The sequence below is a fragment of the Mediterraneibacter sp. HA8405 genome, assembly GCF_056148955.1.
The window spans coordinates 1,670,546-1,785,888 of sequence record NZ_CM148758.1 but is presented as its reverse complement, the minus strand read 5'-3'; the positions used below and the strand labels follow the sequence as shown (position 1 = coordinate 1,785,888).

The 115,343-nt window shown below is 46.6% G+C and carries 100 protein-coding genes and 1 tRNA gene (1 of these 101 cut by a window edge); 18 read left to right on the top strand and 83 right to left on the bottom strand.

The genetic code is table 11. The features are described from left to right. The 22 genes from AC0QUU_RS08295 to rpmE all read right to left on the bottom strand — a co-directional run. A protein-coding gene (locus AC0QUU_RS08295) for an IS110 family RNA-guided transposase (protein ID WP_474542024.1) crosses the window boundary here: on the bottom strand, positions 1 to 1,054 show its 5' portion. The gene continues 377 nt to the left of window position 1, outside the view; the window shows 1,054 of its 1,431 coding nt (coding positions 1-1,054); it begins with the start codon at positions 1,052 to 1,054; the stop codon falls past the left edge of the window. Between the two features lie 155 nt (positions 1,055 to 1,209). Next, positions 1,210 to 1,842, bottom strand: coding sequence for an ABC transporter ATP-binding protein (locus AC0QUU_RS08290; protein ID WP_474542022.1), 633 nt, complete (start codon positions 1,840 to 1,842; stop codon positions 1,210 to 1,212). Between the two features lie 21 nt (positions 1,843 to 1,863). Further along, positions 1,864 to 2,556 (bottom strand): hypothetical protein, encoded by a 693-nt coding sequence (locus tag AC0QUU_RS08285; protein ID WP_474542020.1) that lies wholly within the window; start codon positions 2,554 to 2,556, stop codon positions 1,864 to 1,866. Continuing rightward, a complete protein-coding gene (locus AC0QUU_RS08280; protein ID WP_474542018.1) occupies positions 2,543 to 3,262 on the bottom strand; it encodes a hypothetical protein in 720 nt (239 codons plus the stop codon). The genes AC0QUU_RS08285 and AC0QUU_RS08280 overlap by 14 nt, the downstream gene beginning before the upstream one ends. Next, positions 3,249 to 4,061: a hypothetical protein gene (locus tag AC0QUU_RS08275; RefSeq protein ID WP_474542016.1), complete on the bottom strand. Its 813-nt coding sequence runs from the start codon at positions 4,059 to 4,061 to the stop codon at positions 3,249 to 3,251. The genes AC0QUU_RS08280 and AC0QUU_RS08275 overlap by 14 nt, the downstream gene beginning before the upstream one ends. Before the next feature lie 252 nt (positions 4,062 to 4,313). After that, on the bottom strand, positions 4,314 to 4,757 hold the full coding sequence (locus AC0QUU_RS08270; RefSeq protein ID WP_474542015.1) for an ACT domain-containing protein: 444 nt from the start codon (positions 4,755 to 4,757) through the stop codon (positions 4,314 to 4,316). 16 nt (positions 4,758 to 4,773) lie between these two features. Continuing rightward, the gene (locus tag AC0QUU_RS08265; protein ID WP_474542013.1) at positions 4,774 to 6,105 is read right to left on the bottom strand and encodes a phenylacetate--CoA ligase family protein; all 1,332 of its coding nucleotides are present in this window, start codon (positions 6,103 to 6,105) and stop codon (positions 4,774 to 4,776) included. An 82-nt stretch (positions 6,106 to 6,187) separates the two neighbouring features. Then, on the bottom strand, positions 6,188 to 6,607 hold the full coding sequence (locus AC0QUU_RS08260) for an ACT domain-containing protein (RefSeq protein ID WP_474542012.1): 420 nt from the start codon (positions 6,605 to 6,607) through the stop codon (positions 6,188 to 6,190). A 38-nt stretch (positions 6,608 to 6,645) separates the two neighbouring features. After that, entirely contained in the window at positions 6,646 to 7,215 is a 570-nt protein-coding gene (locus AC0QUU_RS08255; RefSeq protein ID WP_474542011.1) for an indolepyruvate oxidoreductase subunit beta, read from the bottom strand. 1 nt (position 7,216) lies between these two features. Beyond that, positions 7,217 to 8,962 (bottom strand): indolepyruvate ferredoxin oxidoreductase subunit alpha, encoded by a 1,746-nt coding sequence (gene iorA / locus AC0QUU_RS08250; RefSeq protein WP_474542009.1) that lies wholly within the window; start codon positions 8,960 to 8,962, stop codon positions 7,217 to 7,219. 1 nt (position 8,963) lies between these two features. Then, positions 8,964 to 10,274, bottom strand: coding sequence for a phenylacetate--CoA ligase family protein (locus AC0QUU_RS08245; protein ID WP_474542008.1), 1,311 nt, complete (start codon positions 10,272 to 10,274; stop codon positions 8,964 to 8,966). Positions 10,275 to 11,057: 783 nt separating this feature from the next. Then, positions 11,058 to 12,293 carry a serine hydroxymethyltransferase gene (gene glyA, locus AC0QUU_RS08240; protein WP_474542006.1) on the bottom strand — a complete coding sequence of 412 codons (1,236 nt, stop codon included), beginning with the start codon at positions 12,291 to 12,293 and terminating at the stop codon, positions 11,058 to 11,060. Between the two features lie 174 nt (positions 12,294 to 12,467). Further along, a complete protein-coding gene (locus AC0QUU_RS08235) occupies positions 12,468 to 17,042 on the bottom strand; it encodes a PolC-type DNA polymerase III (protein WP_474542005.1) in 4,575 nt (1,524 codons plus the stop codon). After that, positions 17,030 to 18,085, bottom strand: a complete 1,056-nt coding sequence (gene ispG, locus AC0QUU_RS08230) for a flavodoxin-dependent (E)-4-hydroxy-3-methylbut-2-enyl-diphosphate synthase (RefSeq protein ID WP_474542004.1) — start codon at positions 18,083 to 18,085, stop codon at positions 17,030 to 17,032. The genes AC0QUU_RS08235 and ispG overlap by 13 nt, the downstream gene beginning before the upstream one ends. A gap of 66 nt (positions 18,086 to 18,151) precedes the next feature. Continuing rightward, on the bottom strand, positions 18,152 to 18,592 hold the full coding sequence (locus AC0QUU_RS08225) for a hypothetical protein (RefSeq protein WP_474542003.1): 441 nt from the start codon (positions 18,590 to 18,592) through the stop codon (positions 18,152 to 18,154). Between the two features lie 108 nt (positions 18,593 to 18,700). Continuing rightward, positions 18,701 to 19,759 (bottom strand): histidinol-phosphate transaminase, encoded by a 1,059-nt coding sequence (gene hisC, locus AC0QUU_RS08220; protein ID WP_474542002.1) that lies wholly within the window; start codon positions 19,757 to 19,759, stop codon positions 18,701 to 18,703. A gap of 18 nt (positions 19,760 to 19,777) precedes the next feature. Beyond that, positions 19,778 to 20,965 (bottom strand): pyridoxal phosphate-dependent aminotransferase, encoded by a 1,188-nt coding sequence (locus AC0QUU_RS08215; RefSeq protein ID WP_474542001.1) that lies wholly within the window; start codon positions 20,963 to 20,965, stop codon positions 19,778 to 19,780. Continuing rightward, positions 20,962 to 21,870, bottom strand: coding sequence for a DUF2156 domain-containing protein (locus AC0QUU_RS08210; RefSeq protein ID WP_474542000.1), 909 nt, complete (start codon positions 21,868 to 21,870; stop codon positions 20,962 to 20,964). Before AC0QUU_RS08210 ends, AC0QUU_RS08215 begins: the two co-directional genes overlap by 4 nt. A 6-nt stretch (positions 21,871 to 21,876) precedes the next feature. Then, the gene (prfA, locus tag AC0QUU_RS08205) at positions 21,877 to 22,947 is read right to left on the bottom strand and encodes a peptide chain release factor 1 (RefSeq protein WP_474541998.1); all 1,071 of its coding nucleotides are present in this window, start codon (positions 22,945 to 22,947) and stop codon (positions 21,877 to 21,879) included. A 6-nt stretch (positions 22,948 to 22,953) separates the two neighbouring features. Then, a complete protein-coding gene (gene prmC / locus AC0QUU_RS08200) occupies positions 22,954 to 23,862 on the bottom strand; it encodes a peptide chain release factor N(5)-glutamine methyltransferase (protein ID WP_474541996.1) in 909 nt (302 codons plus the stop codon). Next, positions 23,859 to 24,773 carry a DUF1385 domain-containing protein gene (locus AC0QUU_RS08195; protein ID WP_474541994.1) on the bottom strand — a complete coding sequence of 305 codons (915 nt, stop codon included), beginning with the start codon at positions 24,771 to 24,773 and terminating at the stop codon, positions 23,859 to 23,861. The genes prmC and AC0QUU_RS08195 overlap by 4 nt, the downstream gene beginning before the upstream one ends. A 68-nt stretch (positions 24,774 to 24,841) precedes the next feature. Further along, a complete protein-coding gene (gene rpmE, locus AC0QUU_RS08190; protein ID WP_474541993.1) occupies positions 24,842 to 25,042 on the bottom strand; it encodes a 50S ribosomal protein L31 in 201 nt (66 codons plus the stop codon). A gap of 240 nt (positions 25,043 to 25,282) precedes the next feature. Here rpmE and AC0QUU_RS08185 point away from each other — a divergent pair, with 240 nt between their 5' ends. Beyond that, positions 25,283 to 26,596, top strand: coding sequence for an IS30 family transposase (locus AC0QUU_RS08185; protein WP_087210550.1), 1,314 nt, complete (start codon positions 25,283 to 25,285; stop codon positions 26,594 to 26,596). A 267-nt stretch (positions 26,597 to 26,863) separates the two neighbouring features. Here AC0QUU_RS08185 and rho read toward each other — a convergent pair whose 3' ends face one another. Beyond that, a complete protein-coding gene (gene rho, locus AC0QUU_RS08180; RefSeq protein WP_474545547.1) occupies positions 26,864 to 28,213 on the bottom strand; it encodes a transcription termination factor Rho in 1,350 nt (449 codons plus the stop codon). A gap of 347 nt (positions 28,214 to 28,560) precedes the next feature. Here rho and mnmL point away from each other — a divergent pair, with 347 nt between their 5' ends. Together mnmL and AC0QUU_RS08170 are read left to right on the top strand one after the other, a co-directional pair. Then, positions 28,561 to 29,496 (top strand): tRNA modification radical SAM protein MnmL/YtqA, encoded by a 936-nt coding sequence (mnmL, locus tag AC0QUU_RS08175; protein WP_474541991.1) that lies wholly within the window; start codon positions 28,561 to 28,563, stop codon positions 29,494 to 29,496. Then, positions 29,489 to 30,001 (top strand): DUF4364 family protein, encoded by a 513-nt coding sequence (locus AC0QUU_RS08170; protein WP_474541990.1) that lies wholly within the window; start codon positions 29,489 to 29,491, stop codon positions 29,999 to 30,001. Before mnmL ends, AC0QUU_RS08170 begins: the two co-directional genes overlap by 8 nt. Here AC0QUU_RS08170 and AC0QUU_RS08165 read toward each other — a convergent pair. The 18 genes from AC0QUU_RS08165 to AC0QUU_RS08080 all read right to left on the bottom strand — a co-directional run bounded on the left by AC0QUU_RS08165 (position 29,978) and on the right by AC0QUU_RS08080 (position 47,686). Further along, entirely contained in the window at positions 29,978 to 31,294 is a 1,317-nt protein-coding gene (locus AC0QUU_RS08165; protein ID WP_474541989.1) for a replication-associated recombination protein A, read from the bottom strand. The two genes, AC0QUU_RS08170 and AC0QUU_RS08165, sit on opposite strands and share 24 nt — an antisense overlap. A gap of 112 nt (positions 31,295 to 31,406) precedes the next feature. After that, positions 31,407 to 32,126: a tRNA threonylcarbamoyladenosine dehydratase gene (locus AC0QUU_RS08160; RefSeq protein WP_474541988.1), complete on the bottom strand. Its 720-nt coding sequence runs from the start codon at positions 32,124 to 32,126 to the stop codon at positions 31,407 to 31,409. A 39-nt stretch (positions 32,127 to 32,165) separates the two neighbouring features. Next, positions 32,166 to 32,921, bottom strand: a complete 756-nt coding sequence (locus tag AC0QUU_RS08155) for a polysaccharide deacetylase family protein (RefSeq protein WP_474545546.1) — start codon at positions 32,919 to 32,921, stop codon at positions 32,166 to 32,168. 426 nt (positions 32,922 to 33,347) lie between these two features. Beyond that, entirely contained in the window at positions 33,348 to 34,016 is a 669-nt protein-coding gene (locus AC0QUU_RS08150) for an SdpI family protein (protein ID WP_474541986.1), read from the bottom strand. 115 nt (positions 34,017 to 34,131) lie between these two features. Then, the gene (locus AC0QUU_RS08145) at positions 34,132 to 34,689 is read right to left on the bottom strand and encodes a Fe-S-containing hydro-lyase (protein ID WP_474541985.1); all 558 of its coding nucleotides are present in this window, start codon (positions 34,687 to 34,689) and stop codon (positions 34,132 to 34,134) included. Further along, a complete protein-coding gene (locus tag AC0QUU_RS08140; RefSeq protein WP_474541983.1) occupies positions 34,690 to 35,532 on the bottom strand; it encodes a fumarate hydratase in 843 nt (280 codons plus the stop codon). Positions 35,533 to 35,644: 112 nt separating this feature from the next. Then, complete coding sequence (locus tag AC0QUU_RS08135; protein ID WP_474541981.1) at positions 35,645 to 36,802, bottom strand: aspartate-alanine antiporter-like transporter; 1,158 nt, start codon at positions 36,800 to 36,802, stop codon at positions 35,645 to 35,647. 19 nt (positions 36,803 to 36,821) lie between these two features. Further along, positions 36,822 to 38,423 carry an FAD-dependent oxidoreductase gene (locus AC0QUU_RS08130; protein ID WP_474541980.1) on the bottom strand — a complete coding sequence of 534 codons (1,602 nt, stop codon included), beginning with the start codon at positions 38,421 to 38,423 and terminating at the stop codon, positions 36,822 to 36,824. 12 nt (positions 38,424 to 38,435) lie between these two features. Continuing rightward, positions 38,436 to 39,110, bottom strand: a complete 675-nt coding sequence (locus AC0QUU_RS08125) for a 2Fe-2S iron-sulfur cluster-binding protein (protein WP_474541978.1) — start codon at positions 39,108 to 39,110, stop codon at positions 38,436 to 38,438. A gap of 17 nt (positions 39,111 to 39,127) precedes the next feature. Continuing rightward, positions 39,128 to 39,982: an FAD/NAD(P)-binding protein gene (locus AC0QUU_RS08120; RefSeq protein WP_474541976.1), complete on the bottom strand. Its 855-nt coding sequence runs from the start codon at positions 39,980 to 39,982 to the stop codon at positions 39,128 to 39,130. Further along, positions 39,982 to 41,022, bottom strand: a complete 1,041-nt coding sequence (locus AC0QUU_RS08115) for a 4Fe-4S dicluster domain-containing protein (protein ID WP_474541974.1) — start codon at positions 41,020 to 41,022, stop codon at positions 39,982 to 39,984. The genes AC0QUU_RS08120 and AC0QUU_RS08115 overlap by 1 nt, the downstream gene beginning before the upstream one ends. A 3-nt stretch (positions 41,023 to 41,025) precedes the next feature. Further along, a complete protein-coding gene (locus AC0QUU_RS08110) occupies positions 41,026 to 42,000 on the bottom strand; it encodes a 4Fe-4S dicluster domain-containing protein (protein ID WP_474541972.1) in 975 nt (324 codons plus the stop codon). Beyond that, a complete protein-coding gene (locus tag AC0QUU_RS08105; protein WP_205149891.1) occupies positions 41,988 to 42,431 on the bottom strand; it encodes a hydrogenase iron-sulfur subunit in 444 nt (147 codons plus the stop codon). Before AC0QUU_RS08105 ends, AC0QUU_RS08110 begins: the two co-directional genes overlap by 13 nt. Beyond that, on the bottom strand, positions 42,422 to 44,410 hold the full coding sequence (locus AC0QUU_RS08100) for a 4Fe-4S binding protein (protein ID WP_474541970.1): 1,989 nt from the start codon (positions 44,408 to 44,410) through the stop codon (positions 42,422 to 42,424). Before AC0QUU_RS08100 ends, AC0QUU_RS08105 begins: the two co-directional genes overlap by 10 nt. A 6-nt stretch (positions 44,411 to 44,416) precedes the next feature. After that, complete coding sequence (locus tag AC0QUU_RS08095; RefSeq protein ID WP_474545545.1) at positions 44,417 to 44,779, bottom strand: 4Fe-4S dicluster domain-containing protein; 363 nt, start codon at positions 44,777 to 44,779, stop codon at positions 44,417 to 44,419. A 23-nt stretch (positions 44,780 to 44,802) separates the two neighbouring features. Then, positions 44,803 to 45,600 carry a CoB--CoM heterodisulfide reductase iron-sulfur subunit B family protein gene (locus AC0QUU_RS08090; protein ID WP_474541968.1) on the bottom strand — a complete coding sequence of 266 codons (798 nt, stop codon included), beginning with the start codon at positions 45,598 to 45,600 and terminating at the stop codon, positions 44,803 to 44,805. A gap of 89 nt (positions 45,601 to 45,689) precedes the next feature. Next, positions 45,690 to 46,637 carry an L-lactate dehydrogenase gene (locus AC0QUU_RS08085; protein WP_474541966.1) on the bottom strand — a complete coding sequence of 316 codons (948 nt, stop codon included), beginning with the start codon at positions 46,635 to 46,637 and terminating at the stop codon, positions 45,690 to 45,692. A gap of 176 nt (positions 46,638 to 46,813) precedes the next feature. Next, on the bottom strand, positions 46,814 to 47,686 hold the full coding sequence (locus AC0QUU_RS08080; protein ID WP_474541964.1) for an AraC family transcriptional regulator: 873 nt from the start codon (positions 47,684 to 47,686) through the stop codon (positions 46,814 to 46,816). Between the two features lie 223 nt (positions 47,687 to 47,909). On the opposite strand from AC0QUU_RS08080, the gene AC0QUU_RS08075 reads away from it, so the two are divergent. From AC0QUU_RS08075 to AC0QUU_RS08060, 4 genes are all read left to right on the top strand, one after another. Beyond that, positions 47,910 to 49,082: a galactokinase gene (locus AC0QUU_RS08075; RefSeq protein ID WP_474541962.1), complete on the top strand. Its 1,173-nt coding sequence runs from the start codon at positions 47,910 to 47,912 to the stop codon at positions 49,080 to 49,082. 45 nt (positions 49,083 to 49,127) lie between these two features. After that, positions 49,128 to 50,618: a UDP-glucose--hexose-1-phosphate uridylyltransferase gene (gene galT, locus AC0QUU_RS08070; protein WP_474541960.1), complete on the top strand. Its 1,491-nt coding sequence runs from the start codon at positions 49,128 to 49,130 to the stop codon at positions 50,616 to 50,618. A 912-nt stretch (positions 50,619 to 51,530) separates the two neighbouring features. Then, the gene (locus AC0QUU_RS08065; protein ID WP_474541958.1) at positions 51,531 to 51,806 is read left to right on the top strand and encodes a metal-sensing transcriptional repressor; all 276 of its coding nucleotides are present in this window, start codon (positions 51,531 to 51,533) and stop codon (positions 51,804 to 51,806) included. A 134-nt stretch (positions 51,807 to 51,940) separates the two neighbouring features. Continuing rightward, positions 51,941 to 53,833 carry a heavy metal translocating P-type ATPase gene (locus tag AC0QUU_RS08060; RefSeq protein WP_474541956.1) on the top strand — a complete coding sequence of 631 codons (1,893 nt, stop codon included), beginning with the start codon at positions 51,941 to 51,943 and terminating at the stop codon, positions 53,831 to 53,833. Between the two features lie 24 nt (positions 53,834 to 53,857). Here AC0QUU_RS08060 and AC0QUU_RS08055 read toward each other — a convergent pair whose 3' ends face one another. The 7 genes from AC0QUU_RS08055 to AC0QUU_RS08025 form a co-directional block, all read right to left on the bottom strand. Further along, positions 53,858 to 55,357, bottom strand: coding sequence for a polysaccharide deacetylase family protein (locus tag AC0QUU_RS08055; RefSeq protein WP_474541954.1), 1,500 nt, complete (start codon positions 55,355 to 55,357; stop codon positions 53,858 to 53,860). Positions 55,358 to 55,510: 153 nt separating this feature from the next. Beyond that, positions 55,511 to 56,179 (bottom strand): YkgJ family cysteine cluster protein, encoded by a 669-nt coding sequence (locus AC0QUU_RS08050; protein WP_474541952.1) that lies wholly within the window; start codon positions 56,177 to 56,179, stop codon positions 55,511 to 55,513. A 146-nt stretch (positions 56,180 to 56,325) separates the two neighbouring features. Next, the gene (galE, locus tag AC0QUU_RS08045; protein ID WP_474541950.1) at positions 56,326 to 57,342 is read right to left on the bottom strand and encodes a UDP-glucose 4-epimerase GalE; all 1,017 of its coding nucleotides are present in this window, start codon (positions 57,340 to 57,342) and stop codon (positions 56,326 to 56,328) included. Between the two features lie 160 nt (positions 57,343 to 57,502). Next, positions 57,503 to 58,423, bottom strand: a complete 921-nt coding sequence (locus tag AC0QUU_RS08040) for a nucleotidyltransferase family protein (protein WP_474545544.1) — start codon at positions 58,421 to 58,423, stop codon at positions 57,503 to 57,505. Between the two features lie 224 nt (positions 58,424 to 58,647). Beyond that, positions 58,648 to 59,943, bottom strand: a complete 1,296-nt coding sequence (gene eno, locus AC0QUU_RS08035) for a phosphopyruvate hydratase (RefSeq protein WP_474541948.1) — start codon at positions 59,941 to 59,943, stop codon at positions 58,648 to 58,650. Positions 59,944 to 60,131: 188 nt separating this feature from the next. Then, positions 60,132 to 60,803, bottom strand: coding sequence for a flavin reductase family protein (locus AC0QUU_RS08030; RefSeq protein ID WP_474541946.1), 672 nt, complete (start codon positions 60,801 to 60,803; stop codon positions 60,132 to 60,134). Positions 60,804 to 60,821: 18 nt separating this feature from the next. Then, entirely contained in the window at positions 60,822 to 62,471 is a 1,650-nt protein-coding gene (locus AC0QUU_RS08025; RefSeq protein ID WP_474541944.1) for a putative manganese-dependent inorganic diphosphatase, read from the bottom strand. A 201-nt stretch (positions 62,472 to 62,672) separates the two neighbouring features. Between AC0QUU_RS08025 and AC0QUU_RS08020 the strand changes: the two genes are divergently transcribed. Further along, positions 62,673 to 63,386 carry a S1 RNA-binding domain-containing protein gene (locus tag AC0QUU_RS08020; RefSeq protein WP_474541941.1) on the top strand — a complete coding sequence of 238 codons (714 nt, stop codon included), beginning with the start codon at positions 62,673 to 62,675 and terminating at the stop codon, positions 63,384 to 63,386. 717 nt (positions 63,387 to 64,103) lie between these two features. Here the strand turns inward: AC0QUU_RS08020 and AC0QUU_RS08015 are convergent. Together AC0QUU_RS08015 and AC0QUU_RS08010 are read right to left on the bottom strand one after the other, a co-directional pair. Continuing rightward, entirely contained in the window at positions 64,104 to 64,385 is a 282-nt protein-coding gene (locus tag AC0QUU_RS08015; protein WP_474541939.1) for a DUF2325 domain-containing protein, read from the bottom strand. A 128-nt stretch (positions 64,386 to 64,513) separates the two neighbouring features. After that, positions 64,514 to 65,173 carry a Crp/Fnr family transcriptional regulator gene (locus AC0QUU_RS08010; RefSeq protein ID WP_474541937.1) on the bottom strand — a complete coding sequence of 220 codons (660 nt, stop codon included), beginning with the start codon at positions 65,171 to 65,173 and terminating at the stop codon, positions 64,514 to 64,516. A gap of 185 nt (positions 65,174 to 65,358) precedes the next feature. On the opposite strand from AC0QUU_RS08010, the gene AC0QUU_RS08005 reads away from it, so the two are divergent. Continuing rightward, entirely contained in the window at positions 65,359 to 66,531 is a 1,173-nt protein-coding gene (locus tag AC0QUU_RS08005) for an NAD(P)-dependent malic enzyme (RefSeq protein WP_474541935.1), read from the top strand. Between the two features lie 265 nt (positions 66,532 to 66,796). Then, positions 66,797 to 70,024: a carbamoyl-phosphate synthase large subunit gene (gene carB, locus AC0QUU_RS08000; protein WP_474541933.1), complete on the top strand. Its 3,228-nt coding sequence runs from the start codon at positions 66,797 to 66,799 to the stop codon at positions 70,022 to 70,024. Positions 70,025 to 70,156: 132 nt separating this feature from the next. On the opposite strand, the gene cysK is transcribed toward carB, so the two are convergent. Beyond that, the gene (gene cysK / locus AC0QUU_RS07995; RefSeq protein WP_474541931.1) at positions 70,157 to 71,089 is read right to left on the bottom strand and encodes a cysteine synthase A; all 933 of its coding nucleotides are present in this window, start codon (positions 71,087 to 71,089) and stop codon (positions 70,157 to 70,159) included. 273 nt (positions 71,090 to 71,362) lie between these two features. Between cysK and AC0QUU_RS07990 the strand changes: the two genes are divergently transcribed. After that, positions 71,363 to 72,715: a putative ABC transporter permease gene (locus AC0QUU_RS07990; protein WP_474541929.1), complete on the top strand. Its 1,353-nt coding sequence runs from the start codon at positions 71,363 to 71,365 to the stop codon at positions 72,713 to 72,715. A 68-nt stretch (positions 72,716 to 72,783) separates the two neighbouring features. On the opposite strand, the gene AC0QUU_RS07985 is transcribed toward AC0QUU_RS07990, so the two are convergent. The 7 genes from AC0QUU_RS07985 to AC0QUU_RS07955 all read right to left on the bottom strand — a co-directional run bounded on the left by AC0QUU_RS07985 (position 72,784) and on the right by AC0QUU_RS07955 (position 79,258). Continuing rightward, on the bottom strand, positions 72,784 to 74,880 hold the full coding sequence (locus tag AC0QUU_RS07985) for a heavy metal translocating P-type ATPase (RefSeq protein ID WP_474541927.1): 2,097 nt from the start codon (positions 74,878 to 74,880) through the stop codon (positions 72,784 to 72,786). A 6-nt stretch (positions 74,881 to 74,886) separates the two neighbouring features. Then, positions 74,887 to 75,195 (bottom strand): DUF6110 family protein, encoded by a 309-nt coding sequence (locus AC0QUU_RS07980; RefSeq protein WP_474541925.1) that lies wholly within the window; start codon positions 75,193 to 75,195, stop codon positions 74,887 to 74,889. A gap of 337 nt (positions 75,196 to 75,532) precedes the next feature. Beyond that, positions 75,533 to 75,970 (bottom strand): Fur family transcriptional regulator, encoded by a 438-nt coding sequence (locus AC0QUU_RS07975; protein WP_474541923.1) that lies wholly within the window; start codon positions 75,968 to 75,970, stop codon positions 75,533 to 75,535. 63 nt (positions 75,971 to 76,033) lie between these two features. Next, positions 76,034 to 76,402 (bottom strand): heavy-metal-associated domain-containing protein, encoded by a 369-nt coding sequence (locus tag AC0QUU_RS07970; protein WP_474541921.1) that lies wholly within the window; start codon positions 76,400 to 76,402, stop codon positions 76,034 to 76,036. 35 nt (positions 76,403 to 76,437) lie between these two features. After that, positions 76,438 to 76,812, bottom strand: coding sequence for a heavy-metal-associated domain-containing protein (locus AC0QUU_RS07965; RefSeq protein ID WP_474541919.1), 375 nt, complete (start codon positions 76,810 to 76,812; stop codon positions 76,438 to 76,440). A 142-nt stretch (positions 76,813 to 76,954) separates the two neighbouring features. Further along, positions 76,955 to 78,958: a ferrous iron transport protein B gene (gene feoB / locus AC0QUU_RS07960; RefSeq protein ID WP_474541917.1), complete on the bottom strand. Its 2,004-nt coding sequence runs from the start codon at positions 78,956 to 78,958 to the stop codon at positions 76,955 to 76,957. A gap of 87 nt (positions 78,959 to 79,045) precedes the next feature. Then, the gene (locus AC0QUU_RS07955; RefSeq protein ID WP_474545543.1) at positions 79,046 to 79,258 is read right to left on the bottom strand and encodes a FeoA family protein; all 213 of its coding nucleotides are present in this window, start codon (positions 79,256 to 79,258) and stop codon (positions 79,046 to 79,048) included. Between the two features lie 199 nt (positions 79,259 to 79,457). Between AC0QUU_RS07955 and AC0QUU_RS07950 the strand changes: the two genes are divergently transcribed. Continuing rightward, a complete protein-coding gene (locus AC0QUU_RS07950) occupies positions 79,458 to 79,817 on the top strand; it encodes a metal-dependent transcriptional regulator (protein WP_474541914.1) in 360 nt (119 codons plus the stop codon). Positions 79,818 to 79,868: 51 nt separating this feature from the next. Here AC0QUU_RS07950 and AC0QUU_RS07945 read toward each other — a convergent pair whose 3' ends face one another. Then, on the bottom strand, positions 79,869 to 80,810 hold the full coding sequence (locus AC0QUU_RS07945) for an L-lactate dehydrogenase (RefSeq protein ID WP_474541912.1): 942 nt from the start codon (positions 80,808 to 80,810) through the stop codon (positions 79,869 to 79,871). A gap of 266 nt (positions 80,811 to 81,076) precedes the next feature. Between AC0QUU_RS07945 and AC0QUU_RS07940 the strand changes: the two genes are divergently transcribed. The 3 genes from AC0QUU_RS07940 to AC0QUU_RS07930 all read left to right on the top strand — a co-directional run bounded on the left by AC0QUU_RS07940 (position 81,077) and on the right by AC0QUU_RS07930 (position 83,628). After that, positions 81,077 to 81,907 carry a P-loop NTPase gene (locus tag AC0QUU_RS07940; protein WP_474541910.1) on the top strand — a complete coding sequence of 277 codons (831 nt, stop codon included), beginning with the start codon at positions 81,077 to 81,079 and terminating at the stop codon, positions 81,905 to 81,907. A gap of 131 nt (positions 81,908 to 82,038) precedes the next feature. Next, positions 82,039 to 83,031: an alpha/beta hydrolase gene (locus AC0QUU_RS07935; protein WP_474541908.1), complete on the top strand. Its 993-nt coding sequence runs from the start codon at positions 82,039 to 82,041 to the stop codon at positions 83,029 to 83,031. Positions 83,032 to 83,115: 84 nt separating this feature from the next. Further along, entirely contained in the window at positions 83,116 to 83,628 is a 513-nt protein-coding gene (locus AC0QUU_RS07930; protein ID WP_474541906.1) for a hypothetical protein, read from the top strand. A 66-nt stretch (positions 83,629 to 83,694) separates the two neighbouring features. Here AC0QUU_RS07930 and AC0QUU_RS07925 read toward each other — a convergent pair whose 3' ends face one another. The 6 genes from AC0QUU_RS07925 to AC0QUU_RS07900 all read right to left on the bottom strand — a co-directional run bounded on the left by AC0QUU_RS07925 (position 83,695) and on the right by AC0QUU_RS07900 (position 89,333). Beyond that, complete coding sequence (locus AC0QUU_RS07925) at positions 83,695 to 84,141, bottom strand: sporulation initiation factor Spo0A C-terminal domain-containing protein (RefSeq protein ID WP_474541904.1); 447 nt, start codon at positions 84,139 to 84,141, stop codon at positions 83,695 to 83,697. Between the two features lie 228 nt (positions 84,142 to 84,369). Continuing rightward, positions 84,370 to 84,455: transfer RNA gene (locus tag AC0QUU_RS07920), tRNA-Ser, on the bottom strand. Positions 84,456 to 84,550: 95 nt separating this feature from the next. Continuing rightward, on the bottom strand, positions 84,551 to 85,963 hold the full coding sequence (locus AC0QUU_RS07915) for an amidophosphoribosyltransferase (RefSeq protein ID WP_474541902.1): 1,413 nt from the start codon (positions 85,961 to 85,963) through the stop codon (positions 84,551 to 84,553). Positions 85,964 to 86,079: 116 nt separating this feature from the next. Then, positions 86,080 to 87,222: an ABC transporter permease gene (locus AC0QUU_RS07910; protein WP_474541900.1), complete on the bottom strand. Its 1,143-nt coding sequence runs from the start codon at positions 87,220 to 87,222 to the stop codon at positions 86,080 to 86,082. Further along, positions 87,209 to 88,336: an ABC transporter permease gene (locus AC0QUU_RS07905; protein WP_474541898.1), complete on the bottom strand. Its 1,128-nt coding sequence runs from the start codon at positions 88,334 to 88,336 to the stop codon at positions 87,209 to 87,211. Before AC0QUU_RS07905 ends, AC0QUU_RS07910 begins: the two co-directional genes overlap by 14 nt. Before the next feature lie 67 nt (positions 88,337 to 88,403). Next, on the bottom strand, positions 88,404 to 89,333 hold the full coding sequence (locus AC0QUU_RS07900; protein ID WP_474541897.1) for an ABC transporter ATP-binding protein: 930 nt from the start codon (positions 89,331 to 89,333) through the stop codon (positions 88,404 to 88,406). Positions 89,334 to 89,556: 223 nt separating this feature from the next. Between AC0QUU_RS07900 and AC0QUU_RS07895 the strand changes: the two genes are divergently transcribed. Genes AC0QUU_RS07895 through glgX form a run of 3 tightly spaced genes read left to right on the top strand, consistent with a single transcriptional unit; the run spans position 89,557 to position 93,400 of the window. Beyond that, entirely contained in the window at positions 89,557 to 90,657 is a 1,101-nt protein-coding gene (locus AC0QUU_RS07895; protein ID WP_474541895.1) for a sensor histidine kinase, read from the top strand. Continuing rightward, positions 90,635 to 91,261 (top strand): response regulator, encoded by a 627-nt coding sequence (locus AC0QUU_RS07890; RefSeq protein ID WP_474541894.1) that lies wholly within the window; start codon positions 90,635 to 90,637, stop codon positions 91,259 to 91,261. Before AC0QUU_RS07895 ends, AC0QUU_RS07890 begins: the two co-directional genes overlap by 23 nt. Positions 91,262 to 91,282: 21 nt before the next feature. Then, entirely contained in the window at positions 91,283 to 93,400 is a 2,118-nt protein-coding gene (gene glgX / locus AC0QUU_RS07885) for a glycogen debranching protein GlgX (RefSeq protein ID WP_474541892.1), read from the top strand. A 373-nt stretch (positions 93,401 to 93,773) separates the two neighbouring features. On the opposite strand, the gene dnaJ is transcribed toward glgX, so the two are convergent. From dnaJ to argC, 18 genes are all read right to left on the bottom strand, one after another. Further along, positions 93,774 to 94,964: a molecular chaperone DnaJ gene (gene dnaJ, locus AC0QUU_RS07880; RefSeq protein ID WP_474541891.1), complete on the bottom strand. Its 1,191-nt coding sequence runs from the start codon at positions 94,962 to 94,964 to the stop codon at positions 93,774 to 93,776. A 124-nt stretch (positions 94,965 to 95,088) separates the two neighbouring features. Next, the gene (gene dnaK, locus AC0QUU_RS07875; RefSeq protein WP_474541889.1) at positions 95,089 to 96,978 is read right to left on the bottom strand and encodes a molecular chaperone DnaK; all 1,890 of its coding nucleotides are present in this window, start codon (positions 96,976 to 96,978) and stop codon (positions 95,089 to 95,091) included. A gap of 51 nt (positions 96,979 to 97,029) precedes the next feature. Beyond that, positions 97,030 to 97,725, bottom strand: a complete 696-nt coding sequence (gene grpE / locus AC0QUU_RS07870) for a nucleotide exchange factor GrpE (protein ID WP_474545542.1) — start codon at positions 97,723 to 97,725, stop codon at positions 97,030 to 97,032. 31 nt (positions 97,726 to 97,756) lie between these two features. Next, positions 97,757 to 98,806 carry a heat-inducible transcriptional repressor HrcA gene (gene hrcA / locus AC0QUU_RS07865; RefSeq protein WP_474541888.1) on the bottom strand — a complete coding sequence of 350 codons (1,050 nt, stop codon included), beginning with the start codon at positions 98,804 to 98,806 and terminating at the stop codon, positions 97,757 to 97,759. Positions 98,807 to 99,038: 232 nt separating this feature from the next. Continuing rightward, on the bottom strand, positions 99,039 to 100,265 hold the full coding sequence (gene hemW / locus AC0QUU_RS07860) for a radical SAM family heme chaperone HemW (protein ID WP_474541886.1): 1,227 nt from the start codon (positions 100,263 to 100,265) through the stop codon (positions 99,039 to 99,041). Between the two features lie 38 nt (positions 100,266 to 100,303). Then, positions 100,304 to 102,118: a translation elongation factor 4 gene (gene lepA / locus AC0QUU_RS07855; RefSeq protein WP_474541884.1), complete on the bottom strand. Its 1,815-nt coding sequence runs from the start codon at positions 102,116 to 102,118 to the stop codon at positions 100,304 to 100,306. A 73-nt stretch (positions 102,119 to 102,191) separates the two neighbouring features. After that, positions 102,192 to 103,196, bottom strand: a complete 1,005-nt coding sequence (gene holA, locus AC0QUU_RS07850) for a DNA polymerase III subunit delta (protein WP_474541882.1) — start codon at positions 103,194 to 103,196, stop codon at positions 102,192 to 102,194. A 72-nt stretch (positions 103,197 to 103,268) separates the two neighbouring features. Next, the gene (locus tag AC0QUU_RS07845; RefSeq protein ID WP_474541881.1) at positions 103,269 to 105,683 is read right to left on the bottom strand and encodes a ComEC/Rec2 family competence protein; all 2,415 of its coding nucleotides are present in this window, start codon (positions 105,681 to 105,683) and stop codon (positions 103,269 to 103,271) included. 14 nt (positions 105,684 to 105,697) lie between these two features. Continuing rightward, entirely contained in the window at positions 105,698 to 106,636 is a 939-nt protein-coding gene (locus AC0QUU_RS07840; RefSeq protein ID WP_474541879.1) for a GerMN domain-containing protein, read from the bottom strand. Positions 106,637 to 106,647: 11 nt separating this feature from the next. Further along, complete coding sequence (locus AC0QUU_RS07835; RefSeq protein ID WP_474541878.1) at positions 106,648 to 108,123, bottom strand: sensor histidine kinase; 1,476 nt, start codon at positions 108,121 to 108,123, stop codon at positions 106,648 to 106,650. Continuing rightward, entirely contained in the window at positions 108,080 to 108,766 is a 687-nt protein-coding gene (locus AC0QUU_RS07830) for a response regulator transcription factor (protein ID WP_474541877.1), read from the bottom strand. The genes AC0QUU_RS07835 and AC0QUU_RS07830 overlap by 44 nt, the downstream gene beginning before the upstream one ends. Positions 108,767 to 108,788: 22 nt before the next feature. After that, positions 108,789 to 109,382 (bottom strand): helix-hairpin-helix domain-containing protein, encoded by a 594-nt coding sequence (locus AC0QUU_RS07825; protein WP_474541875.1) that lies wholly within the window; start codon positions 109,380 to 109,382, stop codon positions 108,789 to 108,791. A 264-nt stretch (positions 109,383 to 109,646) separates the two neighbouring features. Next, on the bottom strand, positions 109,647 to 110,078 hold the full coding sequence (locus AC0QUU_RS07820) for a DMT family transporter (protein ID WP_474541873.1): 432 nt from the start codon (positions 110,076 to 110,078) through the stop codon (positions 109,647 to 109,649). A gap of 101 nt (positions 110,079 to 110,179) precedes the next feature. After that, positions 110,180 to 111,361 (bottom strand): aspartate aminotransferase family protein, encoded by a 1,182-nt coding sequence (locus tag AC0QUU_RS07815; RefSeq protein ID WP_474541872.1) that lies wholly within the window; start codon positions 111,359 to 111,361, stop codon positions 110,180 to 110,182. Beyond that, complete coding sequence (gene argB, locus AC0QUU_RS07810) at positions 111,348 to 112,250, bottom strand: acetylglutamate kinase (protein WP_474541870.1); 903 nt, start codon at positions 112,248 to 112,250, stop codon at positions 111,348 to 111,350. Before argB ends, AC0QUU_RS07815 begins: the two co-directional genes overlap by 14 nt. 14 nt (positions 112,251 to 112,264) lie before the next feature. Continuing rightward, complete coding sequence (argJ, locus tag AC0QUU_RS07805; protein WP_474541868.1) at positions 112,265 to 113,488, bottom strand: bifunctional glutamate N-acetyltransferase/amino-acid acetyltransferase ArgJ; 1,224 nt, start codon at positions 113,486 to 113,488, stop codon at positions 112,265 to 112,267. A gap of 23 nt (positions 113,489 to 113,511) precedes the next feature. Further along, complete coding sequence (locus tag AC0QUU_RS07800; RefSeq protein ID WP_474545541.1) at positions 113,512 to 113,958, bottom strand: GNAT family N-acetyltransferase; 447 nt, start codon at positions 113,956 to 113,958, stop codon at positions 113,512 to 113,514. Between the two features lie 91 nt (positions 113,959 to 114,049). Then, on the bottom strand, positions 114,050 to 115,090 hold the full coding sequence (argC, locus tag AC0QUU_RS07795; protein ID WP_474541867.1) for an N-acetyl-gamma-glutamyl-phosphate reductase: 1,041 nt from the start codon (positions 115,088 to 115,090) through the stop codon (positions 114,050 to 114,052). Positions 115,091 to 115,343: the final 253 nt, after the last annotated feature.

Genomic DNA, 115,343 nt, shown 5'->3' with positions numbered 1-115,343 from the left:
CAAGAATCCCGGAAAGGATCTTTCCTCCAATCCCGGGTATCTCCAGTACGTTCTCTGCATGGGGGAGCTCCCTGCATTTCTCCTCCAGCTTATTTTCTATTTCTGCAAGCTCTTCGTCCAGTTCCGTGATCCTCTCCGCAAACCACTTTACTGCTTCCTTTCCGGCCGCTGTGCCGTCTTTCAGGCCTATGCTTGTTTCTGCATACTTTATGATCTCCACAGCTCTGCTGTAGCCGCGTCCTCTCAGCTTTGCTTTATGCCAGATATCCCGCAGCCCTTCTACTCCCAGCCGGAGGATATCCTCCGGGAACGGCGCTTCTTTCAGCACCGTGATACAGAATGCCCCGTCTATCTTCCCGAATGCGTCCTTATATTCCGGGAAGTAGATCTTCATCTCCCTGTGCAGCCGGTTCATGTGCCGGTTCCGGTCTTCCATCAGCTGTTCCCGGAACATTGAGAGCCTGCGCAGTTCTGCGTATACTTTTTCCGGCAGGTACGGCATTCCGTAATTCCCGTCTTTCACAAGGTTTGCGATCAGCTTCGGGTCTTTCCGGTCATCCTTCTGCTGGCTGTTATCCTCCAGTTCTTTCGTTTGTTTCACGGCGTAGGGGTTTACCTGGACTACGCTAATCCCGTTTGAGACCATCCATGCCGCAAGACAGAACCAGTAATGCCCGGTGGGTTCAATCCCTAAGACGATCTGTTTCTTATCGTTTGCAGCCGCAAGCTGTACCGCCCAGTCACGGGCTTTCTGGAAGCCCTCAGCATCATTTCCGAATGCGAGTACCTTCTTACTCAGCTCCCTGCCTCTTGTATCGATAGCTCTGGCATAATGCGTCTCACTGCCGATGTCACATCCTATGATCAGCATGTCATCGCTGACGAAGGAGAGCTTGTCATTCTTACTGAATTTTCCATGAGTCTCGAGATCTCTCCAGGTAAAGGATTTCATTTCACTGAGTATACGGTTCGCTTTTTCTATCATCTCCCTCTGTTCTTGTATATTCATCACAGAATTGACTTGATTGTTTGCTCTTTTTGTTTTACTATTCATTTCAGATACCTCTTGTATTTTTAGATTTTACCAACTGTGCAGGTCAGTAATAATCTAAATTTACTTGAGGTATTTTCTTTGGTCAACTCCTTGATTTATAGTATACAGGAAGCTTTCTCTAATATTTTATATTTTTATATAATTCTGCCGCAAAATTAAGTTCTTTTTATTCTCCCCATATCCATGTATATCATTTCATCTGAAAGATTTTCCAAATCTTCCTTGTTATGGCTTGCAAGAATAATAACTGCATTTCTGTTTTTTTCCTTTATCAATAATTGTTTCAGTTTTTTTACACTCTCCTCATCTAATCCGTTTGTCGGTTCATCCAGCAATAATAATTCCGGCTTTTCAAAAATTGCCTGTGCAATAGCCAGTTTCTGACGCATTCCTAACGAATACTCTCGTACTTTTTTCTTCTCCCCGCTAAGTCCGACCTCTTTCAGAGCCATGTCTATATCTTCATCTGAAGCGACTTTTTTTATTTTGGACAAGTTTTTAAGATTGGTATATGCATCAAATTGAGGCAGCAGAGATGTATGTTCGATAATCACGCCGACACTAGGCGGGAAACTGATGTCTTTATGAAGCTGTTTTCCATCAACAAAAATCTCTCCTTCAGATGGCCGGATCAAGCCTGCAACCGCGCGCAACAGCATTGTTTTTCCAGAACCATTCCTTCCATATAACCCGTATATTTTCCCTTTTTCGAAAGAAACTGTTATATTCTCCAAAACATTTCTTTTCTTTATTTTTTTTGACATGTTGATTATTTCGATATAACTCATGCCTCTATTCCTTTCCAATACTTAAAGAATTTCTTTTTTCTCTGCAACTGCCTGCCCGATAACGGTAAGAATACACCCGAATAACAGCAGAAGGATAAAAAAAATTAAATACGGAGTCTCAAGCACATCCAGACGAGATTTCATGCCCCAGTTTACAAAAAAGAAAAATGCTGAATTTTTTATATTATAAAAATAAAGAATGTCTGCCGCCACAATGCTTGCAATATAATATCCTGCTATTATACATAATGCCCATCTGGAATCAAGAATTATTTCCAAAATCAGCTGTATCATACAAAGTATTATTTCAACTAATGTATTTAGCAGATAAAAAATAATAATTGTTCCGGAAATGTTTCCCGTACCTGGAAATAGTATCAATGAAATAATAAAACTGAAAAATATTTTCATAAAACTGAAAAATATAATTTTACGTATCATTAATAACAGGAAGTTGTAATAAAATGTAGTTTTTTTTCGGTATCTGGTAAGAATATAAATTCCATAGTTCGAAAAATACCATTCGCCATTACCAAATATGTATATCGCCAGATCAAAAAATAACAAAATATATACAGCATAAAAAACCGGTCTAGCCTGAAAAGGCACTCCATTATAGAGCGTATCCAAATGCATTTTTATCATTACAGCTCCAATAAAAAGTGTAATAAATAAGAAAAAAAAGCTCAGATAATCTCTTTTATCTTTTATCATTCAGAATATCTTTCCTCTCAAATAATAATATTGAAACATATATCATGCAAAATATAATCATGCAGTGCCTGAAAAAAATACTGCTATATTCTACAAGATCCAGGCCCGTTTTTGAATAATATAAATCATAAACCGCAAAATCCGAATACAATTTCGTTACATCCATATATTTCCCTGTAAATACCCAGAGCACAGCAGTGGAAACAGCTCCCAGTACGGCCAGTCTCTGAGAACTCAAAATAATTTCAAATAAAACAACAAGAAGACCGAATATAAGATAAATCTCGCTCAACCTGAGATAATTCAGCCCCCAGGCAATTCCAAAATCATACCGGCTTAATACATTAAATCCCAGCGTCCTTACCATCATAAAAGCGTGCATCCCTGTAAATACAGCCGTAAATATCAAAGAGCTTATTAATGCCGCAATAATCTTCTTTTTCAATATTGCCGCCCGTGATATCCTGATAAAATGCTGTTCGTTTATCTTTGGAGTAATCTGAAACAGAAGTATGATATACAGACCGAAATACACTGAACAATGCAGCATAACATAGTTGTATCCGGCATTAATTCCAAGATAACCCAGCAAATCCTGAGAACTGTCTATATTTGTCGGAGAATTTCCATATATATACCCGAACCAGAGACATAGCGCCACACTCATCCATATAAGATTAAATAAAATTTTTTTATATTCTCTCATACTTTACTTTACTATAATACCCGACCGCCAAAGAAGCTGATACCAACATCAGAAATATTACCACAGACGGAACTATCCTTCCCGGTCCGTATTCAATAAAAGGCTGTATTACAAAGGTCAGACTGAACGGTGAAAGTATCTGTAAAAACCAGACAACAATGCATGTTCCATACAGCAGTTTATATGTTTTAAAACAGAAACTGAGCGAAACACATGATGCCGAATACAATCCGGATATCAATGAAAACATGAAAATATAAATAATATACGTTATAATCGGATATTGCAGTGAAACGGACAATAGTTTCATATCTGAACCGATCATTGATTCCAGCCCTCCAAATGAAACCCCTTCACGAAACACTATCCAGGCAAATATATAATTCAGACTCATACTCAGGAATACTGTTGTAAAACCAATGATAAATCCGGTCAGTATTTTTGCCGAAAATATTTTTCTATTTTGAATTCTTGTCGAAATAATATGATGATAACTCAACTGATACTCTTTTATGTATGTGTCGCTGTACATAAGTAAAAGAAAAATAGGCATCAGCCAGACCAACAACATTTGCGGCATGTGTCCGACTGAAGTTCCTGCCAGGAACGCTCCTTTACTCGGATGAAATATTCTGTCCGGCGCCAGATAATCGGAATAAGCATCTCTGTGCGTCCAGAAATCCCAGTATGAAGAATAGATATTCATTGCAAGATCAATCATTGGTATCAAAAACATGGCAAAAACTATAATCCATGTTTTTTTTGATTTTAAAAAATCGTTTAATTCTTTTGAAATCATTTTTGTTCCTCATAAATCTTACAATCTGCTTACTTATTGTTCTAAACACAAAATATCATATTCTGACAGTTATTGCAAGCACTTATATATTTTTAGAATTTTTTTGATTTTTTATGATTTTTAAGACAAATGAACCGGCGCATTAACTGCGCCGGTTCATTTCCAGGTTCGTATAATTATTCAGGTTCGCATAATTATTGTAGAATCCTCTGTAACATATCCGTCAGACCGGTTCAGGATCCCGATCTGTTCTCAGAGTTTGATGTTTGACACATACGCCTCCGGAGCTTCCCATACGTCAAATCCGCTTCCCCTTAAAATGTCAACCACTCTTGCCGGGTCATCGCACTTGAGAACCGCCGACGCATCCGCGCCGTTTGCAAAGGCATACATATATTCCACATTGATCTCCCCTTCCATGATCTGGTGCATGGCTTTGCTGAGAGATCCGGTCTCATGGGGAACACGGAGCGCTACCACGTCTGTCAGCATAGCTGTAATTCCATGTTCTCTGAGAACAGCTTTTCCCTTGTTCGGGTCAGACACAATCATGCGGAGCATTCCGTATTCTGTTGTATCTGCCAGGCTCAATGCCACAATATTTACATCATTCCCTGCAAGGACGGACAGTACCTCGTCCAGTCGTCCCTGACGGTTTTCAAGAAAAACCGATAACTGCTGAATTGTGATTCCCATTCCAGCGCCCTCCTTTTTACAGTTTTCTGTTGTCGATCACGCGGACAGCCTTGCCCTCGCTTCTCTGGATTGATTTCGGCTCAACCAGCTTCACTCGTACAGATACGCCCAGTGCAGTCTTTAATACGCTGGCGATCTTATTTCTCAGGGCATCCAGTTTACGGATCTCGTCTGAGAATACAGCTTCATCCACTTCTACCATAACAGTCAGAACATCCATATTGTCTTCTCTGTCTACAATCATCAGATAGTGCGGCGCTACCGCTCCGCCCATGCTCAGAAGCGCAGTCTCAACCTGAGTCGGGAATACGTTGACTCCACGGATGACTTTCATATCATCGGTTCTTCCCGTAAACTTGGAGATACGAGGAAGGGTTCTTCCGCATTTGCATGGGGCGTGATTAATGCTTGTCAGATCTTTTGTACGGTATCGGATCAGAGGCATTGCCTCTTTTGCAAGTGTTGTGAATACCAGTTCACCTGTCTCTCCGTCCGCACATTTTTCATGAGTCGCCGGATTGAGCACTTCCGGATAGAAATAGTCGGCATGGACATGAAGTCCTTCTTTGTGAATGCAGTCCTGGGCAACGCCGGGTCCTGTCACTTCACACAGTCCATAAATATCGAAACAGTTAATGTGCAGAATACTCTCGATCTTCTTGCGCATCTCCTCAGTCCAGGGCTCTGCTCCGTGGATTCCGGCCTTGAGCTTCAGACGGTCTACCACACCTGCCTCTGCCAGAGATTCTGCCAGGTAAAGAGCGTAGGAAGGAGTACACGCAAATGCAGTCGCTCCCAGATCCTCCATACACATCATCTGCCGTTTCGTATTTCCCGCGGACATCGGGATTGCGGTCGCTCCCAGAGCCTTTGCTCCGAAATCCAGCCCCATACCGCCTGTGAACAGTCCGTATCCATAGCATACATGAATAATGTCCTCAGAAGTAAGACCTGCCATGGTAAGACCTCTGGCCACGCATTCGCCCCATACATCAACGTCTTTCTGTGAATAAGGCGCAATCGTCAGTTTTCCTGTTGTACCGGAAGTCCCCTGTACACGGACTACATCTTTCATGGGAATTGCCAGAAGACCGAACGGATAATTATTCTTCAGATCTTCTTTTGTCGTGAAAGGAAGCTTTTCGATATCCTCGATAGATTTGATATCTCCGGGCTCCACCCCTCTCTGCTGCATTTTCTTCCGGTAAAATTCAACATTGTCATACACCCTGCGCACTACATCTACAAGGCGTCTGCTCTGCAGGTCCGCCATCTCGTCCCTGCTCATACACTCAATTTTCGGATCACGGATCCGCTCAACCCAGTTTTCTAATGATACTCCAGCCATTTTGTTTCTCCTTTAATGTTTTTGCGGCAGCCTGCAAAATGGTTTTCAGATCTGTCTCCTGCCCCTCACGGACACAGGCTCTTTACAGTTCAGACTCTTCCACCAGTTTTACTTCCGCATCTTTTAAAACCTGTTCTGCTTTCTGAAAATCGTCTGTGTGGAACACGATAACCGGCGCCTTCTCTTCGCGGATGACAAAAGAATAAATATAATTTACGTTAATCTCACCGTCGGCAAGGATCTTGAGCATTTGATTCAGATTGCCCTTTTCATCCTTGAGCTCCGCTCCGATCACATCATTTACTCTTGTCACAAACCCTTTCTGCGTCAGGCTTTCTTTTGCCTTTGCCGGATCGTCGACCACCAGACGAAGAATACCAAACTCGGGCGTATCAAACGTTGAGATCGCACGGATATTGACATGGGACTCTGTCAGCACAGAAGTCACCCGCATCATACTTCCCGGCTGGTTTTCGACAAATACCGATATCTGTTTGATCACTGATATCACCGCCTTTCTTGCTCTCTATTCAGGCACTCTTAAAGAGTGTAGCCTACATCAAACGCTTTTTTGTTAATCTCTATCGTTTTCGGAGGTACTGTTTTTTCGATCACTTCATACCACTGTTCTTTTGTAAAATCCATATGCTGCGCCGCAACACCCAGTACAATCAAATTGAATACTTTCGGATTGCCCAGTTTTTTTGACTCCTCTGTAGCATCTACGCGGTATACTTTGTATTCTTTTTCCAGATCCTCCAGGATATGTTCCGGATACTCTGCCGCTCCGATTACTACAGGCATGGGATCAATCCGCCAGTCATTTACGATCAGCGCACCGTCTTTCTTAAGAAAATGTGCGTACCGCAGAGCTTCCAGCCTCTCAAAGGCAATGATCACATCTGCCTGTCCCTCTTCCACAATCGGCTCTGCGACCTTGTCGCCGTAACGTACAAAAGTCACAACGCTTCCGCCTCTCTGAGCCATACCGTGAACCTCGGAAAGCTTTACGTCATATCCGCCCGCAATAGTAAGTCCACCCAGGATTCTGCTGGTCAGAAGGGTTCCCTGTCCGCCTACGCCGACAATCATAATATTTTTTACCGCCATCTTACTCCCCCTCCTTTACAAGCTCGATTGCCCCAAATTTACACAATGACTCGCAGAGTCCGCAGCCGGTGCACATCGTATCGTCAATGTGAATTGTTCCGTCGGCATTTTTCGTCATGGCAGGACATCCCGGCTTCATGCACATGCCGCATTTTTTACATTTATCTTCATGGGCAATATAAAGAGGTTTCTTTCTCTTATCGAGAAGGACACACGGTGTCTTTGTAATAATTACTGACACCTCGTCTTTCGCCGTTTCCTCTTTGATCGTCTTCTCCAGAAGCGGCAGATCAAAGGCATTGACCTCATGTACATTCTTTACGCCCATTGCCCTGCAGAGTGCCGGAATATTAATAGCATATGTAGGATCTCCCTGCAGGGTCTTTCCGGTTGCGGCGTGATCCTGGTGGCCGGTCATTCCGGTTGTGGAATTATCCATGATGATCACTGTACCTGTGGCGTTGTTGTACACCATATTCATCAGCGAGTTGACACCGGTATGCAGGAATGTGGAATCGCCGATCACTGCCACCCAGTTTTTAATATATTCTTTGCCTTTTGCTTTTTCCATTCCATGAAGAGTGGAAATACTCGATCCCATACACATGGTTGTATCAATCACGCTCAGGGGGGCAACGGCTCCCAGTGTATAGCAGCCGATGTCGCCTGCCGCATGCATTTTCAGCTTGTTCAGCACATAAAAGACGCTGCGGTGAGGACATCCCGGGCAGAGAATCGGCGGTCTTCCAGGAGCCTCAGCCGGGGTTTTAATATCCAGCTTTTCTTTTAAAATTGCCTCGCGGAGCATGTTGGCGCTGTATTCGCCCTGCACCGTTAAGATCTCCTTGCCAACAGCCTGAATTCCCCAGGATTTCACCTGTTCCTCGATAACCGGATCCAGTTCTTCTACAACGTACAGCTTCTCTACTTTAGACGCGAACTCTTCAATCAACTTTCTGGGCAGCGGATTCACCATGCCCAGCTTGAGTACAGAAGCTTCAGGGAGCGCTTCTTTTACGTACTGATAAGGAATTCCGCTTGTAATAACGCCGATTTTTGTATCATTCATTTCAACAGTATTAATCGGCAGTGTATTTGCCGCTTCAGCAAGCTCATTGTTCCGTTTTTCAATCTCAACATGACGGAATTTTGCATTGCCCGGCATCATAACATTTTTCCGGATATTTTTTTCATACGGTTTATCTTCCGGTTCCACGCGTTCTTTCAGTTCCACCAGACCCTGGGAATGAGCCAGTCTGGTCGTTGTACGAAAAATGAATGGACGGTCAAACTGCTCGCTGAGTTCAAAAGCGATTTTAAAGAAATCTTTCGCCTCCGCGCTGTCGGACGGCTCAATAACCGGTATCTGTGCCGCTCTTGCCACCATTCTCGTATCCTGTTCATTCTGGGAGCTGTAAAGTCCCGGATCGTCAGCCACTACAAGAACAAGACCTCCGTTTACTCCCATGTAGGATACAGAATAAAGCGGGTCAGCCGCTACGTTCAGGCCCACGTGCTTCATACAGGCCATGGCCCGGACTCCCGCCAGGCTTGCTCCTACCGCCACCTCAGTGGCCACTTTCTCATTCGGCGCCCATTCTTCATATACATCGTCTCTGTACTGGACAAGATACTCACTGATCTCTGTACTGGGTGTGCCGGGATACGCGGAGGATACTTTTACTCCCGCCTCGTACGCTCCTCGGGCAATCGCCTCGTTGCCCAGCATAATTACTTTTTCTGCCATATCACAGTCCATCCTTTCGTAAATCTGTCACTCTTTTCGCTTTGCCCTCAAATCTCTGAAGAGAGTTCGGAGCAACCAGCTTCAGCTGTGTCGCCAGTCCAAGCTGTGCCTTCAGCGCAGCCTTAATTCTGTTTTCCAGTTCGCTGAGTTTTGAGTAACTGTCAAGCAGTCTGTCATCAATCAGCTCTACTGTAATTGTCATCACGTCCAGGCGGTTCTTTCTCTCCACAAGGATCTCATAATGCGGTCCGATCTCGTCAATCTTAAGAAGTACCTCTTCAATCTGTGTCGGGAATACATTTACACCGCGGATGACAAGCATATCGTCCGCTCGTCCGGAAAGGTTTTCCATTCTGCAGGTTGTTCTTCCGCATTTACAGGGCTCATACATCAGCCTTGTCAGATCACCGGTGCGGTATCTTACCAGCGGCAGGGCTTCCTTGCCCAGGCAGGTTACCACAAGCTCTCCCAGTTCTCCCGGCGGAAGTACCTCTTCTGTTTCCGGATTGATGATCTCCGGTATAAACCAGTCTTCATTTACATGCATTCCGCAGAGTTCTGTACATTCCCCGGCCACGCCCGGTCCGCACAGCTCACTCATGCCATAGTTCTGTGTACAGACAAACTGCTCGCCCCAGACTTTATGCATTTCATCCCGCATGGGTTCCGTCATGCCTTCCCCGCCGAACAGGCCGATATGAAGTTTCAGATCCTTTTCAGGATCAATACCTCTTTTTCTTACCTCCTCGCCCAGATGCAGCGCATAGGACGGAGTAGCAACCAGAAGAGTCACTCCCATGTCCTGGAGAAACATAATCTGCTTGTTCGTATTTCCGGACGACATGGGAATTACAGATGCCCCGATCTTTTCCAGGCCCCCATGGAGTCCCAGAGCGCCGGTAAATGTACCATATCCAAATGAAATCTGAGCTACATCGTCTGCTGTAGCGCCTCCCATGCAGGCCAGTCTTGCCACATTGTTCAGCCACATATCAAGATCATTCTTCGTGTATCCTACCACCGTTGGTTTGCCGGTTGTTCCGGAACTGGCATGGTAGCGCACGATTTCTTTTTTATCTACCGCAAAAAGCCCGTCCGGGTAATTGTCTCTGAAATCTGACTTATATGTAAAAGGCATCTTTCTCAGATCCTCTAACGTCTGGATATCTTCCGGTCTGACTCCTGCCGCATCCATCTTCTCACGATAAGGTTTTACACGGTCGTAAATATAATGCACCGTATCCTTCAGTTTAGACAGCTGGATCGCTTCGATCTCACTTCTCGGCAGAGTTTCCTCCTTTGCCCATATCATGTTAAAACTACCTCCTTCGACTAAACATTCGCCTTTTTTCAGTATACCATAATACTTTGCCGAGTTAAAGTGGAAAATTTGAATTTATGGGTGGAGAAATTTCCGCCGGGGAGTCCGGGTATCGCGCCGGAGAGCACGCTTTCGCTCGGATCGCGGCGCAGCGGTACATAAGAGCGCAAAAGACGCGCTCTAAGTGCCGGCGCCGCTTTACGGCTCTCCGTCACCATACCCGGACTCCCCGGCTGCGCTTTCTCACTCACAATTCCAAATTCAGACAGGAAGGAAAGAAGACAGAACTTTATCGGCTGATATGGGGAACTGTGTTCTGTGCTGATATTTGAAAACAGGTTCATTTCCTGTTTGAAAAGCAGAAACCGGATAAGCAGTTGGCCGTAGTCGAAAAAAATCTGTCTTCGTTTTCCTGGTTGCAGTTGAAATTATCGGTGGCAGTGCCGATTGGATAAGAACAGAAAATGACGGAATACGGACGGCGGGATGCGCCTTTCGGATAGCAACTGCGGGAAATTTCAGCGACTTGAAGCGTAATTTAGTAAAACTTAAAACCCTGAGTACAGGCGTCAGGATTTTCAATGGGGCTGTCCGAACGGAACGTGAGTTTCCATTGAAAATCCTGTTTTTAGCCTGTACTCAGGGTTTTGTAGTTTTACTTATTACGCGGAACGGCGCTGAAATTTCCCGCAGCTGCTATCCGAAAACGATTTATTCTCACTTCGTATTCTGACATTTTTCGGACTTTTTTTCAATCGCATGCCACAGATAAATTTAGCAGAGCGGATATTTTTCTGTGAGTTCTGCCGTCATTTTTCTTCCCGTTTCTACATTGTCTTCGCTTTCGATTACCATCGCGATAATCTCTGCGATTTTGTCCATATCTTCTTCGTTCATACCCCGGGTTGTTACTGCCGGAGTTCCCAGTCTCACGCCGCTTGTGACAAACGGAGAACGGGGATCATTTGGTATGGTATTTTTATTGCAGGTAATATGTGCATCATCCAGACGCTTTTCAAGCTCTTTTCCGCTGACATTTTTCTCAGTCAGATCTACCAGCATCAGATGATTGTCTGTATCTCCGGACACAATCTTCACGCCACGCTTCTTCAGGCCTTCACAGAGTGCTTTTGCGTTCCTGACAACCTGCTTCTGATATTCTTTAAACTCCGGCTGAAGAGCTTCTTTAAAGCAGACAGCCTTGGCTGCGATCACATGCATCAGCGGGCCGCCCTGGATTCCCGGGAATACAGCTTTGTTGAAATTGAACTTCTCATTCATTTCATTGCTGGATAAAATCATGCCGCCCCGGGGGCCTCTCAGCGTTTTATGAGTTGTAGTTGTTGTAACATGAGCATACGGAATCGGGCTTGGATGAAGTCCTGCTGCCACAAGTCCTGCTATATGAGCCATATCTACCATCAGATATGCTCCGACTTCGTCTGCGATCTCACGGAACCGTTTAAAATCAATAGTTCTTGCATAGGCGCTGGCTCCGGCAACGATCATCTTCGGCCTGCACTCTTTCGCGATTTCAAGTACTCTGTCGTAGTCAATTACGCCTTCGTCATTTACGCCGTAAGGAACAACATGAAAATATTTACCGGACATATTTACCGGTGAACCATGAGTCAGATGTCCGCCATGATCCAGATTCATTCCCATATATGTGTCCCCTGGCTGAAGGATAGCAAAGAATACAGCCATATTTGCCTGTGCTCCGGAATGGGGCTGAACATTCACATACTCGCAGCCAAAGAGCTCTTTTGCCCGCTCTCTCGCCAGTTCTTCCGCCACATCTACGCACTGACATCCGCCGTAATATCTCTTTCCCGGATATCCTTCTGCATACTTATTGGTCAGAGGGCTGCCCATGGCCGCCATCACTGCCTTGCTCACCCAGTTCTCTGATGCAATCAGCTCGATATGAGAATTTTGTCTCTCCATCTCTGCTTTGATCACATCTGCGATTTCCGGGTCTGTTGTCCTGATTTCATCGAAGTCGTACATTCTGATTGTCCTCCATAAATTTATTTTTACTTTACTGTAAAAAAGCATTGAAGTCATTATATCACAGACAGCGCACTCACGTCTACGCAGGATTTTGATAACTATTTTCTGACAATTCTGTCCAAAGGGGTCCGTCCCCTTTTGCTGATATTATCTGACAATAGGTTTTATTGCCTATGTGAAATCGAACAGAGACAGCTGGTTGCTCTGAGGCAGATCACCGAACAGGCCCAGATCTGCCATCAGATCGATCACTGTTTTGCTTACTTTTGTCCTCTGCCTGAAATCATCCAGAGACAGATACTGTCCGTCTTTTGACGCCTCTTCCACAGCTTCCGCCGCCTTATCGCCCATTCCCTCTATACTGGAAAGGGATGGCATCAGCTTCCCGTCTATAATCTGAAACTTGGATGCTTTAGCCCGGTAAATATCGATGGGCATAAATTCAAAGCCGCGGGCGTACATCTCCTGTACGATTTTCATATCTTTCAATACATCCTGCTCTTTTTTACTCAGAGTATCGCTGCGTTTTTTATAGTCCTGCATATAGTAGTTCAGCTTATCCTTTCCCTGGCACATAATTTCATAGGAAAATGCATCTGCGCGGATACCGAAATATGCCGCATAATAGGCCAGGGGGTAATGGATCTTGCAGTAGGCAATCCGGTATGCCATCATTACATAAGCCGCTGCGTGGGCTTTCGGGAACATATAGCTGATCTTTTTGCAGGACCAGATATACCAGTCCGGCACATTTTTTTCCTTCATGGCTTCTTCCCACTCAGGCTTCAGTCCCTTTCCTTTCCGGACACTTTCCATAATCGTAAAGGCAAGCGCACTTTCCACTCCCTGATTAATCAGATAGATCATAATATCGTCACGGGTACAGATAGCGGTGGAAATAGTTGCCTTACCTGACTTTACAAGCTCCTGGGCATTTCCCAGCCACACATTGGTGCCGTGAGACAGTCCGGAAATACGGATCAGGTCGGACAAAGTCTGGGGTTTTGTATCCTCAACCATCTGAATAACAAAGTCTGTGCCGAACTCCGGAATTCCCATACATCCCAGCTTACAGCCGTCAATATCTTCCGGTTTAATACCCAGCACATCGGTTCCGTGGAACAGCTCAATTACTTCCTTATCATCCAGAGGAATGTCCGTGGCAACAAACGGATTCTCCTCATTGTATTCATTCTCCATTGCGTCCGATGTAATATAGTCCTCCAGCGTACGGATCATGGTCGGATCATCATGGCCCAGGATATCCAGTTTCAGCAGGTTGTGGTCAATGGAATGATAGTCGAAATGGGTCGTAATAATCCCGCATTCCATATCATTGGCAGGATGCTGAACCGGTGTAAATTCATTGATATCATGCCCGTGGGGAAGTACCACGATTCCTCCCGGGTGCTGTCCCGTACTGCGGCGGATGCCTGTACATCCCTGGGTAATCCGGTCAATCTCACACTTTCTCTTTCGCTGTCCGTGTTCCTCATAATAATTTTTTACAAAGCCATAAGCAGTTTTATCCGCCAGAGTTCCGATTGTTCCCGCTTTGAATGTATGCCCTTCTCCGAAAAGTACTTCCGTGTACTTATGGGCCTTCGCCTGATAGTCACCGGAAAAGTTCAGGTCAATATCCGGCTCTTTATCGCCCTTAAATCCCAGAAACGTTTCAAAAGGAATATCAAATCCGGCCTTTACCAGCAGTTCGCCGCATACCGGGCAGTTCCGATCCGGCATGTCAAAACCGCATCCGCCGGCATATGCCCGGACTTCTTCTGAGTCAAAGTCGCTATAGTGACACTTTTTGCAGTAATAGTGCGGACTCAGAGGATTTACTTCAGTTATTCCCGACATAGTAGCTGCAAAAGATGAACCGACAGAGCCTCTGGAGCCTACCAGATATCCGTCCGCATTTGATTTCCATACCAGCCTCTGGGCGATAATATACATAACTGCATATCCATTCGAGATAATAGAGTTCAATTCTTTTTCCAGTCGCTCCGACACCTGCACCGGCAGTTTTTCTCCATACATCTCATGGGCCTTTTTATAACAGATGTCTCTCAGCTCCTGATCCGAATTTTCAATTACCGGAGGACATTTATTTGGATTAACCGGGGAAATTTTCTCTACCATACCTGCAATCTTTACAGGATTATCAATCACGATTTCCTTTGCTTTCGCGGCTCCCAGATAAGCAAATTCTTCCAGCATTTCCTCCGTAGTTCTCAGGAAAAGAGGCGCCTGTTCGTCTGCGTCGTCAAATCCTTTCCCCGCCATGATAATCCGGCGGTAAACCTCATTATCCGGATCCAGAAAATGAACGTCGCAGGTCGCCACAACCGGCTTACGAAATTTTTCTCCCAGTTCTACGATCTGCCGATTTATTTCCTTCAGATCTTCTTCGGAAGTAATATCCGGGATTTTATCGCTTTCAATCATAAAACGGTTGTTCCCGAGGGGCTGTATCTCATAATAATCATAAAATTCCGCCAGCCTTGCAATCTGCTCCTGGGACCGCTTTTCCAGAACGGCCCGGTACAGTTCTCCCGCCTCACATGCGCTTCCGATAATCAATCCCTCCCGGTATTCGTTTAACAGACTCTTAGGAATCCTGGGCACTCTTGCATAGTAGGTCAGGTGGGACTCTGAAATCAGCTGATACAGGTTATAACGGCCGATATCATTCTTGGCCAGGATTATAATATGATGAGAAGGCATCTTACGTATAGCATTGATATTCCGGTCTCCATACCGGTTCACCTGTTTCAGTGTGAAAATCTCCCTTTCTTTGAGCATCTCCACAAACCGCACGAAAATCTCTGCCGTAGCCCCCGCGTCATCCACCGCGCGGTGATGATTTTCCAGAGAGATATGCAGCGCTTTTGCCACAGTATTCAATTTATATTTTGAAAGCGTAGGCAGAAGGACTCTTGCCAGAGCTACTGTATCCACATATACAAATTTCCGGTCGATCTGCTGATTTCTGCAGTTCTGCTCTATAAAACCCACATCAAATCCTGCATTGTGGGCGACCAGAATTCCATCTCCCACAAACTCCAGAAACTGCGGAAGTATCACTTCGATTGTAGGGGAATCCATCACCATTTCATCCGTAATGCTGGTCAGATTTGTAATTTCAAAAGGAATGGGACGCTCCGGATTTACAAAAGTGCTGAACCGGTCAGTAATTTCCCCGTTCTCTACCTTCACCGCTCCGATTTCAATAATTCTGTCCCTGATGGAACTAAAACCGGTCGTCTCAATATCAAATACAATATATGTATCATCCAGCGATTCATTTTCCGCATTTACCGCAATCTCAGAAAGATCATCCACCACATAGCCCTCTACTCCGTAAATGACCTTAAAAGGATCGTCTTTGTCCAGAGTCTCGATATAATGATTCGCCACCGGGAATGCCTGGGCAACTCCGTGATCTGTAATAGCAATAGCCGGATGTCCCCAGTCATGCGCCCGTTTCACAATATCATTTACCTCAGACACCCCATCCATATCACTCATCTTTGTATGACAGTGAAGCTCCACACGCTTGACCGGACTCAGATCTTTTCTTGGCACAGTAAAATCTCCGATTTTTTTGATTCCGGTCACGGATTGAATGGTAAGTTCCCCATCGAACTTATCAATTGCCGTAATGCCTTTAATTTTTACAAAAGCTCCTTTCTTCAGCTCACCCAGAATTTCCGGGAGCTGGTCATTTCGAGTAAACATTTTTACTGTAATGGTGTCGGTAAAGTCTGTCACCGAAAAAATAATAATCGTCTTTTCATTCCGTATTTCCTTTGTCTCGAAACTGATTATCTTACCGTGAACCGTAACCTCTCCCATCTCTGAGACAATCTGTTCCAACGGCATAGTTTCATCGTCAAAGTTTCTGCCGTAAATCAGATTCGGGTCATCTCCTGTTTTAACCGGGCGGTGATAGTCTTTCTTCTTAAACTCTTTTTTCCGTCTGCTTCTGCCTCCGGATCCATTTCTGCTTCCTCCTGAAGATGGAACGGAATGGGAAACTTCCCTTTCGCCGGAAGTGCTCCCGGAATCTGCTGTCTTTCTTTTTGCCCTCACTTCCTCTGCCGCATCTCTGTCTGTTTTTTCGTCCTGCGTTTTGTTTTTCCGGCTGTATCCGCTTCTCTCGAAAATTGCATTAATCTCCTGCTGCAGGCGCTGCTCATCATATTCCCTGCTGCCGCTCTCCTCATTTTCCCGGTAGGAAATATTAAAAGAAACATCCATCTGAAACCTCTGGTGAAAGACTTTTTCCAGATAGTGCAGAATTTCTTCCCGTCTTCCTTCGGATACAATGGTATCCAGCAGCTCCAGGCAGATAATCCCGCCGTCTCCCAGATGAATCTGCGCATGGGAAAACATACTGGACGCCAGCACACTTGTCTCTTTCAGCTCCAGTATCATACTGTCCCTGTATTCCCGAAGCAGGACGTCCGGCGTATACTGTCCGGAAAGTGCGTACTTTTCCATAATTTCCACATTGATATGTGTTCCTGAAAAAAGTTGTTCTTCAATTCTCTGTTCCATCAGACGGATCTGCTTTTTCTGGATAAGATGCCGGCTGAAAATATGTATACGAAGAAAATCACGGCCGGAATTCGTCGTGATTTTCTGAACTTCCACATCTGCAAAAAGAATCTGAATATCCTCCTCAACTTTTAATGTGGGAAATACATTAAAAAAAGTCTTTTTTCCAGTTACCTGTTCCAATTTAACAACTCCTGACGCAGTGTACTGAGGAGTTCCTCCTCTTTTACTTTTTTCACAATCTGTCCTTTTTTAATCAGCAGCCCTTCGCCCACGCCGCCTGCAATGCCGATATCCGCTTCCTTTGCCTCGCCCGGCCCGTTAACTGCGCATCCCATAACGGCTACTTTAATATCCAGTGGAATGTCCTCTACCATTTTTTCCACCTGTCCGGCCAGACCGATCAGATCAATCTTTGTACGGCCGCAGGTAGGACAGGAAACAACCTCTATCCCGCCTTTGCGAAGCCCAAGCGTCTTCAGAATCAGCTTTGCTGTCCGGATTTCCTCCACAGGATCCCCGGTAAGAGAGACACGAATCGTATTTCCGATTCCTTCATGTAGAATAATTCCCAGGCCCACGGAAGACTTCACATTTCCGGAATATACCGTTCCCGACTCTGTAATTCCCACATGGAGAGGATAACTGCACTGTTTTGCAATCAGTTCATGAGCTTCTACGCACATCAGTACATCTGAGGATTTGATGCTTACTACCAGATTGTCATACCCCATGTCTTCAATCATATGTACTTTATCCAGAGCACTTTCCACGATTCCCTGTGCCGTTACCCCGCCATACTTCTCAAGAAGATGCTTTTCCAGAGAACCGCTGTTTACTCCCACCCGGATAGGGATCTGATGTTCCTTCGCTTTATCTACGACTGCTTTTACTCGTTCTGGAGAACCGATATTTCCCGGATTAATCCTGATCTTATCTGCTCCGTTCTCGATGGAGGCAATGGCAAGACGATAATCAAAATGTATATCCGCGACAAGCGGAATATGGATTCTCTTTTTTATCTCTCTTAGTGCCTCCGCAGCTTCCATTGTCGGAACCGCGCAGCGGATAATTTCACAGCCTGCCGCCTCAAGGCGAAGAATCTGTTCAACAGTCGCATCCACATTTTCTGTACGTGTATTGGTCATAGACTGGATTGCCACAGGATTTTCCCCGCCGATCTTAACATTTCCGATTGAAACTTCCTTTGTGAGATTTCTGTACATTGCTTTTCTCCTTTTTGATTTTTAACAACAGAAGAGTCCCGCCTGCGGGACTCTTCTTAAAATCTTTTATTCACGTTCAAATACAATCTGATCTCCGTATTCCCGTTCGGTAAGAGTCAGAGTGTCGTTTTCAATACTATAGCTGTAAGTCCCGCCGAAGGGATCCTGGTCATCCTCTGACAGAACAGCTGTATTATCTGTGTTTTCCCGGACAGAATCGTTGTTCAGCTGAACGGTAAATGTCTTATTCTTCTTGTCCACACTGACATCCAGAGTATAAGAGTCTCCGTCTTCATCTCCGTTTATCCGTGTAATCACGACACAGTCATCTCCCCGGACTTCCATTCGAATTCCGTTATCTTCGCTTACCCATGTTCCTTCCAGCGGATTGCCGGTAAAAAGTTTCACGACAAAAAACACTGCAATGATAACAATGAGAACGGAAGAAACCGTCATCACGGTTCTCCATGCTGTATTTCTCTTTTCTTCACTGTTTTTGAAAATCATAAAATACTCCCCTTCTCACTTACTATATCCATTATAGCGGATTCCGCCGAATACTGTCAACGCTCCAAAAGGGATTCTCATTACAGAAAAAACAAGAGAAAGTGTCTGCTAAAATATACTGTTCAGGAAATCAAAGAGCGCTTTCATTTCCTCTTCTGTACCTACGGTTATCCTCAGATAATCCCGTATTCGCTCTGAATTCCAGTGTCTTACATAGATGTTGTGGTTTTTCAGTTCCCGGAACAGTTTTTCCGCGTCATAGTCCGGATGCTTTGCAAAGATAAAATTCGCTTTTGGCTCCGGAAATATAAATCCCAGTCCTTTAAGCTGTTCTTTCGACCATTCCCGGGTTGCTACTATCATACGGATTTTTTCCCTGAAATATTCTTCATCCTGTACAGCCGCAGCGCCGCACACAAGATCCGGCTGATTCATCGTATAGGAATTAAAAGAATATTTCACATTATTCAGACAGCGGATCAGATCCGGATTTGAAATGGCATATCCGATCCTCATTCCCGCCATGCTCCTGGACTTCGAAAAAGTCTGCACAACAATCAGGTTGTCGTATTTTCCAATCAGTTCCAGCGCTGACTTTCCCGCGAAGTCTATATATGCCTCATCTACAATTACAACAGAGTCTCTGTTGTGAGACAGAATATCTTCTATGAAATCCAGCTCCTCATAGATTGCTGTGGGAGCGTTCGGATTGGGGAAAATAATTCCTCCGTTTTCCCGGTAATAATCTTCCCGCACAATCCGGAATTCATCATTCAGCTTCGGGCACTCATATGGAATCCGGTAGAGCTGTGCCCACACCTTATAAAATGAATAAGTAATATCAGGAAACAGAATCGGCTTTTCCGAATTAAAAAATGTCAGAAAGCACAAAGAAAGCACATCGTCTGAGCCAACTCCCACAAAAACCTGATTCTTATCTACCCCGTAATATCCTGCCAGCGCCTCTGTCAGGGCTGACGCCTCAGGATCCGGGTAAAGCCGGAGTATATCCGCATCCAGATTTCCCAGAGCCTCAGCCACGCGGGGCGACGGAGGATAAGGATTCTCATTTGTATTCAGTTTAATTACCCGATGCTGAGGCTGTTCTCCCGGAACATAGGGTTCCACCTGACGGATATTTTTTAATAATTCATTTCTGACTGTCATGTTTTTTCTCCTGAAATCCTATTTATACTCCTTGGCAAGTTCCGCGAATTTCGGCAGTGAATTTACAATCGTCTCATAGGATACGCAGTAGGCGATTCTTACATATCCCGGGCATCCGAAAGAACTTCCCGGTACAATCAGAATATTATATTTCTTTGCCTCCGCACAGAACTTTTTCTCATCTTCTACCGGAGATTTTACGAACAGATAGAAAGCGCCTTCCGGCTTGATGCATTCAAATCCAAGTTCCTTCAGTCCGTTGTACAGCGTCTCTCTGTTTCTGTTATAGAAAGAAATGTCGGTCTTTTCATTGAGGCACGCTTTTACTACTTTCTGCTGAAGAGTCGGAGCATTGACAAATCCCAGAATACGGGTGGCCACATTTGCAGCGGCAATCAGATTTTCGCTGTCTGACGCCTCATCCGGTATCACAAGATATCCGATCCGCTCTCCGGGAAGAGAAAGGGACTTGCTATAGGAGTATCCCACTACCGTATTGTCATAATATTTCGTCAGGTACGGGACTTCCACACCGTCATAGGCCAGTTCCCTGTATGGCTCATCTGAAATCAGATAGATATCTGTGCCGTATTCCTTCTGTTTTGCTTCCATTACCGCAGCCAGCTTTTTGATTGTCTGCTCCGAGTACACGACACCGGTAGGATTATTCGGCGTATTGACGATTACCGCTTTGGTCTTCGCCGTAATCTTTGACTCGAACTCGTCCAGTTTCGGCTGGAATGTTTCTGTGTCCGGTGAAATCTCCACAAGTACGCCGTCGTAATTGTCTGTGTAGCTCCGGTATTCTCCGAAATACGGCGCAAAGACAATCACTTCGTCGCCGGGGTTCAGCAGAGCCTTTAATATTACGTTCAGACCTCCTGCCGCTCCCACTGTCATCGTAATATTGCGGCCCTCGAAAGCAGTGCCGAACCGCTCATTTAAAGACTGTGCAACTGCACTTCTTACATCTTCATATCCCGCGTTGCTGTTTGTATATCCGTGAAGAACGATGGGATCTTCATCATCCAGCAGATCAATAATGGCTTTTTTTACACTTTCCGGCGCCGGAACATTTGGATTGCCCAGACTGAAATCAAACACATTTTCCGCGCCGTACTTCTGAGCCAGGCGGTTGCCTTCCTCAAACATCGCGCGGATTGCCGAACTGTTTGCTACCATGTTTTCCATCTTTTTTGAAATCATTGTACTGTCTCCTTTTCTTTTACTAGGCCTTTTTCAACCAGAAATGCAGGCCGGTAGGAAAGTTTTGCCTTTCTTAATCCTTCCGCTCCGGTATCGTCCTCTCTGTTTACATACTGATAATCCATACATTCATGCTGTACAAACTGCTGATTAATCATAGGATAAGCCCCCTCTACATCCGGGAATGCCTTCTCTATATGAACTACAAAAGTATCCTGACAGACCTGTTCACCTACAGTAAATGCCACAATTCTCCCCTCTGCCCGAAGTACGCCTCCTTTTAACCCCAGTTCTTTATACAGCCTGAGGGAATTCAGCGTCACACACATTTCCGCATTCTTTTCAGCATCCTCATCACATCCGTTCTGATTCCGCCACTGCAGCGCCATCTGGAAACACTCCTCCACGTTGCTGTCGTCAAGGGACTCATAAGACCAGTCCGGATAAAGAGATTTGAATTTATTTATGTGATTGCGCTTACCGTGAAGTTTTTTTCCCGCAAGGGTGGCCAGCTTCTCCGTCTCATATACATAATCCGCCACATCTCTGTTATATTCAATTTCAAACCTTCCCGGATACCAGCCTTCCAGTTCCTCAAAATGTTCCGGCGTCACATTATACAGCCGGAATGGCATTCCTGTGTCACGGGAATACTCCATCAGATAATCAAGCGCGGCGTGAACATTCTCCCGATCTCCTGCCGGATAGGAAAAAGCGATGCCGTTATCTTCACTGCGGAATACAAGGGCATTCTGAACCACCGCAAATTTCACCCGGTAATGCCTGGACCAGAGGTAAACATTTACAAAAGTACGTTCGCAGCTTCTCCCCGGAGCCTTATTAAAATAGCTGCTGATCAGCTCTTTATCTTCCAGTTCCGGACGTTTAAATATCGGTTCATCCATATGATATCAATCCTCCATTTTTGCCAGTTTGGCGGTCTGATCTGCCGCAATCAGACTGTCAATAATTTCGTCCAGATCTCCGTTTAATACAGAATCCAGCTTGTGCAGCGTCAGTTTGATCCGATGGTCTGTCACGCGGCCCTGTGGGAAATTATATGTTCTTATTTTTTCCGAACGGTCTCCGGTTCCGATCTGGCTTCTTCTTGCCTCAGCCTCGGAAGCCTGCTGCTTTTCAAGTTCCAGGTCATATAGTTTCGAGCGCAGGAGCCGGAATGCTTTTTCTTTATTCTGAAGCTGAGACTTTTCTGTCTGGCTGTAAATTACAATCCCGGTAGGGAAATGAGTCAGACGGACCGCGGAGTCTGTTGTATTTACACACTGTCCTCCGTTTCCGGATGCGCGCATAACGTCGATACGGATATCTTTTTCGTCAATTACCACATCCACTTCTTCCGCCTCGGGCATAATTGCTACCGTAATTGTGGATGTATGAATTCTTCCGCCGCTCTCTGTCTCCGGCACACGCTGAACCCGGTGCACACCGCTTTCATATTTCAGTCTGGAGTAAGCGCCCTGTCCGGAAATCATAAATACACATTCCTTAAAGCCGCCGATTCCGTTTTCATTTAAAGAAATCATCTCTGTCTTCCATCCGCGGCTGTCCGCATAATGGACATACATACGATAAATCTCCGCGGCAAACAGAGCGGCCTCATCCCCGCCTGCGCCGGCACGGATTTCAACAATAACGTTTTTGTCATCGTTCGGGTCCTTGGGAAGCAGCAGAACTTTCAGCTCCTGTTCCAGTTCTTCCACCCGTTTTCTGGATTCGCTGAGTTCTTCCTTTGCCAGCTCCTTCATTTCCTCGTCCGACTCTTCTTCGAGAAGGAGCAGACTGTCCTCTATATTCTGTTTACATTTCTTATATTCCTGATAAGCTTCAATGATCGGAGCGAGATCGCTCTGTTCCTTCATCAGTTTTCTGAAGCGTTCCGGATCATTGGCCACATCCGGCTCCTGAAGTTCGCCCATCAGTTCTTCATAACGGATCAGCAAATCATCTAATCTGTCAAACATTTCTATCTATCCTTTCCATTCGTTATCATACCTGCCGCATACTACCCGGTCAAGTCCTGCCAGGTCTTTTCTGACCCGGACGTCAGAAAACCCGGCCCGTATCATAAGCTCCGCAACTTCCCGGGCCTGATCATATCCGATCTCAAATATCAGCATGCCTCCCCGTTCCAGGTATGCTCTGCTTTCCTTTACAATCCTTCTGTAAAAATAAAGCCCGTCTTCTTTTCCGTCCAGCGCGCAGATCGGATCATGCATTTTCACTTCATCCTGCAGGCAGTCAATTTCGGAAGTGCGAATATACGGAGGATTAGAAAGTATCATACTATACCTTCCTTCCACATTCTCAAACAGATCTCCCTGCACAAACCGGGCTTCTATGTGATGTCTTTCAGCGTTTTCTTCTGCAACGGCAAGTGCTTTTTCTGAAATATCTGCTCCGGTTCCCTGAGCAAAGACTTCCGCTCTTTCTCCGCTTCCGGATAAACCGTTTTTCTTCAGATAATACAATACACTGATTAAAATACATCCGGATCCGGTACACATATCCAACAGACAAATGCCGTTACCCGCTGCCGGGATTTTACCGTCTGTCAGAAATTTGAGTGCCGTTTCCACCAGAATCTCTGTATCCTGCCGGGGAATCAGTACATTTTCATTTACCCGGAAAGACAGCCCCATAAATTCCTGTTCACCGGTCAGATGCTGAAGAGGTATATGTTCCGCCCTCTTCTTTATAAGAGACCGGTATCTTTTATACTGCTCATCACCAATCTGCATTCCGGGTTCTGCAAAATAAGCGGTGCGGGTAATTCCGGTTACGTATTCCAGGAGATACCAGGCATCCAGCGCCGCATCCGGAATCCCGGCCTGGGCAAGTTCCTGTTTTCCTGTGCCACAGGCTTCTTTCAGCGTCATAAATTCTCCCTCTGCCAGGTTTTCCAGTCAAACACTTCCTCCACAGCCCGGATTCCGACCTCAATCATGGAGTCATCCGGCTCTTTTGTAGTCATATTCTGCACCCACATGCCCGGCTTACTTAAAAGATTAACAAAAGAATTGTCGCTATTTCCCGCCAGCCGGATAATTTCATAGGATACTCCGGCAATCAAAGGGAAAAGTGCAATCCGCAGTACTACCCTCAGAACAGGAGATTCTGTAACAATAAAAAAGCAGAAAATAATACTTACAATCATTACGAAAAAAAGAAAGCTTGTCCCGCATCTTTTATGCTGCTTTGAACTTTTTCTTACATTCTCCACATTCAGTTCCAGTCCGTGCTCGATGCAGTTAATGCACTTGTGTTCCGCGCCGTGATACATAAATGTTCTTTTGATATCTTTTGTCCTGGAAATAAGAAGAATATAAAGCAGGAAAATAACAACCCGGATTACCCCTTCAAATACTGTCATAACTGCTCTGGAAGACGTATATCGCTCTACAATACTGCTCAGATAATACGGAAGTATCATAAAAATTGCTACAGCAAGAATCACAGCTACTGCTACAGTAAGATTTAAAAAGATCTTTTCCTGCTTTTCTCTTTTTGCAGCCTCTTCCTCCGTAAGGAGCTCTTCCTCCTCATCTTCAAAAAAGCCTGCTGAATAAGTCAGTGTCCTCATTCCCAGAACAAGTGAATCTACAAAATTAAATATCCCCCGGATAAACGGAATCTTTAAAGGTGTTTTCCAGGGAATCACACTTTTATAGTCCTTCACATCCGCCACGATTTCACCGTCTGGTTTACGGACTGCCACGGAATATTTTGATCCGTTGCGCATCATAATGCCTTCCAGGACCGCCTGTCCGCCTATGTTCGATGATTTCATTGTGCCTCCTGTCTTATAAACAACAAAGAGGCTGAGATGATCTCACCTCAGCCTGCAACGTATCATTTTTATTTAATACCATATTTTTTGTTGAACTTGTCAACACGGCCGCGAGCCTGAGCTGCTTTCTGCTGACCTGTATAGAACGGATGGCATTTGGAGCAGATTTCCACGTGGATGCTTTCCTTTGTAGAACCTGTAGTAAATGTGTTGCCACAGTTGCAGGTCACTGTTGCCTGATGATATTCCGGATGGATTCCTTCGCGCATGATTTTCACCTCTCTATTTAAAATACTTATTTTACTCTATAAACAGCTTTCTAATTGTAGCATAAGATATTTTCTTTTGCAACTATTTTTTAATAAACTTCTGTCACACCTAAAATGAAATTTTAAATTCCACCCCTCTAAGGGACAGTAGAGTTTACTTCTGCACAGTTGATATTTACTCTTTCATATATTCATGGTATGGTTATCTCTCCTTCTGACAGCAGTAGAAGGAGGCACATGATGAGTAAATATATTCCTGGTAACCAGAAACATCTTACCCTCGAAGACCGTATCTATATCGAAAATGAACTGAACAAAGGCACATCCTTTAAAGATATTGCCAGGTTCCTGTGCAAGGACCCTACCACAATCTCAAAAGAAGTCAGGGCTCACCGGCTCTCGGATTGGTATCATAAAGGGACTTTCTATAATGCCAAAAACTTCTGTACCCACCGCTATCACTGCAGGAAGACAAATGCCTGCGGAAAGATTGTCCTGTGCGGCATCAAATGCGCATCCTGTCCTACCTGTAACCAGACCTGCAAAGACTTCGAAAAAGAACGCTGCTCAAGGCTTGACCGGGCTCCCTATGTCTGCAACGGCTGTACGAAAAAAATCAGTCACTGCACGATCGCCCACAAATACTCTTATAACGCCAGGTTTGCTGACAGGAAGTATCGGGAAACACTTCGGGATTCCAGAACAGGGATCAACATGACGAAACGGGAACTTCACGAAAAGGATCTGATCGTTTCCCCTCTGATCGAACAGGGACAGTCCCCTTATCATATCCTGACAAACCATCCAGAACTGGATATGTCCGTCCGTACGATGTATTCCTATCTTGATCAGGGACTCTTTACGGCACGTAACATAGATCTGAAGCGGAAGGTCCATTTCAAGCCAAGGAAGTGCCATAAAACACAGATCACGGACAGAGCCGTCTTCACCAACCGGTTATATCGCGACTTTTGTTCCCTCGGTCTAACAGACTATGTTCAAATGGATACCGTACATTCGTCCAGGGAATCAAAAAAGACCTTGCTGACTATGTTTTTCACCAAAGAGAAGCTCTTCCTCGCCTTTCTGATGAACCGATGCACGAAAGGCGCTGTCCGTCTTGTTTTTGACCGTCTGGAAAAGCGTATGGGAACTTTTGAATTCGCTTCCGTGTTTGAATATATCCTGACGGACCGGGGCTCTGAATTTGGTGACCCGGATGCTTTGGAGACCGGTGTAAACGGAATACAGCGTTCCAGCATTTATTACTGTGACCCGATGCAGAGCGGGCAGAAGGGCGGACTGGAGCAGACACACACGATGCTCCGGATGGTTCTGCCGAAAGGCACCAGCTTTGAGTTTCTCACACAATGGGATGTCAATCTGATCGTGAACCATATCAACTCTACTCCCAGGGAAAGCCTGGATGGAAGAACGCCATACAGCGTTGCATTGGAAACGCTGGGAGGAGAGGTCTTAAACGCATTTCAGCTTAGGCCGATTGCCCCGGATGAGGTAAATCTGACACCTAAGCTGATCCGCTTTAATCACTAATCAACTGATCGAAATCTGCTGTCAGACTGGAAGTAAACATTTCACATTTTTTAGATGTGACCGGTGGAATTCAGTCTCGCACACTATTTTTCAGCGGTCCGTTTCCTATGCCCAGAAATCAAGTATTTTTCGATGAGTTGAGCTAATTATAGCAGAAAAGAGGATATTTTGCTCAAAAATCTTCTGCAAAATCGGCAAAAAACAAAGTGTGGTGGAATTTAACTCTGCACTGGAATTTAAAATTTCAAGTTAGCAACTTCTGTCACATTATATGAATTTCTGTCGGATTACCTGGCGCACAAGTTCACTGTTTGACTTTGTATGTGCAAACATATTCAGAAGATTATCCACAGCCTCCTCTGCTTTCATTCCATTCATGGCTCTTCTGATAATATAAGCCGCTTCCTGCTCTTCTTTTGTCAGAAGAAGATCTTCCCGCCTTGTGCCGGATTTCGGTATGTCAATTGCCGGAAACATCCGTTTTTCCTGAAGTCTGCGGTCCAGCATCAGTTCCATGTTGCCGGTTCCTTTGAACTCTTCATATACCACATCATCCATCTTGCTGCCTGTATCCACAAGAGCTGTGGCAAGAATGGTCAGACTGCCGCCTTCCCGCATATTTCTCGCAGCCCCGAAAAAGCGCTTCGGCATATACAGCGCAGCCGGGTCAAGGCCGCCGGAAAGCGTTCTTCCTGAAGGCGGAACCGTAAGATTGTACGCTCTTGCCAGTCGTGTTATACTGTCCAGAAGAATCATAACGTCCTTTCCATGTTCTACCAGACGCTTTGCCCTTGCGATCACCATCTCAGAAACTCTTTTGTGATGCTCCGGGAGTTCGTCAAATGTAGAATAAATTACTTCCACATTAGGCCCCGCAATAGCTTCTCTGATATCCGTAACCTCCTCCGGACGTTCATCTATCAGCAGAATCAGGAGATGCATATCCGGCTCCGTTTTCTGAACAGACAATGCCGCTTCCTTTAAAAGCGTAGTTTTTCCAGCCTTCGGAGGGGATACGATCATCCCTCTCTGGCCTTTTCCAATAGGAGAAACCAGATCTACAATCCGCATGGCCGTAGAACTTCCGGGAGTTTCAAGACGAATTCTCTGATTCGGGAAAATCGGAGTCAGGTCTTCAAAATTCTTACGCTTCAAAGCTTCCGCCGGACGCAGACCATTAATCGTAGACACATATAATAGAGCGCTGAATTTTTCTCCCTGGGTCTTAACCCTTGTATTTCCGGTCAGAATATCTCCGGTTTTAAGACCAAATCTTCTGATCTGAGACGGAGAAACATACACATCATTCTCCCCCGGAAGATAATTTTCGCTGCGGATAAACCCATAGCCGTCCTGAAGCACTTCAAGAATCCCGTTCGCCACATGTCCGCTGTCAAGCATCTCAATATCGGTTTCTTCCTTTTTCTCCCGCATTTCTTCTTTTACTTCTTCTTTTGCCTCCGCGCTGGCCGCTTTCTGACGCTCCTGCTCATCCAAAGCAAGCATTGCATCGATCAGATCACTTTTTTTCATACCTGAAATACCGCGCATTTTTCTTGCTTTTGCCAGCTCTTTGAGCGTAGCCAGGGGGAGAGATTCATACTTTTCTCTTGTCATATTTGGTTTCCTTTCCTGTTTACTCATACCATTATTCCTGTCCGGTCTTTTACTTGTTCTTTCCTTTGTGCTGTTCTGTGTTTTTGCTTAAATGCTTCAGGAATCTTCGTCTGAACTGACGATAATCGAAATCTCGCATTGCATAACCTGATAAGGAGCCCCACGTCAACGCATGAATGCGCAAAACAATCTCCTATCTGAATATATATTCCGATTATACAGACCGGCCCCGCACTTGTCAAGTTTGAACAGGAGTGTTATTATAAACCGTGTTAAAGATGACGGGAACAGCGCTCGCAGAAACGTCTGTTTCCACCATATGAAACTGCTGGGAGGATGTCCTTTTTATGGATGATAAAAAACGCTGGGGTGAACGGCGGTATTATTCTCTTGACTATGAACTGAAAAATACATTTGGCGAAAAGGTCTACAAAATCACACTGAACGGAGGCATGACCTGTCCGAATCGGGACGGGCGCTGCGGTACCGGCGGATGTATCTTCTGCAGCGCAAAAGGCTCCGGTGATTTTGCCGGCTCCGCCGCTCTTCCGATAGAGGCGCAGCTCGCCAGAGGGAAAAAGGATCTGGCGCAGAAACGCCCTATCCGCTCCTACATTGCCTATTTTCAGGCATTTACCAACACCTATGCTCCGGTGGATTATCTGGAAGACATTTTTTCCCGTGCCATCCGGGATCCGGATGTAAAGGTTCTGTCTGTGGCCACACGGCCGGACTGTCTTGGAAAAGATGTGCTGAATCTTCTGGAACGTCTGAACCGGATCAAACCGGTCTGGGTGGAACTGGGACTGCAGACAATTCATCCCCGCACGGCAGATTATATCCGCAGAGGCTATCCCCTGGAAGTTTTTGACAAAGCCGTATCAGACCTTCGTGCGGCAGGCATCCGGGTAATTGTACATGCCATCCTTTTTCTTCCCGGAGAAACGGAAGAAATGATGATGGAAACCATCGATTATCTGAACCGGACAGATATTCAGGGAATCAAGCTGCAGCTTCTGCACATTCTCCGGGGAACAGATCTTGCGCTGGACTATGAAAAAGCTCCATTTTATGTTCCGGATATGGAAACGTATATCCGGGTGCTGGGCAGATGCGTCGCCCGGCTCCGACCGGATATTTCCATACACCGTCTGACCGGAGACGGACCGAAGGAGCTTCTCATTGCGCCTCTCTGGACCGGCGCAAAACGAACCGTACTGAACCGATTTCAGCAGTATCTGAAAGAAAATGACATATGGCAGGGAAAGGAGTATTATGGCTGAAACATATACTTTATACAAATTAATAGTTTTATATATGCTTGACAAGGTGGATTTTCCCCTTACCACATCACAGATTTCCGAATTTATACTGGATAAAGGATATACCTCCTACTTCCGGCTTCAGGAGACGCTTTCCGAGCTGGGCGATTCCGGTCTTCTCAGCGCAGAGACAACCCACAACCGCACGCTCTACCATCTGACAGAAAGCGGCGCGGAGACAATCCACTTCTTTGCAAATAAGATTTCCCCTGCCATACAGCAGGATATTGATGATTTCCTCCGGGAAAAACAGTATGACCTGAAAGAGGAATCTTCTGTAAAATCTGACTATTACCTGAATACAAACCGGGAGTTTGAAGTACGGTGTCAGATTATGGAAAACGGCTTCAGCCTGATCGACCTGAAACTCACCGTACCCACCGAAAAGGAGGCCGAGTCCATTGCCGCAAACTGGAGCCGTCAGAGTCAGGAAATTTATACCCTACTGCTCTCGAAGCTTCTCTAGATATTCTTTTATCTGTTTTTCATATCCCAGCTCGCCGGGTTCATAGAACCTGGCGTCTTTTATTTCATCTGGAAGATACTGCTGTTTCACATAGTGCCCCGGGTAATCATGGGCATATTTGTATCCCGTGCCATGTCCCAGATCCTTTGCACCTTTATAGTGGGCGTCTCTCAGATGTACCGGCACGGATGTATTGTACTGCCGCACGGCCTGCTGGGCGGCGGTAATCGCGTTCACCGCAGAATTGCTTTTCGGGGCAGAAGCCACATAAGTCACGGCCTGGGACAGAATGATCGCTGACTCCGGCATCCCGATGCGTTCTGCCGCCTGAGCTGCCGACACTGCCACAGTAAGAGCCATGGGATCAGCGTTTCCCACGTCTTCCGAGGCACAGATCATAATTCTGCGGGCGATAAATTTAATATCTTCTCCTGCATAAAGCATTTTTGCCAGATAATATACCGCGGCATCCGGGTCTGATCCGCGCATGCTTTTAATAAAGGCAGAAATGATATCATAGTGATTATCCCCTCTCTTATCGTAGTTCACTGCTCTTTTCTGAATACATTCCGACGCTACATCAAGAGTAATATGTATGATGCCGTCATCCGCCCGCTCTGTAGTAAGCACACCAAGCTCCACTGCATTCAGCGCCGTTCTGGCATCTCCGCCTGAAAGGTCTGCAAGAAACTCCAGTGCATCCTCGTCCAGTTCTGCATGGAAGCTTCCCATCCCTTTTTCCGTATCAGAAACCGCGCGCTGAATTAACAGACGGATCTCTTCTTTTGTAAGAGGCTTCAGTTCAAAAATACTGGATCGTGACAGAAGGGCCTGATTTACCTCAAAATATGGATTTTCCGTCGTTGCTCCAATGAGAATCACGGTTCCGTCTTCCACAAATGGCAGCAGGTAATCCTGCTGTCCCTTATTGAATCTGTGAATTTCATCAATAAAGAGAATGGTTTTTCGTCCATACATTCCCTTCAGATCCTTTGCTTCCCGGATTACTTCTTCCATGTCCTTTTTGCCTGCAGATGTTGCATTAATCTGTTTAAACTCTGCGCTGGTCGTATTGGCAATCACCTTAGCCAGTGTGGTTTTTCCGGTTCCCGGAGGTCCGTAAAATATTACAGAACTCAGCTTATCCGCCTTTATGGCGCGATAAAGAAGCTTGTCCTTTCCAATAATATGCTGCTGTCCTACCACCTCATCCAGGGCAGACGGGCGCATCCTGGACGCGAGGGGCGCCTCTGTTTCCTGCGTTTTCTCTCTCATATAATCAAATAAATCCATAATTCCATTCATCCTCCCAGTCACAAATGCCTGCTGTATTCTCCTGTTCTGACCGGATGGTCTCTTCCGGGCCATCATATGCATTCCTAATATACCGCCCGACTCTGTCCGGTCACTGAATCCCAGTCAATTCCCGGATTACTTCTCCGGCCATCAGAAGACCGGCCGCCGGCGGGACAAAAGAAACACTGCCAGGCACAGGCCGTCCTGTTTCTCTCTTTTCCACCTCATCTTCATTCCGGACGGATGCCGGCTTTTCTCTGGAATATACAACTTTCAGATGAGGGATCCCACGGTTCTTCAGTTCTCTGCGCATCACTCTGCACAAAGGGCATACACTCGTCTGGTAAATATCCGCAATCTCAAACAGCTCCGGATGCAGCTTGTTGCCTGTTCCCATGCTGCTGATCAGAGGAATTTTTCTGCGGCAGGCCAGCTCTGCAAGGGCAATCTTTGTGCTCACTGTATCAATAGCATCCACAATATAATCCACCGGTCCGGCAAAAAACTGTTCCAGATTGTCCGGCAGGACAAAGGTTTCCCATGTTTCCACCTGTGTTTCCGGATCAATATCCCTGATGCGTTCTTTCATCACTTCCGTCTTATATCTCCCGACAGTACTGTGATATGCAATAGACTGCCGGTTAATATTTGTAAGAGATACTGTATCATTATCAATCAGAAGCAGACGACCCACACCGCTTCTTGCCAGTGCCTCAATACAGTGGGAACCTACGCCGCCCACGCCAAACACTGCAACCGAAGCCTGCCTGAGGCGCAGCATCCCTTCTTTTCCCAGAAGCATTTCCGTTCTTGTATATTCATGTATCATAATCAAATCGTTCCTTTTCCAGATATTTCGTAATTTCATCTAATCCATCAGCAGACGGTCCACTGTAACAAACTCGTATCCTCTTTCCTGAAGGATGTCGATAATACGCAAAGCGGCTTCCACCGAACTGCTGTAGCAGTCATGCAAAAGAATAATATCATTTTCTTCCGTTTCCGTCACTACTCTCTGAACAATTTCATCGGCATTTTCCGTTGTCCAGTCAAGGGGATCCACAGTCCATTTCACATAAAGTTTATCCAGTTCTTCCTCCATATCAGCCGGGAATGCGCCAAAAGGCGGTCGTACAAATTCTGTTTCTTTTCCCGTAATTTCGCGGATAAGCGCGTCTGTCATATCCAGTTCCTTATGAGCTTCCTCCCGGCTCATCTGCGCCAGATTTACATGGCTGTAAGTATGATTTCCAATCTGATGTCCTTCCTGGTACATCCGTCTGATGATATCTCTGTTCTCATCTTTTTCAATATTTTGTCCAATCACAAAAAAAGTGGCCTTCACGCCCCGCTCTTTCAGTCCGTCCAGCAGCACCGGAGTACAGGATGCATTCGGTCCGTCATCAAATGTTATGGCAACCGACGGCCCCGGCCGGTCAGCATCAGTTTCTGTCTCCCCCGCTTCCATCCCTCCGGTTTCCAGACTCTGTAATCCACTGGCTTTTCCCGTATCTTCCGGAGCCTTTCCGCTATCATCCGCATGCAGCGGGAAAAAGTTCAGAACACACAGAAACGCCAGCGCCTGCATTTGGTATTTCAGATTCCTTCTTCCCTCTTTGTTCAACTCTCCCACACAAGTACCTGCCTTTGTGGTTTCTACATCCTATGCTGCCCGCAAACTGTACATTCTGAAATTTGAAATTATCGGCGGCAATGCTGGTTGGATGAAAGCAGAAAATGCTTGGATACAAACGGCTGGATACGCCTTTCGGAGAGTGGCTGCGGGAAATTTCTGCGACTTGAAGCGTAATTTAGTAAAACTTAAAACCCTGAGTACAGGCGTTAGGATTTTCAATGGATCTGTCCGAACAGAACGTGAGTTTCCATTGAAAATCCTGTTTTTAGCCTGTGCTCAGGATTTTATAGTTTTAATTATTACGCGGAACGGAGCTGAAATTTCCCGCAGCCGCTCTCCGAATACGATTTCTGTTTACTCTGTATCAAAGTATTTTCGGACTTTTTCAATCGCATGCCGCAGATAAATTCAAGTTCATCTGTATTTGTAAGCCGCAATCCGGGTGTAGATAATATCTATGATTACATCAGCAGCCAGAATTCCCAGCGACCATACCACGCACATCGTTCCTTCTGTGAGAAGGCTGGCCGCGATTATACATACGCCGGATATAACAAAGCTTATTCCGCCGAATTTCTGGCTTTTTTCCCAGGTTACTTCATTTTTCATACTCCATTTGGTTCTGAGTCCGATCATTGAGTTTCTTTTCAGTTCCGGCATAAGAATACCGCATAATATTATCACAGCGCCCAGATAGCAGAACACAAGACCGGTAATATCAACAGGCATGTCCGAAAGATTACTGATCTGTCTGAAATCCGCGTACAGAAAATAAAATATCATCAGGTTGAACAAAAGAAGAACAGCTATTCCGATTATAACTACTGCTTTCTCATTCTTCTCTCCGTCCTTCTTATTCCCGGCGGCACTTTTTGCCACTGCTGTTATAATGGCACCACAGATCATCGTCTCTGCCGGAAAGATAAGCGTTTCATATTTACTTCCCCAACGGGTCACCTGATTCTCAGATCCATAATGAGCGGGAATCCGGTCCGGCAGAAAAATCAGCGATATAACAGTAACCACCAACGGCAGAAACATCAGAATATAATACATACAATACACGATTTTCTTTTTCTTCATTGCCGTTTTCTCCTCTCTCTTCAGCAAACCTCAGAGTATCTCTTTCAAAAAAAATCAGGCAGTATAAAACTATAAATACTGCCTGAATCTTACATCTTTTATTATCTGACGTCAATTATTTTTTAGAATCAAGATATGCTTTTCTTCCTTCTTCGTACAGGTTATTACCTTCACTGTCGATGATAACAACAACCGGCATATCTTCTACATAAAGCTTTCTGAGTGCTTCTGCTCCCAGATCTTCATATGCGATAAGCTCTGCTTTTTTGATACATTTTGCAAGCAGTGCTCCGGCTCCGCCGATGGCTCCGAAATACACGCCGCTGTATTTCTTCATGGCTTCCACTACCTCCGGAAGACGTGCGCCTTTTCCGATCATGCCTCGTGCTCCCACAGACATCATAGTCGGAGCATATGCATCCATACGTCCGCTGGTTGTAGGGCCGGCGCTTCCGATTACCTGTCCCGGTTTTGCCGGAGTCGGTCCTACATAATAGATCGTTGCATCCTTCGGATCAAAGGGGATATCTTCTCCTTTTGCCAGCGCCTCGCACATTCTCTTGTGTCCGGCGTCACGGGAAGTATAAATCGTTCCTGTAAGAAGCAGCTGATCTCCTGCGTGGAGTGTTTTAGCAAGTTCCTCTGTGAGTGGTAATGTAATCTTTCTTGCCATTTATATCACCTCCGATTTGTGGCGTGTCACATGACAGTTGATATTAACTGCACAGGGCATTCCTGCGATATGTGTGGGCATTGTCTCAATATTCAGGCCGATTGCCGTTGTTCTTCCGCCGAATCCCTGAGGACCGATTCCCAGCTCATTAATCTTCTCAAGCATTTCTTTTTCAAGATCTGCATAGAACGGATCCGGATTGGAAGAATCCAGGGGCCGCATCAGCGCTTTCTTTGCCAGAAGTGCGCATTTATCAAATGTTCCGCCGATACCAACACCAACTACCATAGGCGGACACGGATTCGGACCGGCTGTTTCCACTGCCTCAATTATAAAGTCCTTGATACCCTGAAGACCTGCTGAAGGCTTAAACATACGGATCTGGCTCATATTCTCACTGCCGAATCCCTTCGGTCCTACTGTGATCTTGATATTTTCACCCGGCACAATTTCCGTATAGAGCATTGCCGGAGTGTTGTCTCCCGTATTTCCACGGCGCACCGGATCCTTTACGACGGATTTACGCAGATATCCGTTTGTATATCCGCGGCGGACTCCCTCGTCCACTGCCTCTCTGAGATCTCCTCCTACAAGATGTACATCCTGTCCGATCTCAAGAAATACACATGCCATGCCGGTATCCTGACAGATCGGCACATTCTCATTGTCTGCGATCTCAAAGTTCTCGATGATATTGTCCAGAACACCCTGAGCAATATTGCCGTCTTCACATGCACGGCAGTCACGGATCGCACATTTCACATCCTCCGGAAGATGATTGTTTGCCTCAATACAGAGTTTCTCGATCACATCCGTAAGTGTACTTACATTAATTTCACGCATGTAAATCAACTCCTTCCTTTTATTTTTTTATAATATTCGCGGACTGCTTTAGCATCTCAGGCCTGTACAGTCCGCAGAACAGCAAAGCAGATCGTCCAGATCCACTCTGATTTTACAGGAAAATACCGATAAACTGGCAGCTCAGTACAACGAACACAAGAGCTACCGGATAAGTCGCCGCATATGCGGAGGCTACATCATCTGTACCAGTTACACGGATCAAAGTTCCAAGAGCCGGGGTACTTGTCATACCTCCGCAGATGGATCCCAATGTGTTAAACAGGCTCAGTTTCATCAGCTTCATTGCCACAAAATATCCGACAAGCATCGGAATCAGTGTGATGAGTGCGCCGTAAAGGAAAAGAACAACTCCCTGCTCTTTCAGGATTTCGATAAATCCTGCACCGGCCTCCACGCCGGCTCCGATAAGGAACAGCGCAAGACCAAACTCTCTTAAGCACTCCAGAACTGATTTCTCTACATGGAAACTGATCTTTCCCGCATGTCCGAAATGTCCGAGGATCAGACCTGCGATCAGCGGACCGCCTGAGGTTCCCAGCGAGAACTCTGCTCCGCCCGGAAGCGGAATTACGATCTTGGCCAGGATAATTCCCAGTGCGATGGCGAGTGCAAACGGGAAAAGCCCCATCTCATCCACAACAAACAGTTTGCTTTTCTTTTTCAGCTGGTCGTCTCCAACGTTCTGGGCAGCCTCGAATTTCGCGCGTTCTGCCGCCATGTCTGTTTTCAGAAGTTTAGGAACAAGCTGTACAAAAAGTACAACGCCCACAACGCCAAACGGGTAGGCAATTCCATATCCGACAGACGCATTTGCGGATCCGGTAGCATCAATTGCTGCCGCGAGACCCGGCGTACTTGTCAGAGCCCCTGACATCATACCTACACTGATATCTGACGGAACACCTGCAATCTCAATAATTGAGACCGTAGTCAGAGCTCCTACTACGATAATAATAAATCCCAGCAGGATATAGGATTTCGCATTAATCTTGAAATTCCGAAAGAACTTAGGTCCTGCAATAAATCCTACAGAAGTTACGAAACAGATCAGTCCCAGTTCCCTGACCAGATCAGGCACTTTAAATCCAAAATGTCCGAATACCAGAGCTACAAGGAGAACACCGGCTGTACCAAGCTCTACTCCGCGGATCTTAATGCTTCCAACAAGATAGCCTATAAAAGCTACCATAAACACAACCATCAGTGTATTGCCAAGAACGCTGTCCTGAAACCATGCTAATATATCCATTCTTTTTTCTTACTCCCTTCTATCTCTCGTGTCTTGCATATTTCGGGAGCAGAAGCGGGGAAACATCTCCGGTATCAAGTCCGGCTTCCTTAAGTTCCTGTGCATATGCCTGTACATGATCAAGATTCATGTTTCCAAGCTCTACATTCTTCGCTTTCGCCGCTGCAGCCTTTCCTGCGTTGCGTCCGAATACGATGATATCAAGCAGAGAATTACCCATCAGACGATTTCTTCCGTGGATTCCTCCGACAGCCTCGCCTGCGACAAGCAGGTTATCGATTACTTTTGTAAATCCGTCTCCGCCGATCTCCAGACCACCATTCTGATAGTGAAGTGTCGGATATACAAGAATCGGAAGTTTTCTCATATCAATATCATAGTTCATATACATACGAAGCATAGCCGGGATCCGTTTCTCGATGGTTCCCTTTCCGCCCAGCTCCTCAATCATCGGGGTATCAAGCCATACGCCGCTTCCAAGCGGTGTAGTCACGCCTTTGCCGCGCGCCGTACACTCACGGATAATTGAAGCAGCAGCCACGTCACGTGTCTCCAGTGGATGCATGAACGCCTCTCCGTCTACATTAACAAGCTGTGCGCCTACAGAACGTACCTTCTCTGTTACAAGTGCGCCGAAAATCTGTGACGGATATGCAACACCTGTCGGGTGATACTGTATCGTATCCTGATACAGAAGCGGAGCTCCCATACGGTATCCGAGAATCAGACCATCTGCCGTTGCGCCGTAGTGATTGGATGTCGGAAAGCCCTGATAGTGCATACGTCCCGCACCGCCTGTTGCGATAATAACGGTTTTGGCCTTTGCAACCAGGTAGTCCTCTGTCTCCAGATTCTGAAGCACAGCTCCTGCAACCTGGCCTCTGTCATCTCTGATCAGCTCTACCGCTACTGTAAACTCGGCAACCGGGATCTGACGGTTCAGTACTTCATCGCGAAGTGTACGCATAATCTCTGCTCCGGAGTAATCCTTGCAGGCATGCATTCTCTTTCTGGATGTTCCGCCGCCGTGTGTTGTAATCATACGGCCTGTTTCATCCTTATCGAACATAACGCCCAGCTCATTGAGCCATTTGATCGCATCCGGTGCTTCCATGACAAGACGTCTTAACAGCTCCGGTCTTGCAGCAAAATGTCCGCCTCCGAAAGCGTCCAGATAGTGTTGTACCGGTGAGTCATTCTCCTTATCAGCAGCCTGGATTCCACCTTCTGCCATCATCGTGTTGGCATCGCCGATACGAAGCTTTGTGGCAATCATTACATTTGCGCCTGCCTCATGAGCTTCGATCGCGGCAGAAGCGCCTGCGCCGCCGCCTCCGATAACAAGTACATCCACATCATAGTCTACTTTGCTGATATCAACATGCTCAGTAAGCAGACGGCTGTTGGAGTGGAGAAGATGCACCAGTTCCTTCGGTGCCTTCTGTCCCTTGTTCGGTCCGATTTTAATCTCTGCAAATGCTTCTTCCCTGTAGTCAGGATGGAACTCCTTAAGGAGAGCATCTTTTTCTTCCGCTGTCATACGTCTCGGTTCTGTGCCCAGACGCTCAGCTCTGGTGGCCTCCACTTTCTTTACGGATTCCATCATTTCCGGTGTAAACATGATCTTCCCTCCTTATTTCTCAATCTCTCTGTTGTTGTAAAGTTCCTGCATCTCTGTAATTGGCTTCTCCATGATCTGCTCGATCAGCTGATCATAATCACCGTGGTGAATCTCTTCCACACGCTCTGTCAGATGCTTGGACTCGGGCGCGATATATTTTCCTGTCAGACGTCTTGCAAGGACTCCTACCATCGGGTGCGAGATTCCTGCCGGACATCTTACAGAACAGCATCCGCATCCGATACAGTCAAAGGACTCTTCCGCACATTTTTCGAAATCTCCTCGCTGTGCGTATGCGATGTACTGCATAACATTCAGATCCTGTGTACATGCCTTTGTACATGCGTTGCATCCGATGCAGCTGTAAATCTCCGGATACAGATCCATCATAACTCTCTGCTCCGGTTTGATATCTTCAATATCATATGTTCTCTTGTCTGTCGGGAAGAACGGAACGGTTGCCACATACATGCCCTCTTCCACCTGCGTCTGACAGGCAAGACATGTCTTCAGTTCATTTTTCCCTTTGATCCTGTAGATCGTGGCACAGGCACCGCAGAAACCGTGACGGCAGCCGCATCCTCTTTTCAGTGTATATCCCGCATACTCCATAGCTGTCATGATCGTCAGGTCAGCCGGTACACTGTATTTCTTACCGAAAAAATATACATTTACCATTTTTTCCATGATATTTCTTCCTTTCCCTAGTATTCATTCGGCATCTCATCGATCTCATCGCAACGAAATACCGGGCCGTCTTTACATACATATTTTGATCCGATATTGCATCTTCCGCACTTGCCGATTCCGCATTTCATACGGAGCTCCAGTGTGGTATACACCTGCTCTCTGGAAAATCCAAGTTCTTCCAGGCCCGCAAGTGTAAACTTGATCATGATCGGAGGGCCGCAGATCAGAGCTGTTTTATTTACGTCAAATCCAAGCTCTTTCACATAGTTCGGCACAAATCCAACATGGCCGTCCCAGCCTTCCTGCTCACGGTCGATGGTCAGATGTACATGCACGTCCGGCGCATTCATCCATACTTCCTGAATTTCTTTTAACTGAACCAGATCATCTGCGGAACGGGATCCGTATACGATATCCACTGTTCCGTAATCATCACGGTTATCCAGTACGTAATTGATAACAGAACGCAGCGGAGCAAGACCGATACCGCCGGCAATAAACAGAAGGTCTTTTCCTTTCAGCTTATCTTCCACCGGAAAATGATTTCCATAAGGTCCGCGGACGGTAATCTCATCTCCCACTTCCAGGCTGTGCAGATACTCAGTCAGAACACCACATTTTTTAATGCTGAATTCCTGATATTCTTTGTTGGTCGGCGAAGAAGTAATTGAAAACATACCTTCGCTGATTCCAGGAGCACAGAGCATTGCACACTGTCCCGGCATATGTTCGAAAAGTTTTCCGCCTTCCGGAGCGTTGACACGGAATGTCTTTACATCCGGCGTCTCTTCACGGATATCTGTAATCACGCCCACTTTAGGGATCAGCGTATCCAGAGTATAGTTCTTGTGACAGGTACATTCACTCATTACTGCTCACCTCCCTGTTTCTGAAATGCTTTTATCACTTTCACGATATTTAATGAAGCCGGACATTTCTCCACGCATCTTCCGCATCCCACACAGGAATACATTCCGTCGTTGTTCGCAGGATAGTATACCAGTTTATGCATAAATCTCTGACGAAATCTTTCTTTCTGGGATTTACGGTTGTTTCCGTGAGCCATCATAGTGAAGTCAGAGTACATGCAGGAATCCCAGCAGCGGTATCTCTGAACGCCGTTCTTTCCGGTATCATAATCTTTAATATCATAGCACTGACATGTGGGGCATACGAATGTACATGTTCCGCATGCAAGACAGGGTTTGTAAAGCTCGTCCCACAGCGGATCCTCGAACTTCTCCATCAGCACGTCTCCGTTCCAGCCTTCCAGTGAAAGGTGACTGTACGGCAGCTGCTCAACAATACTGTGGATCGCTTCCTTTTCTTTTTCAACAGTCTCTTCCCCTGCATTATCCTCTGTAAGAATATCTTTTACTGCCTCTGTCAGCGCCTCACCTTTTTCTGTGAGTGCCTTCCAGTACATATCATCCCCGATCATCCATGTCGCCACATCTGCTGCCGGTTCTGCCGCGTCCACACCGAACACCTTGCAGAAACATGTTTCTTCCGGCTCATGACATGCAAGCGCAACGATGGTTCCGTGGTCTCTTCTCGCAGCATAAAACGTATCCAGCGGATCTACCAGAAATACTCTGTCCAGTACTTCCACGCCTTTTACGTCACAGGCTTTCATGCCAAATACAACAAAATTCTGTTCTTTTAACGCCTCAGGCTCTACCTTGATTTTCTTGCCGTCCCTGATACATGTATACAGAGTCTCGCTCTGCGGGAAAAAGACATCTTTCGGGGATTTTACGGTTTTTAATGTATCCAGGTCAACCTCTGCGTCCTCTGTCCACACGCCGAAATTCACTTTATCGGCAGTCTTCACGGGCAGATATAATTCCTGTTCTGCGGCAATCTTCTGAAATAATGCCGTCAGATTTTCTTTTGCGATCTTATACATACATTATCCCCTTTCTGCCACAATTCCCGGCTCTACATCCTCAAACTCATAACTGGTAAGAGGGGTTCTCGGCTCCAGATCCGCGCCTGCCTGATACTCGCCGTACAGTTCATTGATATCCTTGATGAACTTCCGGTTAAACAGATGAAGCGGGATTCCCTGCGGACATACTCTGCTGCACTCTCCGCAGTCCGTACATCTTCCTGCTACATGGAATGCACGGATAATGTGGAACATTTTCTCCTCAAAGGAGTCCACGTTCGCTTTCTGTGCGCTGTCAAATTTATTGCTGTCAAATACGCACTTGCGGCAGCTGCATGCCGGACATACGTTGCGGCAGGCATTGCAGCGGATACATTTGCTCAGCTCTTTCTGGAAAAATGCGAATTTTTCTTCCGGGCTCATCGCCTCGATCTTCTCCACTTCTGCGAAGCGGTCCGCATCCTTCGTCTCTTTGGACTCTCCGATAACCTCGTCGAAGACCATGTGGTCCTTGCCCTTGCACACATGGCATCTTTCCAGCATAGCGTCAGCATATGCACAAGTCTTCTCTCCGTAGATCGTATCGATCGTCAGCGTCTCCGCCTCGTCTTCGATCTCTGCGCCGGAGATGCTCTTGATTCCCTTGATGCCCATCGCTTTGATCTTCTCAATGTCAAGCTTGCCTTTACATCCTACGCCGATGATGTACGCCTTGTCGCGGTCTACGCGGTGCTCTTTCATCAGTTCCTGAAAACTGTATGTATCGCATGGCTTCAGGCAGACAAGAGTTTTTCCTTCCAATTTGGAAGCCTCAATCATATATTTGCTTAAGTTTGCTCCGCAGAATCCGTTGTATACGAAATCCGCAAAGTCTTCTTCTTTCTCAAAGTAAGCCGGTTCCGGATTGTAAGGCAGGTCCCCGGCTTTCCATCCGAGCACTCTTGCCACAGTTCCGTCGGCCAGAAGCTCTTTTGCGCGGTTGATTAATTCCTGCATCTTAAATCCTCCAATCTTACGTTTTTGCCAAGAGATGTAATCTTATCCACAAACTCATGCATAGTCTGGGAGAATTTCGCACCCTCAGCGGCAGATACCCACTCTACGCGGGTACGTCCGTTTTCCACTCCGATATAATCCAGCATGGAGAACAGAAGCGTCATACGTCTTCTTGCGTAGAAGTTGCCGGATGTATAGTGGCAGTCGCCGGGATGGCATCCACACATAATCACACCGTCTGCTCCTCTCTCAAATGCTCTTAAGATGAACATCGGATTGACACGGCAGGAGCAGGGAACACGGATGATCTTAACATCTGCCGAGTAGGACATACGGCTGCTTCCCGCCAGGTCAGCGCCTGCATAACTGCACCAGTTACAGCAGAACGCAACGATCTTTGGTCTGAATTCTTCATTCTTTTCTATCGACATATCGCATCCACCTCCGCTAAGATCTGTCTGTTAGAGAATCCCTGCAGGTCCATTGCTCCGGACGGACATGTTACAGTACAAGCACCGCAGCCCTGACAAAGCGCATCGTTTACAACAGCAATACGTCTTGTCTCACGGATTCCGTGGTCATTCACCTCTTTATCCTCGTAGCTGATTGCTCCGTACGGGCATACATTTGCGCACTGAGAACATCCGTTACAAAGCAGTTCGTCTGAATGTGCCGTACACGGATTGGTCAGCAGCTTGTCTTTCGCAAGCAGTCCGATTGCTTTTACAGCTGCAGCCCCTGCCTGGGAAACGGTCTCCGGAATATCCTTCGGTCCCTGGCATACACCGGAAAGGAAGATACCTGCTGTCGGTGACTCAACCGGACGAAGCTTTGCATGAGCCTCTGTAAGGAAATTGTTTGTATCAATACTTGCTGTCAGCATAGTAGCAATTTTTCTCACATCCGGATTCGGCTCAATGGCAGCAGCGAGAACGACCATATCAGCCTCTTTCAAGATCTGTTTGTTGTCGATCAGGTCTGCGCCCTGTACAAGCAGCTTTCCGTTCGGCTGCGGAATGACTTTTCCGACCTGTCCTTTGATGTAGTTTACACCATAGTCTTCTACTGCTCTGCGGTAGAACTCATCAAAGTTCTTGCCCGGCGTTCTCACATCAATGTAGAATACCGTCACATTTGTATCCGGATATTTGTCGCGGATCAGCATGGCATGTTTTGCTGTGTACATACAGCAGATCTTTGAGCAGTAGCTCTTTCCTCTGTCGTCTGCGCAGCGGCTTCCCACACACTGAACAAATACGATTTCCTTCGGTGCCTTTCCGTCGGAAAGACGCTCCAGATGTCCGCCTGTCGGTCCTGCAGCGTTCATAATACGCTCCAGTTCCAGAGATGTAATAACATCTTTGCTCTGGCTGTACGCATACTCATCATATTTGTCAAGCTTGATCATATCAAATCCGGTTGCAACTACGATTGCACCGTACTTCTCTGTAACAATCTCATCCTTCTGTTCGTAGTCAATTGCGCCAGCCTGGCACACCTTGGAACAGATTCCGCATTTTCCTGTCTTGAACTTGATGCAGGCATCACGGTCAATAACCGGAACGTTCGGAACTGCCTGTGCGAACGGTGTATAGATCGCGCTTCTGTTGCTTAAGCCGCGGTTGAACTCGCTCGGAGTCTTCTTGCTCGGACATTTTTCCTGACACAGTCCGCAGCCTGTACATTTATTCATATCCACGCTTCTTGCTTTCTTGCGGATCTCAACCGTAAAGTCTCCCACGAAACCGGACACACTCTCTACTTCACTGTATGTATAGATATTGATGAGGGGATGTGCGTTCACTTCTCCCATCTTCGGTGTCAGGATACAGGAAGAACAGTCCAGTGTCGGGAATGTCTTGTCAAGCTGTGACATTCTTCCTCCGATACTCGGTGTCTTCTCCACAATATCCACCGGATATCCTGCCTCTGCAATATCAAGGGCTGTCTGAATACCCGCGATACCGCCGCCGATTACAAGTGCTCTCTTTGTAACACGGCTTTCACCCGGCTGAAGCGGTGCGTCAAGATTTACTTTTGCAACCGCCGCACGCATCAGAATAACTGCTTTCTCCGTCGCCTCTTCCATATCCTTGTGGATCCAGGAGCAGTGCTCACGGATGTTTGCGATTTCTACCATATACGGGTTTAATCCCGCTTTCTCCGCTGCATTTCTGAATGTCGTCTCATGCATACGCGGAGAACATGAACAGACAACAAGTCCGGTCAGCTGTTTTTCTTTGATCGCTTTGTGGATCAGCTCCTGTCCGGCCTCGGAACACATATATGCGTAATCCTCAGCGTGAACAACGCCCGGCTCATGAAGAGCCATCTCCACAACTTTCTTCACGTCTACCGTTGCCGCGATATTCGTTCCGCAATGGCAGACAAATACTCCTATTCTCTGCACCTTTTATCACCTCCTGTATCTTCTGAATGCACTTACAAGCAGCTGCTGCGGTGTGTCCGGATCAATCAGTTCCGGAATCTCATCGGGAGTCAGGTAGTCCTGCCCCTTCTCACGCACAACGATCTGTCTTGCAGCATCGATCAGTTTGCCCGGCTTAACATCCCGGGGACATCTCTCTACACATGCAAAACAGGAAAGGCATTTCCAGAGGGATTTTGACTGAACAAGGGATTCGATATCCTCGTTGATCACATAGGAGACAAACTGGTGAGGTTTGATGTCCATTTCATTATAAGAAGGACAGGAAGCGGAACATTTACCGCATTTCATACACTTCAGAGGATTTACACCGCTGATTTCCTTAATCATTTCTGCGCGTTTCTGTTCTGTTTTCACTGTGCCTTCACCTCCTCCTTCACGCCCAGCGCCTCTGCCAGGAGCTCTGTAAAGTAATATACCGGCAGGTTTCCGCCGTTGTTTTTATTCAGATTGTACATGCACAGAGGACAGGCCGTAATCAGCATATCTGCGCCGAATCCGGACGCGCTCTCCTCAATCTTTCTGCACATTTCTTTTGACATATCCTCTTCTTTCAGAGATATGTATCCTCCGCAGCACTCATTGCGGTACGGATAAATTACCGGCTCTGCACCGATAGCACGGATAAAGTCTTCCATGATCTTCGGATTTTCCGGATTGTCGAAGGCAAGCAGCTTGCCCGGACGAAGAAGCAGACAGCCGTAATAAGCTCCGATCTTCTTTCCTGTAAGCGGATTTACTACTTTCTTTTTCACTTCATCAAATCCGATCCGGTCGCGAAGCACTTCAAGGAAATGAAGTACAGTAGTCTCTCCGGTATACGGTTCATCCAGCGCCATGTAATTATTGGCTCTTGTCCGGATATCCTCTACATTCTTCATATCATCGTTCACACGCTTAAGTACGTGATGACAGGCAGAACAAAGTGTAACCAGATCCTGGCCCTTTTCCTTTGCATCATTGAGCGCACGGACAGAAGACAGTTTTGTGGCAATCTCGTCACTTCCCAGCGGATAGACACCGCCGCAGCACTGCCACTCGCTGATCTCTTCCAGTTCAAATCCCAGCACCTCTGCTGAAGCTCTGGCATAGCGATCCAGATCCTGAGCCTTGTTTTTCAGGGTGCAGCCGGGATAATAACTGTATTTCATAGTATTACCTCCTTGTCTGTCAGGCGGAAAACCAGGCCGCCTTGTCACTTAAATTTACCCCACGCGGAAACCGCCGTGGGGTTTATAAATTATATTTCCAACTGAGCGATTACTTCTTTTAACTTATTTGCACTTGACTGAAGTTTCGCAACTTCCTCGTCTGTCAAACGCATCGGAACCTTGCCCTGAACTCCGTTCGGTCCGACCAGACACAGAACACTTACACATACATCTTCAATTCCGTACTCGCCGTGCATCAGTGAAGAAACAGTTGCCACTGAATCGGAAGCTGCCACCACCATGCTGCAGAGCTGACATACAGCAACAGAAACTGCATAGAATGTAGCGCCTTTCTTTGCAATGACTTCTCCGCCTGATTTGTGAACGAACTCTTCCATTCCGTCTTTATCCAGTTCTCCAAGATCGATGCCGTGATTCTTCATTGACTCATAATAATCATCTACATTTACAGTAGCAATTGTTGCGCCTGACCACGGTACAAAAGAAGAATCTCCGTGCTCACCGAATACATATGCGTGAATATTTTTCTGTGCCACGCCGAAATGCTCTGACAGTCCGGAACGAAGACGTGCGGTATCAAGAAGTGTACCGGAACCGATAATCTGGTTCTCCGGAAGTCCGGAAATCTTTGTAAATACATAAGTAAGAACATCAACCGGGTTACTTACAATGATGTATTTTGCATCCGGTGCCGCTTTTACGATCTCCGGAGTGATGGATTTAATAATATTTACATTTGTCTGTGCAAGCTCAATTCTTGTCTGTCCCGGTTTACGGGCAATTCCGGAGGTGATGATAACAATATCGGATCCCTTTGCATCCTCATAATCTCCTGCGATGATTGAAATCGGATTTCTGAAGCAGGTTCCCTGCTTGATGTCCATAACCTCTCCCTCAGCCTTGTCCTTGTTGATATCGATCATTACAATTTCAGATGCGATATCTTCATATGAAAGTTTGTACGCGATTGTGGCTCCGACACTTCCGGCGCCGATGATTGTGATTTTACTGCTCATTTGTTCTCCACTTACCTTTCTTTTAAATTTTTCTCGCAATAAAAAAAGAAATCAAGATTAATACGCTGCTGTTTTTTTAATCCAAGTATCATTTCATCAAAAAAAGAGCTGCACTGCTTTTCCCTCCGTAAAAACAAAAATTAATCAGATTTCACTTCCTTGATCATACCATATTGTCAATAATTTGACAAGCTGTCTTTTTTAAAAGACAATTGGGTTTTTCTGTCTTTTCTGTATTCTGACGGACTGACTCCCTTATGTTTTTTAAATGCTTTCGAAAAATACAGGTTATTTTCAAAACCGACAGAGTATGCAATGGCCGATACAGACAGATCTGTCTCCTTAAGCAGATGACATGCCTGCTTGATTCTGTACTCGGAGAGGAACTCTTTCGGAGATTTCCCCATATAGGTCTGGAAGGATCGAAACAGATGACTCCGGCTGATACCCACATAGGCGGCCACATCTTCTACTGTAACCGGATAAGAGTAGTTCGTTTCTATATACTTCTCCGCCTTCTCCACATAAGTGCTCTGTATGTCTTTTTCCTGGTTTTCCTTTTCTCCGTAATGCATAAATACGGCCAGAAGGCTGTACAGAGCCCCTGCCATTGCAACGGCAGCTTCGTAAGTGTTCCCTTTTACCTGATAAATACGCTCCAGTCCATCCCGTATCTTCTTCTCCGGTACTCTCCCCCGGAGAATATACGGCATTTCCTTCGTAAAAGCTGTATTTCTGATGATGGAGGCCGCATCTGCCCCCATAAATCCTGCCCAGCCGTACTCCCAGGGTTCTTCACTGTCTGCGTAATACTGAACTTCCACTCCCGGATAGAGAATAAATGTATCCCCTTCTGTAAGGCGGCGGGACATCTTCCCCACTGTATAGTATCCGCTGCCGGATATAATATAGTGAATACAGTAATGATCTCTGATTCCCGGTCCCCACTGATATTTCGGTTCACATTTCTGATAGCCTACATTATATACTGCCAGAGATGTCAGAAGATTCTCTCCTACTTTGTACGAATGCTTATATGAATCCGACACCCTTTTCCCTCCTTTCCTGCTGCTGTTTTCTTTCGCCCGGTCTTATTTTAATTATAATTCTCCCCCGGATTGTCCGCAACATTTTTACATATTATTGCACGTATTTTTTATAGACGGGAACCTGACGGCCATTTTATAATACAGGCAGGATGAAAACAAACATCTGCTTTTTCGCGATTAACTGTTTCACTTTTCACAATTCAATATTTCAGGAGGAAAAACAATGAAAAAAAAGCTGTTTAACAAATTTGCAGAGTTATTCGGCAGCGCAGACCTGGCGCGTTTCTATTTTTCGCCGGGCCGGGTCAATCTGATCGGCGAGCACACAGACTACAACGGAGGTCACGTCTTCCCCTGCGCTCTGACTATCGGCACTTATGGGGCTGCCCGCCGGAGAGAAGACCGCCTGATTCATTTTTATTCTATGAATCTGGATCGTTTTGGCGTAGTTGAGGTATCTCTCGATGATCTTTCCTACAATTCAAAATATAACTGGGCCAACTATCCGCTGGGAGTAGTCTGGGCATTTGCCGAGAAGGGGTACCCTCTGGAAAGCGGGTTTGATATGGTTATCTGGGGAAATATTCCGAATGGTTCCGGACTTTCCTCCTCAGCTTCTCTTGAAGTGCTCACCGGCGTGATCCTTACAGACCTGTTCGGCATCACCGACTTAAACATGACTGATCTTGCGCTGATCGGTCAGTATTCTGAAAATAATTTCAATGGCTGCAACTGTGGTATTATGGATCAGTTTGCCGTTGCCATGGGCAAAAAGGACAATGCGATCTTTCTGGACACAAGCACACTGAAGTTCGAATATGCTCCCATTGAACTGGAAGACGCCAAAATCATCATCACAAACAGCAAAGTAAAACACAGCCTGGTTGACTCCGCATACAATGACAGGCGTCAGGAATGTGCCGATGCTCTCGCCGCTCTCCAGAGGGAACTTGACATTGAATCTCTTGGGGATCTGAGCCCGGCAGACTTTGAAGCAAACAAAGGCCTGATCACAGATCCGGTACAGCTGAAAAGAGCGAAACATGCAGTTTACGAAAACCAGCGCACCATTGACGCGGTTGCCGCTCTCCGGGCAGGAGATATCAACCGCTTCGGGGAACTGATGAACCAGTCACATATTTCTCTCCGGGACGATTATGCTGTCTCCTGCGATGAGATTGATATTCTGGTTGACCTGGCATGGAAAATACCGGGTGTTATAGGATCCCGTATTACCGGCGGCGGATTCGGCGGATGTACAGTCAGCATTGTAAAAAATGATTCTGTGGATACATTTATTGAAAACATCGGAACGGCTTACAAAGAAAAAGTAGGACATGAAGCTGAGTTTTATACTGTGCAGATCGGTGACGGCGCTTCCCGCCTGGACGGCTGATGCTCCTTCATACCGATGCAGATTTAAAATCGGAGGTTAACAAATATGCTCTATGAAGCAATAAAAAAACTGGTTCAGTACGGAATCAGCACAGGGCTTACGCCTGAATCAGAACGGGTCTATACAACAAACCTTTTACTGGACATCATGAAAGAAGATAATTATGAAGATGTGCCCTGCGATCTCGAAAATATCAACCTGGAGGATGTACTTGCAGAACTTCTGGACGAAGCAGTAAAAAGAGGCATAATCGGGGACAGTATTACATACCGCGATCTGCTGGACACAAAACTTATGAACTGTCTGATGCCCCGGCCGTCGCAGGTTCAGGCAGAATTCTGGGATAAATATAAAATATCTCCCGAAGCGGCCACCGATTACTACTATAAATTAAGCCAGGACAGTGATTATATCCGCCGTTACCGCATCAAAAAAGACAGGAAATGGACAGTGGATACAGAATACGGAACTCTTGATATTACAATCAATCTTTCCAAGCCGGAAAAAGATCCGAAAGCCATCGCAGCTGCAGGAAAAGCAAAATCCGTTTCCTACCCGAAATGCCAGCTCTGCATGGAAAACGAAGGCTATGCGGGCAGGACAAACCATCCCGCAAGGGAAAATCACCGTATTATACCAATTACTATTCAGGGGAAAAAATGGGGCTTTCAGTATTCTCCCTACGTATACTACAATGAGCACTGTATCGTGTTTAACGGGGAACATGTTCCCATGAAAATCGACCGTACCGCATTTGCAAAACTGTTCGACTTTATTAAACTTTTTCCCCACTATTTTCTGGGTTCCAACGCAGATCTCCCGATTGTCGGCGGCTCTATTCTGAGCCACGATCATTTTCAGGGAGGAAATTATACTTTCGCAATGGCAAAAGCACCTGTAATTGAACAGTTTCAGGTAAAGGGATATGAGGATGTTGCCGCCGGCATTGTAAAATGGCCGCTCTCCGTAATCCGTCTGCAGAGCCGGGATTCTGAACGGATCATTGATCTGGCCGAGCACATTCTCGGTAAATGGCGCGGCTATACGGATAAGGATGCCTTTATCTTCGCGGAGACCGACGGGACGCCCCACAACACAATTACGCCAATAGCCCGCAAACACGGAGATCTCTTTGAACTTGATCTGACGCTGCGGAACAATATTACCACAGAGGAACACCCTCTCGGTGTATTTCATCCTCACTCGAAACTGCATCATATTAAAAAAGAAAATATCGGACTGATCGAAGTCATGGGTCTGGCAGTTCTTCCCGCCAGGCTGAAAGGAGAAATGGAACTTCTCCGTCAGTACATACTGGAAGGCAAAGATATCCGAAGCAACGAACAGATTGCCAAACATGCAGACTGGGCAGATGAATTTCTGCCGGCATACACGGATGTCAATGCGGACAACATCGATCATATTCTGGAACAGGAAGTCGGAAAAGTCTTCTGTCAGGTTCTGGAAGACGCCGGCGTATACAAAAATACCGAAGAAGGACGGAAAGCATTCCGCCGCTTTCTTGAAACACTTTAAATTCGGATTGTCGGAGAGCTGCGAGTGGAGAGGCGTCCGAAAACACCTGGATACCAGGAGATTGGATAATCGGATCTGGAAATGAGGGCTGTGTGCTTTTGTTTCCATTCCGCAGATAAAGAAAAACTAAAAAACCTGACGACAGGCTAAGAGCAAAATTTACAGCAGAAAACTCGCATTCGCTCAGACAATTCTGCTGTAAATTTTAACGCCTGCCGCCAGGTTTTCTGTTTTTCTAATATCTGCTCCAAAGTCACCAAAAGCACACATCCCTCATTTCCAAAAGTCGCATCCAATCGGCGGTATCCCGCTGTTTTCTGCGCACATCCAGTCAGCAGTATCCCCGACAATTCCGAATTTCAGAAAACAGGAAAAAACCGGAACTGTTCCGACTGCAGTTGCCCGGATCTAAAGCATCACTACTGCCTGGATCACCTGCCGTCTCCGCCGTTAAAGCACCCCTTTCTTTTTTGGTTTATGAGGATCTGCGAAGGGAATTTCCGGACTGAGGAACAGAAAAACGGAAGTCCGGAGAGTTTTTGGATGCGCCTTTCAGAAGAGGGGGACAGGGAATTCTGATGACTTTGGAATGAGTTTAGAAAAATAGGAACCTGAGAATCAGCGTCAGGATTTACAGCGAGCTCTGTCCGAGCGCATGCGAGTTAGCCCGCTGTAAATCCTGTTTTTAGCTGATTTCCAGGTTCCGTTATTTTTCTTAACTCATGGAACGGAAACAGAATTCCCTGTCCCCCTCTTCTGAATCCGTCTGCTAAAAACTTTTTTCCTTCCGAATTCTGCGTTTTTCTCCGGAGATTCCCTTCGACAAATCCGAATCTATTGTTTCTTGACAAAAAATAATAAATACATGATAATTGGGATAAATTTCGTGACATGATTTAAGGAGGCATTACTGTGAAACAATGCATGGATTCTGACAATCTTCACCGCCGTCTGAAAAAAATCATCGGGCAGGTACAGGCAATTGACCGCATGATTGATGAAGACATCCCCTGTGAAGATATTCTTTCCCAGATCAACGCGGCAAAATCAGCCCTTCATAAAGTAGGCCAGATCGTACTGGAAGGCCATATTAATCACTGTGTAAAAGATGGAATTGAACATGGAGATGTGGAGCAGACAATCGCAAACTTTACAAAAGCGGTGGAACGTTTTGCAAATATGAAGTAATTCTTATTTTACTTCTTGACAGCCAATACCCCTATAGGTATATAATATACCTATAGGGGTATTGGTATATTTCGATAGCCCTGCAAATATCAGAGAATGCTGTCTGTATTTTCTGTATTATAGGAGGATTACAAGTGAATAAATTAGAAAAACTTCTCGAATTAGGCGGAATAAAAAAAGACATTCTGTTTCTGGTACTTTCAGGTATTGCACTTCTTTCCAGTATACTTGGCTTTTCTCCGTTTTCCTTTGACATGGCCTGGATTGCCATTATACTCTGCGGCATCCCGATTATTCTCGAAGCCATACTCGGACTCATAACGGCTTTTGACATCAAAGCAGATGTACTGGTATCCATTGCATTAATTGCTTCTGTCATTATCGGCGAAGACTTTGCAGCCGGGGAAGTCGCATTTATTATGCAGCTGGGCGCGCTTCTGGAAGATCTGACCGTAGCCAGAGCCAGGGCGGGAATTGAAAAACTGGTTCATCTTACTCCCCGCACTGCCCGGCGGATTGAAGGAGATTCTGAGCAGATCATTTCTGCAGAAGATGTAACAATCGGGGATACGCTCCGGGTACTTCCCGGGGAGGCCATTCCGGTTGACGGCATAATTCTTTCCGGAGAAACGTCTGTCAATCAGGCTGTTATGACCGGGGAGTCTCTTCCGGTAGACAAAAGTTCCGGTGATCATGTATCCAGCGGAACTGTAAATCAGTTCGGAGCTTTTCTTATGAAAGCCGAAAAAGTGGGAGAAGACAGTTCGATTCAGAGAATGATCCGTCTTGTCCAGTCCGCAGATGCCGGGAAGGCAAAAATCGTCAGTATTGCCGACCGCTGGGCCACCTGGATTGTAGTGGGCGCCCTGACTGCCGCGGCTCTTACCTGGCTGTTCACCGGTGAAATTATCCGGGCGGTCACCATCCTTGTAGTCTTCTGTCCCTGTGCCCTTGTTCTTGCAACCCCCACAGCGATTATGGCAGCAATCGGCAATGCTACGAAACATGGATTTCTCGTCCGGGAGGGAGATGCACTGGAGCGGCTGGCAGAGGTGAAAAAAATCACCTTTGACAAAACCGGCACGCTCACCTACGGCACCCCTGTGGTCACAGCAATAGAAAGTATTATGGAAGATCTTCCGGAAGACGCTCTCTTCTCCTGTGCCGCTTCCGCGGAAAGCAGCTCCGAGCATCCGCTTGGAAAAGCGATTGTACAATGTTATAAAAAACAAAGGGGACATCTTCCCGGCCGGCCGGAAGATTTTCATATGATTCCCGGCCGGGGTGTGGAAGCTGAAGTAAATAACAGATCCATTCTGGCCGGCAATCCCGAACTTTTTGAAGAGAGAGGCATTGATCTGCCAAACCCGCTCCGTGCCAGAGCGGAATCCTACCTCTCAGAGGGATCTACCGTTATTTATCTGGCCGCGGACAGACAGGCGGCCGGTTTTCTTGTTCTCTCAGACACTCTGCGGCCGGATGCAGATCAAATGATTGATCAGGTGGAACAGACAGGAATCACTCCGGTTCTCCTGACCGGAGACCACGAAAATGCCGCTGTTCATATCGCCGGACTTCTCCATATCCGTGAGGTCCATGCCGGATGTCTTCCGGAAGATAAACTCTCCCGGATCGATACATATCAGCAGAACGGGCAGCCTGTCTGCATGATCGGAGACGGCATCAATGACGCGCCGGCGCTGAAAAAAGCCTATGTGGGCATTGCAATGGGTAAAATCGGAAGCGACATCGCTGTGGATGCCGCGGATATTGCTCTGGTCGATGATGATATAAAAGAACTGCCTCATCTTCTGCGTCTTGCCAAAAGAATGATGACCACAATCCGGCTGAATCTGACATTTTCCATGACACTGAATTTTGCCGCAATTATCCTGGCAATTACCGGCATCCTGAATCCGGTTGTAGGCGCTCTTGTACATAACACCGGTTCGGTTCTTGTCATCGTAAACTCTGCCTTCCTGCTCAGATGGAGAAAAAAAGCTGCGAAAAAAGCGGGCCATTCGTAAGGAATGGTCCGCTTTTTTGCTTTACTAATTATTCACACCGTGATGCGCCGGATAAGAATCTACCGTTATGGCCTTAAATGTGTATCCTTTTTCCCGATAGTACTTTATAATCTTCGGAAGGGCTTTGACAGTCGTGTCCTTTGCGTCTGTATCATGCATCAGTATATTAATATGCTGACTGCTGCAGGACGTGGCATTTTTAATCAGTTGTTCCACCGGAACATTATTGCCGCTGGCATCCGTGGAATCACAGTTCCAGTCAAAGTACTGATATCCTTTCTCCTGTACTTTTTTTGTAAGCAGTGTCATCAGGCCTTTTGTATATTCTGCGCTGACTGTATTGCTGGAACCGCCGGGGAACCGGATGATATAAGACTTTTCTCCGGTAACCTTTTCCACCAGGTCGGAAATCTTTTTCAGATCCTCAAAATATGCCTTTTCAGATGCGTAAACTTCTTTATAATCGTGACTGTATGTATGAAGGCCGATAGCGTGACCTTCATCATGAGCCCGCTTCATCAGGTTGTCGTATTTCTGATTATTTCCGGTAACAAAGAACGTTGCTTTTACATTGTACTCTTTAAGTATATCAAGAATTTTTCCCGTATTTTCCGAAGGACCGTCATCAAATGTCAGGTATACAATTTTCTGATTCATCTCTTCATTTTTCTTTACCACAATTTTGCGTTCCAGCCGGTTTTCATTGCCTGACCGGTCTTTCGCCATATAGACCGCCGTATATGTACCCGGTGCATTCAGATCGACCTGCTTATAATCCACATCCAGTACCGGCGCCGGATCCATATCATCTTTTACTGTAACTCCCGCAAGGAAATCCAGCGACTTTCCCTGCAGAATCGTAACATCCTCAGCGCCCTCAATCTGTGGAGCAGATTCATCCTTTTTCAAAGTCACCTGGGCAGTTTTTACTGTTGAATTTCCAACCTCATCTTCGGCCTGTATATTAATATCATAAGTTCCTGCCTTAGTAAAGTTCTCTTCCTTTTCAAATTTCACGGACACTTCGGAAGCATCCTTTACCTCCTCTACAAAAAACTCCGGTTTCAGTTTTTCTGCCAGATCTGTAGTGTAAGATCTGACCACTAATTCCGGTGCCTTTGTATCCCTTACCTCAACTGTCGCTTTCTTCTGCTGTCCGCGAAATTTATATTTAATGGGATAATCTCCCACTCTGGATGTGTCCACTTTTCCTTCTACGTCTACCTGGGAAGGCGATCCTCCCAGTACATACCGGATATTCTTTTCCGGATGAAATGCTTCTTTTAATTCCTGCACTATCACATCATTCTTTAAAAATACAGGATGAAACTGATAAAACATACCCGCCGCCGCAACAGGTGCAAGAATCAGCAGACACAAAACAGCAATAAGGATTCTTCTTTTTCTCCTGGCTCGTTTCATTCTCTGTTTTCTGGACACGCTTCGTCCCGATACAATCCGTCCGGACGCACTCTGTCTGCGGATTATTTCTTCCCTTTGTCTCTTATTTGTACTCCTCTGCATAATCCTCTCTCTTTTGTAGATTTCCTTTTAGCTGACCGGCAGATACCGGCCTGTTCTTATTGATTACGGCAATAAAATAGCATTATTTTTCATATAAGGCAAGAGACCTCTGCAAATCTTATATCTTCTTAAAGAAAGCTTAAGAAATAGCCGCTACACCCCCAGCTTTTCTTCAGATTCTTTCAGTCTTTGAGCAAACTCCGCATAGAACTCTTCTTCGCTGTCCGCATGAAACGGAAGCTCATAAAATCTGCGCAGTACATAGAGGGCAAGGGTTCTCCTCTTCTCCCCGTCAAGAGTCTCTGCTCCTTCCCTGCATTTTTCCAGAAAATCATGCCAGGAAAGAATATATGTTTCATAGGCTTTCAGATTTGGAATCCCCAGCCACTTTTTGATCTTAATCTTTCCGCGGTCTTTTTTCCTGCACTCATGAATCTGAATAAAATAACGGAAACCCTTTTCTTCATAATATCTGCCAAGAGGAAACAGCCTGCACAGCCCCGGCCGGCATTCATGCACGCTGCACCTTCCGTTTTCATCCAGGAAAGGACATGCGTCTGTTTTGGCGTTCATCTTCAGATTCGGGAGAATCATTCCGTCAGCCATCCCCAGTTCTGCCTCATTCTCTATAAGCGACCGGAAATCTTTGTGCAGTTTCTCTTGAAATCTCCATATATCCATGGGATCAAGAAGAATGGAACTGCCCATTCCACGGCAGCAGTCTGAACATCCTTTACAGTCCCGGCAGTCCGTTTTTACCATATCGCCGGAAGAGTAAAGACGTCCGTCTGACACCTGATTCAAATCAACCATACGTTTCATAAAACACTTCTGACCTTTCTGATATTTTTCCCTTTCAACTGCAGTGATTATCTCATGAAAACTGCTGTGATTACTATGAAAACGCAGGAGTACAGCCCGAACCATATCTCCTGCGTTTTTCCATTTTCTTCAGGTTTTAAAAAGGATCAATCATTATATCCGTCCGGATTCTGGCTCTGCCATCTCCAGGAATCCTCGCACATCTCATCCAGTCCGCGCTCCGCTGTCCAGTGAAGTTCATTTCTGGCCTTTGTAGCGTCACAGTAACATGTTGCAATATCACCTGCCCGGCGCGGTTTAATCTGATATGGGATCTCTTTGCCGCAGGCTTTGCTGAAAGCCTTCACCATATCCAGCACAGAATATCCCTTTCCTGTTCCCAGATTGTAGACTGAGACGCCTGCTTTTTCCTTCAGCTTTTCCACTGCCCGCACATGGCCCACTGCCAGGTCTACTACATGAATATAATCTCGCACGCCGGTACCGTCCGGTGTATCGTAATCATTGCCGAATACCCCGAGACACTCCAGCTTCCCGATTGCAACCTGTGTAATATAGGGCATCAGATTATTCGGGATTCCCTTCGGATCCTCCCCGATTTTTCCGCTCTTGTGCGCTCCGATCGGGTTAAAGTATCGCAGAAGCACCACATTCCACTCCGGATCCGCCGTGTGCAGATCGGTCAGAATCTGCTCCAGCATCCATTTCGTCCATCCATACGGATTCGTACATGTTCCCTTCGGACATTCCTCTGTAATCGGAATAAACGCCGGATCCCCGTATACAGTTGCGGAAGAGCTGAAAATAATATTCTTAACCCCATGATTGCGCATAACATCGCAAAGTGTAATGGTACCGCCGATATTATTTTCATAGTATTCCAGCGGTTTGGCCACTGACTCTCCCACCGCCTTGAGCCCGGCAAAATGGATCACCGACTCGATTTCTTCTTTGTCAAAAATGGCATTCATTGCTTCTTTATCCCTGATATCTGCCTTATAAAATGTCAGATCTTTTCCCGTTATTTCTTTTACCCGTTCTACAGCTTTTTCAGATGCGTTGTACAGGTTGTCCACAACTACGACCTGGTATCCTGCGTTAAGCAGTTCGACACATGTATGGCTTCCAATAAATCCGGCTCCTCCGGTTACTAAAATTGACATAGAATCTCCTCCTAACCAATGCATAATTATTTACAGTTCAGACTGCAGCCGCCAAAAGTTCTCTTTTTCGTCTGCATGCACAGTATAGCATAATATCCTGTGGAAAGCTTTATACTTTTCTCTCATCTTCTGGTAAAAATGTTGCACACTCTTGTGTTCTTTAGTTCCACAGCCTCTCAGGATACCTGCCGGAATCTTTCAGCTTTTGAACCGCTGCGGTTACAGCCGGCTTATCTTCTTTATATGTTATTCCGTACCATTTATCTTCAGACTCCAGCACTGCCACCGAAGCTTTTCCCGCACTTAACAAATCACTGACAACAGAAGGAAGGAAATACTCGCATTTCATCGGATTTTCCGCCAGACCTTTTTTCAGGAACGCCGGGAAGCCGGAACGTATCTCCTCCAGAATGCTTTCTGTAAATCCCCACATATTCATTGAGACAAGAGTATTGCCGTCAATCTCTTTCCAGCTGCTGCCGCCGTCTTCAGAATAAGCGACCCCACTGCCGCGCTTCTCGATCCTGGTCCGCTCCGTCACACTAACCAGTTCATTCTTTTCATTGAGGGCACATACACCTCTTGATACATAGCCGTTGTCTGTCACAGTATTTATCAGACGGTAACCGACCATTGTATATCTGTACTTTTCATCATCTTCATGAGTCGTCAGATACTGATAGATCTTTTCGAACGCACTGCGCCCGTAATAATCATCTGCATTGATCACAGCAAACGGAGAATCAATCTCACCCGCCGCGCACAGAATTGCATGGGCTGTTCCCCATGGCTTTACACGCCCTTCCGGAACTGCAAATCCTTCCGGAATACTATCCAGCTCCTGATATACGTATGCAGTGTCCATAACTTTTTCAATCCGACGGCCGACCGCATCTTTAAAGTCTTTTTCATTTTCTTTCTTAATAATAAACACGACTTTTTCAAAGCCTGCTTTTTTTGCGTCATAAATAGAGAAATCCATGATAATATGACCTTCCCTGTCCACCGGGTCGATCTGCTTCAGGCCCCCGTATCTGGATCCCATCCCTGCGGCCATAATAACCAATACCGGTTTCTTCATCTGAACATCCTCCTCTGCTTTTAGTTTCATACGCTCCTTTCACTATACCTTATTTTCCTAAACTGTTCCAGCTTTTCTGTCTATTTTCTGAAAAGTAAAAGGTCCGCCGAATATACCGGGCAGCCGGATCAGGGTATATTTCCCCTGAAAATCCGGTTCCTGCATGTTCAGCAGACCTTTATTTCTTATTCTGTTTTTTATAGACTGCTGCTGTGTCCGTAGATTTACCGGCAGTGATTAAATGCGGAAAATCCCGGATAAACCGCTCCTTCTCCCAGTTCTTCCTCAATTCTCAGCAACTGGTTATATTTTGCCACACGTTCACTTCTGCTGGGAGCGCCTGTTTTAATCTGGCACGTGTTCAGAGCCACTGCCAGATCGGCAATTGTGGTGTCCTCCGTCTCACCGGAACGGTGGGAAGTAACTGCGGTATACCCGGCCTTATGAGCCATCTTAATCGCCTCCAGAGTTTCAGATACAGAACCAATCTGATTTAACTTAATCAGAATCGAATTGCCGCATCCCATACGAATGCCCTTGTCAAGTCTTTCCGTATTTGTAACAAACAGGTCGTCCCCTACCAGCTGAACTTTATCGCCCAGCTCTTTCGTCATCATCTGCCATCCTTCCCAGTCCTCCTCATCCAGACCGTCTTCGATAGAATAAATCGGGTATTTTTCACACAAAGCTTTCCAATGCTCCACCAATTGAACAGATGTAAATTTCTTTCCGCATTTCGGAAGGATATACTCTCCCTTTCTTTCACCTTTCCATTCGCTGGAGGCAGCATCCATAGCAAGCACAAAATCTTTTCCAGGCTCATATCCTGCCTTTTTCACTGCCTCAAGGATATATTCAATGGCTTCCTCATCACTTCCCAGATCCGGCGCAAATCCGCCTTCGTCTCCTACTGATGTGGCAAGGCCTTTTTCCTTCAGAAGGGAAGCCAGCGCATGAAACACTTCTGTGCACCATCTCAGGCCTTCCCGAAAGCTTTCCGCACCGGCAGGCATAATCATAAATTCCTGCACATCCACTGTATTCGCCGCATGAGCCCCGCCATTCAAAATATTCATCATAGGCACAGGCAGCCGGTTCGCATTTACGCCGCCCAGAAAACGGTAAAGAGGAAGATCAAGGGCTGCCGCTGCGGCCCGCGCACATGCGATGGATACCGCAAGAATGGCGTTTGCCCCGAGGTTTGATTTATCCTTTGTGCCGTCCGCATCTATCATCGCCTGATCCACCGCATAAATATCACCGGCATTCATCCCCCGCAATGTACTGCAGATTACGGTGTTAATATTCTCCACGGCTTTGGAAACACCTTTTCCCCCATACTTATATTTGTTCCCGTCCCTTAATTCAAGAGCTTCAAATTCGCCCGTGGATGCGCCGCTGGGCGCTGCTCCTCTTGCACAAGTTCCGTCGGCAAGATGCACCTCTGCCTCTACTGTAGGGTTTCCTCTGGAGTCAATAATTTCACGTCCGATCACTTTTTCGATCTGTAAGTAATCCATATTCTCTTCGTCCTTTCCCACGGATTCCCCTGCCCTGAAGTCAGGTAAAATCAGGGCATACGGAGTTCCATGATTTATTCACATATAGTTAGTTTAAACTAACTATATGTATTCTACCAGAGTTCCCTCTTCGTTGCAAGAGTGTTATTGATATTCATTCTCAATTGTATTTCTATTCTCTGCTTCTTTTATTTTTTCCCCGCATTCTGTCCTTTCATACATTTTTTCCGGCTGCTTTTTTCTGCATTTTTTCCGGGAAAAAATTTGTTCTTCTGACCGCCGGAATGTTTGTGAGAAGCCTTCTTCACACTGCTCCCGAATGTCCCCAGTTTCTTTCCCAAGGCCAGATATTCCCCATGGGAATAAGCCAGCAGCCCTGCTTTGTTCAATTCAAATTTCCCGTTTCTGTCCATATATGCTTCATCTGTCAAAACAGCGATGACCCTGGCCAGAAACATATGATGGCTCCCAAGTTCTTCGATTTTCTCAACACGGCACTCGATATTAACCGGACTTTCTGCTATCACAGGAGCATAGTCCAGAGAAGAAGCCGCCTTTTTGGTCAATCCGCACTGTTTCCATTTGTCAACATCTTTTCCGGAACGTACGCCGCAGAAATCAACAGCATTCATCATCTCCCGGGTGGTCAGATTGATAACAAATTCGCCGCTTTCCTTTATCATGTGGTAAGAATACCGTTCCGGGCGAACGGAAATATATGTCATGGGAGGGTTGGTACACACGGTTCCCGTCCACGCAATTGTAATAATATTCGAATTTCCTCTGCGGTCCGCTGTACTGACCATAACCGCCGGCAGCGGATAAAGCATATTGCCTGGTTTCCAGATCTGTTTTGCCATTGTTCTCTCCTTTTTCATCTACTGCTGCAGAGCCGCGACAAGCGCCGGCACAAGCTGTTTTTTACGGGAAACTACTCCTTTCAGCATGAGCTCTTCTGTATCTTCCGGAAGATCATAGGCCCCGATCAGCTTTTCTCTGGCATCCGGCCCGCAGCACAGAAGCTCCGAAGACTCTGTCAGTATATTGGTCAGCATGAAGAAAATCATATTCAGGCCGTGAGCGCTGCGCGCTTTTTCCAGATGAGGTTCTACTATCTTTTTGATCTCCTTCAGCTCGTCAGCGCTCATGGAATTCACCTGTCCCACGCCGAACACCGTATCATTAACCGTAAACTGCTTGAAATCAAGGAAGCAGATTTCTTCCGCGCTCTTTCCTTTCAGATTACTTCCTGCATTAAACATTTCCTGAGCCAGACTTTCAATATCAACCTCTGCAATAGCTGCCAGCGTCTTTGCCGTAGTTTCATCCAGAGGTGTACAGGTAGGCGAGCGGAACATCAGGGTGTCTGAAATAATTGCCGCACATAAAAGCGCTGCATTTACCGGACTTACTTCCACGCCGGCCTCCTGATACATCTGATATATAATGGTTGCTGTACAGCCTACCGGCTGATTACGAAAAAATACCGGCGCCATGGTCTGAATGCTGCCCAGCCTGTGATGATCAATAATCTCCAGAACCTCTGCTTCATCAATTCCGTCAACAGCCTGACTCTTCTCGTTATGATCAACCAGAATAACCTGCTTTTTGTGTACATTAAGAAGTCTTCGTCTTGAAATAAGCCCCAGAAATTTTCCTTTATTATCCACAATAGGGAAATCACGGAACCGTTTTTTTGCCATTACCTCTTTTACATCATCAACATAATCCCGCATCCGGAATGTAACCAGGTTATCTTTTGTCATAAAATATTTCACCGGGATACTCTGATTAATGTGGAGCGCAGCTGTAAATGTGTCGTGAGGCGTACGGATAATCACAATTTCTTTTTCCTCGGCCTGCTTTATGATTTTCTCTGAAATATGGGCGTTCTGGCATACCACCATACAGCTGGCGTCCATATCAACCGCGCACTGCTGGGCATCCTTTCTGTCTCCCATAATTACAAGGTCATCCTTGTTGATAAAATCCGACATCAGAATTTTGCTGGAAGCGGCAATAACGGATTTTCCCTTCAACAGATATCCATGTTCATTTCCGGTAATAATTTCTCCGTCAACAGCCCGGGCGATATTTCTGTACTGAGTCCTCGCTTTTGACAGAATTGTACTGTCATATACTTCCATATAGGTCATGGCAATATCTCCGATCGTAATCAGCCCCTCCAGCTTTCCGTCTCTTGTAACCGGAAGTGTATGGATATTCGATTCTCTCATTTTTTCCCATGCCGTCCGGATGGAAATGCTGTCTTTTAATCCTTCTACTTCTTTCAGTTCCAGATCCTTGATCTGTTCCCGCAGATCTGACAGAAGAGCCGGTGTCTTCACCTGAAAGCGCTCCAGCACATACTGGGTTTCCTCGTTCAGCTGGCCGGCACGCCGCGGTTCATATTTCTTTCCCGTTACTGCTGTTTTCAAAGCAGCGTAAGCAATAGCGGAACAGATAGAATCTGTATCCGGGTTTTTATGTCCAACTACATATATTTTTCTCTCTTTTTCCCTGTTCATTTTCTCTCTCCATTCATAAGAGCAGCCACCGCGGCAGCTCTTCATTCGTTATTATTTATCAGATTGCCATTTTTTTGCACTTTCGTCAACCAAAATTATAAGATTTTGAGTCAGGATTGCGGCTGACTGTTGTTTTTTCTGCCCGGAATATGGTATACTGTTGCCATTGAACAAAAAGAAAGTAAGTTGAGGTGCTGCACAATGAGCGAAGAATTAAAGGAAGAATTACAGACAAACGAAACGGAAGAAACAACAGCGGAGAAACCGGAAGAAACAATGGCTGACTACGAAGAACATTTTGACGATGCCAATCCATGGAACAGAGTTACGGAATATATGGAAAAACAGACTGTTCTTCCTGTAAAAGTGGAAGGTGTTGTCAACGGCGGAGTCATTGTCATGGTGGAAGGCCTTCGGGGCTTTATTCCCGCTTCCAAGCTTTCCCTTTCCTATATTGAGGATCTTGAAACCTATCTTTTGAAAGATATCGAGGTGCGTGTTATCGACGTGGATCAGGCAAGCAATCGCCTTGTTCTCTCTGCACGTGAGATTTTAAAAGAGAAAGAGAAGAAAGCCAGAGAAGAACAGATTGCCAGTCTCAAGATCGGCACGGTACTGAACGGCAAAGTTGAGACACTTCAGAATTATGGCGCATTCGTCAAGCTCGAAAACGGACTGTCCGGTCTGGTTCACGTATCTCAGATTTCTCAGAAGCGTGTAAAGCTTCCCTCTGACGTACTGAACGCAGGCGATGAAGTAAAAGTAAAAGTAATCGGCATAAAAGACGGCAAAGTCAGCCTGAGCATGAAAGCTCTGGAAGAAGTAAAAGAAGAGCCGGAAGAAAAAGTTGTAATTCCGAAGAGCGAAAACATCGGAACCAGTCTGGGGGATCTCTTCAAAAATCTTAAGCTGTAAACTTTGAATTTATCTGCGGCATGGGACTGAAAAAGGTCCGAAAATACTTTGATACAGAGTAAACAGAAATCGTATTCGGAGAGCGGCTGGGGAGATTTTGATCTCCGTTCCGCAGAATAAAGTAAAACAGAAAAGCCCTGGATACAGGCTAAAAACAGGATTTTCAATGGAAACTCACGTTCCGCTCGGACAGTTCCATTGAAAATCCTAACGCCTGCACCCAGGGTTTTTGTTTTACTAAATTCTGCTCCAAAGTCGCCCAAAATCTCCCCAGCCGTTCTCCGAAAGGCGTATCCAGCCGTCTGTATCCAAGCATTTTCTGCTCTCATCCAACCGACACTGTCACAGATAATTTCAAATTCAACAAACAAAAACAAAGACAGAACTTTTTCAACTACGGCTAACTGTTTATCCGGTTTCCGCTTTTCAAACAGGAAATGCACTCGTTTTTATACATTAGCACGGAATACAGTTACCATATTAGCCGATAAAGTTCTGCCTTCGTTTCTTCTCGTTTGAATTTGAAATTGTGAGTGGAGAAAACGCAGCCGGGGAGTTCGGGTATGGTGATGGAGAGCCGTAAAGCGGCGCCGGCACTTAGAGCGCGTCTTTTGCGCTCTTATGTACCGCTGCGCCGCGTTCCGAGCGAAAGCGTGCTCTCCGGCACCATACCCGAACTCCCCGGCGGAAGCTTTCTCCACGCATAAATTCAAATCTTTATGCACATACATTGCCGAGAATTTCTTCTAATGCATTCTTGCTGCTGGTATGACACCGGATTACATCCGCATTACAGCGTTCTGCCTCTTCTACGGCGCAGCGAACCATTTTGTGGGAAACAGTATTGGTGAAAAGTACAATCACATCCGGACTGCCGATCTGTTTGCCCAGACTTGCCGACATCTGCGTAAATACCTTTGCCTTACAGTTGAACTGCTTACATATTTTCTTGTACTGACACACCATTCTGTCATGGCCGCCTATAATTACAACACTCATATTATATCCTCCTGAAATTACAAACTTAACTGACATTTTTTATCTCCGATTTGGTTAGTTGTGCCTAACCTATATCAACATAATACACGATTCATATCAAAATTTCAAGAGAATTTTGAAATTCATTCTCATTTTTTACTGTATTGTACCAGTTTTATCAGATCTGTAATCACTATTTTCCCGCGCGACAATGTGACGAGTCCTTCATTCTGAAAATATTTCAGCATACGGGTAACTACTTCTCTTGCTGTTCCCATATGATTGGCAATTTTTTCGTGAGTTATCACAAGCGTACTGTCCTCTTCCAGAGCACTCTCCTCCAGAAGGAACTCGGCAAGTCTTCTGTCAAAGCTTTTCCACATAGTCTGTTCCATCAGCCACATTACCTCAGAAAACCTTTCTGCCATAATCTGATTAGTATAATTGGACAATGATACTGATTCCTCCATTGTTCTTCTGTATATATCCGGAGGGATCAGCCAGAAGTCCGTTTCTTTTTCCGCTTCAACGCTGAAAGGGAACTGAATGCCATTCATCATACAGGAAGCGGACAACAGGCAGATATCCCTCTCAAACAGACGATACAGAGTTATTTCTCTCCCTTCTTCAGAATAAATATATGCTCTGAGCTGTCCGGAACAGATCAGAAGAAGCCCGAGACACTCTTCTGTTCCTCCATGGATTATGCCGCCTTTTTTGGCCCTGCACCGAATTGCCGAACCGGTCAGTCTGTTTTGTTGTTCCGTGGATAGTTTATCCCAGACCGGAAAATATTCAGATATTTCCATAGAGCACCTCCCGTTTTTATAAAATGTAGCATAGTCCCGGAGAATGCACAAGCTGCTATAATTCTGTCCAGGTTTCTAATTCCGGGTTTACATGCCGGAAAAAATTGTGTAAAATATGAATATGGTAAAATTGCCGGGATATATTTCCCCTGACAATGCATATTTTTTAACAGGAGGGAACTACCATGGATTATGCATCAGAATCATTAAAAATGCATTATGAACTGAAAGGAAAAATTGAAGTCAAATCAAGAGCTTCTGTAAATTCCAAAGAGGCTTTAAGCCTTGCCTACACCCCCGGTGTAGCTCAGCCCTGCCTCGAAATCCAGAAGGATGTCAACAAAAGCTTTGACCTGACCCGCCGCTGGAATACAGTGGCAGTTGTTACAGACGGTACTGCCGTACTCGGTCTGGGAGACATTGGTCCGGAAGCAGGCATGCCGGTTATGGAAGGGAAATGTGTGCTCTTCAAGGAATTTGGCGATGTTGACGCTATTCCGCTGTGCATCCGCAGTAAAGAGGTGGATGACATTGTCGAGACAGTACGTCTTCTGGCAGGAAGCTTCGGCGGAGTGAATCTGGAAGATATTTCCGCTCCCCGCTGCTTTGAGATTGAAAAAAGATTAAAAGAATGCTGTGATATTCCGATCTTTCATGATGACCAGCACGGAACAGCTGTCATCACACTGGCCGGCGTTATCAATGCTCTGAAACTTGTAGGAAAGAAGCTGTCTGACGTCAAAATTGTTACATCCGGAGCCGGAGCAGCCGGAATCGCAATTATCAGACTGCTCATCTCCATGGGGCTGAAAAATGTAATTATGACTGACCGCAAAGGTGCGATCTATGAAGGACGTGACGGCCTGAATCCGATTAAAGAAGAGATGGCCAAAATCACAAACCAGAATCACGAAAAAGGTTCTCTGGCCGATGTATTAAGGGGCGCTGATATTTTTATCGGTGTATCTGCACCCGGTACATTAACAGGCGATATGGTACGTACAATGGCGAAAGATCCGATCATCTTTGCCTGCGCGAACCCGACACCGGAGATCTTCCCGGACGAGGCAAAAGAAGCCGGAGCTGCAGTTGTATCTACCGGACGTTCCGATTTCCCGAATCAGGTAAATAACGTACTCTGCTTCCCGGGTCTTTTCCGCGGTGCACTGGATGTACGCGCAACCGACATTAACGATGAAATGAAGATTGCTGCTGCCTACGCAATTGCAGGCCTGGTAAGCGATGAGGAGCTGAATCCGGATTATATTCTTCCGGCTGCATTTGATCCCCGCGTAAAAGACGCAGTTGCGGGCGCTGTAGCTGAGGCTGCACGCAAGAGCGGCGTGGCACGTATCTAGCAGTAATACTTTTTAATATGTGATATAATAAACGATTGATAAATCCCGCAGGGAATCTGCTGCAGGACAGTTTACGGAAGTGTTTTCTTCTCTCCGATCCTGCAGAGTGATTCCGGCGGGTTTTTCAGTTTCAATTTTCAGAAGTTCTCTTTTCTTTTCAGAAATGAAAAATAGAGCGTCTCTGCATATTTTCCTTTTCCTTGTTTCTATTCCATTGTATAATAATACTTAAATTGTAATAATTATTCAGGAGGAATGAGATTTCATGCCAAAAAGAACAGATATTAATAAAATCCTTATCATCGGCTCCGGCCCCATTATCATCGGCCAGGCCTGCGAGTTTGACTATTCCGGCACCCAGGCATGCAAGGCTCTGCGTAAGCTGGGTTATGAAATTGTGCTGGTCAACTCCAATCCGGCTACTATAATGACTGATCCGGAAACTGCTGATGTAACGTACATAGAGCCGCTGAATGCTGAACGGCTTGAGCAGATCATCGCAAAAGAACGCCCGGATGCACTGCTTCCGAATCTGGGCGGCCAGTCCGGACTTAACCTCTGCGCAGAACTGGCAAAAAACGGAATTCTGGACAAATATAATGTGCAGGTTATCGGAGTTCAGGTGGACGCCATTGAACGGGGTGAAGACCGGATTGAGTTCAAGAAATCAATGGATGCCATTGGCATTGAAATGGCAAGAAGTCAGGTTGCCTACAGCGTGGAAGAAGCCCTGGATATTGCGGATCAGCTTGGATACCCTGTCGTACTCCGTCCCGCCTACACAATGGGCGGGGCCGGCGGCGGCCTGGTATACAATAAGGAAGAGCTGAAAACTGTATGTGCAAGAGGACTGCAGGCCAGTCTTGTGGGGCAGGTTCTGGTAGAAGAATCCGTCCTTGGATGGGAGGAGCTGGAACTGGAGATCGTCCGGGATGCAGACAACAACATGATCACAGTCTGCTTTATCGAAAATATCGATCCAATGGGCGTTCATACGGGGGACTCATTCTGTTCTGCTCCCATGCTGACTGTCTCAGAAGATGTCCAGAAACGGCTTCAGGAGCAGGCTTACCGCATCGTAGAATCTGTTCAGGTTATCGGCGGAACGAATGTACAGTTCGCACATGATCCTGTCAGCGACCGCATAGTGGTAATTGAAATCAATCCAAGGACCTCCCGCTCCTCCGCTCTGGCATCCAAGGCGACAGGTTTTCCGATTGCTCTTGTATCATCTATGCTGGCAGCCGGACTGACTCTGAAGGACATTCCCTGCGGGAAATACGGCACACTGGATAAATATGTTCCTGACGGCGATTATGTAGTTATTAAATTCGCCCGCTGGGCTTTTGAGAAATTTAAAGGTGTAGAGGATAAACTTGGCACGCAGATGCGGGCTGTAGGTGAGGTCATGAGTATCGGGAAAACTTACAAAGAAGCTTTCCAGAAGGCCATCCGCAGTCTTGAAACCGGCCGGTACGGACTGGGCTTTGCCCGGAATTACAATGATCTGAGTCGGCAGGATCTGCTGTATAAGCTTGCTGTTCCTTCCAGCGACCGACATTTCATTATGTATGAGGCTCTGCGAAAAGGAGCTTCTGTAGAAGAAATTCATGAGCTTACAGGCGTAAAAGCCTGGTTCATCCGTCAGATGAAAGAACTGGTAGAAGAAGAGGAAAATATTCTGGAATACCGGGGAGGACTTCCCTCAGACAAACTCCTTGTGTCTGCGAAAAAAGACGGTTTTTCCGACAGATATCTGAGTATCCTTCTGGAGATTCCGGAAGATCAGATCCGGCAGCGCCGCATCTCACTCGGCATAACAGAAGCCTGGGAAGGGGTTCATGTCAGTGGTACAAAAAGCAGCTCCTACTACTACTCTACCTATAATGCGGAAGATAAGAACCCTGTAAACTCTGACCGGCCCAAGATCATGATCCTGGGCGGCGGACCAAACAGGATCGGACAGGGAATTGAATTCGACTACTGCTGTGTCCATGCCGCTCTTTCATTAAAAAAACTGGGATTTGAAACAATTATTGTAAACTGTAATCCGGAAACGGTATCTACAGATTATGATACTTCAGACAAACTGTATTTTGAGCCTCTGACACTGGAAGATGTGCTGAGTATTTACGAAAAAGAACAGCCTTTGGGAGTAATCGCACAGTTCGGCGGGCAGACGCCGCTCAATCTTGCATCAGAACTTGAGAACAACGGGGTCCGTATCCTGGGCACTTCTCCGTCTGTCATTGACCTGGCTGAAGACCGTGATCAGTTCCGTGCCATGATGGACAGACTCGGTATTCCCATGCCGGAATCCGGTATGGCTTCCACCGTCCAGGAAGCACTTGTCATTGCAGAACGGATCGGATATCCGGTAATGGTCCGTCCCTCCTATGTACTGGGCGGCAGAGGAATGGAAGTCGTATATGACGCAGAAAGCATGACCGGATATATGGAGGCCGCTGTAGGAGTCACACCGGACCGGCCGATTCTGATTGACCGTTTTCTGAATCATGCACTGGAATGTGAGGCAGACGCTGTCAGCGACGGCGCCCATGCATTTGTTCCTGCCGTAATGGAACATATTGAGCTTGCCGGCATACATTCCGGCGACTCTGCATGTATCATTCCATCGGTTCATATCTCTGAAGAGCATGTACGCACGATTAAGGAATATACAAGAAAAATCGCGGAAGAAATGCATGTGAAAGGTCTGATGAACATGCAGTATGCCATTGAAAACGGAACCGTATATGTACTGGAAGCAAATCCCCGTGCATCGAGAACTGTTCCCCTGGTGTCAAAAGTATGCAACATTCGCATGGTGCCGCTTTCTATAGAGATTATTACCTCGGAATTTACCGGCAATCCCTCTCCCGTCCCTGCCCTGAAAGAGCAGGATATCCCGTATTACGGAGTAAAAGAAGCGGTCTTCCCCTTTAATATGTTCCCGGAGGTAGATCCGCTTCTCGGACCGGAAATGCGGTCTACAGGCGAGGTACTGGGGCTTTCCGATAATTATGGTGAAGCATTCTGCAAGGCTCAGGAGGCCACCCAGACCCGTCTTCCTCTGGAAGGTACGGTTCTTATCTCTGTCAACAGAAGAGACAAACCGGAAGCAGCTGAAATAGCAAAAGGATTTGCTGACTGCGGATTCCGGATTCTGTCCACCGGAGAGACCTGCAGCCTGATTCAGGCGGCAGGAATTCCTGCTGAACGGGTGAAAAAGCTGTATGAGGGACGGCCGAATATTCTGGATATGATTACCAACGGACAGATTGATCTGATTATCAACTCTCCCTCCGGCAAGGAAAGTATTCATGACGACAGCTATCTGAGGAAAGCCGCGATCAAAGCAAAAATCCCCTATATGACTACAATGGCCGCCGCAAAGGCCGCTGTCGCAGGGATCCGGTACGTCAAAAAACACGGCAGAGGAGATGTGAAATCCCTTCAGCAGCTCCACAGTGAAATAATAGAGAGGCCATAGATTGATTTAAACGGGCAGCCGGCTATCTGAACTTAAAAAAATGTATAAAATGTCCGCCAGAGATTGTACGGGAAATCTCCGGCGGACATTTTATATAATCCATACTTCGTTCAATTGTATCCTCCGGCTGTTTCAACGTTCAAATAATGGAGTGGAAAAATATCTTTCTGCAGTGTCCGGCAGCACAGTAACTACGCGTTTCCCTGGTCCCAGTTTTCCGGCAAGCTGAATTGCCGCGGCTACATTGGTTCCGCTGGAAATTCCGCACATCAGCCCCTCCATGGAAGCCAGATTCTTCGCTGTTGTCAGGGCTTCCTCATCAGTTACAATATAAATATCATCATAAATCTGATTATTCAGATTGTCCGGCACAAGGCCGTCGCCGATCCCCATCTGAAGGTGCGTTCCGATTGATCCGCCGGAAAGAATTGCGGCATTTTCCGGTTCTACTGCCCATATCTCCATATCCGGATTATGCTCTTTTAACACTTCCCCGATTCCGCTGATCGTTCCGCCGGTTCCGAATCCGGAACAGAATCCGTCAATCGGTCCGTCAACCTGCTCTAAAATCTCCATAGCCGTATATTTACGATGCACCTCCGGATTAGCCGGATTATCGAATTGTCCCGGTACAAATACATGCGGATCCTCTGCTGCCATCTGATCTGCGATTCTCTGGCACTCGTCTATACAGTCTCCGATATTCCCCGCATCATGTACAAGAATCACTTCCGCACCATAATGAGTAACCAGGAGTCTTCTTTCTTCGGAGACAGAATCCGGCATAATAATCTTTACCTTATATCCTTTTACTGCTCCGCACAACGCAAGGCCGATCCCCTGATTTCCGCTGGTAGGCTCTACAATAATTGTTTCAGAAGGCGAAATCAGATTTTTCCTTTCTGCATCCTCCAACATATTCAGAGCGGTCCGGGTCTTAATGGACCCTCCTACATTCAGCCCTTCATATTTTACAAGTACTTCCGCACAGCCTTCCGGAACCATGTGATTTAAGCGCACCATCGGTGTATGTCCCACAGCTTCTAAAATATTATTGTATACCATAAATCTCATCCCATCTAAAATGTATTTTGATATCAGTGTATGCCGGCGCCGGTGCCTTCGTACGCTGATGCTCCTGCGTCTGAAAAAACGCGATCATTAGAATTATAGCACATATTTTTCCAGGATGACAGACCTAACTGCCACAGTTCCTGCATAGCAAATTTTTTAGAATTAATTTCTAAAGATTTTTTCGATTATCTAGGCAGTTTCAGTCATATGTGATATATTTATTGTTACGTGTTTAAAGAATACAAAAGATAAGGAGAATTCATAATGCACTATTCGCTCTATCAGCTTACCTGGCTTTTTATTCTTTACTCTTTGATCGGCTGGGTGATTGGTACCTCTTCTGCCGCTCTTCGTAAAAGGAAATTTATTGATGTAGGAGCTCTTTTCGGTCCTTACTGCCCCTCTTACGGCCTTGGCGGCGTATGTTTTGCAGTTTTTCTTTCAGAACTGAAAGACCAGCTTTTCTTTCTGTTCCTCGGAGGCGTCATCCTGACTTTTTTCCTCAGTGTAATGACAGGTCTGATTCTGGAGAAAATATTTCACCGGAAATGGTGGGATTATTCGGATAAGAGAATGCAGTTCGGAGGCTATGTACGTCTGATCTCTGTTCTTGCCTGGGGCGCTTCTGCTCTGGTCTGCATCCTGTTTCTGAATCCTCTGTTTACAGAACTCATTGCCCTTATTCCGGAACTGGCAGGCATTATCATCCTTTTCGTCATTTGCCTGACCATCCTGATTGATCTGATCGGAACTATCAGCGCCATAACCGTTGTCCGTTCCCGGATTAAAAGAATCATTCTTATAGATGATGTATCCGAAAGCCTGCAGAAGGCTGCAGATGCTATGGGAGAAGGACTGACCGGCTGGGTTCTGAAGCATCTGGAGAAAGCATATTCCGGACTGGACCGCAGAGAACTGGTTAAAGTCCGGAGAGAGGAAAAACTTCATCAGGATGCAGAAGCCGGCAAGCCGGAAATATTTGCCCGGGGCTGCGGCTTTTATAAACTTGCCTGCCTGTTTTTTCTCGGCTCTCTTCTGGGAGATATAACAGAAACTATTTTCTGTTATATTACAATGGGAGAACTGATGAGCCGAAGCAGTGTTGTATACGGCCCGTTCAGTATTGTCTGGGGCATGGGCTGTGTCCTGCTGACTCTCATTCTATATCAGTACCGTGAACGAAGCGACAGTTTTATATTTTTATTCGGCACCTTCCTGGGCGGCGCCTATGAATATATATGCAGCGTTCTCGGAGAGCTGTTTTTCGGTACTATATTCTGGGATTACAGCGGAATTCCCTTTAACCTGGGCGGCCGCATTAATCTTCTGTACTGCTTCTTCTGGGGCATTGCCGCTGTGGTGTGGATGAAATTTCTATATCCCAGACTGTCTGCCCTTATTGAACGGATTCCTGTAAAACCGGGAAAATGGCTGACATGGATTATAGTTGTCTTTATGTGTTTTAATATGCTTATATCCAGTCTGGCACTGTACCGGTACAATCAGAGGCAGACCAACAGCTCCGCTGAAACCAATACATATACGGAATTTATAGATACACATTTCCCGGATGAAAGGATGGAGCGTATCTATCCCAAAGCAAAGCCGGCAAAATAAACCTTCAGGCTGAAAAAAGGAAGAAATCCTCCCGATTCCGGATTTCTTCCTTTTTCTGTCTGCTGTTCTTATTTCTTCGCCTGCGCTTCTTCCGGAAGCAGATTCTGCATGCTTTTCAGGCTGATGACAATGGTCGACGTATTGTGAAGAAGGGCTGATGTTGTGGGCTGTATGACTCCTCCCACGCCCAGGCCGATCAGTCCGGCATTGATGCCTACAATCGCCCGGTAATTTCTGTGAATCCGTTTCATCAATTGATTGGACAGATGTTTCAGTGTAACCAGCTCCCGCAGATCATCCGCGGCAATGGTAATATCCGCGATCTCTCTGGCAATTTCCGCTCCGTCGCTGATTGCAATACCTGCATCAGCGGCAGAAAGCGCCGGCGAATCATTGATCCCGTCGCCGATCATGATTACTTTTCTTCCGGATGCTTTTTCATTTTCTACAAAACGCGCTTTATCTTCCGGAAGGACCTCCGCATAGTACTCATCCACACCTACCCGTCCGGCAATCGAAGCAGCGGTCCGCTCACTGTCGCCTGTCATCATAACTACCTTGGATATGCCCTCTGCCTTTAACAGACGCACCATGTCCGCAGCTTCTTCCCGCAGAGGATCTTCAATGCAGATTACCGCTGTCAGTTCCCCGTCAATTGCAAGATAAAGATGGGAATACTCCGCCGGAAGCGCATCAAACGCTTCCTGTTTTTCGGGGCGAACCGTACACCTTTCATCCTCGAAGACAAAGTGACTGCTTCCTATGACAACTTTCTTTTCATCAATATAGGAAGAAATCCCGTGCGCAACAATATACTCCACTTTCGAGTGCATTTCCTCGTGATACAGTTTTTTCTTCTTTGCAGCGTCCACCACAGCCTTGGCCATGGAGTGCGGGAAATGTTCTTCCAGGCAGGCGGCAATGCGCAAAGCTTCATCTGCCGGGTAATCACCGAAAACCACAACATCCTTTACTGTAGGCTTTGCTTTTGTCAGAGTGCCTGTTTTATCAAACACAATCGTATCCGCCTCAGCCACAGCTTCCAGATATTTGCCGCCTTTTACGGTAATCCCGCGTTGTCCCGCCTCGCGGATGGCAGAGAGGACGGCAATGGGCATGGCAAGTTTCAGCGCGCAGGAAAAATCCACCATAAGCACAGATAATGCTTTCGTGGCGTTGCGGGTTATCAGACCTACTATACCAGTTCCTGCCAGTGTGTACGGCACAAGCCGGTCTGCCAGATGCTCTGCCCTGCTCTCCAGAGCAGACTTCAGTTTTTCTGAATCTTCAATCATAGTCACGATTTTCTCAAACCGCGTGGAACCGGACACGGCCTTAACCAGAATCTCCAGTTCTCCTTCTTCCAGGACAGTGCCTGCATAAACTGTTTTTCCTTTTTCTCTCTGTACCGGAAGGGGCTCGCCCGTCAGAGAGGACTGATTGACCATGCCCTCCCCGCCGCAGACTTCCCCGTCAAAAGGAATCACATTGCCCATATGCACAACTACCACATCGCCGGGCTGAATCCGGGACGCATGAACCAGCACTTCCTGGTCATCCTTTTTAAGCCAGACCTTCTTTACATTCAGGGACATGCTCCGGGCAAGATCTCCCACGGACTTTTTATGCGTCCACTCCTCCAGGAGTTCTCCTACGCCGAGCAGGAACATCACCGATCCCGCAGTATTAAAATCACCCCGGAATACAGACACCCCGATCGCAGTGGCATCCAGTACAGGAACTTCAATCCTGCGTTTTGCCAGGCACCGGATTCCCTGCCAGATATAGCGGATGGCCTTCAGCGTCATCCAGACCTTCCTTACCGGATAGGGGACGATAAGCTTTCCTCCATAATGCAGGATCACCTTTGTGATCAGCTTCTCCCGATAGGTGGAGTTCAGCTCCCTTCCGGAGCCTGCCAGTACATTTTCCGGCACATCTGCTTTTTCGTAGCTGAAGCTTCTGAGCACGGCAACAATCTCTTCCCGGTCTCCTTTATAACAGATGACGGCATCTGCGGTGCGCTCATAAACCTTTGCATCTGTTACATATTCCTGCTTTTCAAGAAACCAGCAAAGAGTATCCGCCTGCGCACATGTCATTCTTCCCTGAACAACATGAATACGCAGACGGCCCTTGATCTCATGCTTTATAATAAATTTCACAGCTTATTATACTGTCTCTTCTTTAAAATCTTCCGCACCTGCATTTTCTGTTTCCGCGTCTTCCTGAACAGCCGCAGCTTCCTCTGCCGCTCTTCTCTCGTTGATCTGCTGAGCCTCAGCCAGAATATCCTCTGCGTTCTCCTGAACTGTAGTAGCCGTTTTCATCACACAGTCCTTCGCGCGCAGAGCTGCTGCTGTACAGTTTGTATATACTTTCTTGGCGTCCTTGCTGGAGAGAACTTTCACGCCTGCTGTTCCGAACAGAACACCTCCTGCAAATAAACCGATTTTCTTTAATGTTGAAACACTGATCATAATTTAAGTACCTCCTGTTATTGTTTGTTATGCCGCATTATTTGTGTTTATAGCCGGTATAAAATACCATGAAAAAGCAAAAGACCGAAGCCCATGCCCAGAATCTGTGCTGCTTCACAGCTCTATCACTCCCTTGTTAATAATATGTAAAATAATCGCCTTCTGTCACATCATAACAACCTGATTTTAAGGTAGTCAATTCTAACAGCAGCTGGTGAGAAATTTTATCATTACTCCTGTAAAAGCTGAAGAACTCTTTACAAAAAGTGCCGGAACCCGCAGAAAGCAGGAAGAACGCCTGCTGTTTCCGGGCGTTCTTCCGTTTAATAAATTCTTTTCAATTTTCAGTCTGTTCTGTTTTTACCGTTTTAATGCCGCTGCTCTGCAGGCGTATTCCGGCTACTTTCTGATCTTTCAGATAACCGCACCGTTTCATTCCTTCCTGGACTACCTTGTTCCATTTCAGCGGAGACAGGTGATATGTGGTATTGTCGTCCAGGATAATCTCGCATCCGCCCGACTGGGCACACTCATCAGAGCACTCCACCCGGTACATGTTCTTTCTGCTGATAGCGCCGATCTCTTCCAGCGCGTTGATCATGCGGTATACCGTCGCAACACCGATTCTGTTATCTGTTTTTGACGCTTTATAGAATATTTCCTTACAGCTTGAACAGTCGTTTTCAAGAATAATATCTATGAGCATAAGGCGCTGCTTTGTAATGCGGCATCCATTTTCTTTCAATTTCTCAATAATCTGTTCCTTTTTAGTCACAGCCGCCTCCTGTTGCTTCCCTGTTCCGTCACAGATGCAGATTCAGAATCTGCCCTGTCTCTGTTATGATATGCTCTCAACCTCAAACCCGGCGCTTTCTACCGCACGTATCAGGTCAGCCTTATCAATATCACGGTCACAGGATACTTCCGCGCTTTTCTTTCTTAAACTGACCTTCGCTGATGCTCCGTCAATCGAATTAATCCCCCTCGTTACACTATTAACACAGTTCTGACAATGCATCCCCGGGATTCTGAGTGTATAATGCCCCGTCACCGGACCGTCCAGTTTCTTTTTCTTTGGCTTTCTGCTCTTTACTGAACCGGATCCGCCTCCACAGCATGCGCCCTCTCCTTTAAAATGTTTAATCGAGCTTTTAATCCCGAAACAGAGTAATACAACTAAAATCAGAATGATGATTCCATTAACCATATGAATCCCTCTTTTTCGCATTTCTCATTTTCTGTTTATGAAATACTGATGACATGATACCCTGTCTTTTCTACTGCATTTTTTAAAACACTGTCTTCGATTTCTCTGTCATAGGAAATCCTGGCACTGTTTTTTGAAAGATTCACCTCTGCCCGGACTCCCTCAATCTGATTCAGTGTTTTTGCCACATCCGCGGCGCAGTGCGCACAGTGCATCCCTGATATTTTTATTGTTTTTCTGCCAATCACCCGTCCATCCAGCTTCTTTTTCGGAAGTCTGGCGCTGCCCGGGCAGCTTCCGCCGGCAGGGCATCCGATACATTTCACGCCGCTTTTCTTTGCCTTTATTATATACGCAGACGCGCTTCCGACTAAAACCGCCAGAACAAGAACTGCTATTACATTTGCCATAAAACATCACCCTTTCTATGATAAACAATACACAGGATCCGCTCTTCTGTAAAGCATACTTCCGGAAATTCCGCCGCGCTTCTCTGCTTTTCATATTAAACGGCGGACAAAGTACGCACCCTGCCCGCCGCTGATTTTTTCGTTATGCTTTCGCATGTAAGCTGTATTCTGCAGTAAATTCTTTATCCGACTTGCGGATTCTCCATATAATGATAGCTGCAAATACCAGAATTGCAATCAGTCCGGGAACAAACGCGGTTCCAAGAGCCCCTGTCGTCGCAAGTGTACCGATCTGGTATACAAGGAACGCCACTGTATAACCTGTTGCCAGCTGCAGGCATATACCGCCGAACAGCCATTTTCCGCTCTTCATCTCCGAGTTCATGGCACCGAGAGCTGCGAAACACGGCGGAGTATAGAGATTAAACATCAGGTAAGCGAGCGCTGCCGCTTTTGTAAGGCCCATAATTGTCGCCACTTCATTTCCGCTGCCGACCAGCGCCATTTCGTCCGGATCAATCAGGTTTGTTACGCCATACACAACTGCCAGAGTAGCTACAACATTTTCCTTTGCGATAAATCCTGTGATAGCCGCCGCGGCCAGCTGCCATACGCCGAATCCCAGCGGGATAAACAGGATTGCAAACGGATGCGCAATACTTGCCAGGATAGAAGTGCTTTCTGCCCCTTCTTCCACAACCTGGAACTGCCAGTTAAAGCTCTGCATGATCTGTACAACCGTATTACATACCAGAATAATTGTTCCTGCTTTTACGATATAAGCCTTTCCACGCTCAAGCATGGATACACAGGCTCTCTTCAGGCTGGGGAGCTTATATTCCGGAAGCTCGATAATAAAGAATGATTTACGGTATTTCTGGCCTGTAATTCTCTTTACAAGAAGGGCTCCCAGCAGAACCAGTACAATACCGACAAGATACATGGTAGCGGACACCCACCACGCGTCTGCAAAAAAAGCTCCCGCAAATAATGCGATTACAGGTATCTTCGCTCCACACGGCATAAACGGTGTAAGCATCGCCGTTGTTCTCCGCTCCCTCTCGTTGCGGATCGTACGGGAGGCCATAACACCCGGGATAGCGCAGCCGGTTCCGATAACCATAGGAATGACAGATTTACCGGAAAGGCCTACTCTTTTGAAAATCGGATCCAGCACAACTGTGGCGCGTGACATATATCCGCAGTCCTCCAGAAGGGCAATCAGGAAATACATTACCATTACCAGAGGCAGGAAGCCGACTACCGCGCCGACACCGCCGATAATACCATCGACCAGAAGGGCATACAGCAGCGGATTTGCGTTTTCCATAAGTCCGCCGACCCAGCCCTGGAAGGTCTCAATCCATGCCACAAGCCAGTCTGCAATCCATGTTCCCAGTGTCGTCTGGGATATGTAGAATACAAGGAAGATAACAGCCGCGAAAATCGGAATACCGATAATTTTATGTGTGATTACCGCGTCAATCTTATCCTGTATATTCTTATCTTTTGTAAAGACTTTCCGCTTTTCCACCTGTTTTACAATGCTGTTTACAAACTCAAAGCGCTTTCTGTCAGCGGCTTCTACTGCTTTTTTATCATGAAGATCAATATCCGCCTGTACATAAGGAGCTTTCTGCCCTTTGCCGTTTAAAGAAGCAGCAGCGGCAACAACCTCTTTCAGACCGGTATGCCCTGAGGAAGTAGAGATTGTCTTGATCACCGGGCATCCCAGTTTCTCTGCCAGCAGTTTTTCATCAATCTTTGTCTGTTTCTTTTCCGTAATGTCGCTTTTGTTCAGAGCCACAACTACCGGAACCCCAAGCTCCAGAAGCTGTGTGGTAAAAAACAGGCTTCGGCTCAGATTCGTCGCATCAACGATATTAATGATCGCATCCGGATGCTCATTTTTAACATAACTGCTGGTAATACTCTCTTCTGAAGTAAAGGGAGACATGGAATAGGCGCCCGGCAAATCTACCGCAACCAGTTCCTCCGCCCCGTCGTAATAAGCCCTTTTGATAAGGCTTTCCTTTCGCTCTACCGTAACACCGGCCCAGTTTCCAACGCGTTCATTTCTTCCTGTCAGCGCATTATACATGGTTGTTTTACCGCTGTTCGGATTTCCTGCAAAAGCAATTCTCATCTGCAATTCTCCTCCTTCATTCCGATTAGAATAAACTAACCTTGGTGTAAAAAAAATAGTAAATAGAATTACTATTTTTTCTTTGTTTTATATTGAAATAGCTTGCGCTAAATCAGTATCAATATTGTATCTTCCATCCTTAATGGAAACCACGCAGCCGCCTCTCACCCGGGAGACCACAGTAATCGGTTCACCGCTGTAGCAGCCCAGAGAAAACAGGAACGCCTCCATCTCCTCATCATCTGTCACAATATTTTTTATGATATATTCCCTGCCTTCTTCAGCGTCCAGTAAATTCATAGTTTCTGATCCTCTCATTTTTAAAATTCAATAATCGTAATACCGTAGATTGTTTCATCTAACAGCTGATAGTTTAAACTAACATTCTGTTTTTGTCAATGCTTTTTGAGATAAATTTTCAAGAAAATACCTTTTGCCGTTATGTTTTCTCTATGTTATACTTATGTATAAATATTGTATTTTGATCGAGGTGAAATTTATGCATGGAAATGAATCTGCTGAAAATTATCTGGAAACAATCCTGGTCTTAAGCCGGCGTCTCCCCGTAGTACGGTCCGTAGACATTGCGACAGAGCTGGATTTCAAAAAGTCCAGTGTCAGCGTCGCCATGAAAAAGTTAAGAGAAAGCGGCCATATTATCGTTTCTCCGGAAGGATATATCACACTTACAGAATCAGGGAAGGCAATTGCCGACTGCATTTATGAAAGGCATACTCTTCTCTCCTGCTGGCTGGAAAGACTCGGAGTAGATCCGAAAGTAGCCGCAGAAGACGCCTGCCGGATTGAACATGTAATCAGTGCGGAAAGTTTTGCTGCTATCAAAAAGCATGTAGGATAAAAAACAGCCAGTATGTTCCGTATATCAGAACATACTGGTTTTTGTTTTCTGCTATTTTACATTTTCGAGAACCGATTTCAGCTCATTTGCTGATTTTGCCAGTTTTTCCATTTCTTCATCACTGAAACTGATCTCAAGGATCTGTTCGGCTCCTCCCTTTCCTACAATCGCCGGTATACTCAGGCACAGGCCGGACAGGCCGTATTCTCCGTTCAGGGAAACAGATACCGGCATTACAGTATGGCTGTCTCTCACGATTGCCTCGGCAATTCTTGCCGCCGCCATGCCGATTCCGTAATAAGTTGCCCCTTTTCGTTCTATTATCTCATAAGCGCTGTCCCGGACGGCATGGTAGATCTCGTCCATCTCTTTGTGAAATGTGCTGAAACCTCGAAGTTTCGCGAACTCTTCCATGCTGATGCCGTAAATATTTGCGCAGCTCCACGCCGCCAGTTCGCTGTCCCCATGTTCTCCTACAATAAACGCATGTACGTTTCTGCTGTCCACATCCAGTTTCTCGCTGAGCAGATATTTTAATCTGGCAGTATCCAGAACTGTTCCTGATCCGATCACCCTTTCTTTCGGGAAACCGGATTCTTCCAGGGCAATCTCGGTAAGAATGTCTACAGGGTTTGATACAACCAGAAGAATTCCCTCACATTTTACCCTCTTGATTTCTCCTATAACAGACCGCATAATCCGGGCATTTTTCTGCACCAGATCCAGTCTTGTCTCCCCTGGTTTCTGATTTGCGCCTGCTGTGATAATTACAACGGAAGCATCCGCGATATCCTCGTAGTCCCCTGCATAAATCTCCATGGAGTGAGCAAAAGGCAGACCGTGACTGATATCCATTGCCTCTCCTTCTGCCTTGGCATGGTTCGCATCGAGAAGCACCAGCTCCGAAAATGTTCCCTTCTGCATCAGCGCATAAGCGATGCTTGCTCCCACAAATCCACAGCCGACTACAGCAGCTTTCTGTATATTTATCATAGTCAATCTCCTCCTTTTTTAATTCCTAGTAAAATACTAGGGATTATTTCTGTCTTTATTATATACTATTTCCAGAAGAAAGCAAGATATTTTACGGTATTTTTTTCCATATTTAACCGAATCAGGCAAGGGAAAATGTGTTATACTGTTATGGCAGTGCTCTCTTTTCATCCCGGTTTCTGATTTTGAATCCGCCCCGCGGATCAGAAGTAATACTACATCCGGCAGAGAGAGCAGAAAATAATCAGAGAGAAGGTATATGAATCATGTCAGAAGAACAGAAGAATAATGAATGCACGGAGGAATCCTGTGCCGGATGCGCACATGCGGACTCATGCAGCAGCAAAAAGACAGACTTCCGTGAACCGGCAAACAAATATTCCCACATAAAGAAAGTAATCGGTGTCGTCAGCGGAAAAGGCGGCGTGGGGAAATCTTTCGTTACAGCCTCCCTGGCCCGCATGGCAAGGAAAAAAGGATTCAGTGTAGGAATCCTGGATGCAGATATTACGGGACCGTCCATTCCGAAAATGTACGGTGTCCATACAAAAGCCCAGGGTACAGAGGAAGGTATTTTCCCGTGTACCGCACAGGACGGAACAGAGATTATGTCCGTGAATCTCCTGCTGCCGGATGAGGAAGCTCCGGTTATCTGGAGAGGTCCGATCATCGCAGGCGTTGTAAAACAGTTCTGGACTGATGTAATGTGGGGAGATCTGGACTACCTGTTTGTGGATATGCCCCCGGGAACCGGAGATGTTCCCCTGACTGTATTTCAGTCTCTGCCTGTTGACGGAGTCGTAATTGTAACTTCGCCCCAGGATCTGGTCCAGATGATTGTCAAAAAAGCCTGCAGCATGGCAAAGCAGATGAATATCCCTGTACTGGGAATTATAGAAAACTACAGCTATGTAAAATGTCCGGACTGCGGAAAAGAAATCAAGGTCTTCGGTGAAAGTCATGTAGACGATGCCGCGGCACAGATGGGCATTCCGGTACTTGCGCGTATGCCGATTGATATGGATCTTGCGCGCGCTGTCGAAGAGGAGAAGTTCTACGAAACAGAGAATCCTTATCTGAAAGAAATCCAGCTGTAGTATATTCTGATTCCGGAATCTTTCTGCTTCCGGAGTCTTCCTGCGGTCCTCCGCTGAAAAAGCGCCGGACTGCAGGAAAACCAGGCAAAAATGTATCTGTAGATAAACAGGAAACCGCAAGGAGAAAATAAATGATAGGACTCAGATCAGAAATATGGAAGGAAGGAGAATACTCCTACCCCGCAGCATATGGCTTTACGCCGATTATTGTAAGTTATGTCCATGAAGACGAGGACATTCATCCGTGTATGCTTGTTGTCCCGGGAGGCGGCTACCGTTATGTATCTTCCTCAGAAGCAGATCCGGCCGCACGGACTTTTTACAGTGCCGGCTACAATGTATTCGTTCTGGCATACACGGTAAACTACCTGGATGAACCTCTGAAACTGCAGCCTCTGATGGATATTTCAAGAGCAGTGCGTATTCTCCGGTATCATGCCGGAGCGTGCCGCATTGATCCATCCCGGCTGGCTGTGTGCGGCTTCTCTGCCGGCGCCCATCTGTGCGCTTCACTCTGCGTCCACTACGCAGACATTTCTGATCCGGATCCAGAATACAGCTCCATATCTGCCCGGCCGGATGCCGCTATCCTGTCCTATCCGGTAATTACAGCGGGAAAATATGCGCACAGAGACTCCTTTACCGCACTTCTCGGAAAAGACGCGGATGAAAAAGAACTGGAATATATGTCTCTGGAAAATCATGTGACAGATGATATGCCCCCCTGTTTTCTCTGGCAGACAGCCACAGATGATTCCGTTCCCGTGGAAAACAGTTATCTGTTTGCAATGGCCTGCAGAAAAGCCGGGGTGCCCTTTGCGCATCATGTCTTCTCAGAGGGAATCCATGGCATGTCCATCGCTACGGAAGAATGGCTGGAAGGCTGTTACGGTGAATCCTACACACTGGAACAGATTGACAGGCTTATCCTGGCTATAGAGCAGGGAAAAACTCCCTGGCCGAAGGAAAAGGCAGACGAAATCCGAAAAGATTTTTCCGGAAAGAGGGACGGAGGGAAAAAATGGGATCCCGAAATCAAAGCGTGGCTGAAAGGTCTGCTGGATGAAGTAGGCATATGGACAGAACTGGCAGTAAAGTGGCTTCGGGGAGAGCTGAATTTATAAGCATGCGGCTCCCCGTTATTTCCGTCCGTCTGTCTGGAATACTTCTCAGCGGAGGGAATCCGCCGCGGTCGTTTTTACACTTATATGCATAGTATAAAAGAAAAAGGACTTTTAGCTATGGCGTATGAAACATTTGAAAAGGTAGAAGGTATTATACAGGGAATCAACCGGGGCGACTCCTGCTGCTCTATGATGCTGTCAGTGATCAGCGGCTCCGATATCATCAATGTAGTAGTGACCGGTGAAACAGTAATTATTGATAATGTCAGGCTCCGTACCGGAATGCGGATTGCCGCGTTCTATGACGCCAATCTTCCCGTACCGGCTGTTTATCCGCCCCAATACCGGGCAGAACTGATTACATCACTGCGCAGAAATCAGGAGGTTATGCTTGCCTACTTCGATGACAGCCTGACGTCCGACGACAATACCCTCCGGCTGAATATCGGTCCTACCACCAATGTGGTGACCGCAAATGGCCAGCCATATATGTGCAGCCCTGAAAACTCAGAATTACTTGTATATTACACTACCTCTACTTTCAGTATTCCCGCTCAGACAACGCCGCAGAAAGTAGTAGTTCTGTGTGAATACTGAGCACAAAGTCAAAAACAGAGCCTTGTCCGGGCTCTGTTTTCTTTATCGGAAAATCTGGAGCTCTTTTCATTTCATTGCATCCAGAAGTTTTCTGCAGAATAATTCCAGCGTTTCACAATATTGATTTGAAATCGGACATTTAATGCAGATTCTGCAATCCGGCATCAAACTGTCATCCGGGAGACCGATAATATAGTCATACATATATTTAAAGAATTCTTTATTTGTGGGCTTTTTATCTTTTGCGGATTTGTTGAAAATGAGTTTAAGAAGTTCTGTATTGTGGGATTCCCAGATGGAATTTACAACAGTTCTGATATTTTTCTCTACACAATTCCAGGATGTGTGGAAGAGAAATGCGATGTCAGGGTAAAGCAGCTTTGTTATACAGTCCAGTCTGTCCTTGTCTTCCATGATAAGCAGCAAACCATGTGTCACATAATTATATCCTGTGTATGACCGATGCACTCCAAAAGAATCCAGGATGTCTTTAATTGTTTTTTCATAGTTCATTTGTATTACCTCATTCCTGCTTGAGATAACCTGCACGGAAAACACATACCTATGGTAAATTGGTGAAATATAGCACACAAGAAATTTTATAGGAAAAATTTCGACCTTAAAAGTCGAATCAGAGTTATATTGCGCCGCCGCTGTATCCGGCTGTATTCACGCTCCGCTGCTGTTAAAAAGCAGAAAGCGGAATACCACTTCATTAAGGTATTCCGCTTTCTGCTGACACGGAGACGGAGGGATTCGAACCCTCGTGCCCCGGAGGGCAAACGCATTTCGAGTGCGCCCCGTTATGACCACTTCGATACGTCTCCTGTTCTGTATAAAGTTGTGGAAATAACACCTTTTATCTGTGCTGTCCACAGCTTTTTTATTATACCAGAGTTTTCTTCAAAAGAAAACCCTTTATTTATTCTTTTCCGTCAAAGCAATACGTACAGAGCCTGCACGGATCAATATCAATAGATGCCCGCAGATCATCCAGACGATGGAAACGCAGGGTCGTAAAGTTCTGAATCTTCCGGATCTCTTCCACCATCTCTGCATAGCGGCAGCTGTCCGGATCCGTATACTCTTCCAGGATTTCCTCCGGACAGTTCTCCCCTTCTTTCTCCTGAATCACCCGTCTGGTAATCAGATCAAGATCTGATTTTGACCGTGAAAAGTTCAGAAACTTACAGCCATATACAAGCGGCGGACATGCCGGTCTTACGTGCACTTCCTTTGCGCCGCTTCTGTAAAGAAATTCTGTTGTTTCCCGAAGCTGCGTGCCCCGGACAATAGAATCATCGATCAGCAGCAGCTTTTTATTCTCAATCAGCGCCTGTACAGGGATCAGCTTCATTCTGGCAATCAGATCTCTCTGGCTCTGGTTTGTAGGCATGAATGAGCGGGGCCAGGTCGGAGTGTATTTGATAAACGGTCTGGCATACGGAATTCCCGACTCATTGGAATATCCAATGGCATGAGCCACGCCTGAATCCGGCACTCCGGCCACAATATCCGGATGTACGGAATCTTTATCCCGCTTTGCAAGCATACTGCCGCATTTGTACCGCATTTCCTCTACATTTACTCCCTCATAGGAAGAGGTCGGATATCCATAGTATACCCACAGGAAAGAGCATATCTTCATTTTCTCTCCCGGAGGCGACATCTGCTCTACTCCTTCCGGCGTGACAAGCACAATCTCCGCCGGTCCAAGCTCCCGGTAGTCCGTATAGCCCAGGTTAATATACGCAAAACTTTCAAAGGACACACAGTACGCGTCTTCTTTCCTGCCAACCACTACAGGAGTTCTTCCAAGACGGTCCCTGGCGGCATAAATCCCGTCCTTTGTCATAACCAGAAGTGTAAGAGAACCATCCACAATCTCCTGCGCATACCGGATTCCTTCTACGATAGAATCCTTTCTGCAGATCAGTGAAGCAATCAGCTCTGTGGCATTAATCTGGCCTCCGCTCATCTCCTGGAAGTGAGAATGTCCGTCCCTGTATGCCTTTTCAAGAAGCTCAGCCTGGTTGTTGATCTTTCCCACTGTTGTAATGGCAAAGCTTCCCAGATGAGACTGAATCAGAAGTGGCTGAGGCTCGTAGTCTGATATACAGCCAATGCCGATATTTCCTTTCATTTCCTCCACATCATGTTCAAACTTTGTTCGGAAAGGAGAGTTTTCTATATTATGAATCGCGCGGCAGAATTCACCGTCCCCGTATGCGGCCATTCCGCCTCTTCTTGTTCCCAGATGAGAGTGATAGTCTACTCCGTAAAACAGTTCAAGAATACAGTCCGTCTTTGACGCCACACCAAAAAAACCACCCATTATATTATCCTCCTGTCTTTTTCCCAATGCATATTACCTCATACAGCATAAGGGAAACCGGATAAAAAAGTCAATACCTGAATAATTTTTTGCTGCCTTATAAAAAGGAAGAACTGTCATGTACGCTCCCGGGAGGCTGCCATTGTTATACAGAGAAAGGCGGCGGCAAACACAAGCTGAATTCCTATGCCCTGCAGAATCTCCTCCTTTACAAGATCCGCGGCAGCCCCGTACTCCGCCACCAGGTTATTGACTCTCTCATACCAGTAAACGGGCAGAAACTGTGCAGCTTTTCTGACTCCGCTGCTCAGATAATCCAGATCTACAAATACACCGCAGATGAAACTCATACTCAGGGAAACTATATTTACAATTCCGCTTAAGGCTTCCGGGTTTTTAACAAACATCCCGATCAGATAAGCGATAGTCACAGATACCAGTACAACTGCTCCGGAATTCAGGAGCAGATATCCCAGAGAGCCGCTTTCATAAATTTCTCTTCCATACAGAAGAAACGCGGCAGCTGTACAGAAGATCCAGAGTGCCAGAGCCAGAACCCCGGATGCCAGAAGTCCTTCTGCCCTCTGTCTCCTGAGCGGAACTGCAGAAGCACACATTCGCCGGGAAATCTGTCCTCTGCCAAAAGCAATCAGAATATATCCCAGGACATAGCACATAACACACAGTACCAGATAAGCCAGATATCTGTAATAGAAGGAAAACGCCGGCATCTCTCCCGCGTTGCCCCGGAGATCTGCAAGCTCCACCTGAGGCTTTTCCTGCTTCTCCAGAGCATCCGCGATCTCTTCCTCGGTAAAGCCTGCCGCCGCCCGGACTCTGGCGGAATTTATGAAGCTGCTGATCTGCTGATCCACATAACTTCCGGTATAAGTACCGGGCATTGTGGTAACCGGAAGAGCCTCCTCCCCCAGAATACAGTTCTCCATAAAATGCTCCGGAATGCGGACCACATATTTTATATTTCCGTAATACAGATTTTCCTGGATCATTTCTCTGTTATCTTCAAGAACCGTGACCTGGTTTGTCTGCCTGAGTGTATCAGTCAAAGCGGCCGCCGCCGGGCCGCCGTCCTCATCCACAACTCCGATGGATATACTCTCTGCCGCATACTCCTGCTCTGCGTTTCTTCCCGCGACTCCCTGAAAAAGCAGCGTCAGGATGAAAAAAATCACCACATAAAGGCAGACCAGCCAGATATTCTTTTTTGTAATTTTCATGTATACCTTAAATACTGCCATACCGCTCCCTCCTCACGATCAGAAACGCGCCGCCGACCATAAGAGCGCTCATTATAATCAGAATTACCATATTATCCGCAAATCTTTCCGGCGCGTCATATACATTAATACAATACAAAGCGTCCGAAATCAGGGCAGCCGGGTTAACACGGCTGAGTACAGGCGCATGCTGCTCTACAGCATCCTTGACTGAAGCGTCCATCAGTCCGGCCAGAAAACTCAGCGACATCGAAATGCCAAGGAGAATGCCGATTCTGATTCCTTCTCCCACCTTTCCCAGACTGCCCACAAAAATCCCCATGGATACACCAAACATGCTTCCCACAAGAACCAGACCTGTCATTTCCGCAAAAGAGCCCGTAAACTCCAGTTTCAGAACATACCTCATATATGCCAGCAGAACAATCATATTTGCGAAATGCACCAGGAATCCTGCTCCGAACTCAGTCAGGATCAGCTTCAGCCTGTGTACCGGCGCCACACATCTGCGGGCTGCCAGAGCAGTCAGATTCGCCTGAAGCCAGAGCGCGCATCCGAACCCGATGAAGCATCCGTAAAGGCATGCCATTCCGATCAGCGCATAAAAAATCTGTACATTGCCGTCAATCGTCGTGCCGCCGAGGCTTACCTGATTCACAGCAGTGTCATATTCTTTCATTTTTTCAAGTGCATCCTGCATTCCCTCCGGGTGAAGCCTGGCAATGTCCTTTACAGCTTCCTCCCCGGACTGATATGACGCGAGTACCGACTGGAGAATGCTTTCCGGAAATCCGTTTCCGGAAACTGTCAGGCGGACATCGTTTCCCACATAAAAGATTCCTTCAGCTTCACCTTTTTCCAGAGCCTTAAGGGCCGCTTCTTCCGTCATCTTTTCGGCACGGATCAGGCCGGAGCTTTCATCCATGGCATCAACAAAAGGGAGAAAACTGTCCACTGCTTCCCCTTCCTCCTCCACAACCACAGCAGCGGGCACAGTCTCAAAGTCGGCCTGATCCATCTGTCCAATAGCAAAATACATCAAAGTCGCAAGAGCCAGCGGAAAGAGGAAAGGCCAGAATACTATGCTGGGATTTCTCAGTTTTGTCAGAAGCGCATATTTCATCTGTTTCAGCATATTATCCTCCTTGCATATTACTTACGGCGCCGTCTTTTCCTGCAGACAGCGTCTCCATATTCTGTATTCAGTCCCGAAGCTGTTTCCCTGTGATCTCCAGGAACACGTCGTTGAGAGTCGCCAGCTGGGAAAAGACCTGTCCGAAGGGGATCTCTCTCTCCTGCAGCCAGCCGAGAATTCTAAGCAGATTATGTTTTGTTCCCGTGCAGCGCACCGTAAGCACCTGTTCCTCGTATTCTGCAGTAAACACACCCGGAAGACTCCGGATCTGCTCCAGCTGTTCTTCCTCCAGAGAAACAGCTTCAATGACAACCGTCTCCCCGGTTCTTATCATTTTCTTCAGTTCCTCCTTTGTTCCGGAGGCAATGCATCTTCCGTGATCCATTATTGCAATTCTGGTACAGATCTGTTCCACTTCTTCCATATAATGGGATGTATAAATAATTGTGGATCCCTGCCTGTTCAGCTCGCAGATGCCTTCCAGTATCTGATTTCTGCTCTGAGGATCAACAGCAACGGTCGGTTCATCCAGAAAGATCAGTCTAGGCCTGTGGGCGATGCCGCAGGCAATATTCAGACGTCTCAGAAGTCCTCCCGAAAGCTTTTTCGGATATACTTTTCTGTATTCCTCCAGTCCGGCAAAATGGATGGCATCCTCCACAAGTTCCCTGCATCTTTTCCGGTCTTTTATGTACAGGCTGCAGAAATAATCAATGTTATCATGTACGGTAAGTTCATTGAATACCGCTACATCCTGCATAACAACACCTATCTCTTTTTTTATCCGATAATTATCCGGGCTCATCTCCTCGCCCATAATACGTATACTTCCCCTGTCAAACTTCAGCAGAGCGAGCATGCAGTTGATCGCCGTTGTTTTTCCGCTGCCGTTCGGCCCCAGCAGTCCGAATATCTCCCCCTCTTTTATGTGGAGATTCAGGTGGTCGAGGGCCACCAGGCTTCCATATCTCTTTACCAGATTCTTGATCTCAATCATCCTGTTTCCTCCTTATTGTCTTCCGGTCAATACCGGTATCAACGCATTATGATTTCACTGTATTTATTCTACTTTACAGAACCTGTTTTCTGTAGTGTCCTGTGTCAGATTGTTACATGACAATTGTCATCTGCTTATGAATTCTTTTGCCCCGGGTAAGGTTTTCATGTATAATAAATATATTAAAACGAAACGGAAGGAGCCGGCTTATGCCTGAATCTATATGAATCACCTGATGAACCTTGCAGCGCTTATGCTTTTCAGCATGTTCTGCCTTTTCTATGTACAGCCTGATATCTGGTTTATACTGGCCTTTCTGGGAGCAGTAATTCTCTGTTGTTCCATATACACACAAAGAGATTCCCTGCTTCCCGCCGCAGGCGGCTTCTGTTATTTTGCCGCCGCAGTATTCTGCCCCTCATTTCTGTACTTTTATCCTGCGGCAGTTTATACAGTATTAAGGAGCCGGAAATATGCTGTGCTGATTCCCGGGGGAATCCTCTTTCTTCTGCTGGGCTCTGTGTACGGCCATCTTTCCCCGGTTCTTATATTTCTGGAACTGTTCTGTTTTCTGGCTGCTTTTTTTCTTGAGAAAAATACAGACCGCTGCGAATTTCTTGAAGAGGAGCTGCGCCGCACCCAGGATGACAGTAAGGAACGGGATATCCTTTTAACAGAAAAGAACCGTACCCTTCTGGAAAAGCAGGATTACGAAATATATAACGCAACGCTCCGGGAACGGAACCGGATTGCCAGAGAAATCCACGACAATGTGGGACACCTGCTTTCCCGTTCCATCCTTCTGGTGGGAGCCGCAAAGACAGTAAATAAGGACACTGCTCTGACTCCGGCCCTGAACTCTCTGGACGACAGCCTGAATCTGGCAATGGACAGCATCCGGAAAAGTGTCCATGACCTGCGGGATGACGCCGTAAACATGGAAGATGCCATCCGTATGCTGATCAAAGATTTTACCTTCTGTCCGGTAGACTTTTCCTTTGACTGTTCCCCTGCCGTGCCAAAGGATGTCAAATACAGCTTTATCAGCATTACAAAAGAAGCGCTTGCCAACGTAATCCGGCACAGCAATGCCACAAAGGTCACCATCCGGCTTCGTGAACATCCGGCCCTGTATCAGCTGTGCATTTCAGATAACGGGACGGGTTCATGCAAGGCCTCATCAGAAAGCGGAATGGGGCTGGCCAACATGAAAGAGCGTATTATTAAATTAAACGGACAGATTCATTTTCATACAGAGAATGGATTTCAGATATGGATTACAGTTCCAAAGGAGGCAAAACATGAAACTGATGCTCGTAGATGACGACTGCCTTGTCGTAAATGCCCTGAAAACCATTCTGGAGTCTCAGCCCGATCTTACAGTAGCGGCTACTGCAGATGACGGAAGTCTGGCTTTCAATCTGTACAGAGAACACAGACCCGATGTACTTCTGATGGATATCCGCATGAAAGGAAAGAACGGACTGGATGCGGCGGCACAGATTCTGGAGACGTTTCCGGATGCCCGGATTCTTCTGCTCACTACATTCTCAGATGATGAATACATTGTAAAGTCACTGAAACTGGGCGCAAAAGGCTATCTTTTAAAACAGGACTACCAGAACATTATCCCCGCCGTGCGGGCAGTGTACTCCGGACAGACTGTTTTCGGAGAAAAAATCGTCTCACGCATTCCCCGGCTCCTTAACAAAAAGAAAGATTTCCACTGTCCTGACTATGGGATCAGTGAAAGGGAACTTGATATCATCCGTCTTATAGCGGAAGGACTGAGCAATAAAGAAATTGCTTCCCGGCTGTATTTAAGTGAAGGCACGGTGAGAAACTATTTAAGCACGATTCTGGATAAGCTGGATCTGAGGGACCGCACCCAGGTCGCTATCTTTTATTACCAGAACATAGACCCGTAATTTTGAAAAGGAGGTAATTTCATGTCAATGCATGCATCTGACCTGGTACTTGTCTCTGCACAGCAGCTGAAACCGATTGATGAGATCAGCGGTTTCCAGGTGCGCCCCGGGTTTTTCCGGGATTTCGGAGCCACAATTATTCCCGGCGGAGTCAACTTTACCATACAGTCTCACGGCGCTGTCTCCTGCGAACTTCTCCTGTTTCACAGAGAGGCGGAGGAACCCTTCGCAGTGCTGAAGTTTCCGGACAATTACCGGATCGGTTTTGTCTATTCCATGATTGTATTCGGACTGGATATCGAAGAATTTGAATATGCGTACCGCCTGGACGGCCCTTTTGATGAAAAGAAGGGGCTTCGCTTCGACCGCACAAAAATTCTTCTGGATCCCTACGCCCGCGCCGTTACCGGACAGAGCCGCTGGGGCCATACAAACAGCGCCTCCCACGGATACCGCGCCCGGGTCGTCCGCTCCAACTTTGACTGGGGACCGGAACGGCACACGCAGATTCCCATGGAAGATCTGATTATCTATGAGCTGCATGTCCGGGGCTATACTATGGATTCTTCATCCGGCGTAACATGTCCGGGCACCTTTCATGGACTGGAGGAGAAGATTCCTTATTTGAAAAAACTGGGGATCAATGCGGTAGAACTGATGCCGATTTTTGAATTTGATGAAATGAGGGACGCGCGCCTTATCGATGAAAACCAGCTTCTGGATTACTGGGGATACAATCCGGTCTGTTTCTTTGCCCCCAATACCAGTTACTGTTCCTCTGTCGAATATAACCGGGAAGGTCTGGAACTGAAAAAAATGATCAAAACCCTTCATGACAACGGGATTGAAGTAATTCTTGACGTAGTATTTAACCATACGGCAGAAGGAAATGAGCTGGGTCCCTGCTTTTCTTTTAAAGGATTTGACAATAACATTTATTATATGCTCACGCCCGACGGAAAATACTATAATTTCAGCGGCTGCGGGAATACTCTGAACTGCAACCATCCCGTGGTGCAGGAGCTGATCCTGGACTGTCTGAAATACTGGGTGATTGAGTACCGTGTAGATGGATTCCGCTTTGATCTCGCTTCCATTCTCGGACGGAATGAGGACGGCGTGCCTATGAATCAGCCTCCTCTTCTGCGCAATCTTGCCTTTGACTCTATTCTGGGCGGAGTAAAACTGATCGCGGAAGCCTGGGATGCGGGCGGTCTCTACCAGGTAGGCTCTTTCCCCGCCTGGAAGCGCTGGGCGGAATGGAACGGACGTTACCGGGATGATATGCGGTGTTTTCTGAAAGGCGATCCGAATATGGCCCGTATCGCTGCCCAGCGGATGATCGGCTCTCCGGATCTCTATGATCCGGTTTACCGGGGCGGCAATGCTTCTGTTAACTTTATCACCTGCCATGACGGATTTACGCTGTATGATCTGTACAGTTACAACCAGAAACACAATGAAGCCAACGGGTGGGGAAATACCGACGGATTTGACGACAACAACAGCTGGAACTGCGGACAGGAAGGGGATACAGACGATGAGACAATTCTGTCCCTCCGCTGGAAGATGATTAAAAACGCCTGTACAGTACTGATGTGCAGCAGAGGAACGCCCATGTTTCTCTCCGGAGATGAATTCGGCGATACCCGGTACGGGAATAACAATCCCTACTGCCAGGACAACGAAATTTCCTGGCTGAACTGGTCGCTTCTTGAGAAAAACCAGGATATCTTCGACTTTTTCCGGTTTATGATCGCGTTCCGCATGGAACACCCGGCCATCCGCAAAGATCTGGAACCCAGCTATATCGGATTCCCCTCCATGAGCCTTCACGGTCTGGCGCCCTGGGAGGCCGACGAGCCGGAAAGTCAGTATGCCGCCTGCGTCCTGTTTGCAGGTTATGACGAAGAAAAGGAACGGGAAGATCTTGTTTATGTCGCCGTAAACGCCCACTGGAACGCGGCCCATCTCACACTTCCCGATCTCCCGGAAGATTATTGCTGGAAAATCGCGGTAAACACCGGCGATCCGAAGCAGCAGACATTTTCCACAGAAGAAATGCCCACAGCAGAAAAAACACTTCTCCTCGGAGAAAGATCTGTAATTGTATTTGTGGGAGAGAATTTAAATTTTTGAGTGGAAAGAACTTCCGCCGGGAAGGCCGGGTATTGTGCCGGATGGATGAGCGAAGAAAATACTTGGATACAGAGGACTGGATGCTCCTTTCGGAGAGCGGCTGCGGGAAATTTCTGCGACTTGAAGCGTAATTTAGTAAAACTTAAAACCCTGAGTACAGGCGTTAGGATTTTCAATGGAGCTGTCCGAACGGAACGTGAGTTTCCATTGAAAATCCTGTTTTTAGCCTGTGCTCAGGGTTTTATAGTTTTAATTATTACGCGGAACGGAGCTGAAATTTCCCGCAGCCGCTCTCCGAATACGATTTCTGTTTCCTCTGTATCGAAGTGTTTTCGGATCTCTCCAGCCCCATACCGCAGATAAATTCAAATTTTCAATCTTCAAAGACTTCTTTCATTTTGTCCATGAAGCCTTTCTTTTTCTTTTTTTCTCCTTTATTCTCATCCGGATTGTCGTTCTGATGCAAAGTATTTCCGGTCAGTTCATCGAACTTTCTGAGAACTTCTTTCGCCTCTGCGCTCAGACGCTCCGGTGTCTGAATAACAAGCGTGACATAATGATCGCCTCTCACCTGCGGGTTTCGCAGAGAAGGCACTCCTTTCCCTTTCAGACGGACTTTTGTATCTGTCTTGGTTCCGGGTCTGACTGTATAGATCACATCACCATCCACAGTCTTTATACGGATATCACCGCCCAGCGCGGCAACTGCGAATGAGATAGGCACTGTTGAAAAAATGTGGACATCCTGTCTCTGAAATACCGGATGATGGGATACATTCACTTCAACAAGAAGATCACCCCTCGGACCCCCGTTTACACCCGGCTCACCTTTGTCACGGATCCGGACACTCTGGCCATTGTCAATACCGGCAGGGATGGATACCTTAATCTTCTTCCGGCTGGATGTATATCCGGTGCCTGCACATTTCGAACATTTCTCTTTTATTACCTTACCTGAGCCACCGCATGTGGGGCAGGTCTGCACATTCTGAACTGTACCGAAGAAGGACTGGGATGTATAAACCACCTGTCCCCTGCCGCCGCATTTTGGACAGGTTTCCGGAGATGTTCCCGGTTTTGCGCCTGTACCGTTACAGTCCTCGCATGGATCCTTTAAGATCAGATCCAGCTCCTTCTCACAGCCGAAGACAGCTTCCTCAAATGTTATACGGATGCTTTTTCTGATGCTGGCGCCTTTCATCGGGCCGTTTCCACCGCGGCCGCCGCGGCGACTGCCGCCGAAAAGATCCCCGAATATATCTCCAAATATGTCACTGAAATCGGCACCGCTGAAATCAAAGCCACCGAATCCGCCTGCACCGCCGGCGCCGCCTTCAAATGCCGCATGCCCGAACTGGTCATACTGACGCCGTTTCTCAGCATCACTTAAGACTGCATACGCTTCAGAGGCTTCCTTGAATTTCTTTTCCGCCTCTTTGTCTCCCGGATTCATGTCGGGATGATATTTTTTCGCAAGTGCACGATAAGCTTTCTTGATCGCCGCTTCATCAGCGTCCTTACTTACTCCGAGCACCTCATAATAATCTCTCTTTGTCTCTGCCATAACTGAAATACTCTACCTTTCACGAAAAAATCTACGAAACCACTCAGTGGTTCCGTAGAATTTTTTCTTATTCTTACCATGAAACAATGGGAAGATTCCCTGTGCTCTGTTCAGATCCGGTGATTTAGACTTCTTTATAATCTCCGTCCACCACATCATCACCCTGGAAACCGTCCGGAGCCGGACCAGCGCCTGCTCCCGGGTTCGGGCCGGCACCTGCTCCCGGATTCGGGCCGCCTGCCGCTCCTGCGCCAGCCTGCTCATACATCTTTGTAAACAGCTTCTGTGCGCTTTCCATCAGTTTCTCTTTCGCAGCCTTGATCTCAGCCACATCAGATTCACTTGTATTCTCAGGAGTGGATTTTGCAAGTACATCTTTAAGTGCCTGCATATCTGCCTCAACTGCAGCCTTGTCGTTTGCGTCCAGTTTATCGCCTACATCTTTGAGAGCTTTTTCTGTCTGGAATACCATTGCATCCGCTTCGTTTCTTGTATCAACAGCCTCTTTGCGCTTTTTATCCTGTGCCTCGAACTCAGCTGCTTCTTTGACAGCCTTATCGATGTCTGCATCAGACATGTTGGATCCTGCTGTGATTGTGATATGCTGCTCTTTGCCCGTTCCCAGATCCTTAGCGGATACATTTACAATACCATTTGCATCGATATCAAATGTAACTTCGATCTGCGGTACTCCACGCGGAGCCGGCGGGATTCCGTCCAGTCTGAACTGTCCAAGCGACTTGTTATCTTTCGCGAACTGTCTCTCGCCCTGTACTACGTTGATATCTACAGCTGTCTGGTTATCTGCAGCTGTGGAGAAGATCTGGCTCTTCTTTGTCGGGATCGTTGTATTTCTCTCGATCAGTCTTGTAGCGACACCACCCATTGTCTCGATGGACAATGAAAGCGGAGTAACGTCCAGAAGAAGGATATCTCCTGCGCCTGCATCACCTGCAAGCTTACCGCCCTGTACAGATGCACCAAGTGCAACACACTCATCCGGGTTCAGGGATTTGCTCGGCTCTTTGCCTGTCAGTCTCTTAACCTCTTCCTGTACTGCCGGGATACGTGTAGATCCTCCGACCAGAAGCACCTGGCCAAGATCTGCTGCCGTAATTCCTGCATCGGAAAGCGCGCGTCTTACCGGCTCTGCTGTCTTGTCTACAAGATCTCTTGTAAGCTCATCAAATTTTGCTCTTGTAAGGTTCATATCAAAGTGCTTCGGTCCTTCGGATGTTGCTGTGATGAACGGAAGGTTGATATTTGTTGTTGTTGCGGATGAAAGCTCTTTCTTTGCCTTCTCTGCCGCTTCTTTCAGTCTCTGGAGAGCCATCTTGTCTCCGGAAAGGTCTACACCTTCTTTTGCCTTGAAATCAGCCAGCATATAGTCTGTGATCATTTGGTCAAAGTCATCGCCGCCCAGTCTGTTGTTTCCAGCTGTGGAAAGAACTTCGATAACTCCGTCGCCGATCTCGATGATAGATACATCGAATGTACCGCCGCCGAGGTCATATACCATGATCTTCTGCTCTTTCTCATTGTCAAGTCCGTAAGCCAGTGCAGCCGCTGTAGGCTCGTTGATGATACGTTTTACATCAAGGCCTGCGATCTTTCCGGCATCCTTTGTAGCCTGACGCTGAGCGTCGTTGAAGTAAGCAGGAACTGTGATAACAGCCTCTGTCACTTTCTCGCCAAGGTATCCTTCCGCATCTGCTTTCAGCTTCTGAAGAATCATTGCGGAGATCTCCTGCGGAGAATATTTCTTTCCGTCAATGTCTACCTTATAATCTGTACCCATCTCTCTCTTGATCGAAGAGATCGTTCTGTTTGCGTTTGTTACGGCCTGACGTTTTGCAGGCTCTCCCACCAGACGCTCACCTGTCTTTGTAAACGCCACAACAGACGGTGTTGTTCTTGCGCCCTCGGTATTTGCGATGACTGTCGGCTGACCGCCTTCCATAACAGCCACGCAGCTGTTTGTCGTACCAAGGTCAATACCAATTATTTTTCCCATAGTAATGCTCCTCCTTTAATTTTTCTTTATTTATTCCAAATATTGAAGATGTCAGTTTGCAACTTTTACCATACTGTGTCTCACGACACTGTCACGGTACATATAGCCTTTCTGGAATTCTTCTGCGATGATGTTCTCACCCAGTTCCTCGTCTTCCACATGCATTACTGCATTGTGAAAGTCCGGATTGAATTCCTGACCAACTGCTTCGATCGGCTTCACTCCGATTCCTTCCAGTGTAGTCATCAGCTGTTTGTAGATCTTTTCCATCCCCTCTGCAAAAGGAGTGGCTTTCTCATCTTCCGGCATTGAGGATAATCCTCTTTCGAAGTTATCGACAATGGGAAGGATCTTTTCTATGATATCTTTCGCTCCTATCTCGTACATCTGGGATTTCTCTTTTTCCGTACGTTTGCGGAAGTTATCAAACTCTGCCATCTGACGGGTAAGACGATCTGTAAGTTCATCAATCTTCTCGTCCTTTTTATCTTTCTTGTTTTTCTTGCCGAAAAGTTTCTTCTTCTCTGCTTTTGAATCCTGTGCTTCTGAACCGGACTCATCTTCTTCAGTCTGTTCCCTGTCTGAACCGCTATTCTCTGCGTCGGACTGGCTGTCCGTTTCCGCATTTTTGCTTTCTGCGGTATCCTGTTCTGCTGTTTCTTCCTGCCCGGTCTGGGGCTCATCAACTTCAGCGGCTTTGGCTTTTGCTTCTTCGACAGCTTCTTTTACCATATCTTCTTTGCTCATCTTGTCACTCACCAGCTTTCCACCTTCCTGTTTATTCTTTCGGATTTTTATTGTAAATCGCATCCAACTCATTCTGCAGAGTCTTCAGCGTCTTCATGACATGTTCATAATCCATTCGTTTCGGACCAATGATACCGATTGTACCTTTCATGCCCTCGCCCAGCTCATATGTGGCCGTCACCACACTGCAGTCCTTCATCGTCTTTACCGGAGTCTCATCTCCGATATAAACCTGTATGCCGTGGTTGTTCTCGCTGGCAAGAGTCTCTGTAACAAGTTCTTCAAGCTGCTGTTTTTCCTCAAATGCACTTATAATTTCCTGGGCGCTCTGTTTATCGCTGAGTTCAGGATATTTGAAGATATTTGTAGCACCGCTTGTATAGATCTTCATGTCATCGTCTACATGTATAATTTCCGCCACCGCATCCAGCACATGCGCTACCACCTCGCTGTGAATGCCAGCCTGCTCTTTCAGTCTTGCGATCAGCCCCAGTGTAATCTGGTCAATGGACATACCGTTCAGAGTAGTGTTTAAAAGCATGTTCAGCTTCAGCAGTGTTTCATTACTTAATGTTTCACCGACTTCTATGATCTTATTCTTGATCACATTGCCGCCAAGCACAATAACCGCAACAATCTGTTCCTCGTCCACCTGTGAAAGCTGTATGAACTTCAATGTATTGCGGCTGTTTATCGGTGCTGAAACCATGGTCGCATAGTTCGTATTGGAAGCCAGCACTTTTGCTGCCTGCTGCAATACTTTTTCCACCTTGTCGGCTTTTTCCAGCATCGCGTCCTCGCGCTCTGTAATTTCCTGTTCTTTTTCCTCCATGAGCATATCCACATACAACCGGTATCCTTTATCCGAAGGAATCCTTCCTGCTGATGTATGCGGCTGGAAAATATATCCCAGATCTTCCAGATCTGCCATCTCATTTCGGATTGTAGCGGAACTTAAGTTCAGTTCTGTATATTTTGAAAGAGTTCTGGAGCCGACCGGCTCGCCGGTCTCGAGGTAGTTCTGTATGATCGCCTTCAATATAATAAGCTTTCTTTCGCTTAATGCAGAATCTACTGCCACAGTTCTGCCTCCTCTCCCTTATCACTATTAGCACTCTATTCTTTTGAGTGCTAACACCTTTCGTATATTAAGATAGCACCCTGCTTTCTTTTTGTCAACAGGATTTATATATTTTTTTGAGTAAACAGTAAAAACCTGAATTTTAAAACAATATTCCGTACTTTGATTTTTCCCGGCCTAATACTTTCCGGTCATAAAATTTGCCTCCGGAAGTTTTCCGCAGGCACTGTCTTTAAAAAATAAATTCACTGAACACATAGTTGCTGATATCAGTTCCTCTCTCAGTCAGACTGATTCTGGCTCCGGAATTTCTGATCAGTCCCTGTTTTTCCAGTTTTATCAGTTTCTCTCCATATACATCCATAATATTTCTGTCAAAAGACCTTCGAAAATCTTCGGGAGAAATCCCTGCTGTCTTCCGAAGGCCCAGAAACATAAATTCTTCCATCTGATCTTCCACAGACAGCTTTTCTATTTCTTCCAAAGTGGAATTCTGCTCTTCTGTTTTCATACAGGAACATGCAGAATTCTCTTCCCCCTCCGCTGCCTTTCCGCCGCTGCCATACACATGCATATACTTTTCCATATCCGCGGTATTGTGAAATCTGCATTCCCTGATCAGAGAGGAGGCCCCGAGACCCAGACCCAGGTATTCTTTCCGCTCCCAGTAGCCCAGATTATGCCGGCACTCATATCCTTCTCTTGCATAGTTGGATATCTCATACCTGTGGTATCCGTACTCGTTCAGAACAGAAGCTGTCCTCTGATATATTTCCCGGTCCTCATCCTCGTCCGGCAGCGGCGGAAAAGAGCTGTCTCCGGCATTTTCTTTTCCGTCTCCGTACAGAGTATAAAAGGGCGTTCCCTCTTCTATAATCAGACTATATGCTGAAATATGCTCCGGTCCCAGTTCCGCCACAGTCCGCAGCGTCCTCTCCCAGCTTTGTACGGTCTGCCCGGGAATTGCAGAAATCAGATCAATACTTACATTATTAAATCCGGCACGCCGCACCAGTTTCCATGTATTCAGGAACTCCCGGAATGTATGAATCCTTCCAAGCATTTTAAGCTCCCGGTCATTGACAGACTGAAGGCCGATACTGATCCTGCTAATTCCTGCATTTTTCCATGCTGCCGTTTTTTCCTCCGTCACTGTTCCCGGGTTCACTTCCAGCGTAATCTCCGGGTTTTCTGCAATATCAAAACTCTCCTTCAGCGCGCGAAAAATCCGGGCGGCGTCCTCCCCGCTCAGCACGGAGGGAGTGCCGCCGCCCAGAAATACCGTGCTGACACGGCAATCTTTGTGATTTTCTCCTCTGGCTCTGATCTCACGGATCAGCGCGTCTGTATAAGCATGTATTTCTCTTTCTCCGGCAGGAGCGGAGAGGAAATCGCAGTATGCGCATTTCTTTACGCAGAAAGGGATATGCACATACAGCTCCAGCTCTCTTTTTTCCATAAATCTGCTCCGTAGTTTCCGTTATCGCCTGTCATCTGTCAGTCGTCGTCCAGTTTCAGTACACTCATAAACGCCTTCTGCGGGATCTCTACATTGCCCACCTGGCGCATGCGCTTCTTTCCTTCTTTCTGTTTCTCCAGAAGCTTCTTCTTTCGGGATATATCGCCGCCGTAACATTTTGCCAATACATCTTTGCGCATAGCCTTGACAGTCTCCCGGGCAATAATCTTGCTTCCGATTGCCGCCTGAATGGGAATCTCAAACAGCTGTCTGGGAATCTCTGCCTTAAGTTTTTCGCACATTTTTCGTCCCCGCTCATAGGCACTTCCGGCAAATACAATAAATGACAGCGCATCTACTTCTTCTTTATTAATCAGAATGTCCAGCTTCACAAGGTCAGAGCGCTGATATCCCATCATCTCATAATCAAAAGAAGCATATCCTCTGGAACGGGATTTCAGAGCGTCAAAGAAATCATAGATAATCTCGTTCAGAGGCAGATGATAATGCAGTACGGCCCTTTTTTCTTCAATATATTCCATGCTCTGGTAAATTCCGCGCCGCTCCTGGCACAGATCCATGATTGCGCCGATATACTCGGAAGTCACCATGATTTCTGCTTTTACCATGGGTTCCTCCATATATTCGATCTCCGCCGGGTCCGGCATATTTGTCGGATTGGTCAGATCCTCCACTTCCCCGTTTGTCTTGTGCACCTTGTAAATAACACTGGGGGCTGTGGTAACCAGATCCAGATTATATTCTCTCTCCAGGCGTTCCTGAACAATCTCCAGATGGAGAAGACCCAGGAAGCCGCACCGGAATCCAAATCCCAGAGCCGCGGAAGTCTCGGCCTCAAACTGAAGTGCCGCGTCATTGAGCTGCAGTTTCTCAAGAGCATCTCTCAAATCCGGGTATTTTGCCCCGTCCGCCGGGTAAAGGCCGCAGTATACCATAGGATTTACCTTTTTATATCCGGGCAGAGGTTCGGAACAGGGATTGGATGCATCGGTAATTGTATCGCCCACCCGGGTTTCTTTTACATTTTTCAGGCTGGCGGTGATATAGCCTACCATTCCTGCCTCCAGTTCATCACACGGGATAAACTGTCCGGCTCCAAAGGTTCCTACTTCCACCACTTCCGCCCGGGCTCCGGTAGCCATCATAAGCATAGGCGTCCCTTTTCTGACCGTTCCTTCCTTAATGCGGCAGAATACGATTACTCCTTTGTAAGAATCATAAACGGAATCAAAAATCAGCGCCTGAAGGGGAGCGGACGGATCCCCGCCCGGAGCCGGGATCTTCTGAATAATCTGCTCCAGCACCTCATGGACATTCTGTCCGGTCTTCGCGGAAATCAGCGGCGCGTCTTCTGCGTCAATGCCAATTACATCTTCAATTTCTTCCTTAACCCGGTCCGGATCCGCGCTGGGCAGGTCAATTTTATTGATTACAGGCATTACGTCCAGATCATGATCCAGTGCAAGGTACACGTTTGCCAGAGTCTGTGCCTCTACGCCCTGCGCCGCATCCACAACCAGAATCGCCCCGTCGCAGGCTGCCAGGCTCCTGGATACTTCATAATTGAAATCCACATGTCCCGGAGTATCAATTAAATTGAAAATATATTCTTCTCCGTCATCTGCCTTATAGACCGTACGCACTGCCTGGGCTTTAATCGTAATCCCTCTCTCCCGCTCCAGGTCCATATTATCCAGCACCTGGGCCTGCATTTCCCGGCTGGTCAGAAGTCCTGTCATCTCTATAATGCGGTCCGCCAGCGTGGATTTACCGTGGTCAATATGTGCAATAATACAAAAATTTCTGATTTTGCTTTGATCAATCGCTGCCACTTTTCTTCCTCCAATTATCTGTTTATATCTGTTTTCTCTATTTCTTCTTAAAATTCTTCCGGCTTTCCGGTTCTTATTTTCGTATTGACGCCTCTTCCTTTCTGGAAGAATATTTTACAATAAACAGTTCCACTGCCAGATTGTCCGACAGCAGTCCCGTCTTGACATTCTGCTCTGTCTGCGCTCCCTCTTCCATTACCGAGCGGAGCTCCTCTATACTGAACCTTTTTGCCTGATCCATATATTTTCCCGCCACAAAAGGATGAAGACCGGCTTTGGATGCAATCTCTTTCCTGCCATACCCCTGCTGCATAAGAGCTTTTACATGAAACAAAAGACGGTACTGTCTGGTCAGCAGAAACAGAATCCGCATAGGCGGCTCTTTCAGAGCCAGCAGCTCATAGTAAAGATCCAGAGCCCGCCGCTGATTTTTATCTGATACAGCGCTTACCATATCAAAAATATGGTTGGATATCTGTGTCACACAAACTGCATCCACATCGGCTCTCCCTAAGGTCTGCCTCTCCAGTGCATAGCACACCAGTTTTTCCAGCTCCTTCTGGATATTTTCCATATCTGTACCGACTTTGTTCAGGAAATAAAGGATATCAGAGTCTGACATTATTTTGCCTTCTCTTTTCAGAATGCTCTGAATCCAGCGCTTCAGCGTATTTTCATCCTGGGTGGTCAGCTCCACAATATGGCCTCTGGCCTTCACCGCTTTATAGAGCCTGCTCCTTTTATCAATCTCATTTTCAATGAAAATATAATACGTTGTTTCCGGTACTTCCTTTACATAATCTGCCAGATCATTTCCTCCGCTTTTAAAAAAACCGGTATTTTCAAACAGGATCAGACGGCGCTGAGAAAAAAAAGGCAGCGTCTCCGACAGATCAATTACTTCTTTTATGTCCGTGCCCTTTCCTTCATAATAGGCATAATTCATCGTATCGCCTTCCGGAAGCATTGCCTTAATAAAACGTTCCTTGTACTGTCTTTTCAGGTAGCCCTCAGAGCCGTACAACAGATATATTTGTTTAAAATTTCCCGTCTTCAGGTCTTCATTCAAACTTTTCATAACTCTTCTATTATATCGGAAATGCATCCTTTTTGACAAGAGGCAGGTATTACTTTTCCGTCAAATCCGCTCTCACCGATTTATACTGCCCGGCCGGATAAATCCGCCTATCTTCACCTGGCTTCCGTCTGTCCACACAGACACTGCCCCGTAATCCCGGGTAGAATATACCGTGCAGCCGGCTTCCTGCAGCCGTTCCAGAGTTTCCGGATGGGGATGTCCGTACCGGTTTCCCTGTCCGGCAGATATTATGGCTGCAGAAGGATTTACTATATGAAGGAAATCTTCCGAGCCGGAAGAACGGGATCCATGATGCGCGGCCTTCAGAACCGTATACTCTTTCAGCCTTCCGCTTTCTGCCAGAGCCTTCTCCCCTGCCCCTTCCAGATCCCCGGTAAACAGCATGGAAAATTTCCCGTATGTAAGCTCCAGTACCATAGAGGATGCATTGCTTCCTTCCTCCGCCGCAAGAGATTCTTCCGGCGCAAGACAGGTCAGGGCAAACACGCCGTCAGGCAGTATTTCACTGATCTTGTTTCCCGGGTTCATCACAGTAATTCTTGTGCCGTTCTCCGCGGCAGTCCGTGCCGCCTGAAGCAGGTTTTTATCATGAAACGGTGCCGGAGGCAGCACCAGTGTTCTTATCCTCACGCCCATTTCCTGATTTGCAAGCATCTCTGTCATACCGTTCAAATGATCGCTGTCCCCGTGGGAAAGGAAAACATACTCCAGCGTATCCACTCCCTCTGCCAGAAGGAAGGGTTCGATCCGGTAGGTACCGGAGGATGATACATCGCTGCTGCCGCCGTCAACAAAATACGCATTTCCCGACGGGCTGCGGATAAAGATGCCGTCTCCCTGTCCCACATCCAGAACTGTAACCTGAACCCCTCCCTGATGTTCATGCCCTGCCCTGCATACAAAGAGCATAACTGCCGCGAATCCCAGTAGAAAGATCCCCGGCGTCCTCAGCAGTCCCGGCTCTTCTATTCTGCTCCTGCCATCTGCGTTTTCCGCCTCTCGTTTCTTTTTCCGGAATATCAGATACCGGTATACCAGGTATGCTGCTGCCACTGCCCCGTAATATACAGCCAGCCACAGCGCTCCCGGCTGTCCCGTCACAAACCGGCTTCCCGGCAGTTTTCCCGCAAGCGAACAGCTTCCGTCATAAAAGATAAGCACCGCTCTGCAGGCCTGAAGGACCAGCCCTCCCAGATAATCTGAAACCAGGGTAAGAAGAGAGCCGAAAAGCCCGGCTCCCATAACAAGAGACATGGCCGGGATAATAAACAGATTCAGCAGAGCCGAATATGGGGGGATTTCAAAATAAAAGTACAGCAAAGGCCCCATAAGGAACACACTGACAGCCAGACTGGAGCTCAGACCGGCAGCCAGTTTTTCTGGCAGTCCCGCAATACACCGCCCAATTCCGCGCGCGGCGCTGTTCCTGTTTTTCTCGTCTTTTTTGAAATCCTTTCTTCTGCCTGTTTCCGAACAGCGAAGCATATCCCCGAAAACCGGTGCCATCAGCGCAATTCCCAGGATGGCTCCATAGGAAAGCTGGAAGGCCGCATCCAGCAGGTAAAGAGGCTGCCAGATACATACTCCTGCCGCAGATACAAGCAGACTGGTAAGCAGATCATAATCCCGTCCCCATACATCTGCTCCCGCCCGAATGAGAAACATGATCAGTGCCCTGACCGCCGACACACTTCCGCCAATCATAATAGTATAGAAAATAAGAATCAGCCCCCCGCAGATACCGGCAGCGGCAAAGGGCAGACCGGTTTTTCTGAGCAGGCTGTACAGTCCGGAACCGATAAAGGACATATGAAGTCCCGAAATGGCCAGAATATGTCCGATTCCGTTTTTCTGATACATTTTTTTCATTTCTTCATCCAGACCGCTCTTTTCACCCAGAAGTACCGCGCTCATTGTATTGCCGTAATATTCTCCCAGATGACGGATCAGTTTTTCCTTCCATCCTGCTCTCAGGCTCTGAAGAAAATCTTTAACCCGGTCTGTCTCTCCGGAAATAAGTTCCACCTGTTCCGCCCGGATCAGGCGGCGGATCCCCTGCTTTTCATAATAAAATTTCTGATCAAAATTCCCCGGATTGCGGGCTGGCGAAAAGACTTCGGCCTCACCGGAAATCCGAAGTCTGTTTCCTGCTCTTATTCTGTTTTCACTGTGGTTTTCTGTCTGATTCTGATTTCTGATTTTCATCTGATCTGGTTTGATATAAACCAGTACTTTCGACTCGCTGATCTTCTGGTCTGAAGCAGAGATCTGATTATCCTTCAGGAAAACTGCGGTTACTTTCTCCTTTTCTTCTATGCGGTCCACCGTACCGGTAAGAAGAACCTGCTCTGTCCGGTCGGAAGAAGCAGATTCTTTCCCGGACATTTCCGGGCTCTGCGCCTTTTCTATCCGGGAAAGAATTCCCATTCCCGCAGCCTGTATAATAAGATAAAGTGCACATGTCATGCACAGAGGTCGTTTCATGTTTCATCGTTTTCAGCTGCGACCCAATTCATATCTGATTCCAGAGGCTTGGATAAATCCACTGCCTCCATATAACTATTATCCGATTCACCGTTAATCGTAATCTGTACCTGTTCTGCCTCTGTTCCCTCGGTCAGAGAATTTACAATAGAATAAACGGTCAGTTCCGGCACAATATCATAGGCGCCGGTAAGGAATGTACTGTCAAAATTCACATAACAGATCTTGTCTTTAATTGTAACGCTCAGCAGATTTGTATCCGGATTAATAACAGGATATACATCTCCGCTCTGGGGGCCCTGTATAAGCTTTTCCACAATCAGTTTCTCTCTTGATATATTGCTGCTGTACCGAACATTCATCTCCTGCGGCACAAGTTTATCCCCGTCCGCATTGGCAAAATACAGTACCAGCGTTCCCGTCTGATAGGAACTGGGCGAAGACGCTGTATTCTCCACAAAATCATCTTCATTCATAAGGCCGATCGGTCTGCCGTCTCCGTCTTTAAGATTTTCTCCCTCCACAGAGAAATACACAGCATTAATCCCGTCTATACGAACCAAAGACTGCACAACGGCCGCCCGGACCAGTTTTTCTTCAAGATTCTCCATCTGAAGATACGCACTGTTAAAATCCACTGCCAGAATACCACCGCTTATATTACACTCTGTCACTTCCACATCCTCCGGAAATACTGTCGTATATTCGATGTCGGATGCAGGCTGCTTCATCTCACTCAGTATTGCTTCCGCCTGCCTGAGTGGATCGTCCTCCTCAAATTCAAATGTAATCTTTACCAGGCCGGTTCTGTCTGTGTTCAGGCTGTATATATAGGGATCCCCGCTGTCCACATCAGTTCGCTTCGCACACGCGGCAAGCAGAAAGACTGTCAGGACGCACATCAGAACTGCAGTCACTTTTTTGTCTGTTCTCATAGTCATGCCTCCTATACTGTCACGTATGTGAGGGGAATCCGAACCGTAAATGTAGTCCCTTCTCCTTCAATACTGTGAACCTTGATAGAGCCTCTGTGCACAATTACCGCATTTCTTGCAATCGCAAGACCCAGACCCGTGCCGCCGATTTCCCGGGAGTGAGACTTGTCCACCCTGTAAAAGCGCTCGAAAATATGATCCTGATCTTTTTCCGGAATACCAATTCCGGAATCTTCCACTTTGATATAGAAAAACTTATGATCCGCGTTCAGTGACACGTGAACCCAGCCGTTATCCATATTATATTTAATTGCGTTTTCCACCAGATTGGAAACCGCAAGGGAAAATTTTGTCTCGTCAATCTCTGCTGTCACAGGCCGGAAACTTTCCATTACCATTTCTACGTTTTTCTTTTCTGCTATAGGTTTCAGCCTCTTCAGAATCTGCTCCAGGAGCTCATTGATATTTACAGACTGAATATTGATATTCTGCCCTGTTTTATCCATTTTAACAAGAGAGAGCAGATCTGTAATAATCTGATTTTCTCTGTCAATCTCTTTTGCAATATCCCCCATAAACTCCTGATACATTTCCACAGGCACATTTTCCTGCTCCAGAAGAGAATCTGCCAGCACTTTCATAGATGTCATAGGCGTCTTCAGCTCATGAGAGACATTTGAGACGAACTCTTCTCTGGATTCGTCCAGAAGCTTCAGCCTGCCCAGCATCTTATTGAATGCCTCGCTCATCTGCCTGGTTTCTGTAAATGTCTCCACATGAAGGACGTCGTCCGTATACCCCTCTGTCACACTTTCGATGGCCCCGGTAATTCTGTGAAGCGGCCGCACCACTCTGTCCGCCGCAAAGACGCCGGCGAGAGCCAGCAGAATCATGGCAATTCCAATGATCACGCCTCCCTGCGTATACAGTTCGGCAATCGTATTCTCGATTGTATCCGTAGACACACTGGCCTGCATTACTCCGCTGATCCCTTCGCCTTCAGGACCCGGAATAGGTGCAGAAACCTCAATATAATTATTCTTTTTATCGTAATAACTGACCGCCTCACCCTGCATGCTTCGGATCACGTTTTCAGATACATCCGTTTTTCCCTCATCCAGATCGTATGTATCCCTGACAACGGTAAGCTGGCTGTCAATCACCATAACCCGGCCATTGTAAATATCTGTCAGCTGTGAAAGATTTGCATTGATGACCTCGGATGACGTATCCGAAAGATATCCGTAAGTACTGAACTGATTGCACAGAATTGTACACTGATTCTGAATTTCTGCAGTCCGAAGTTCCACCGCCCTGGATTCGTAATAAGTTACAATTCCGAAAAGCGCAGCCAGACAGGGCACAAGCCCTGCCAGCATAATGATCGCAATTATCCTCACCCGCAGATTCCGGAATATTCTATCTCTTATTTTAAGCCGAAGCTTACCCCTGGAAATAATAACCCACTCCCCACTTTGTATGTACATATTTCGGTTCACTCGGATTAACCTCTATTTTCTCTCGCAGTCTCCTGATATGCACATCCACTGTTCTTGCATCTCCCGGATAATCATATCCCCATATGAGATTCAGCAGGTTCTCTCTGCTGTATACCTTGTTCGGATTCATAGCCAGGAGTTCAAGTACATCAAATTCCTTCGCCGTCAGATTAATCTCCCGCTCTCCGATAAACACTCTCCTGCTCTCACAGTCAATTTTCATGTTCCCCTTTATAAGAACCGGACTTCCCGCCGGTTCCTTTCTTTTGGTCGTGCGGCGCATAATGGCTTTGATTCTTGCTTTAACCTCAAGTATATTAAAGGGCTTTGTTATGTAGTCGTCGGCTCCGTACTCCAGCCCCAGAATCTTGTCCATGTCTTCACTTTTGGCCGTCAGCATAACAATGGGCATATCTGAGAATTCCCGTATCTGCTGGCACACCTCAAATCCGTCTTTTTTCGGAAGCATCACATCCAGAAGCACCAGATCATATTCGCAGTTCCTTGCATACTCCAGCGCTTCCTCGCCATCATATGCGCAGTCTACTTCCATGCCCTCCTGCTCCAGACTGAAGCGGATCCCTTTCACGATCAATTTTTCATCATCCACAACCAATATTTTTTTACTCATACTCCAATATCTCGACTCCCTGCTATATCGTTATGTTGTCCTTTATTTTATTAAATACTCCCTCTTTGATTCCCTCAATCTGCATCAGCTCCTCCACGGCGGTAAACCTTCCGTGCTCCTCACGGTAATCCAGAATACTCTGAGCCTTTGCCTCACCGATTCCGGTAAGCTGCATGAGTTTCTCTTTTCCGGCTGTATTAATATTTATCTTTCCCTGTATATTTCCGTCCGTACCACTGGTTATCCCTTTTTCTGCAACCCCCGCGCCGTACTCCTGTGCTTCCTCCAGAGTCGGCACGTAAATGCGCCCTCCGTCCGTCACAGTCTCCGCCTGATTAACATATTCGCCGGCCGCCTCTTCTGTCAGCCCGCCGGCCAGTTCAACTGCTTCAAAAACCCGCGCATCATTTTTTAATTTATACACTCCAGGAGACCGTACTGCACCGCAAACGTGAACATAAACATATGTCTCCTCTTCTCCGCAGGACTCTTCCTGCATACCTTTATCTTCTTCCGTTCCGGATGTATCTGTCAGTTCCAGATTCTCAAGCCCGTCCTCCTGCTGTCCGCCGCAGCCGGCCAGCAGAAACAGCGCCCCGAGCAGAACCGCCGTCATAATGAAAATTTTTAAATTATCTCGCATACTTTCCTCACAATCCGCAGATCGCAAGAATACCCCTTTATGCCGGACATAAAAACGGCACACATGAAATACGCAGAACCTCCCTGTTCCGTTTATCTCTGTGAACCAGGCTGTTTATGCACAACCTGTTATTATTGTAACGAATTTCTGTCAAAAAGACAATAGACAATTACGTCTTTGTTACAACTTTATTGAGTGTTTATTACGGTTTTATACCTGTTGCCGCCTCTTCGCTCCTTACTTCCACTGAAAAACAGCAATTCCCACAATAGCCAGGGCGAGCCCTCCCAGCTTTCTCCAGTCTATCGGTTCTTTCTCCATCCCGAACATTCCGAAAAGCTCAATTACGTAAGACACGATCAGCTGCGCGATTACAATAAGAAGGGCAGACTTTGCCGGCCCCAGCGCTTCTATACTCTTAATTACCGTCCACGTTATCCCCGCGCCGATTACGCCGCCCAGCAGCATATATTTCGGTTCGACCCGCCCCAGAGCTGTCACACTGTCACGGCCGGTTGCCAGCCATACGGCAAGACAGACTGCAAATGCTGTGAGCTGAACCCATCCGTTACTCACCCAGACACCTGTCGTCTTCGTCACCTGAGTGTTGAATACTCCCTGCACACTCATCAGAGCGCCTGATAAAAGTGCGATAAAAAAACCGATCATCTTCCTACCTCCATATGCTGCACCATTTACACATATTTCAGTATATCCGACAACCGGTCTCTTTATTCCGCCTCTTCCGTGAAAGCGGAGTTCTTCTTCAATTACTGAAGCGCTTTCTTCATTTTCACAATCATTTCATCAATATGCTTTTCTTCCACAATAAGCGGAGGAACAAAACGGATCACATTTCCATGGGCCTGGATGACTAGAAGTCCTTCATGAACCGCTTTATTGTTTACCTCTGCCAACGGCTTTGTAACAACGATTCCCTGCATCAGGCCTTTGCCTTTGCGCTCTGTCACGCAGTCCATTTCTTCTACAAGCTCATCCAGCTTCCTTGTCAGATAGGGCGCCACCTTATTTACATGTCCCACAATATCTTCCCGCTCGAAAATCTCAATCACTTTTTTCACCGCCGTACATGCCAGCGGATTGCCGCCGTATGTAGCGCCGTGGTCCCCGGGCTGCAGGGAATATTCTGCCACTTCCTTTGTCAGGGCGAAGGCACCTACCGGAATGCCGTTTCCGATTGCCTTTGCCATGGTCAGAATGTCCGGCTTCACTCCATACCCCTGCCATGCAAACATACTTCCGGTTCTTCCCATGCCACACTGAACCTCATCACAGATCATAAGAATACCGTTCTCGTCACAGATATTCCGGATTCCTTCCATAAATTCCTGCGTAGCAGGGTTTATACCGCCTTCTCCCTGCAGAGGCTCCAGAATAATCGCACAGGTTTTGTCACTGACAAGAGCTTTCACACTGTCCAGATCATTGAACTTTGCGAATTTCACACCCGGAACCACAGGCTCAAAAGGATCCCTGTATGCCTTATGTCCGGTTACAGACACAGCGCCGAATGTCCTTCCGTGAAAAGAATTCTCCATGGCAATAAACTCATATCTGCCTGTCTGCTTTGTATATGAATATCTTCTTGCCGCTTTCAGGGCTCCCTCAATTGCTTCGCCGCCGCTGTTTGTAAAAAAAACCCGGTCCATGCCGCATACACGGTTCAGTTCTTTTGCAGCCTCTCCGCAGCTCTCATGGTAATAGAGATTGGATGTATGATACAGCCGGTCAATCTGATCCTTCAGAACACCGGCAAGCTCTTTATTGCCATATCCCAGACCGCATACGGCAAATCCCGCCGCAAAATCCAGATACTCCTTTCCATCCGTATCATAAAGATACATGCCCTCCCCATGGTCAAGCACAACGGGGAAACGATTATATACACGAATAAGATTTTCTTCCGCCGACTGAATTTTATTGTTCACCATAATAATACCTGCTTTCTTTACTGTTCAATATTGCCGTGCCGATTCCCTTGTTTGTAAAGATCTCCAGAAGGAGGCAGTGGGGAATCCGGCCGTCCAGAATATGCACTCTGGACACGCCATGGGCGATGGCGTCAATGCAGTTCTGAAGCTTTGGCAGCATACCGCCGCCAATATTTCCGGATGACATCAGTTTCTTCGCGTCGTCCACCCACAGCTCGGAGATCAGGGTGGAAGGATCGTCCGGATCTTTGTACACGCCTTCAATATCTGTCAGGAAAGCCAGTTTCTCAGCCCGGACTGCCCGCGCAATGGCACAGGCCGCGTCATCCGCATTGATGTTGTATGTATTATAGTCATCGTCCATTCCTACCGGGCAGACAATCGGAAGGAAGTCTTTCTCCAGCAGGTCAAAGAGAATCGGCGCATTGACATGCTTGATCTCACCTACATATCCGATATCCTGTCCTTCAGAATACTTTTTATCCACCCGCAGAAGACCGCCGTCCTTTCCGCTGATGCCGATGGCCCGTACGCCCAGACTCTCTACAAGCTGTACCAGGCTTTTATTCACCCGCCCAAGAACCATTTCCGCGATCTCCATCGTGCTTTCATCTGTCACGCGGAGTCCATTGATAAATCTGGGTTCCATTCCTGTCTTTGCCACCCATTTGCTGATCTCTTTACCGCCTCCGTGGACAATAATCGGTTTGAATCCTACCAGCTTAAGCAGCGTCACGTCCTCAATCACCCGCTTTTTCAGTTCTTCATCCACCATGGCGCTGCCGCCGTATTTCACTACAATAATCTTCCTGTTAAAACGCTGGATATAGGGCAGAGCCTCAATCAGAACCTGCGCTTTATCCAGATACTGCTGCATGTTTTCATTCATCGTTCCTGTCCTCCTTAACTCCGGTAATCGGCGTTAATATTAATATATTCATGAGTCAGATCACAGCCCCAGGCCGCCGCCTGTGCCTGGCCTTCCCCGATATCTGCGGTTACTGTTACTTCGGGCTGAGAGAGAATCTCTGTCGCCTTCTCCTCGCTGTATTCTACAGCGACTCCATTTTCTATAATCTTAATCTTTCCCGCACTGCTCTCAAAAAACAGCGTCACTTTTTCCGGATCAAACTCCGCTCCGGAATACCCCATTGCACAGAGAATTCTGCCCCAGTTTGCATCATGGCCGGCGATAGCCGTCTTCGTCAGATTAGAGCAGACAATGGACTTTGCCAGTACCTTTGCCTGTTCCCTGGTCTGTGCTCCTGTAATCTTCGCCTCAAAGAGAGCCGTCGCTCCCTCGCCGTCCCCTGCCATCTTTTTGGCCAGTGTCTCATTTATATAGTGAAGGGCCTGGCAGAATATTTCATACTCCGGCGTACCGTACCGGATCTTATCATTCCCGGCCATGCCGTTTGCCAGCAGAAGCACTGTATCATTGGTAGACGTATCTCCGTCCACGGATATCATGTTGTAGGTATCCTCCACATCTGCACGCAGCGCTTTCCGCAGCGCCTTCCCGGATATTTTCGCATCCGTTGTAATAAATGACAGCATGGTGCACATATTCGGATGAATCATGCCGGAGCCTTTCGCCATGCCGCCGATGGTCACTGTCTTTCCATTGATTTCAAAAGTAACTGCCGCTTCCTTCGGTCTGGTATCGGTTGTCATAATGGCTTTTGCAGCCGCAGCGCCGCTTTCCCGGTCTGCCTTTTTCTCTGCCGCAAGTGTATGAATTCCTTTTTCAATCCGGTCCATGGGGATCTGCATTCCGATAACGCCGGTAGATCCGACCAGCACACTTTCCGCATCCACATCCAGCTCCCGGGCCGCGGTTTCCGCCGTTTTTCTGCAGCATTCCATCCCTTCCTCACCGGTACATGCATTTGCAATTCCCGAATTCACTATAACTGCCTGGGGCCGCAGTTTTTTCTCTATGATCTCCCTGTCCCATTTCACCGGCGCGGCTTTTACCACATTCGTCGTAAAAGCTCCTGCTGCCTTACATGGTTTTTCACTGTAGATCAGGGCCATATCTGTCCGGTCCTGATATTTGATTCCTGCCGCCGCTGCCGCCGCCTCAAATCCTTTTGCGGCAGTTACGCCTCCGTCAATTATCTTCATCGTCTTTCCGCTCCTTTTCTTTTCTACTGTTCATTAAATGCCGTAATATTTTCCTCATTCAGGGTAAAGTCATAATAATTCAGATCCAGTCTCTCTGTCCATCCGATGGTATTCCAGAAAGCATTTCCAATGTCATTTTTTGTAAAAGCTATAAGAGATACTTTGTTGATTTCCTCTTTCTGCAGCGCTTTCATGGCAAAAACAACCATCGCTCTTCCGATTCCATGTCTTCTGTACGCTTCATCCACACAGACGTGGTACAGACAGCCCCGTCTGCCGTCATGGCCGCAGAGGATGCTTCCCACAATTTTCCCGTCTTCCTCGGCCACTACGCTGGTGGACGGATTCCGCTTCAGGAACCGCTCCACTCCCTCTCTGGAATCATCTATACTGCGGATTCCAAAGCCTTTGATCTTTTTCCAGAGGGCATACACCTGATCGTAGTCCTCAATTGTCATTACACGTATCATAACTATATGTACTCCATTCATTTTTCGTCCCGGGACACTCTCATACCGTCAAATCAGCAGCATCCGAAGGATTACTGCTTCCCGGTAAAACTTACGGGAACATCGGCACCAGTTCCAGACCTTCGCTCTCCCGCTCGCCAAACATCAGGTTCATGTTCTGCACCGCCTGTCCGGCCGCGCCTTTAACCAGATTGTCAATGGCGCCCATCATAATAATGCGGTTTGTTCTGGGATCAATTTTAAAACCGATATCCACGTAATTGCTGCCTTCCACCCACTTTGTTTCCGGGCATACCCCCGGCTCAAGAACACGGACAAATTTTTCATCCCCGTAATATTTATCATATACAGCTTTGATCTCTTCCGTCGTAACTTTCCGGGTCAAGCTGGCGTACTCTGTGGCAAGAATTCCCCGGTTCATGGGAACAAGGTGCGGTGTAAAACTAAGCGTAACCTTCTTCCCGGCAGCATATCCCAGCTGTTCTTCGATTTCAGGCGTATGCCGGTGTGTGGCTACTCCATATGCCTTAATATTTTCATTAACCTCGCAGAAGAGATTCGGAAGCTTGGCGCCCCGTCCTGCTCCGGAGGTTCCGGATTTTGCGTCGATAATCAGACTGTCCATATCGATCAGCCCCTCTTTTGCCAGCGGATAGGCCGTCAGAATCGAACAGGTTGTATAACATCCCGGATTCGCCACCAGACGTGCCTTCTTTACCGCTTCTCTGTTCACTTCGCACAGGCCGTATACTGCTTCCTCAAGGAACTGAGGAGCTTTATGCTCAATCTTATACCACTCTTCGTAGACTGATACATCTTTAAGCCGGAAGTCCGCGCTGAGATCGATTACCTTTGCCTTTGACAGAATTCCTTCGTTTACAAGAGACGCGCACAGTCCCTGGGGTGTAGCCGTAAAAATCACATCCACCCGGGACGCCAGCTCCTCCATGTTGTCGTCCATACATGTGTCATCCACAATCTGGAACATATTTCTGTATACATCTGCGTATTTCTGATCTATATAACTTCTGGAGCCATACCATTCAATCTGCGCATTTTTATGCCCTGTCAGTATTCTCACAAGCTCGGCGCCGGCATATCCTGTAGCTCCGATGATTCCAACTTTAATCATTTCAGTAATTTCCTTTCCTGTGAAATATGTACAGCGCCGGCAGACGAATCTATAGTGCTTCTGTCCGCAGACGCTTACAATTCCTAATAATATACCACATTGGCAGGGAAGTAAAGGGTACATCCCTGTTCGCTTTGTTAATACTTGCATAATAATACATCATTTTTGCATAATATGCAAGTATTATTCAATTACTCCTGTATTTTCCGTTAAATTCTTCTGTATATAATAGTGTACGTTTTCATCGTATCAC

What these genes read in the sequence shown, in the direction of transcription:
- rho (WP_474545547.1), bottom strand. Translation starts at nt 28,213, where the DNA reads ATGACAAGAGAAAAGTATGAATCTCTCCCCCTGGCTACGCTCAAAGAG.
- AC0QUU_RS07915 (WP_474541902.1), bottom strand. Translation starts at nt 85,963, where the DNA reads ATGGGTGGTTTTTTTGGTGTGGCGTCAAAGACGGACTGTATTCTTGAA.
- AC0QUU_RS08290 (WP_474542022.1), bottom strand. Translation starts at nt 1,842, where the DNA reads ATGAGTTATATCGAAATAATCAACATGTCAAAAAAAATAAAGAAAAGA.
- feoB (WP_474541917.1), bottom strand. Translation starts at nt 78,958, where the DNA reads ATGAGAATTGCTTTTGCAGGAAATCCGAACAGCGGTAAAACAACCATG.
- grpE (WP_474545542.1), bottom strand. Translation starts at nt 97,725, where the DNA reads ATGAGCAAAGAAGATATGGTAAAAGAAGCTGTCGAAGAAGCAAAAGCC.
- dnaK (WP_474541889.1), bottom strand. Translation starts at nt 96,978, where the DNA reads ATGGGAAAAATAATTGGTATTGACCTTGGTACGACAAACAGCTGCGTG.
- AC0QUU_RS08005 (WP_474541935.1), top strand. Translation starts at nt 65,359, where the DNA reads ATGGATTATGCATCAGAATCATTAAAAATGCATTATGAACTGAAAGGA.
- AC0QUU_RS08090 (WP_474541968.1), bottom strand. Translation starts at nt 45,600, where the DNA reads ATGAAATACAGTTATTATCCCGGCTGCACCCTGAAAAACAAGGCTCAG.
- AC0QUU_RS08020 (WP_474541941.1), top strand. Translation starts at nt 62,673, where the DNA reads ATGAGCGAAGAATTAAAGGAAGAATTACAGACAAACGAAACGGAAGAA.
- AC0QUU_RS07935 (WP_474541908.1), top strand. Translation starts at nt 82,039, where the DNA reads ATGATAGGACTCAGATCAGAAATATGGAAGGAAGGAGAATACTCCTAC.
- mnmL (WP_474541991.1), top strand. Translation starts at nt 28,561, where the DNA reads ATGGATGATAAAAAACGCTGGGGTGAACGGCGGTATTATTCTCTTGAC.
- AC0QUU_RS07835 (WP_474541878.1), bottom strand. Translation starts at nt 108,123, where the DNA reads ATGTACATACAAAGTGGGGAGTGGGTTATTATTTCCAGGGGTAAGCTT.
- AC0QUU_RS08010 (WP_474541937.1), bottom strand. Translation starts at nt 65,173, where the DNA reads ATGGAAATATCTGAATATTTTCCGGTCTGGGATAAACTATCCACGGAA.
- AC0QUU_RS08040 (WP_474545544.1), bottom strand. Translation starts at nt 58,423, where the DNA reads ATGAAGAAACCGGTATTGGTTATTATGGCCGCAGGGATGGGATCCAGA.
- AC0QUU_RS07930 (WP_474541906.1), top strand. Translation starts at nt 83,116, where the DNA reads ATGCATAGTATAAAAGAAAAAGGACTTTTAGCTATGGCGTATGAAACA.
- AC0QUU_RS08255 (WP_474542011.1), bottom strand. Translation starts at nt 7,215, where the DNA reads ATGGCGGTAAAAAATATTATGATTGTCGGCGTAGGCGGACAGGGAACC.
- carB (WP_474541933.1), top strand. Translation starts at nt 66,797, where the DNA reads ATGCCAAAAAGAACAGATATTAATAAAATCCTTATCATCGGCTCCGGC.
- hisC (WP_474542002.1), bottom strand. Translation starts at nt 19,759, where the DNA reads ATGACAGTCAGAAATGAATTATTAAAAAATATCCGTCAGGTGGAACCC.
- AC0QUU_RS07970 (WP_474541921.1), bottom strand. Translation starts at nt 76,402, where the DNA reads ATGGTTAATGGAATCATCATTCTGATTTTAGTTGTATTACTCTGTTTC.
- holA (WP_474541882.1), bottom strand. Translation starts at nt 103,196, where the DNA reads ATGAAAAGTTTGAATGAAGACCTGAAGACGGGAAATTTTAAACAAATA.
- AC0QUU_RS08170 (WP_474541990.1), top strand. Translation starts at nt 29,489, where the DNA reads ATGGCTGAAACATATACTTTATACAAATTAATAGTTTTATATATGCTT.
- AC0QUU_RS07800 (WP_474545541.1), bottom strand. Translation starts at nt 113,958, where the DNA reads ATGATACGTGTAATGACAATTGAGGACTACGATCAGGTGTATGCCCTC.
- AC0QUU_RS08085 (WP_474541966.1), bottom strand. Translation starts at nt 46,637, where the DNA reads ATGAGCAGTAAAATCACAATCATCGGCGCCGGAAGTGTCGGAGCCACA.
- iorA (WP_474542009.1), bottom strand. Translation starts at nt 8,962, where the DNA reads ATGGCAGAAAAAGTAATTATGCTGGGCAACGAGGCGATTGCCCGAGGA.
- AC0QUU_RS08275 (WP_474542016.1), bottom strand. Translation starts at nt 4,061, where the DNA reads ATGATTTCAAAAGAATTAAACGATTTTTTAAAATCAAAAAAAACATGG.
- AC0QUU_RS07945 (WP_474541912.1), bottom strand. Translation starts at nt 80,810, where the DNA reads ATGATAAATATACAGAAAGCTGCTGTAGTCGGCTGTGGATTTGTGGGA.
- AC0QUU_RS07830 (WP_474541877.1), bottom strand. Translation starts at nt 108,766, where the DNA reads ATGAGTAAAAAAATATTGGTTGTGGATGATGAAAAATTGATCGTGAAA.
- AC0QUU_RS08165 (WP_474541989.1), bottom strand. Translation starts at nt 31,294, where the DNA reads ATGGATTTATTTGATTATATGAGAGAGAAAACGCAGGAAACAGAGGCG.
- argB (WP_474541870.1), bottom strand. Translation starts at nt 112,250, where the DNA reads ATGAATGAAAACATGCAGCAGTATCTGGATAAAGCGCAGGTTCTGATT.
- AC0QUU_RS07925 (WP_474541904.1), bottom strand. Translation starts at nt 84,141, where the DNA reads ATGAACTATGAAAAAACAATTAAAGACATCCTGGATTCTTTTGGAGTG.
- dnaJ (WP_474541891.1), bottom strand. Translation starts at nt 94,964, where the DNA reads ATGGCAGAGACAAAGAGAGATTATTATGAGGTGCTCGGAGTAAGTAAG.
- AC0QUU_RS08285 (WP_474542020.1), bottom strand. Translation starts at nt 2,556, where the DNA reads ATGATAAAAGATAAAAGAGATTATCTGAGCTTTTTTTTCTTATTTATT.
- AC0QUU_RS08195 (WP_474541994.1), bottom strand. Translation starts at nt 24,773, where the DNA reads ATGAAATCATCGAACATAGGCGGACAGGCGGTCCTGGAAGGCATTATG.
- argC (WP_474541867.1), bottom strand. Translation starts at nt 115,090, where the DNA reads ATGATTAAAGTTGGAATCATCGGAGCTACAGGATATGCCGGCGCCGAG.
- glyA (WP_474542006.1), bottom strand. Translation starts at nt 12,293, where the DNA reads ATGTACGACTTCGATGAAATCAGGACAACAGACCCGGAAATCGCAGAT.
- AC0QUU_RS08015 (WP_474541939.1), bottom strand. Translation starts at nt 64,385, where the DNA reads ATGAGTGTTGTAATTATAGGCGGCCATGACAGAATGGTGTGTCAGTAC.
- AC0QUU_RS07910 (WP_474541900.1), bottom strand. Translation starts at nt 87,222, where the DNA reads ATGGCAGTATTTAAGGTATACATGAAAATTACAAAAAAGAATATCTGG.
- AC0QUU_RS08280 (WP_474542018.1), bottom strand. Translation starts at nt 3,262, where the DNA reads ATGAGAGAATATAAAAAAATTTTATTTAATCTTATATGGATGAGTGTG.
- AC0QUU_RS08225 (WP_474542003.1), bottom strand. Translation starts at nt 18,592, where the DNA reads ATGATTTTCAAAAACAGTGAAGAAAAGAGAAATACAGCATGGAGAACC.
- AC0QUU_RS08160 (WP_474541988.1), bottom strand. Translation starts at nt 32,126, where the DNA reads ATGATACATGAATATACAAGAACGGAAATGCTTCTGGGAAAAGAAGGG.
- AC0QUU_RS07990 (WP_474541929.1), top strand. Translation starts at nt 71,363, where the DNA reads ATGCACTATTCGCTCTATCAGCTTACCTGGCTTTTTATTCTTTACTCT.
- AC0QUU_RS08095 (WP_474545545.1), bottom strand. Translation starts at nt 44,779, where the DNA reads ATGATTAAGGAAATCAGCGGTGTAAATCCTCTGAAGTGTATGAAATGC.
- prfA (WP_474541998.1), bottom strand. Translation starts at nt 22,947, where the DNA reads ATGTTTGACAGATTAGATGATTTGCTGATCCGTTATGAAGAACTGATG.
- AC0QUU_RS08120 (WP_474541976.1), bottom strand. Translation starts at nt 39,982, where the DNA reads ATGAGTGAATGTACCTGTCACAAGAACTATACTCTGGATACGCTGATC.
- AC0QUU_RS08185 (WP_087210550.1), top strand. Translation starts at nt 25,283, where the DNA reads ATGAGTAAATATATTCCTGGTAACCAGAAACATCTTACCCTCGAAGAC.
- AC0QUU_RS08055 (WP_474541954.1), bottom strand. Translation starts at nt 55,357, where the DNA reads ATGCAGAGGAGTACAAATAAGAGACAAAGGGAAGAAATAATCCGCAGA.
- galT (WP_474541960.1), top strand. Translation starts at nt 49,128, where the DNA reads ATGCTCTATGAAGCAATAAAAAAACTGGTTCAGTACGGAATCAGCACA.
- argJ (WP_474541868.1), bottom strand. Translation starts at nt 113,488, where the DNA reads ATGAAGATAATTGACGGAGGCGTAACTGCCGCAAAAGGATTTGAGGCG.
- AC0QUU_RS08050 (WP_474541952.1), bottom strand. Translation starts at nt 56,179, where the DNA reads ATGAAACGTATGGTTGATTTGAATCAGGTGTCAGACGGACGTCTTTAC.
- AC0QUU_RS08150 (WP_474541986.1), bottom strand. Translation starts at nt 34,016, where the DNA reads ATGAAGAAAAAGAAAATCGTGTATTGTATGTATTATATTCTGATGTTT.
- galE (WP_474541950.1), bottom strand. Translation starts at nt 57,342, where the DNA reads ATGTCAATTTTAGTAACCGGAGGAGCCGGATTTATTGGAAGCCATACA.
- AC0QUU_RS08115 (WP_474541974.1), bottom strand. Translation starts at nt 41,022, where the DNA reads ATGTATAAGATCGCAAAAGAAAATCTGACGGCATTATTTCAGAAGATT.
- AC0QUU_RS07825 (WP_474541875.1), bottom strand. Translation starts at nt 109,382, where the DNA reads ATGACGGCGGTTCTGCTCGGGGCGCTGTTTCTGCTGGCCGGCTGCGGC.
- AC0QUU_RS07815 (WP_474541872.1), bottom strand. Translation starts at nt 111,361, where the DNA reads ATGGTGAACAATAAAATTCAGTCGGCGGAAGAAAATCTTATTCGTGTA.
- AC0QUU_RS08140 (WP_474541983.1), bottom strand. Translation starts at nt 35,532, where the DNA reads ATGCGTGAAATTAATGTAAGTACACTTACGGATGTGATCGAGAAACTC.
- AC0QUU_RS07950 (WP_474541914.1), top strand. Translation starts at nt 79,458, where the DNA reads ATGCATGGAAATGAATCTGCTGAAAATTATCTGGAAACAATCCTGGTC.
- AC0QUU_RS07840 (WP_474541879.1), bottom strand. Translation starts at nt 106,636, where the DNA reads ATGAGAACAGACAAAAAAGTGACTGCAGTTCTGATGTGCGTCCTGACA.
- AC0QUU_RS07905 (WP_474541898.1), bottom strand. Translation starts at nt 88,336, where the DNA reads ATGCTGAAACAGATGAAATATGCGCTTCTGACAAAACTGAGAAATCCC.
- AC0QUU_RS08025 (WP_474541944.1), bottom strand. Translation starts at nt 62,471, where the DNA reads ATGAACAGGGAAAAAGAGAGAAAAATATATGTAGTTGGACATAAAAAC.
- AC0QUU_RS07955 (WP_474545543.1), bottom strand. Translation starts at nt 79,258, where the DNA reads ATGAATTTACTGGACGCTGAAGAAGGCAGGGAATATATCATAAAAAAT.
- AC0QUU_RS08245 (WP_474542008.1), bottom strand. Translation starts at nt 10,274, where the DNA reads ATGATATGGGCAAAGGAGGAAACTCTGCCGAGAAGTGAGATCGAAGCG.
- glgX (WP_474541892.1), top strand. Translation starts at nt 91,283, where the DNA reads ATGTCAATGCATGCATCTGACCTGGTACTTGTCTCTGCACAGCAGCTG.
- AC0QUU_RS07890 (WP_474541894.1), top strand. Translation starts at nt 90,635, where the DNA reads ATGAAACTGATGCTCGTAGATGACGACTGCCTTGTCGTAAATGCCCTG.
- AC0QUU_RS08130 (WP_474541980.1), bottom strand. Translation starts at nt 38,423, where the DNA reads ATGTTTACACCGGAAATGATGGAATCCGTAAAGAAAGTGGAGGCCACC.
- AC0QUU_RS08270 (WP_474542015.1), bottom strand. Translation starts at nt 4,757, where the DNA reads ATGGGAATCACAATTCAGCAGTTATCGGTTTTTCTTGAAAACCGTCAG.
- AC0QUU_RS07820 (WP_474541873.1), bottom strand. Translation starts at nt 110,078, where the DNA reads ATGATCGGTTTTTTTATCGCACTTTTATCAGGCGCTCTGATGAGTGTG.
- AC0QUU_RS08030 (WP_474541946.1), bottom strand. Translation starts at nt 60,803, where the DNA reads ATGGCAAAACAGATCTGGAAACCAGGCAATATGCTTTATCCGCTGCCG.
- AC0QUU_RS08145 (WP_474541985.1), bottom strand. Translation starts at nt 34,689, where the DNA reads ATGGCAAGAAAGATTACATTACCACTCACAGAGGAACTTGCTAAAACA.
- cysK (WP_474541931.1), bottom strand. Translation starts at nt 71,089, where the DNA reads ATGGTATACAATAATATTTTAGAAGCTGTGGGACATACACCGATGGTG.
- AC0QUU_RS07845 (WP_474541881.1), bottom strand. Translation starts at nt 105,683, where the DNA reads ATGACATGTGCACTTTATCTTATTATACAGGCTGCGGGAATGGGAATT.
- AC0QUU_RS08265 (WP_474542013.1), bottom strand. Translation starts at nt 6,105, where the DNA reads ATGGCTGGAGTATCATTAGAAAACTGGGTTGAGCGGATCCGTGATCCG.
- AC0QUU_RS08135 (WP_474541981.1), bottom strand. Translation starts at nt 36,802, where the DNA reads ATGGATATATTAGCATGGTTTCAGGACAGCGTTCTTGGCAATACACTG.
- AC0QUU_RS07900 (WP_474541897.1), bottom strand. Translation starts at nt 89,333, where the DNA reads ATGATTGAGATCAAGAATCTGGTAAAGAGATATGGAAGCCTGGTGGCC.
- rpmE (WP_474541993.1), bottom strand. Translation starts at nt 25,042, where the DNA reads ATGCGCGAAGGAATCCATCCGGAATATCATCAGGCAACAGTGACCTGC.
- AC0QUU_RS07895 (WP_474541895.1), top strand. Translation starts at nt 89,557, where the DNA reads ATGAATCACCTGATGAACCTTGCAGCGCTTATGCTTTTCAGCATGTTC.
- AC0QUU_RS08125 (WP_474541978.1), bottom strand. Translation starts at nt 39,110, where the DNA reads ATGGAAAAAATGGTAAATGTATATTTTTTCGGTAAGAAATACAGTGTA.
- eno (WP_474541948.1), bottom strand. Translation starts at nt 59,943, where the DNA reads ATGGATTACTTACAGATCGAAAAAGTGATCGGACGTGAAATTATTGAC.
- AC0QUU_RS08105 (WP_205149891.1), bottom strand. Translation starts at nt 42,431, where the DNA reads ATGTCGATAGAAAAGAATGAAGAATTCAGACCAAAGATCGTTGCGTTC.
- ispG (WP_474542004.1), bottom strand. Translation starts at nt 18,085, where the DNA reads ATGTACAGAAATCTCACAAAGGAAGTTTCAATCGGAAATGTTAAGATC.
- AC0QUU_RS08210 (WP_474542000.1), bottom strand. Translation starts at nt 21,870, where the DNA reads ATGGATGAACCGATATTTAAACGTCCGGAACTGGAAGATAAAGAGCTG.
- AC0QUU_RS07980 (WP_474541925.1), bottom strand. Translation starts at nt 75,195, where the DNA reads ATGATCAGTGTTTCAACATTAAAGAAAATCGGTTTATTTGCAGGAGGT.
- hemW (WP_474541886.1), bottom strand. Translation starts at nt 100,265, where the DNA reads ATGGAAAAAAGAGAGCTGGAGCTGTATGTGCATATCCCTTTCTGCGTA.
- AC0QUU_RS08110 (WP_474541972.1), bottom strand. Translation starts at nt 42,000, where the DNA reads ATGCAGGAATTAATCAACCGCGCAAAAGAGCTTCTGGCCGACGGAACT.
- AC0QUU_RS08215 (WP_474542001.1), bottom strand. Translation starts at nt 20,965, where the DNA reads ATGATTTCAAAAAAGATGGAAAACATGGTAGCAAACAGTTCGGCAATC.
- AC0QUU_RS07965 (WP_474541919.1), bottom strand. Translation starts at nt 76,812, where the DNA reads ATGGCAAATGTAATAGCAGTTCTTGTTCTGGCGGTTTTAGTCGGAAGC.
- AC0QUU_RS08075 (WP_474541962.1), top strand. Translation starts at nt 47,910, where the DNA reads ATGAAAAAAAAGCTGTTTAACAAATTTGCAGAGTTATTCGGCAGCGCA.
- AC0QUU_RS07940 (WP_474541910.1), top strand. Translation starts at nt 81,077, where the DNA reads ATGTCAGAAGAACAGAAGAATAATGAATGCACGGAGGAATCCTGTGCC.
- prmC (WP_474541996.1), bottom strand. Translation starts at nt 23,862, where the DNA reads ATGACGCTGAAAGAAGCCTGTGGCACAGGAAAACAGGAACTTGCCCAG.